Below are 115,343 nucleotides of genomic sequence, written 5' to 3'. Positions count from 1 at the left end.
ACACGGTTTTAGGTCCTGATTTAGTGAACAAATATGAAATTTCTTTAACGCCTGGTCAGGAAGATATTTATCACGCAAGCATGTCACCAAAAACTCAGTATTTAGGTTTAGTCGCGGCATTCCGTGACATCGAAAACTCCAATTGGAGGCAGGTGATTAAGGTAGACCAGACAGGTTACAACACTTACCAAATTCACCTAGACGACCTTTCTATATTCGTTAAATAACCTCACTTGGCGACTAAACAATGGCAGATTACTCCCACACAGCATGGTGTGAGGGGATGTTTTTACGTCCTCAACATTTCCAGCAAAGCGAGCGTGCATTTGAGCATGAGTTTAAGGGATTGAACCGTTTTCAACAGCCTTATAATTGGGGCGTGTATCAAGTTCGTATAAACCCGAACAGTCTGAAAGAAGGCGTGGTAGAAATCGAGAAACTCGAAGCGATTCTTCCTGATATGACTCTTATTGAATTGCAGAACGTTAATGAAGTTCTTCCGCCATTACTGGTTGAAAAGGGAACTCAAAACACATTAGTTAAAGTGGTCGTTGCTTCATCGAGCCTTAAAGAAAAAACGATTGCGGATGTTAGTGAAGGTGTTGTCAGCAGATATGTGTTAAACGATCTAGACGTTATAGACGTGCAAACTGGTCAGGATGAAGAGCGCATTCAAGTGGCGTCGTTGAATGTTGCGCTTAAAGTAAGCAATGACAACTTGTCAGGTTTTGTTGAGTTACCGATTCTTAAAATTAAAGAAGTCACTGCGGAAGGCGCAATTCTTCTTGATGAAGAGTATACGCCGCCACATCTCAATGTGCTTAAAGATCAAGCAATGTTGGCTTGCCTAAAAAATGTAACGGGAATGACAAAAATCCGTGCTGATGTGGTTTCTCAACGTTTAGTGCAAGGCAAAGCGGCATCTGCTTCAGCTGTCGATTTCATCATGCTTCAAATGCTCAATCGCTACGAAACGATTCTTAGACATCTGGGGCAGTTAGAACAAGTTCACCCTTTAGAGTTTGTCACGCTATTACGAGGATATGTTGGTGAGTTGTCGACTTTTTCGAGTAAAAATAAGCGCGCTCCTTTGCTTATTGATTATGAACACTCAAATCTGACCTCTACGATTTCAGAGCTTAATCAGGTGTTAAGCCAATACCTGAGTGTTGTTCTAGATCAGACGGCTAATAAACTTCCTTTGGAGGTTCGACAACTTGGTATTCGAGTGACACCGTTACCTGATAAGCGACTTCTTGAATTAAGCCAGTTTGTTTTGGCAGTAAAAGCAGATACAAGTACTGATGAGATTAGACGTTTGGTACCAGCTCAACTCAAGTTGGGACCAGCAGAACAAATTAGAGATCTTATAAATAATCAAATCAACGGTATTAACGTTGCACCACTCAATGTTGTTCCTCGACAGATCCCTTATCAAACGGGGTATGTGTATTTTGAAGTGATTAAGAAAGGACCATTCTGGGTTCGTCTCCAAGAGAGTGGCGGTATTGCTCTTCAGCTATCTGGTCAATTCCCGAATTCAGACATAGAGCTATGGAGCATTAACCAATAACAGGTTACGTCATTATGGAACAGACAATAATAAAGCCAACACCAGGTGGAAGACCAACAAACGCTAATATCTCAGTACCAAAATCTGCCGATAGTACAGTTGTGATCTCAAAGAATCCTGAAGTGGTCAACAATGACTCAGTGGTCGCATTTGGCAGCAACCCGATTTTAGCTGAAGCTAATGGCATACTTTCTATTATTGGACAGATTCGAGCAACAGCGAGTCACTCTGACGTCTTGTTTTTAAAAGAAACGTTGGCACAAAAGTTAAGAGACTACGAAAACCGACTACGTCAACAAAACATAAATCTGGAAACAATAGATACCGCTCGTTACTGCTTATGCTGCGCAATCGATGAAGTAGTTTTGAATACAAATTGGGGTAGCCAATCGACATGGAGTCACGACTCGTTGCTGACCTCTTTCTATTCTAGCAGTCAAGGTGGGGAGGCGTTTTTTCAGCATTTAGAAACATGCATGTCATTCCCTGAGACTCAGCTTGATCTCTTGGAACTCATGTATGTGTGTATGTCTTTAGGTTTCGTAGGGCAATATCGATTAGAAAAAAATGGTCTGGAAACACACCGTCGTTTGAGAAAGCAAGTTGTTAGCGTTTTAAAGTCAAACGGTCGAGGGTTACAGCAACGCTTAAGCGACAATATTGAAAGCCGTTTGTTAAATGGTTCGCAAGTGGCGGAACGTGCGCCTTTATGGGTGGTTTGCTCTGTCACATTGGCAATATTGGTCTGTATCTTTATGTTCTTCAGCTATGACCTTAACAAGGCTTCAAATCAAACCTTTGCCAGTTTAATTAATCTCATCTCACCTAATCAAACAGAGATGGCTCCTACGTCCGATTCTCAAGTAATAAAAGTTGCTGAACGCGTTTCTATGTATCTAGCAACCGAGATAAATAAAGAACTGGTGACTGTTGAGGCTCTATCCGACAGAGTTCGGATTTCTCTCAAAGCTCAAGACTTGTTTGAGTCAGGTAGTGCGGAAGTCGTTGAATATATCCAACCTGTTATATCTAAGTTGTCTCGCACTTTAGAAACAACCGAAGGGAAGATTTTGGTCACTGGACATACTGACGATAACCCTATTTTTACCAGTAAATATCCGTCCAATTGGCATCTTTCCCTTGCTCGTGCAACGGCGATGTCTGAACAGTTGATTGCGAACAGTGCACTGGAAGGAAGAGTCCTTCCTGAAGGGCTTGGTGATGCAAGACCCCTTGCTGAAAACTCTACTGATGAAAATCGTGCGCTTAACCGCCGAATCGAAATTGACCTTATGGTTGCAAACTAAGGAAAGTGAGATAAATGAGTATCCGAGAAGTAGGCAGAATATTTACTCAACGTTGGTTTATCGGTTTAGTCGGTGTTGCTGCGTGCTCAATTTTTATTTGGGTCGTAGGTCCCCTCATCACTGTTGCGGGATATGAGCCCTTAAAAACTGACTTTCAGCGTTTGGTTAGCATCCTGGTATTAGTTTTCGTTTGGGGTGTGTTCAATCTTACAAAGCAACATAAGCAAAAAGTAAAAGAAGACGAAACAATTCAAAGCCTGTTAGAGGTGGATTCGCAATCTGATAAAGAAGCTGCCTCAGAAATTAATGTGCTGCAAGACAGAATAGAGCAGGCAATCAAAGTGGTTACCAAAACACATAAAGGTAAACGTAGCTTATACGAATTACCTTGGTATGTACTGATTGGTCCTCCTGGTACAGGTAAAACGACAGTTCTTAAGCAATCTGGGTTGGAGTTTCCGTTAGCGGATTCATTAGGTTCGGACTCTGTTGCAGGTGTTGGGGGAACACGCCATTGTGATTGGTGGTTTGCAAACAAAGCGGTTCTTGTTGATACCGCTGGTCGTTATACGACACAAGATAGCCAAGAAAAAGTTGATGCTAAGGCGTGGCATGGATTTCTTGGGCTGTTAAAAAAATATCGAACACAGAGACCAATTAACGGCGCAATTGTGACAATCAGCTTAGCTAGCATTATGTCGCAAACACGCACGGAAAGGAGCCTGCATGCAAGGGCGATAAAGTCTCGTTTACAGGAACTAAAAAACCAACTGGGTATGCAGTTTCCAATTTACGTACTTCTTACAAAAATGGATCTGGTGGCGGGGTTTAATGAGTTTTTCGCGGATCTGAGCAAAGAAGAGCGTGAAGAGCTATTCGGTTTTATGTTCCCAAAAGATTGCGAAGATGAGCGCGGTGTCATTTCTCTTTTCAATAAAGAGTTTCATCATCTACTTGAGCGATTGGACGCCCGAATGCTGCGCATTCTGGAAACAGAGGACGATCTTGATAAGCGCGCGATGATCTTTGAATTTCCAAAGCAACTTCGAGTGCTTCAAGCAAACCTAGATGAATTCCTTACAGAAATATTTGCTCAGAACAGCTTTGAAGAGCCCACCCTTATTCGAGGCGTGTTTATGGTTAGCTCGGTTCAAGACGGTATCCCTGTTAGCCGGCTAATGAACGAATCGAGCAGCGGGCTAGGGCTAGGGAAGTTAGGTTTATCTGCTCAGCACCACGGATCTCACAGCTATTTCGTTAGAAGCTTGTTTGATCAAGTCATCTTCAAAGAGCAACTGCTTGGGACGGTCAATCGTCATTATCAAAAGCAATCCAGTTGGCTCCATCGAGGCGTTTACATCGGCTGTGCGGTCGCGTTATGCGGAGCGATTGGAACGTGGTTTATGAGTTATCAATGGAACTCGACACTTATCACCCAAACCAACAAAGAGACGGGTCATATAAAAGCAATGATCGGTGCAGATAGTTTAGATTTTGAATCAGACATTATCAGCGCGATAGAAACACTCGACCGAATCATGACTTTACCTTTGGGAAAGCAAAGCGACTACGGAAATTCGGATGCAATAAAGAAGTTTGGTTTGTATCAGGGCGACAAAGTCTCTCAAGCGGCAAATAACGCCTACACGTCTGCTCTAACCAAACACTTCGCTCCTCTGGTGCTTGATAGCCTGATTTCAGAGATGGAAGGAAACCAAGAGCATCGTCAGTATCTATACGAAACGCTTAAAACTTACCTAATGTTGTTTAACCCAGAAAAGTATCAACAAGAAGAAGTATTAGCGTGGTTTGGCTTTTATTTTGAAAGACATTATCCAGGCGCTCTTAATGAATCACTAAGAGACCGTCTAATGACGCACACTAATAACCTTCTGGAAAGCAACGAAAGAGGCTTCTCATTTAATGACTCAGCTGTAGAGAGTGCTCGAGAAGTGTTAACTCAAATGTCTTTGCCTGAGCGTGCTTACCAACGCATGAAGTTACAATTTTCAAAAAGTCATGTGCCGTCATTCAGATTAACAGACGTTCTGGGACCAAAAGGGTTAGAACAATTTGAGCGAATGAGCGGTAAACCACTGTCTCAAGGGATCTCCGGTTTTTACACGTATAACGGGTTTCACAGCATTTTCCAAATTCAAATTAACCGCACTGTGAAAGGGTTAATGGAAGAGAACTGGGTATATGGAGACGATTTAAAAGCGCATGAAATTGACCAAGCAAGTGCAATCCAGGGTGTACAAGCACGTTACTACCAAGATTATGTGAATGAGTGGAAAAACTTAATTGAAGACATTCAGCTTAAGCAAGCGCCAACCCTTGATCTAGCCTCTACTCAAGCAAGAGTGTTGTCGGGGGTTGAGAGACCAATTGAATCATTATTGCGTGCGATTCAAAAAGAGGTTGGTTTGACCAAAGTTGTCTTGTCAGAGAACCAAAAAGCGGCGTCAGAGGTGGCAGGGAAGGTTGCTAAAGTGAAGTTTTCCAATACCGCTGACAAGTTAGATATGTATTTACCTGAAGAGAATAGCTTTAATGTTTCCTTGCCAGGTAAAGAAGTCGAATCCCACTTTACTGAAATCTTACGTTTGGATGAACAAGATTTTGAAGATATTCAGACAGCAATGGTCAATTTGCGCTCTTACCTGTCTGATTTATCAAGTTCGGGTAACAATCAAAAAATTGCATACAAGAGCATTCTCGATGGAACAGTTACCCAAGATGTTGCTGCGTCGTTTGAACGTGCAAGGGAGTTGTTACCAAAGCCATTTAATCAATGGTTAGGAGAACTGTCTCAAGAGTCAGTTAAGTTTGCAGAGAATGGGTCTAAAGATCACTTGAATCAATTATGGTTAACAAAGGTGGTTAAACCATATCGAAGCTCAATTGCTGGTCGCTATCCATTTGTTCCTAATGCCTCGAAGGAAGTTCGCCTCAAAGATTTTAAGCGGTTTTTCGGTTACGGCGGAACCATGGATGCCTTCTTTAAGGAGTATTTAGAACCATTTGTAGACACTTCAACTCGACGTTGGAAGCTTGAAAAAGAAATTGGTGTTCGTCCAGAAACACTCGCAGTATTCCAGAAAGCCAAACGGATAAGACAAACTTTCTTTGAGCCGGACAATTCTTTGCGCGTCGAATTTGGAATGAAACCTGTTTATTTAGATCAGCATATTACTCGTTTTGTACTGGAGCTGGGTGGGCAAGACTTAGTCTATAAGCACGGTCCTGCTCGCGCGAAGTCATTAAGCTGGCCCGCAGGGCAAGACCAAACTCGAATCGTCTTTACTCCACCAGAATCAAAACGCGAGATTGCACATACCTACGAAGGTGAGTGGGGTATTTTCAAATTACTTGATCAATCACTAAAAGCGCGTCCGGAGTCGCGAAATGACAACATCGTTATGATCGATTTGAAAGGAAACAAAGTTCAACTGGAACTCATCCCTTCAAGTGCGATCAACCCGTTTTGGTCTAACGAGATGGAGAGTTTTCGATGTCCTCAAACGCTATAACACCCTGTTGGGGCTACATTGGAAAAATACCTGCGAAAGGGGATTTTGTTAAAAATGGGCTTTCTCAAGAGTTTACTGAACGATGGCATGATTGGCAGCAAGCAATAATAGCAGTTAGCCGAGAACAATTGGGCGAAGGATGGCATCAATACTTTCTCACGGCTCCAATTTGGCACTTTGCACTGGATATCTCCTACATGGAAGACGCAACTTACATTGGGAGTGTCATACCGAGTGTTGACTCTGCGGGACGCTACTTCTTTTTCACCGTTGTGAGACCAGTCGAAGGGAATGCTGTGGATTATTGGGAACAGAGTCAGTGGACTCAAAATAGTCAAGATCTTGCCGTCGCTGTACTCAATGACGACTTTGTATTTGATGCATGGGCTCGAAGACTCACTGACTCGGGTAAGACAGTTTTAGATGATGTTCCTACGGCAGAAGTACCGTTAGTACATTACAAAAGCAAACTTTCAACCATTTATGAGAACACCCCACAGTTATCTGCGAATGGTCTTTTAAATCAGATATTAGGTAAGGAATACAAAAAACCTTGTTTTTGGTGGACTGAAGGGTCGGCAACTATATCGCCCTGTATGCTGATTACGTCGGGACTGCCTTCAATAGGTCAATATGCGGCAATGTTAGATGGAAACTGGCAAGAGTGGAACTGGTAGGTATCAGCGAATGAATTGGAATTACTTTACTTTTTCGAGGACTCATCCAGGAAAGGTCCGTCCATATAACGAAGATGCATTACTTGATATGTCCGAACTTGGTTTGTGGGTCGTAGCAGATGGTATGGGTGGTCATTGTGCAGGAGACATCGCCAGTCAGATGTTGATCGATAAGATTGCCCGCTATGCAAAAGACAATAAGACAACCCATATTGATGAGTTGAGAGGTGTTATTCAGCAAGCAAACAAAGAGATCTTTGATTACGCAAAAGAGCATTTAGAAGGTAAAACGATGGGGACAACACTTGTACTGTTATTTATGCAGGACGGGTATTTTCATTGTTTGTGGGTTGGGGATAGCCGTATATACCAACTGAGAGAAGGGAGCTTCACGCAAAAAACAAGAGATCACAGCCAAGTTATGGATCTGGTCGAACAAGGGTTATTAGCGATTGAGGATGCAGAATCACACCCATTAGCTAACGTCATAACTCGTGCGATAGGTGTCGATGAAATAGTAACGATAGACCAAATCTCCGGTCAGCTCTCGAACGGTGATCAATTTCTGTTGTGTAGCGACGGGCTCTCTAAAGAACTGACCAATGACGAGATACACAACACGCTCTATGCTGATTCAGTCAATCAAGCAGGGTTAGCCTTGATGCACTCTGCGTTAGTTCGAGGTGCTAGTGACAACGTCACATGTGCGTTGGTCAAAGTATGCTGTGATCAAAATGAAATAGCTGAAAATCAGCAAGATGACGCGACCATTCCTGTTTTCTTGAGGAGTAAAGTGCGTGGATGACCTAATCAAAGCGTTCGAGTGGTTAGAACCAGTACTACAACCTGTCTCTGCTGATCAACCAACGGGCGTGGACCCTCGTGAGGACGTATCTCCTCAATCTGCTTATTACAGATTAAAAGACCACAGGATGGCTGCGCGCAATACAGAGCGTAACGCCATTATTGAAGAAGAAAGCATACTCAGCCACACCAACCTTTGGCGTGTTTTCATTGATGAAGTTCCAGAAGTTCTGACTTCTCAGTCAAAGGATTTGGAGCTTGTCGCTTGGCTGATTGAGGCGCTGACACGTATTTATGGCTTTCGCGGAATGGGGATCGGATACGAGATAGCATCACACTTTATTGATCATTTCTGGGAACAGCTACATCCCATGCCTGATGAAGACGGAATCGAGACTCGTATTTCTGCAATCATTGGATTAAACGGTATCGAAAGTGAAGGTACCTTAATTTTTCCACTGGCTTCGATTCCGCTTACGGATATGGGGGTAGAGCAAGCTTACGCATTTTGGGAATACCAACAAGCCATCGAATTAGAGCGACTTGATGAAGATAAACGACGTTACAAAGTCGAGCAAGGTGCTGTGGAACTGTCGAAAATCAGCGATACCGTTAAATCCACCTCTGATGAGTTTTACAGGACTTTGATCACTGATCTTGAGTTCGGCATAAGGGCATTTAACCAATTTAGTCAAAAGCTTGATGATGCTGTTGGAGATGTTACCCCAAGTTCTTACATCTCAAAAAAGCTTGATTCAATACACTCGGCATTAAAGCATTTGCTTGGTGACCGCTTTCAGGCACCGAAAGAGGTGATTGAAGTGGCTGATATGGAATCTAACGAGCCGACTACGGTCACAAGCCAGTCAGCTAACAACAGCGAATTGCTAATAACAAATATGCAATCACGCGAGCAAGCGATTGAACAGTTACAAAAGGTGGCAGACTTCTTTAGAGAAAGTGAGCCTCATTCACCAGTTTCTTACTCCATCGAACAGATTATTCGTTGGTGTGGAATGCCTCTGCCGGAATTACTGGCGGAATTGATCTCCGACGGAGATGCAAAGAGAAGCTATTTCCGTTTAGTTGGCATAGCAGAACAAAATGAAAATTAAGGAAGGGAGAACGGTATGACGAGTATTCACTCGAAACTGTCACGAGTAAGGAAGCCTCGTGTTCACATTACCTATGATGTTGAAACCGAAGGAACAACGCTTAAAAAAGAGCTTCCTTTTGTGGTTGGTGTAATGGGCGACTTCGCTGGACAAAATACCGAAGCGTTGAAGCCTTTGAAAGACCGACGTTTCATTCAGATTGATCGAGACAACTTTGATGATGTTTTGAAAAAAATGAGTCCATCAGTGAAGTTTAAAGTCGCAAACAAATTGGCGAAAGATGACTCGCAATTTGAAGTGGATTTAAGCTTTAAATCTATGCAGGACTTCGAGCCCGCAGCGATTGTTAATCAAGTTGATCCTTTACGCCAACTGATGGAAACCCGAAATAAACTTCGTGACTTGATGACGAAGGTCGACCGCTCAGAAGAGTTAGAAAATATTCTAGAGGATGTATTAAACAACACGGAAAACCTGACAAAGTTGGCTGGAGAGTTAAAGCTGGGCGAGTCAAGCTCTGTAGATAATCCAGAGGGAGCATAGTAATGACGACTCAAATTGACAAACAACTTGATCCAACGGTAGAGCAACAAACGTCATCATTCCTAGAGCAGGCGATTGGTGCAACAAAGCAAACAGAAGCTTCTCGTGCCGAAGAGTTGATCAAGACATTAACAGAAGAAGCAATGAAAGGTACCGTTTCCTGGAATAAGAACCTAACGGTGACGTTCCGTGAAGCAATCACGCTTCTTGACCAACAGATTTCGGAACAATTGTCTGAAGTCATGCATCACCCAGAACTACAAAAGCTTGAGGGCTCTTGGAGAGGCTTAAATTACTTAGTGATGAACTCGGAAACAAGTTCAGCATTGAAAATTCGCATGATCAGCATGACGAAAAAAGAGCTTCATAAGGATTTAAGCAAAGCGGTTGAGTTTGATCAGAGCCAAATCTTTAAGAAGGTGTATGAGTCTGAATTCGGTAGTGCTGGTGGTGAGCCTTATGGTGCGCTTATCGGTGACTATGAGTTTACAAACCATCCGGAAGATATCGAATCATTGCGCCTGATGTCTAACGTTGCTGCTTCTGGTTTCTCGCCGTTTCTTTCGGCGGCTTCACCGGCTTTGTTTGGCTTTGATGAATGGACGGAATTATCTAAACCTCGCGATTTGGATAAGGTATTCGAGTCATTGGAATACGCACAATGGCGTTCCTTCCGCGAAAGTGCTGACTCGCGTTTTGTAAGCCTAACCATGCCGAAAGTGCTAGCACGTTTGCCTTATGGTCAAGCGACTTCTCCAGTTGAAGAGTTTGGGTTTGAGGAGTTTGATGTTGACGCTGTTTCCGGCATTGCGACTAATGCAGAACACAACGACTACTGTTGGATGAACTCTTCGTATGTACTAGGTGCGAAGCTCACAGATGCTTTTTCAAAGTATGGCTTCTGTACAGCGATTCGAGGTGCAGAAGGTGGTGGTCGTGTAGACAATCTACCAACGCACTTCTTCATGAGTGATGATGGCGATCCTGATATGAAATGCCCAACAGAAATCGGTATTACTGACCGCAGAGAAGCGGAGTTAGGTAAACTTGGTTTCTTACCATTATGTCATTACAAAAACACAAACTATGCCGTGTTTTTTGGTGCGCAAACCTGTCAGAAACCAGCAAATCATGACTCTCCGGATGCGACAGCGAATGCTGCAATTTCCGCACGCTTACCTTACATGATGGCGACATCGCGTTTTGCCCATTATTTGAAAGTGATGGCTCGCGATAAGATCGGTAGCTTCATGGAAGCAGAAGATGTTGAATCATGGTTGAACCGTTGGATCTTAAGTTATGTGAACGCATCTGAAGGAGGCGGTCAGGAAATCCGCGCGAAATACCCATTGGCTGATGCTCGCGTGCAGGTTAAGGAGATTCCAGGCGCGCCAGGCTCTTACAATGCAGTAGCATGGTTGAAGCCTTGGTTACAGATGGAAGAGCTTACGACTTCATTACGCTTAGTTGCAAAAATCCCTCAATCGGGTGGTTAAGTGAATTGTGGTTGGCTTTATGGGTCAACCACACTTTCCCTCCTGTGGTGTGTAAAAATGACTAACGATACAGCGTTGAATTTCTTAGACCCAAGCGAACTAAAGCATGAGTTCAGTCCGCTTGGGTGTGCGGAACTTAATAGTTACTGGATTACTCGGTTTGTCGAAACAGAAGATTCAATACACTCGGCAAAAATTTGGTTAGAAGGTACCAAAAGCAGAAGTGTTGCTGAATTTCGTCGCAGTTTGATTATGACCATCAATCAAATAGATCAATTGTTACAGAAACAACTAAATGAAATCATTCATCACCCGAGATATCAGCAGTTGGAGCGATCTTGGGTGGGGGTTAAGTATCTGTGTGAACAAACAGACGGTCAATCTGGTGAATTGGTAAAAATAAAGCTTTTATCGTCGACATGGGAAGAAGTCAGTAAAGATGCTTTAAAAGCAATCGAATTCGACCAGTCAGCTTTGTTTAAACTGCTTTACCAAAATGAATACGGCATGGCTGGAGGTGAGCCATTTGGACTTATAGTTGGTGATTATGAGCTTCGACATGACCCTAACCAAAACTACTTTGATCGGGATTTGTCGGTATTGGGTAAGATTGCCCAGACAGCAGCAGCTGCGTTTAGTCCTTTTGTCATGTCTGCGCAACCAAGTGTATTTGGGGTTGATCGTTTTTCGGAGTTGTCATCTACCACAGACATTACTTCTCAATTTGATCAAGTTGAGTATGGGAAGTGGCAACGCTTGAGAGAATCAGAAGATACAAAGTTTATAGGTATTGCAGCGCCTAATGTTCTTTTTAGGCAGCCTTATATCAAAGATGGTTCTCGGATAGAGGCGTTTGAGTTCGAGGAGACGATTGTTGAATCAGAACAAGAGTTGTTGTGGGGTAGCGCCGCTTTTTGTTTCGCCGCCATCGCAATTAGAACCTATCAAGAACATGGTTGGTTTACTCACATGAGAGGTGTGAAGCAAGGGGATTACACCCAAGGAGCCATTCTAGCTCCAACAAGAAGTTCTGTTCAGCTTATGAGTAAAAACACACGAGATAGGAGCCCTTTAAATCTGAAGGTATCAGAGCGTAAAGAGAAAGAGATATCCGATTGCGGTTTCATTACGATGTCACCTGTCGCAGAAACCGATTTAGTCGGCATGATATCCAGTGTGTCTATCCATAAGCCGAAGTTATTTGAAGACCAGAACATAACGATGAACGCCAAGCTGACTTCGATGCTGCAATATACATTATGTGTATCTCGAATCGCACATTACATAAAGGTAATGGGAAGAGACAAGGTTGGTGGGTATCAAGATTCTGATTCAATCCAGCGGGATTTTCAGCAATGGCTTCACCAATATACAACTGCTTCTGATGAAGCTTCTGATGAACTCAGAGCAAAGTATCCACTCAACGAAGCAAAAATAACAGTTAAAGAAAAACGCGATTCGCCAGGGCATTACTTTTCAGTAGTGCATTTAAGACCTCATTTTCAACTCGATCAAATGGTTTCGGCGGTCAAATTAATTACGGAGTTATCACCGGAGCAGGTGGTGTAAGGGAACACGATGACAACATGGAAAAAAGCCTTATCTGAAGGTCAATTGCAGCAAGCTATTACTCTATTAATTGAAGAGATAAAGTCTGCCCCGAAAGATGCAAGCTTGCGAAGTTCGTTCATTGAGCTGCTTTGTATTAACGGTGATTTGGAGCGAGCGGACGATCAACTGATTCAATCGATCAAGCTATTTCCGGAATATTTGGCAGGTGCGAGTCAATTGCGTCATCTTGTAAAAGCGGCGCAAGCCCGTAAAGACTTTAGTGAGGGGGCAGCAACTGCGCAGTTTGTTGAAGGTGATTCAAAGGTTAACGAGTTGATCATCGAGTTGAATCTTGCCATCAAAAATAAAGACTATGAAAGTGGTTATGAGTTGGCGCAGCAGCTTGAAAAAGGAAGAACCACTAAACGCTTTTCTCAAAATGGAAGTATGACCGATGAGGTAAGGGATATCGACGACCGTTTGTCTGGTTATGTCGAGCTGTTTTCTACTGCGGGAAACTACTTTCTTGTCCCAATTAAGAATATTAAATATTTAGAAGTGAAGGATCCAAGCTCATTACTTGAAAATGTTTGGCGACCTGTGGAGTTTGATATTGAGGGTTTAGGTGAAGGAGAGGGGCACATGCCACTCACATACATAGACTCATCTACAGACGCCCAAAAGCTTGCCAAAGAAACGGATTGGATACAACTTGGCGCTAGCGAGTTGTTCGTAGGTTCAGGACAAAAGTGTTGGTTGGTTGGGGACAAAGCAGTACCTATTTTTGAGCTAAACCAATTGTCAGAAATCGCAGAGCTTGCATAGAGGTTTAGATGGCACTGGCAGCATCCTTACTTGATAAGCTAATCGATAATGATCCTCAATCCCGAGAAGATAAAGACTTTCCACTCACTCAACAGTTGCTGATAGACAGTTTATTGAGAGATTTAGAGTCGATGTTGAACAGTCGGATTGGGTGGAGAGAAGTCCCGTTTGAGTTAAAAGAAGCGAATAAATCAATCTTAAATTATGGCCTGCCTGATTTCTCTTCAATGCCATTCAGTAGCCAGCAAGGACAAGGGCAGCTCTGCGGCATTGTAAGAGCGGCCATTCGTGAATTTGAACCGCGTTTATCGTCGCCGGTTGTCAATATACTGCAGGAAAAGAGTGCGGTAGATCGCACTTTAAGGTTACAGATAAATGCAACGTGCCTTATAGGAAATAGTGAGCGCGACGTGACGTTTAATACCGAAGTTGAACCCGTAAATTTAGGCATGAAATTGAGTAGAGCAAAATGAGCGAAGAGTTCTTGAAGTACTATAACCGCGAGTTGGCATATTTGCGCCACAAAGGGCAGGAGTTTGGCGAGCAATACCCAAAGATTGCTGCGCGTTTGGGTATTAACGAAGAACAAGTAGATGACCCTCATGTAGAGAGGTTGTTAGAAGGTTGCGCGTTCATGACGGCGCGAATTCGCCAGAGTTTGGATAACAGTTATCCGCAGTTTACTGAGTCTTTAATGGGGCAACTACACCCAGACTTTCATGCTCCAATACCCTCGATGTCGATCATCAGAATGAAGTGTAATGGGTCAACGTCATCACCCTTTGATATACCTGCTGGAGAAAAAGTAAAGATCAGTGCACCCGGTTTTGATGAGTGCGAATTTAAAACATGTTATGACACACAGATTTACCCTTGTGACGTTTCACAAGGAAGCTTTGATAATGCCCCTTTGGCATCGATAGGTTCTCGTTGGGAAACAAGTGCGCACTCGATGCTTAAGTTGAGGCTAAATTCAAATGAGAGTGGGGCGACATTTGCTGGAATGGGGGTTGAGACGCTGCGCTTTTACCTGAATGGTCAAACTCAACTCACACAAAGGCTATATCAACTTCTGTTCAAAAGTCTGATAGGCATATCGCTTTCAGCAAACGGCAAAGAAATTGCGTCATTGACACCACGCCACTTGCACGCAGTGGGATTTCATGATTCTCACAAAGTCGTTCCTTATAGTAAGCGCAGCTTTTCATCCGCAAGGATGTTAGTGGAGTATTTACATTTTCCTGAAAAGTTTATGTTTTTTGAGCTGCAGGATCTCGCACTTGAAAGATTAGAGATAGAAGGCGAGCTCGATATTAGTTTTTACTTTGATATCGACGATGACTGGTTACCAAAACAAGTAGATGAAGAAAGTGTGCTTTTAGGGTGTGTTCCAATCATTAACTTGTACGAAAGCACGATGGAGCCAACACGATTAGAAGCTTCAGAGTATGAGTATCAGATGTCTCCTGGGCATCAAAGTGCTGATTGCAGTGAAGTAGTTGCGATCACGGATGTTACTTTGAATAACTGGAACAAGTCTTATAAGAACTTACCCAGTTACTTCGCTGGCGAGCATAACCATTATATGAATAAAAGTGATTTGTTTTGGGTAATGAGGCGAGAAGATAAGAACTGGGCGGGGGGATTTGATGAACCAGGTAGGGATATCTATATTTCTTTTGTTAATAAAAAACATCAACAGTTTGAATTCGATAGCCATGACAGTTGGTTACTTTCAGTTAAGGCAGAGTGTTGTAATAGAAACATGCCCCCAAAATTGCCTTTTGGTGGCGGTTTGCCAAACGTATTGCTACCAAAAGTAAGTGACAATTTTCAGCAAGTAAAATGTTTGGTCTCAATGACTGAAACAATCAGACCTGATATGGATGAAGGCAGCCGCTGGCAACTAACCAAATTATTAACGCTTTCCCACTTCACTGATGAGACTGGTCTTGCAACGTTAAAACAACGACTTAAACTCTATGCATTTGCGGGTACAGCTGAGACCAAAGCACTTATCGACGCCTTAGTAAAATTAGAATATCAACAAACCACAGGAAGGGTTAATGAACAGGGAAGAGTTGGTTTTGCTCATGGAGTAAAGCTGGTGCTTACCGTTTCTGATCAAATGCTATCTAAAGAGCAAACCTTTTTCTTAGGATGCGTACTTTCAGTGTATTTTGCGCAATTTGCTGAGGTAAATATTTTTACACAGTTAGAGGTAAAGACGAAATCTACGGACAAAGTATTTCATCGATGGCCTGCAATGCTTGGTGAAAAGGTATTGTTATGAATGAGGTGGATTTTTTTCAACAATTGAAAAAGCGACCATTGTTTGAAGCGATTCACCTCATTGAATTGGGATTACTTAAAGCTGGGGCTCAATTAGGGAGCGATTCATTACCTAAAAATGAAAAGGTAGATCTAAAAGTAAACTCAACGCTAGGTTATGAAAACGCACAACTTTCCAATGTTCATCGCTCTGGCAGCGATAGGCTGATACTAGAAACAAACTTAATTGGTCTGACAGGGGAACAGGGCGTGTTACCCCATCATTACAGTGAACTTGCTATTAGTCGTCAAAAAGAAGGCGACGGAGCGATGGTGGATTTCTACGATATTTTCAATCACCGCTTACTTTCGTTGTATTACCGTAGTTGGCAGTTGAGTCAGATATCAGTTCAGGCACATGAACATTCTAAAGGGGCTCGTTCCCCTCTCATAAACAGTCTAGAAGCTGTTTCAGGTCACTCTGACCACCTAATTAATCACTACGCCGGCTTATTTGCATCGAGAAACAGAAGTAAAGGCGCACTAAAAACCATTATTGAAGACCTAACAGGGTGTGACGTTAGGTTACACGAGCTTCAAGGGCAATGGTTACGTTTATCAAAGGAAGAACAGACGAGATTAGGTGGAAAGTCGACGCCGGAAGGACAATTTGCTCAAGTCGGTAGAGGCGCATCTATAGGCGCAAAGGCGTGGAACATAAATGCAGCAGTGATGATCGAACTAATACCAACGAGTACAGAGCAAGTCAGTCAGTTACTGCCCAATAACCCATACATAAACACAGTTAAGTCTTTGGTCCATGAGTATGTAGGCAAACATAAGTCCATTAAGTGGAAGCTCACTACACGTCATAAGTATTTGCCCAAGGTGTGCATTACTAAACGACATGGTCAACTAGGGATTGGTACGGTTTTATCTAAACATAAGCGAACTGAAGATCGCGAAATAACTATCACCATTTAAAGGAATCACAATGGCTTTACTATCACTTTCAGCGTTGGTCGAAAGGTTGTCTCCTGTAGCTAAAGAAACGCTTGAACAAGCGGCTGCAATGGCGAGTTCTCGTACTCATCATAGTATAGAGATGACCCACTGGTTGTTATCCATACTCCAGCATCCCGCAGAGATTTATGTTGAAGTATTTAAGAAGTTTAATGTAAACCCGAAACTGGTTGAAACACAGTTATTGTCGCAATTGGAAAAATACAAAACGGGTTGTGAATCGGTGCCGGGACTTGCAACCCACACTGTTACTGTGATGCAAAATGCAGTGATGATAGCAACAATAGAGTTTGACGCACATGAACTCAACTGTATCCATCTATTAAGTGCTTATCTATCGGATGATTCCTTAGCGAATGCGATAAATCAACCTTGTCCTGAATTAAATAAAATTGAAGTGACGACATTGCCTGCATTCAATGAATCGCAGCAGGTAGCAACTTCTGCAGCAAAACAAACTAGCACTGCCTTGGATCAATTTACTGTTGATCTTACAGCACAAGCTAAAGCAGGAAAGCTTGACCCAGTTGTTGGGCGTGATAACGAAATTCGACTCATGGTAGATATATTGCTGCGAAGACGCCAAAACAACCCAATTCTCACAGGGGAGGCGGGAGTTGGTAAAACGGCTGTAGTAGAAGGGTTAGCCCTAAAAATTGTCGAAGGTGACGTCCCTCCAGCATTGCAAGGTGTTGCTATTAAGTCGTTAGATATGGCTTTACTACAAGCCGGAGCAGGAATGAAAGGTGAGTTTGAAAACCGCCTAAAAAACGTCATAAAAGAAGTTAATCAATCTGATACACCGATTATTCTTTTTATCGATGAAGCTCATGGTCTGATTGGCGGAGGTGGTCAGGCGGGGCAAAGTGACGCTGCTAATATTTTAAAGCCAGCACTCGCAAGAGGTGAGTTAAGAACTATTGCTGCAACAACTTGGGCTGAGTACAAAAAGTACTTTGAAAAAGATGCAGCGCTGACTAGGCGTTTCCAAGTGGTCAAAGTAGATGAACCCACTCCGGAAGTTGCAGTGGATATGCTTCGCGGTTTATTGAATGTGATGTCGAACCATCATGGCGTATATATTACCAGCCAAGCATTAGAAGCCGCTGTTCAACTGTCTTCTCGATACATCAATGGTCGACAACTTCCTGACAAAGCGGTGTCAGTATTAGATACAGCGTGTTCACGCGTAGCCTTAAGTCAATCTTCAATACCCGGTGTATTGGATAACAAGAAAAAGGCAATGCAGCTAAAACAAGCAGAATTAGAACAACTGATTAAAGAGTCTCAATTTGGTCGCGACCATAGTGATGTGATAGAGAATATTCGAATCGAGATTGACCAGCTCTCTCACTCAGTACTTACTCTTGAGGCGCAATGGCAACAAGAACAACTTTGGGTTGAAGATGCAAAAGCCTTACGTAATAAAATCCTCCTATCTCCGTCAGATTCTGACAAACAAAAATTGATCGAGATTGAAGAACAACTCGGTACGAATGCTCAGCCTTTGGTGTTCTCTCATGTAGGGGATGCATTGATCGCCGAAGTAATCTCTGATTGGACTGGTATTCCGCTAGGTAAGCTGCAAGATGACGAGATTAAGGCAGTATTGAACTTAAAAGAGAGTTTAATTAAACGAGTTGTAGGGCAAAATCATGCTCTTGAAACCATGTCGGAAGTGATTAAAACGGCAAGTGCCCAACTTACAGATGAATCGAAGCCAAACGGGGTGTTTCTGCTTATTGGACCAAGCGGAGTCGGTAAAACTGAATCCGCATTAGCAATAGCGGAAAAGGTGTATGGTAGTGAAGAAAACGTTACCACGATCAACATGTCAGAGTTTAAAGAGGAACATAAAGTCTCATTACTATTAGGCTCTCCTCCTGGCTATGTCGGTTATGGTGAAGGTGGTGTGTTGACGGAGGCGGTGAGAAGGAAGCCATACAGCGTCATTCTTTTAGATGAAATGGAAAAAGCGCACCCAGGTGTCCAAGATATCTTTTATCAAGTGTTTGATAAGGGAATGATCAAAGATGGTGAAGGTAGAGACATTGACTTCAAAAATACCATTATCATTATGACGGCAAATACTGGTACAGATACAACAATGTCATTGTTTGAAGACCCTGACTTAGCTCCAGATGTTGGCGCCCTAAAAAATGCGTTGAGAGATGATTTAATTGCGGACTTTAAACCTGCTTTCTTGGGACGTGTAAATGTCCTACCTTACTTACCACTAGACGAAACAGTATTAAAAAATATTACTCACCTAAAAGTAAAAAAAATCTCAGATAGAATTAGAAAAAACTATTCCTCAGAGCTGATAGTGAGTGATCAACTAATAAATAATATTGTTGCTAGTAGTAATGAATCAGGAAGTGGAGCAAGGGTCATACAAACAACCATTGAAAATACACTGTTGCCTAAAATATCGCATGAAATCCTTACGGCGATTCTTAAAGGTAAGAATTTTAAAGAGATTAAGGTCGAGGGTGAAGTTAATTCTTTAACTGTCTCACTTTTATAACAATTATTTCAAAATGAAATTAATATGAGAGTTGCTTCGTAATAAGCATTTTACATTTAAAATAACGCTTATATTAAATCTAAATACAAGATATAAAATATCGTATTTAAAAATTGGTTTTTGATACATTAATCATTAGTTTTAATTGATGATTAAAATATAAAATTACTATGTAATATGTCATTAATAATGCTATAGGAGATTAGCATGCAGTCTAACACGTATCTTAAATATGCAGATATTAAAGGTGAGGCAACAGCCGAACAGTACAAGGATCTAATTACTCTACTATCTGTAGATTGGAGTGTTGGTCGTGAAATTTCATCGTACACTGGTACAGCGATGGACCGCGAAGCAAGTGCAACACGTCTATACGATTTGACGATCACTAAGCTTCAAGACCGTTCATCACCGGACCTATTTAAAGAAGCTACCATTGGTAAAGGTAAACCAGCGGTATTCCACATCACCAAGCAAGGTGAAAAGGTAGAAGAGATCATGAAAATCGAACTTACCGATGCAATGATTTCAAACTACTCTGTGTCAATCCAGGACGATCGTCCAATTGAAACAATCACTATTTCTTACACTGAAATGATGATGACAGTTACACCTACTGACGATAAGAACAACACATCTGCGCCATTAGTATATGGCTACAGCGGTGTTAAAGGTCAGCAAATGTAATTGTATTGCGGGAAGAGCTTTCTTCCCGCTATTTTATAAAGAAGTATCTAATGAAAAAAGCATCTCAGAAAAATAACTTTATACGAATTTCTTCACCATTTGGGAGTGATACGTTAATTCTTAATTCCTTTGAATATAAAGAGACTGTATCCCAACTTTTTTCATTGTATGCTCATGCTTATTTTAACGATCAACATGAGGAATTGAATAACATCATTGGAAAAGAGGTCTTGATCACGATGGATAATCATCCATCTGTTAGCGCTAAACCTCGTTATTTTCATGGGGTTGTATCTAGAGCCAGATTAACTGGTTCAAGGGTTACTACAGTTGAGCATGGTGAGAATTACAAAAACATAGATTTGTATATCGAGCCTAAAATTCGATTTTCTGATTACCGCACTAACTGCCGTATTTTTCAAAATAAAAGCATAGAAGAAATAATTTCATTGATTCTATCAGAACATGATGTGGAGTTCAGTTTTAAAACTCTAAGAAGTTACCCCAAGTATGCGTATAAAGTTCAATATGACGAAACTGATCTGGCATTTATAGAGCGGTTACTGTCTGAAGAGGGAGTTGCTTATTGCTTTTCGCATACAGAATCTTCCCATGTTATTGAATTTTTTGATGACGCTGATTACTACGAGTCAGGGGAAGAGTTCTTTGTTAATCATTCAACAGGTACGAGTGAAGTAAGCCACATTAGTTCATGGAATGAGACCCAAACACTGACGACTAAAAAAACATGTAAAGCAGGCTTTGATATGCTTAAGCCTTTGTCTCATCCGATGCACCAAGCGAATGGAAAGAGTGAATATTTTTCGGTACCAGTTAGTGAGCACTATGAGTATCTCGCGGAAACTGAGACTAAAGATGATTTTTCCTTACGCAACAAGCATGCAATTGAGTCGCTACAACAAGATGCTTATCAATGTAGTGGTGAAGCAAGTTGCAGAACCTTTACTGTTGGTAAATTATTTAAATTTAAAAAACATGAAGATGTAAGCCGTGTAGGTAAAGAGTTTGTCCTTTCTTCGGTTTCCATGTCTGCGTCAGTGCTCAATCAAACTGGGCAAGGTGGGACGTCAGCTCAAGGTTTTAAAATGTCTTTCCACTGCGTCGGTTCAAAAACCATGCTTCGTCCAAAAACTCATATTCGAAGACCTCAAGTTAGAGGTCTTCAAACCGCGATTGTTACTGGAAATGAGGATGGTGAGATTTACCTTGATAAGCATGGACGAATTAAAGTTCAGTTTCATTGGGATAGACAAGGTAAATATGATGCTAACAGTTCATGCTGGATTCGCGTTGCGCACGCTAGCGCGGGTAATGGCTGGGGTAGTATTTTCCACCCAAGAGTTGGTCAAGAGGTCATTGTCGATTTTGTTAATGGCGACCCGGATCAGCCTATAGTTACCGGCTCTCTTTACAATGGAACTCAAGAGACACCATACAAATTACCGGACCAAGCTTCTCAAAGTGGTTACAAATCTCGCTCTGTACAAAAAGAGGGAAATAACTACAACGAGCTTCGGTTTGAAGACAAGCCTGGAGATGAGCATGTCTACTTACACGCAGAAAAGCTGTTTCAAATGGTAGTCGAAGACTGTGCAGATATTTCTATAGAGAACAATAAAAAAGAAAAAGTCACCAATGAATTGCGCCAAGAAGTGGGTAAAAGTGCCGACCTTAAAGTAGGTGAGAATCAATCTTTAGATGTTGGTAAGGCATTATCAATTAATGCAGGAAAAAGTATTGAAATTAAGGTTGGTGGGGCGTCGATTCAAATGTCGAGTTCTGGCGAGATCAATATTAAGGGCAATAAAATCTCGATTAATGGCTCTGCCATCGCACTAAAAGCCGGGCAAATTTCCCTTAATTAAGGCGCGAAGAAATGGGAAAACCAGCAGCAATAATAGGTAGCTTTCACATATGTCCCAAAAAGACAGGGAAAATTCCTCACGTCGGAGGACCTGTCATAATGGGGTCTGCAAACGTAAAAATCACAGGCCTCCCTGCTGCACGAAAAGGCGATAAGCTAATTTGTGTTGGTCCACCGGATAGCATCTCTTCGGGTTCTTCTAGCGTGAAAATCAACGGGAAACCGGCAGCACGGCTAGGGGATTCGACATCTCACGGCGGTAAAATTTTAGTCGGCAACCCAACGGTAGTCATTGGTGGATAGATGGGGCTTATGTTTCAGCCAAGCTTGTGTTTGTTGGGAGACCAAGAATTTTCAATATCGCAGCTCACTAATCATACGTTAAAGCCGTCAGAATTCTCTGTATCGAACTTTGAAGAGGTCGACTCTCTCTCTATTATTGATACGCTTGATTCTTATTCTAACTATCTGAGCAAGCGGGATATTTCAGGTCATGTTTTCTTGTTGCTGCCAAATATCACCGATAAGAACATTCTGCGAAGAGTTATCGCTTCGTTTTTGTCGATATTTAGCAAAGTCGAGGCGGATAAAATTGCCCTTTATCCATATGGTAATGCCTCTTTTTTGATGGCTCTTAACAGTATTGAACGCTTGGTCAAAAAAAATAACTCAGTGTGGGTCGTCGCTATAAACGCAATCGATTCTGGATATGGTCTTGATTCGTTAGTTATGGCGCGTTGTTCCATGGGGCATAGAGGATTACGTCCTTACAAGGTTGCTGTTGATTTGGACTTTGAAGGGACTGATACGGCGACATCAAATATCACCAAACAATTGGGGCTTGTTTGTACTCATCTTCTAGACGAACTCGCTCTGTCTATAGAAGGAGAAGAGCCAGTATGGCTGGAGTCTATTCAGTTCTTATCTCCTTGGATAACAGCGGATACTTCCTATCAGCTAATAGATTCGATCACGGGTCCCTTAGGTCCTTGTAATGGTTTATTAAAAGCGCTCTGTGTTTACCAGCAGCAAGCAAATAGAAACATATCAAATTATTGCGGATTGCAAATTGACGTTGAACGGTATGGATATGCCGTAGGCGTTTTGTATCGCTGGGTTAATGAGTAACTTGAAGAGATGAACTTACAACGGATTGTCAAACTTAAAGCGTTAAGTGGTGCCGTATTTTGCTTTTCTCATCAACGTTTAAATGTTGGTATTGAAAAAGAATTTGGCACCGAAAACTGTGCAGCGGTTTTTATTGAGCAATTTCATTTTGCATCATTGGATGACCTAAGAGAAATCGCCTCTTGGACGAGTAAAGAAGTGTCATTTGCTCATGAGTATGAAGATAAAGGCATAGAAGAGCTCGACCAGCTACTCGCTAAAGGGTTATATGATCGTGTTTTGTTTGTATCAGAACTGCCTAAGTTACTCCCTAAAACATTCTATCCACCAACGAATATTCCACAACCTGTCGCTCTAAAGGCGTCAAAAGGTGCGAGGGTATTGTCGCGTTCTGAACGTGTTAATGCGAGCAGTTCTGTAAGTCTCTCTCCTCAAGATGAAAGCAGTAAACGTCATGTTAAAGCTGGCGATCCCGTGTCGATGGTGACAGGTGAAGAACACTTATCTTTAGTGGATGTTAGATTACCTTTTCATTTGACGTGGTTACGTACGTATCGCTCTTCTCTCTGTGATACGAGTACATCTTTAGGCTTTGGCTGGAGGCATATATTTCAATACGAGCTAATGGATGTATTAGATGAAAAGTCTAACGTGGTAGGTTGGCTTTTTATGGATGAAGTAGGAGACACGATTCAATTTCCTAGTGTGGAGATCGGCGGAATTAGTTATCAAGCTTATTCTGGTGCAAGCTGCCTGTTCCACAAAAATGGTTATCGACTCGTGTCATTGAGAAACGAAGTTCAAATTAAGTTTTATTTGAAAGACGAGTTGTGGGTCGCACGTGAAGTTCGTCTGGGTCACATGAAAACCGTGAACCTTGAATACTCTCGCAATCACAGAGTGGTTGGAGTCAGTGTCAACCAGAAACCAAAACTTGAACTTCAGTACGACGAACATGGATTGCTTGTAGAAATCAGAACCCCCAAAACAAACCACGTGTTAGCAAAATATGATTACGATGCAGGTAGTCGCTTAATCTGTGCCAAGAACGAAAACGGTCTCATAGAAAAGTATCAATACAACGACTCGAACCTACTGGTTAAGCGAACGCGAGCGACTGGCTTTTCTCATTATTTTGAATGGTTGGGTGAAGGAAAAGATGCAAAATGTGTTCGAAATTGGGGGGATGAAGGCGTCTATGACTATCGGTTTGATATCGGGTTATACGAGTCAACTTACTGGGACTCGTTAGGAAACCGATGGCAATATAAGCATGATGAAAATGGAAAATTGCTTGAATGCATAAGCCCTGAATCCAGACTTATGGCATATGAGCACGATTCTATGGGGAGGTTAGCGTGCACGACTAATCCGGATAAAAGCTACACTTTCCACTTCTACGATGAGTTTGGCTTGATGAAGCAAAAAGTGCATTCTTCAGGGGCGATCGAAGATTTTGAATACAATGAATTTGGTCAATGTATAAAGCATTGTTTTCCTGACGGTGAAGTTGAGATAAGAGAGTTTAATGCTTTAGGTCAGTTGGTCATGCACCAATACAAAAACGGGCTAAAAGAACATTCGTTGTTTGATAAACACGGTCGACAAGTAGAGCAGAACAGCGATGTTGGAACTCGTACTCAATGGTGGTGGAGTGAGGCAAACCAGCTGCTAGCAAAGAAAGTAAACCAGTGTTTGGTTCGTTATAGCTATGACGAATATGAACGTATCAATGGTATCTCTTATCCCCATGATTTGATTGCTGGTTTTGAGCGACACGAAAACAACTTACTTACCCGTTTATATTTTCAAAGTAAAAAAGATCAAACATTTCGAGAGCATCGTTACGAATATGATGATTTTGGTCGAGTTAAACAGATCTGCACGCCACGAGGTTCTATAGATATTGTTTGGGGGCATCTAGCCCAGCCAACAGCGATAGTGAAACAAGATCAGAGTGCTTTTTCTTTTTCTTATGATTCGGAAAGAAACCTGACGAGCATTGAGCGCTCGGATGGCTGCAAATATGAGTTTGAGTACACACCTGACGGTCATATAAGCCAGACAATTAACTTCGATCGAATTAAGACCAATTACACCTATGACCGAGCTGAAAGGTTAAGTCAAATATCACATTGCTCTATTCTGATCTCGTTTCAATATGATGAGCTTGGACAGGTTGCAAAAGTTAAAGCCAGTGGCAAAAATCGAAGTGTAGAGAACCATTACCAACATACTCTAGGTGGTAAATTAACTCGCGCGCACAACCGTTTCTCTAATATTTCATATACGTATTCTGGCACGAAATTGGTGAGTGAGGAGCAGGGACGCTTTTCTTTCGTCAATCAATACCAAGATAACGGTTTACTTCGTTCTCAACGCTATGACGATGGAACAGAGGTGCTATATGAGCATGACCAATTTGGCACGGTATGTGGATTAACGATTCATTCAAACGGCTCTGAGAGAGAAGATTCAATTAAGTTTGAATACGATGAATTACAACGTTTATCGATAATCACTTATAGCGCGGGAAAAGAGCTAAGAGAGTTCGATGGAATAGGTCGCTTGAAGCGCCAAATATGGACTGCTTTCGAGCGTAAGTATCATTACAACGCGCAGCATTTATTGTCTCTTATCGTTGATAGTGAAAAGGGGGCGTTGCATTACCGTTATGATGAACTTGGGCAATTAGAAAGAGTAAAAACACAGACTTTAGAAAAGTCATATTCCTTTGACAGTTTTGGTAATTTTAATGATGAAAGTGCACAGCTAGACTATGATCGGCTGGTTGAATATAACGGCGTAAGGTACGACTACGATGAGCTAGGCAATAGAATCCGCACTCAAGGCAATGGGTGGGAACAGCATTGTGCTTATGATGCAAAAGGACAGTTAATCAGTGTCGAGACTGAAGGGCGGTTGTGTCAATTTGAATATGATGCACTAGGACGCAGAACGAAGCAAATCAGCGAAAATGGAACCACCGAGTTTATTTGGCAAGGAAGTCATCTAGTCGGCGAGTATTCGCGTTCGGGTTATCGGTGGTATCTATATCAACCAAACAGCGTAGTTCCGCTTGCTCTTATTGAAAACGGCAAGTGTTATTTTTTCCAATGTAATCAAATCGGAACCCCAGAACGTTTGGTGGACTCTAAAGGGCAGGTAGTTTGGCAAGCAACATACGATACCTTTGGATTTGCTCACGTTGAAATCGAGACGGTTAAAAACAACCTTCGCTTACAGGGGCAGTACTTCGATATTGAGACTGGTCTGCATTACAATTTAGCACGCTATTATGATCCTCAAATAGGTCGATTTATCCAACCCGATCCCCTAGGGCTGCTTGGTGGAACTAACCACTATCAATTCGCGCCAAACCCTGTCTCGTGGGTTGATCCTTTGGGTTTATGTGCAAAAGAGGAGTCGCATACAGTTCTAGCGGGGCGCGACGATAATTCGCCTGAGAAGTCGGTGTACTACGCAATGGGCTCGGGGAATTATCAAGCTACAATTACTCAAGCTTCACCTAGTTACAAGCTACATGCGTATTCGTCCCCGCATCATTCAGCTTTAAGTATTAACGATGTTCATATGGCACTCGATGCCGCGGGTATGCTGCCCGGAGTCGGAATTATTCCTGACGCAGTTAATACTTTTTTGTATGGAGTAACTGGTGACTTTGTTAACGCGGGAATGTCACTTTCTGCAATGGTTCCTGTTGTCGGGCAAGGGGCTATGGCGACTAAGTATGTCAGTGAGCTCGACAAAATTGAAGGTCATGGCAATAATATCGCGGATAATGTAAGTACGCATATAGACGATTATGTGTCACGGCTTTATAGTAAAGTCACGCCTTCAAACCGACCTGCCAATCTGTTTGAAATAGAACAGACTGGGCCTCGGAACTATCGAGTCTTTGGAGGGGGGACATCAATAGACATTGATGGCTATGAAGGAACTGTAATTCTTGAAGCAAAGTTTGTTGATAAAAAGAGCAGAAGTCCTTTTATTGAAGACTCTAAGATTCCGCCATTTTTGCGTGAGAAAATTCGCAAGGAGCAAGCACATGAATTTGAACGATTGAAAGCTGTTTTAAAGGATTCTGAGGTTCCGTTTAACAAGTTGGAGGTGAGAATTAATGAGCCTCTAGCAAAGCCTTATTTTCAGTCACTAATCGAAAAATATAAAATACCAGGGCATGTTAAGGTTGTTAGGACATCAATCAAAGAGTCAGGAGGGGGATGATATGAGTAAACTATTACTATTTATTGGTGAAAATGAACAATTTGATAAAGATACCGTTGTTCAACAAATTAGAAAGATAGTAGGTGTTAGAAATGACAAAGAAGGAAATTTTATTGGCTCTGTTTTTGAGGCAGAGTACGCTGTAAATAATGAGAGTTACATTGTTCGATTGAGTGATGACCTCGAAACAATAACTGTCGATGGAATTGATGATAATAGTCTAGATTTTGTTCTTCAATTGAAAACTCTGCTCATGATACCTCTCCAAGTGGTTGACATGGATTACTCATTTCATCTGGAGTTAGCTAACGTAAACTCATTAGTTCAGCTTAAAGAAGAAATTAGGAAGGGAGTGTAATTGAATCGAGCAGTGTCTGGGCGAAAATTTTGATAATCAGGATACCACTTCTTTCGGGGAAATAATTTGTATTCTTAAAGTTGCGTCCAAAACAAACCACATGAAAAACTTACGAACTCACGATATCCGGCGGGGATCTCAGTGGCGCACAAAATCGCGCTTATCTCAGACGGATGAGCAAGCGCAACGTGCATTCGAAACTTTAGGACCAGATACCCAAATGAATGTTTCACTGGATCGCTGCCCATTACGTGGAATTAAATAAGTTGAATGACGAATATTTTGAAATGTTTATAGAAGAGTTTGGCGAGCCGACCGAACATATTCAGGCGACTGACCAACAAGTTGAAGCATATCGAGGCATACTTCCAGATCAGCTACTTAAATACTGGCAAATGGTCGGTTTCTCTGGCTTTAACGATGGTCTATTCTGGATCACCAATCCCGCAGAATTTGAAGATGTGCTTGAATCTTTTCTCGACGATACAGAGTTCGCACACTATGACAACTACCATGTGATCGCTCGAAGCGCCTATGGTCAACTCTATTTGTGGGGAGAGCGAACAGGTGCGTCACTCGATATAGCGACACACTTAAATTGGATAATGACAAATCAAGGACACGCAAAAGACATTTCTAAAGGCGATGCTAATATTGCAATTCAAAGCTTTTTCGGTTTTCAAGATAAAGAATATATAGACGTAGAAGTTAGTTCAAAACCTCTCTTTCCGTCTGCGATTAAAAAACATGGTCCAGTGGGTAAAGAAGAAGTGATGATGTTTACCCCTTACCTATTTATGGGGGGCAAGAAGTCCGCAGATGCTATGACCAAAGAAGATCTACATGTATTTTTACAGGTTATGGCGGATTTAGGGGGAGCCGAAATTATCGATATGGCGTCAATGGTCGGCAATGTCCTTAAAAGTCACAGAGATTAACCCGTCCTGCATAGCAAAACTCAAGCTCACGCTTTGTGGGCTCTTTTGTTTACCTAGTATCGATCTAGATAGATATCTTTTAAACAATCAGTTTGGCTGAATAGTGATCACACACAAGGCGAGAGTTCTTAGCTTAAACCCAGATATTGAAGAAGAAGTTACGCTTGAAGTTAATGGTGTCGAATTAACCTGTTTTGCCGGGGTGTGCCCCTATGAATTGTATATTGGGCAAGAATATCCTGTTGCATTTGAAATGTTGGACTTTGAATTAACAGAGCAGGAAAGTGCAGACGAAACTAGTATGACAAGGGTCGATAGTACCTATGCTTATAAGCTATTAGGTAGACTAAGCGGTGGGACCATAGACGCTGGACTTAAGATTTGTGATGGTTTTTTAGAGTCTGATTATGCATATTTGGATGGTCAGTTTATTTGTCTCTGTGTTGAGCGGTTGGATGTAGAATTTTTAGATAGGTAAACCGAGTTCTTAGGGCATGTCTTTTCCCCCTAAATAATGAGCGGGTTTGTGCAAATAAATTAGGCAAAGGATATAAACGCAAATGAATAATGAAAACTCTACACTAGTTCGCTTTGTTATGAATGCTGATAAATTGAAAAAAGTACCTCATCAATCCTATAGCCTAGATGGACTAAAAAATGGTGAGTGTTTGTGTGTGGTCAATCGAGATGATTCTTGGCAAGTTGTATACAACAGTCAAGGAAGAATTACGTCTGTAACTGAATGTCAAAATGAAGAAGATGCGTATGAGGAACTATATCGCCAAATCTCAGATGCTTATGGTTGGTAGATTTGAAGAACGCACAATTAGCTCGTTTATACTTTAACTTCAGCATACGCCACAAACCACATGAAAAGCTTACGAACTCACGATATCCTAGTGGGATAATAAGATAGCGCCATATTGATGGCAGAAAGTGAATTCGAATGAAGTTTATCCATACCTCAGATTGGCACCTCGGTCGACAGTTTCATAACGTCTCTTTACTTGACGATCAGCAAGCGGTTCTTGACCAGTTAATCCATTACATTGAAAACAACCCTGTTGATGCGGTTGTTGTTGCTGGTGATATTTATGACCGTTCTGTCCCACCAACTATCGCAATTGAACTACTTAACAAAGTGGTGAAGCGAATCTGTGGGGAGCTAAATACGCCGATGATTCTGATTTCTGGCAACCATGATGGTGCTGAGCGCTTGGGTTTTGGTTCAGAACAGATGAAAAATGCGGGTCTTCACATTATCAGTAATTTCGAAGACATGCTTACCCCTGTTGTTATTGAAACCGAAAGCGCAGGGCAAGTTGCTTTTTATGGCATGCCTTATAACGACCCTGAGCAAGTCCGTTTTACCTACCAAGAACCCGTTTCGACCCACGACCAAGCGCACAAGCTACTTGCTGAGAAAATCGCTGAACAGTTCCAACCAGAGCAACGCAACGTGTTGGTCAGCCACTGCTTTGTCGATGGTGCCATTGAGTCTGAATCTGAGCGTCCACTTTCGATTGGTGGCTCCGACCGCGTCAGTCACGAGCATTTCCTCAACTTTGACTATGTAGCGTTGGGGCATCTGCATCAGCCACAGAAAAAAGGCGAAGAGTACATTCGTTATTCTGGTTCACTGATGAAATACAGCTTTGGTGAACAAAACCAGAAGAAAGGTTTCACGCTTGTGGAAATTGACCAAAACGGGTTTGTCTCGGGAGAGCACATTAACCTTGCTGCACCTCATGAGATGCGAATCGTTGAAGGTGAACTTGAACAAGTAATAGAGCAGGGCAAAACCGATCCGAAAAACGAAGACTACTTGTTGGTACGTTTGATGGATAAGCACGCAATCTTAAACCCAATGGAAAAGCTACGTACTGTTTACCCGAATGTTTTGCACCTAGAAAAACCGGGCATGTTAATTGGTGTCGAGCAGGAGATGGCGCAAGCAAAGTTGGCGAGAAGTGAGATAGACATGTTCCGAGACTTCTTTTCGGAAGCGCAAGACAGTCAATTATCGCAAGAACAAGATCAAGCGATCAGTGACATCATCAAACAACTTTCTCAGCAAGCTCAGTAAGGACCAAACATGAAACCCATTAAACTGACAATGCAGGCTTTTGGTCCGTTTGCTCAAACAGAAACGATTGAGTTCGACAAACTGGGAACTAACCCTTTGTTTCTCATCAACGGTCCTACTGGTTCGGGTAAAACCTCGATCCTCGATGCGATTTGTTTTGCTCTATATGGTGAAACGACGGGTAATGAGCGCCAAGGTATTCAAATGCGTTGCGATATGGCAGCACCAACGTTGCTGACTGAAGTGACACTAGAGTTCTCGTTGCACGGTAAGTCTTATCGAGTAATTCGCTCACCAGAACAAGAAGCACCAAAGGCGCGTGGTGAGGGCATGACGGTGCGTAAGCATACCGCAGCTTTGTATGAGATTACGGACGAAGAAAAGCTCATCACCAGCAAAACAACTCAAGTAAAGACAGAAGTGACCAATATCATTGGCTTGAACGAAACTCAGTTCCGCCAAGTGATGGTGTTGCCACAAGGTAAGTTTCGAGAGTTGTTACTTGCGACATCCAAAGAGCGGGAAGAGATATTTGGTCAGCTATTCCAAACTGATATCTACAAGAAGATTGAATATGCGCTGAAAGATAAAGCGAGTGCCATTAGCAAAGCCAAAGACGAGTTTGATAACCAAATTCGAGGCGCACTGCAGGTTGCTGGTGTTTCTTCTGAAGTGGAGTTAACAGAGCAGCGTGAAGCCTTATCTGTTCAATTTGAATCTGTACAAAAGCAAGAGCAAGAATCTCTGGCTCAATTAAATACGGTAAAAACGGAACTGCAAAAAGCAGAAGCGCTGAGCAATGAGTTTAAAAAGCGCGAGCAAGCCGAAATTGCATTGAAGCAACATCTGGAACAGAGCGATGCTGTCTCATCACGTCAATTGCAGTTAGACAATGCGAAGAAGGCAAGCAAGGTTGAGTTGCCTTATGTCACGTTACAAAACGCCTCAAAGCAATCGCAAGAACTTGAGCAAAAGGTGGCTAAGCTATCTCAAGATCTTACTGTGGCAAATGACGCGGTAAAATCCAAAGAAGGCGTATTGCAAACCGCGAAAGAACAAGCTGCACAATTGCCAAAACTGACAGAGCAGCAATACCAACTTGAAGGCATGAAAGGAAAGTTGGTTGAAAAGTCTGAGCTAGAGAAAGCCATTAACGCAGGTTTGACGCAAAAATCCGAGTTTGAGGTAACGCTTAAGAAATATATCGCTCTGAAAGAGAAGTTAACGCTAGAGGCACAACAAGGTCAGAAGTCACTGGATCAAGCTCGAATCGATGTTGCAAGTATTGGCAGTGTAGATGCTGAGATAAAACAGCAACAACGTTTAATGCAAGATCTACAGAAGCTCACTGGCTTAAACCAAGAGCTAGTTAAATTGGATGCATTGACGCCTAGCAAACAAGCTTCGGTTGACCAAGCAAAAGCGCGATACGCAGAACTTCAACGCTCAGCAGATACACTTGAATTGAGCTGGCACAATGCTCAAGCCGCAGTATTGGCTCAGCGCTTACAAGCCGGTGAAATGTGTCCGGTGTGCGGTAGTGTAGAACACCCTCAACCCGCTCAATTTGTTGGTGAAGAGGTAACAAAAGAGCAAGTTCAGCGTGCTCGAAATACGGAGCGAGAAGGGCAAGTTGCGCTTAACCAATTGAGCAATCAATTGGAGCAGCACAATATCGCAGTCGGACAATACAAGCAGCAGATTGAGCAACTATCCGTTGAGCTTGGCCAAACCGCATCAATGGATTTAAGCGCGTTACAAGCGTCTATGCAGCAGCTCAATGAACGTTTACAGCAATTGTCATCGATTAACTTGGTTCAGCTGGAACAAAGCGTCAATGAGCTAAACCAGCGTTGTGTTACTGGGGAAGGTAAGATCAATGATCTGCAAAACCAGATGGCAGCGAATGAATCGACGATAAAAGTGAACCGAGAGCAACTGGCTAAACTGTCTGCTTCGTTAGATGCCAAGTACTCATCTCTTGAAGTTCTTGAGCAAGACATTGTTGCGATTCAAAAACAGATTGCGGAGTTAAATTCCGCTTTAGAAAATGCACAAAATCATTTGCAACAAGCCGTGCTTGCGAAGACCAATATTGAAAGCCAACTGACAACCAATCAACAGTGGTTGAATGAAGCACTAGAGCGTTTTAGCACAGCAAAAGCTGATTGGGAGCAAGCGTTGCAGGCTAGTGCATTCGAGGACGAAGCGCAATTCTTAGCATGTAAAGTGGATGAAGCCGAGATGCAGGTTTGGCAGCAAGAAATTGATGCGTTCAAACAAACTCAAATCAAGCTAGAACAAACATTGGCAGATTTAAGTTCAACATTGAAAGACTTGGCGTTGCCAGATTTAGAAGGGCTTAACGTTAAGCTAAACAGCAATCAGCAAAGTTACGTTGAAGCGCGTAATCAGCTTGATAGCACGCGCTCTTTGTTTGAACGTCTAGAGAAAGTCCGTAATGACATCGCGACGTTACATGACAAGAACACTAAGTTAGAAGACGAATATAAAGTGTTTGGCACCTTGTATGACGTTGCAAGCGGTAAAACGGGTAGCCGCATCAGTCTGCACCGATTTGTCCTTGGTGTGTTATTAGACGATGTATTGATTCAAGCGTCACAGCGTTTAAGTCTGATGAGTAAAGGTCGTTATATCTTGGCTCGTAAAACTGAAGGCTTTAAAGGTGCGGCAGGACGAGGCTTGGATTTGGTAGTAGAGGACAGCTACACAGGTAAAACGCGTGATGTTGCGACGTTATCGGGTGGTGAATCTTTCATGGCAGCGTTGGCATTAGCGCTCGGTCTATCTGATGTTGTGCAGTCTTACAGTGGCGGTATTCGCTTGGATACGCTGTTTATTGATGAAGGTTTTGGCAGCTTAGATCCGGAATCTTTGGATCTTGCGATTCAAACCTTGGTCGACTTACAACAAACGGGTCGCATGATTGGCGTGATTTCTCACGTTTCCGAGCTGAAAGAGCAAATGGCGCAACGCATTGATGTCGAACCGTCGCGACTTGGTTCTACAGTTTCTGTGAAGTCTCAGATGGCATTTGATTCTTAATCAGTACTGGAAAATATGAATAAACAAAAAGCCCCACTAAATTACGGTGTAAAATAGCGGGGCTTTTTGGTTCTCAGTTTCGAAGCATTTATTGTTCGCAGAAGCGACCTTCTTTCGGTGATTGCGTAATCGCATATTCACCATCAAGGTTGCGATAAACAACCGTGTTCCAAACTGATCCGTCATTCAATTCAAACTCTATCGCGTAGTTCACACCACTCACAATTTGTGCATGAACGGACAAGATCTGTTTAAACGAAGCGAGAGTTTCCATTTTGTTTAGGACAAAGGCCATTGCCTTTTGAGCGTCTGGGGTAGCATCGAATTCGTTCCACCCACCTGGCATATTTCCTTGTGTATTACATACATCTGCCGAGGTTGTTGACTGTGTCGCTTCATCTTGAGTTTTTTGCTGACATCCGACAAGCAAAACCAAGATTGCGCAAGCTAACACTGTTTTTAATTTCATAAAAATAACCTCTATTTATGTAAGCCCGCATTATATAAGTTGGCGTTCCAGCCCAATGTCTACGTTGTGCAAACTTTTTATATGAACAGGGTTAAATCCTGATTAAATCGTTGCGAGCGAGCTCCAAAAAATAGATTTTGGTTAACTTTTTGCCTAATTTTGCTAGTAAGTCACGCTTAAGAGCGAACGCTAATTTTCTATTCATTTCGCGTCGTGAATTAAGATCACAATTATAAAATAGACTTGGAAAACATAACTTTGCACGTGTATCTGTTTTCGCAATACAGCCATATAATCCAATAAAAATTCATTAGGCACTAATATAAAGTGCTGAATGATTGTTGTGATGAAGCAAAATGGATGAGAGGTAACACGATGAAGCAAAAAGCGCTATATCTAGCAGTAGCATTGGGTTTGAGTGGTCTTTCAAACGTAGCATCCGCTAATGAAATGGTGAATCCAGATGGCGGTGTTGTAGTCGGTTATTGGCATAACTGGTGCGATGGGGCTGGTTACAAGGGCGGTAATGCGCCGTGTGTGACGCTGGATGAAGTTGACCCAATGTACAATGTGGTTAACGTCTCCTTCATGAAGGTGTTCAATACCAGCGAAGGCCGCATTCCAACCTTTAAGCTCGATCCAAATATTGGTCTTTCAGAACAACAATTTATTGATCAAATTAGCGCACTAAACCAACAAGGACGCGCCGTTCTTATTGCGCTTGGTGGTGCAGATGCGCACGTCGAGCTGAAAACTGGCGATGAGCAAGCATTCGCACAAGAGATCATCCGCCTTACTGATAAGTTCGGCTTTGATGGTCTGGATATCGATTTAGAGCAATCTGCAGTAACCGCGTCAGACAACCAAACAGTAATCCCAGCTGCACTTCGCCTTGTAAAAGAACACTATCAACAGCAGGGCAAAAACTTCCTAATTACGATGGCGCCTGAGTTTCCATACTTAACAGAAGGTGGCAAATACGTTCCTTATATTACTGGATTAGAAGGGTACTACGATTGGATCAACCCTCAATTTTACAACCAAGGTGGTGATGGTATTTGGGTTGAAGGTGTGGGTTGGATTGCACAAAACAATGATGCGCTAAAACAAGAATTCATTTACTACATTTCAGACTCTCTATCGAACGGTACACGTGGTTTCCATAAAATTCCGCATGACAAATTGGTGTTTGGTATTCCATCTAACATTGATGCAGCAGCAACGGGCTTTGTACAAGACCCTCACGATCTTTACGACGCGTTTGACCAACTTAAAGCGCAAGGGCAGGCACTTCGTGGCGTAATGACATGGTCAGTTAACTGGGATATGGGCACCAACAAGAATGGTCAGGCGTACGGTGAAAAATTTGTGAAGGATTACGGTCCGTTTATCCACGGTCAGACTCCACCACCGCCAAGTGAAGGCGAACCGGTGTTTAGCGGCATCAACGATGTTCGAGTGCATCACGGTAGTGCATTTGATCCGTATGCAGGTGTTACCGCATCTGATAAAGAAGATGGAGACCTAACTAACAGCATTACTGTCGAAGGTTCAGTTGATGTGAACACCGTTGGCACTTATGTTTTGGTTTACAGTGTAAAAGACAGCGACAACAATGAAACCAAGCAAAGCAGAACGGTTGTTGTTTACAGTCTTGTGCCTGAGTTTGAAGGTGTCGCGGATACAACTATCCAGCTTGGTGATGCATTTGACCCAATGGCAGGTGTAAAAGCCACGGATGCAGAAGACGGTGATTTGACTGATCAAGTTCGTGTAGAGGGCCGTGTAGATGTGAACGTTCTAGGCGTCTACAACTTGGTTTACCGCGTAACGGACAGTGCTAATCAAACTACGACAGCTCAACGCTCTGTGATTGTTTCTGATGGCAGCAGTTACCCTCCGTATGAATCTGGAAAAGCGTATGAAGCAGGTGACATTGTCACAGGTTCAGATGGCAACTTGTATCAATGTAAACCATGGCCATACACGGGGTGGTGTTCAAATCCTTCTTATGCGCCAGGTGAAACCGTTTATTGGTCAGACGCATGGGATAAGTTGTAATTAGTTCATTTGCAAGCCTCCTTCACTGGAGGCTTTTTTATGCGCGTAACTTCACGTCTTATTGAACCTACACTAGAACTTTAAAGCGTAATCATTAATATCCCGCCTCCGCATTTTCCAGACTTACCTATAGTTGGAATGCGTCGCTCTTTGTCAATTTGGTACGGTCACCTAGGAGGATTTAATGAAAAGGATCAATGTAGTAGGCAGCAGTGCAAGCGGTAAATCGACGTTTTCAAAGCAACTCGCAATGAAATTAGGTGTCACGTACATAGAAATGGACAGGTTGTTCTGGCTTCCCGATTGGAAAGAACTCGATGATGAGACGTTCTTCGATAAAGTCGTGGACGTAACTCAACAAGACGCTTGGGTACTCGACGGGAATTACAGCCGAACACAACCATACAAATGGCAAAGAGTCGATACCATCATCTGGCTCGATTATTCACGTTCTATCACCACTTATCGTTCCATAACTCGTGCTATTAAAAGGGCATGGACTCAAGAAGAGTTTTGGGAAGGAACTGGCAATAGAGAAAGCTTTAGAAAAGCGTTTTTGAGTACAGACTCGATTATTTGGTGGTCGGTTAAGAATTACCGAAAGAATCGGAAGCGTTATTTAAAATTGAAAGATGACTTAAAAGGTTCGCCTATCGAGTTCATCCACATCACTTCACCAAAAATGGCACAAGATTTTCTTGGTTCTCAAGATTTTATAAATAGATAAGTAACTTATTTAAGTGACTTTTTGGCAACGGCTCGCAGCTGTGTAAATCCTGACATTCCGCCTCCGTTAGATGATGAATACTAGGGTCTGTTGACCTTTCGCTGCAAAAATCAGCTCGAGAGATTAACAGACCCCAATAACGTTCCCGTCGTATTCATTGTGGAGGTATTATGATCGGCTACGAAGAAATGGCGATATCCGGCTACCTAGGTTGGTTACTCGCTGTTTTGTTGGTTTACCCCTTTGCCTATGTTGGTATCCATATCGGTGTATTCGATATAAAAATCCGTACCAAAGTCAGTCGTTATTTCAATCGCTTTATATTAGCTTTAATTGCATTTTTACTGATTATGCATCTACAAACCGAAGTGGTTTACGGCAAGTACTTTCTTGGTCTTTGGGAAGCACAACAGTAACTCTGATCGCATTAATTCCCATCGCCTTGTGCTAAGTTGTCGAAATTGAACTAAAAATCGACAACTTAGCATGAAGCCATACGACCTATATTTTCTTCATACTTCACCCGTACACATTCCACCTTTCTCCGAACTGATGACAGAGCTCGCACCTGATTTAAAAGTCGCACACTTTGCCGATGCTGGCTTGTTAGAGCGTCTGGTTGCTGGAGAGGACGAATCTAAGGTGGAACAATCCGTACAAGGCAAAGTACGCGAGCTTTCTGAACAAGCAAGCTTGGTGGTTTGTACTTGCTCCTCAATTGGTCGCTTTGCTGAGTCGCTTACAGAGCAGGGCGTTAACGTTCAGCGTATCGACCGCGCGATGGGTGACCAAGCTGTCACTCATGAGCGAGTGTTGTTACTCGCGGCATTATCGACAACCATTGAACCTAGCTTGGCGTTACTTGAGACGAGTGAGGGCAATTGTATCCGTCAGTTAGATACGTTTGTGGTTGAAGGTGCTTGGGAGCGTTTTCTCGACCAAGATAACCAAGGCTATTACGACAAGATAAAAGCGGTAATAGAGCAAAAGGCTCGTGATTATGACGTAATCGTACTGGCACAAGCTTCGATGTCAGGTGCTGCATCATTAGTTGATGTCGACATTCCAGTATTAAGCAGCCCACGTTTAGGCGTAAAAAGGGCAATTGAAACCTTAAGGACATTCCATGCAAATAACTAGTTGGATTCAGCTTTGCCTGCGCGAGCTTGAAGGGGCGCCCATAAAAGAACATTCCGATATCGAAGCGTCGTTTGCGGAGTCTGAACGTTTCTCGAAATGGAAGGCAAGCAAAAGAGAAATACGCTTCGAAGAAGTCAGTGATCGTTGCTGGATCAAGAGTTGCACGGGAGGCTACATCACAGAGGTACATTTGCATGCAGATGGTTCACTTGATGAATACACCTTGTTTGGACGCCTTCACACCAAAGGGCATTGGGAGCTAGAGGCTGGCGTACTTCATATCACGATCTACAAAGGTGAAAATACTTACGAACTTTCTGTTGTGGGAAACCGTGAACCTTCCATCCACTCTGCGATTGAATACAAAAATGGAGAAGTGCACTCCTATCTAAAACTGACTCCAATTTCTCAATAGCAATTTAACAAGGACGATCACCACAATATGGACATTGTATTTGTAAGGCATGGCGTGCCAGATTTTACGTTATCGGATGAGCGGCAGATGACTCAACTTGAGAAGGATTATGCGCCGCTTTGTCGAGAGCATTTGCCCGTGCTGCAAGAAAAACTCAATCATCCAGTCTTCAATGATGCTGAAATCATCATCAGCTCTCCTTACACAAGAACACTTCAAACTGCAGAAATTCTCAATCGTCATCGCGGTTTGCCTTTGTTTGTTGAGCATGACTTGAGAGAGTGGCGTGCTGACAAAGAAGGCGGCTACATTACCTTGAATGAGAGAGACCGACGCTGGCAGGAATACCGAGAGTTGTTAAAAGCGGGTATTCCAATGACCGACAGTCGCTACGAACATGTTGATGAGCTAAAAGCACGGGCAGAGTTGGTGCTGGATCGTTACCGCCAATATCAAAAGGTTGTTGTCGTGAGCCACTTTAATGTGTTTGAAGCACTACAAGGTTTCCAAGACGTAGGACTGTCCTGTGGAGAATTTCGATACATTAATTTCTGATCGAATTTTTATCTTCTATAGTAAAATCAGTCACTAACTTAATTTCAGGTTGCAGTATGAAATCTCTTAAAACACTTTTACTTTTGTCCCTTGCAACGTTGTTTGGCTGTACGTCTAAACCCGACGGCGTGGAGCCGGTCAATAACTTTGAACTTCAGCCATATCTAGGCAAGTGGTATGAAATTGCGCGTCTTGATCACTCTTTTGAGCGCGGTTTATCGAATGTGACGGCTGAATACGAGTTACGTGAGGATGGTGGCGTAACGGTTATCAACCGAGGCTATTCAGAAGAAGATAAAGAATGGACGCAAGCTGATGGCAAAGCGTATTTCGTTGATGGTGAAAATACAGGGCATCTAAAAGTGTCTTTCTTCGGTCCGTTTTATTCGTCTTACATCGTATTTGAGCTAGGTGAGAACTACGACTACGCGTTTATCTCTGGTTTCAATCACGACTACCTATGGCTACTGTCACGCACACCAACTGTCGATAAAGCAACCATCGAGCGTTTTAAACAAGTAGCAAAAGAGAAAGGCTTTGCGTTGGACGAGTTAATTCTCGTAGACCAAACCAAATAACAAGCGAAATGATCGCCTTATAACAACGATCTGCGCTTCATAAAACTCAGTGGTGTCTGCCCGGTTTGTTTCTTAAAGAACGCAATAAATGCGCTGTCTGATGAGAACTCCAAACAATGGGCAACATCACTGACTTGTCTTTCTTCACATAAGAGCTCAATAGCCTTAAGTAGCCGCCATTGCTGACGCCAATCTTGATAAGACATGCCAGTCTCAGCCTTAAATAGGCGTGTAATGGTTTTGCTGCTCGCGCCAACGGTTTGTGACAGTTGGTTTAACTCAGGAGCTATAAAATCACCCTTGGTCATTGCCTTACGAAACCCTGTTAAACGTCGATTAGAAGGCAAGGGTAAAGAGAACTCAAACTGCTTCGCTTGGTAAAACTCTTCCCAAAACAAAGCGCTCGTTGCTTGGGTTTTCGTTTCTTCAATATCCCACTCCCACAATGCCATTTTGTCGATCAGTGCTTTTAAAAGGTCGTTCACCTCAATCATCACTATCTCATCAGGGCAGGTGTATTTACTGCAATCGAAATAGAGTGAACGGTAAGCTACAACGTTGGTCATGACGGCTCTGTGAGAAGTATGCGGCGGAATCCAAACCGCTTTGGTTGGAGGTAATATACAAATAGAGTTATCGAGTGCGAACGTCATGCATCCTTGTGGCGCATAAAGCAATTGTCCTTTCTTGTGTTCGTGCATACCGGAATCATGTTTGCCGACATCCGCAGCGATGCCAACTACACTCGCGGCAATCGCGTCCGCATCGAATCGAGTATTATCTTCAATAACTGCCATTTGTCCGAATCTTGATGTTTTTGGTTTTAATGTTGTTAATGGGTGAAGCATAACGCCTTCTATACTGCACGCCAAGTTAAGTTCGTTATCCACTTAAACATCTGTAGGAGTGGGACAGAGAGGTAAAAATGAAAACGAAACCTTCTATTGGATTGATGGTGGTGATGCTGATGTTTCCGCAAATTGTGGAGACCATATACAGCCCAGCACTTGGCAATATTGCTCAGTCGTTTGCTGTGACGTATTCACAAGCAGCACAAACCCTATCTATCTATTTTTCTGCATTTGCTATTGGCGTGGTGGTTTGGGGAATCTTGGCAGATAAGTGGGGCAGACGCCCGACCATGCTGGCAGGGTTGCTGGTTTACGGCGTATCTGCTTTGGTCGCTATGCAAACAGAAAGCTTTGATGTGATGATGATAGCTCGTGCGTTCAGTGCTTTTGGGATTGCGGTTGGGTCGGTCGTGACACAAACCATGCTAAGAGACAGCTTTTCAGGCGATGAGCTAAGCAAAGTATTTAGCGTTATGGGCATGGGTATTTCCATTAGTCCAGTGATTGGCATGTTACTCGGTGGTCAGTTAACAGCACTCGGTGGCTATCAGGTTGTGTTCTTTACGTTGTTTATTTTGGCGCTTGTGTTGCTGTGCTACAACGCGGTTAATCTACCTGAAACACAAACTCAAAAGCAGCCGCTAAATATAGGCTCATTACTTGGACGAATGTTGAAAGATGCTCAAATCTGGCAATCTGCGTTGTTGGTTGCGCTCTACAACATTGCTTTATTCGCATACTACCAATTGGGCGCATTCACTTTTGAGCAGCTCGGACTGAGTTCTGAGCAGTTCGGATACAGCGGTGTGATATTGGGCGTTGGTACCTTAATTGGCAGTTTGATGAACAAGTCATTGCTAGCAAAAGGTCGCTCACAAACGCATTTGCTTTGGATTGCATCAGCATTTTTGATCATCGGAGGCTTCGGTGTGTTTATGCTGCAAACATCGATTTGGTTCTTGGCTCCCATGTTATTCATTGTGATGGCATTTGGTATCGCCATTCCAAATGTACTGAGTACCGCTTTGGTTGATTACAAGCAACAAGCGGGCAGTGCAGGGGCATTGCTAGGATTGATGTACTACTTGATGATTGGTTCGGGTCTAGGTTTAGCTGGAATGATTCAAAACCTTGGATTTGTTCTTATGTTGTGTGCAGCTTTAGTTTTATTGGTGACATTGTCACGCAGAGCCTAGCTGAAGCATGTTGAAGAGAGCAACAAAGAAAAGCCCTGCAAGTTATGCAGGGCTATGTGTCATTAGTTTGAATCTAACAGATTGAAATTACGAACTATTAAACTCAAAGGTACTACTTAATCAGTCGAACAACCAAAGAACCAGGTGCTCGGATCGATTCAATGTTGTGGCTCAGCACTGTACCTTCAGTCGGCGCTGTGTAACGCTGAATCTCATCACCAAAGCTGTCGTATTGAATTGCAACCAATTGACCTTGTTCTACCTTATCCATCATCTTCACTTGTGGTAGTACAAAACCACCTAATTCAGCGCGAATGCTGATGATGTCTTTGCCTTCTAGGCAAGGCGTGATCTCTGCAACTTCACCGGTCACTACGTCATGACGAGCAAGGATATTGAAGATGCCAGTCACGGTACGGTCAATCAGCTCTTGTTCTGTGTAACGACCCATGCCCACCTCGATGGTGATGCTTGGAATGCCGCTGTTGTTCCAGACGGTTTCAAGTACTCCAGCGTCACCCGGATCGTTAAGAATCGCATCTGGGTTAATGAGGCGAGCCATTTCTAGAGATTGTTCAATACGGAAATCGGCAAATACGTACAGCGGGTAAGCAGCACCAGTGGTTTGAGTGTGCAAATCAATCGCCAGCTCAGCGTTCGGCTTAAGAAGGTTATTCCATAAAGCAAACAGGAAGCGGTTTGCTTCGTTGCCGTTTGCATCGCCAGGGAAGAAACGGTTTAAGTTTGCAGGAGATGCATCTGGATCTGCAGAGAAGAAGTCACGGCTGTGGTTCAGCATGCCAGTTAGGTTGATGGTCGGAACAACAGTTACAGTACCTGTGATGTCTTTACCAATCAGTTCACGAGCGGTTTTTTGAGCAGCTAAAACACCGTTGTATTCGTCACCATGAACACCCGCTGTGATCATGATTTTCTTACCCGGATTTTTGCCTTTGAAAACCAACACAGGCAAATGTTGCCATTGAGAGAGGGCGTTGGTTGCGATACGGAACCAAAACTTATGCTCGCCTGCAGGCAAGTCTGTTACGTCAAGAGATTGAATGACTTGATGACCTTGAATTACGTCATCCAGAAATTGTGTTGCCATTAAAGTTGTCACTCCAAAACATCTTACTTCGATGCTTGTTTGCCATACGGCTTGAATTAAAAAAGGCGAGAACTTGTCTCGCCTTATTCTTTATACCCAAACTCCGCTTTCGCGTTTAAGTTGCTTGGGGATATTGGTAATCAGTTTACGCAAAACCCATCACGTGAGCTGCGACGACGACAATGCTCGATAGGGTAAAGAGTAATAGCATAAAGCGCCAGCAGAATTTCGCCCAGTCACCCCAGTCGATACGACATACACCCAGTGTTGCCATTAGAGACGCTGAAGTAGGAACGATAACGTTAGTGAAACCGTCACCAAGTTGGAATGCTAGAACGGCTACCTGACGTGTAACGCCCGCGATGTCTGCAAGAGGAGACAAGAGAGGCATTGTCAGCGCTGCTTGACCAGAACCTGAAGTCACGAAGAAGTTGAAAATAGATTGGAAAACATACATCAACCAAGCCGCTGCAACGTCAGGAAGACCGCTGATCACGCCACCAGCGCTATTCAGGATCGAGTTCAGTACGCTTGCTTCATCAGTAGTACCGCCACCTAGGATAAGCAATACACCTTTCGCACAACCAACCAATAGAGCAGGGGCAAGCATGATTGCTGCACCTTCTTTAAATGCGTCAGCCGCACAGTTTAGCGTCATGCCGTTTAGACGGAAGATCGTACCGATAATCGCAACGACAAAGCCCATAGTGAAGAATTGAGATGCGATTTCTGGGATGTACCATGCGTTAGCCACTACGCCCCAAACAACCCATACTGTCGTTGCGATAACCGTAAGGATTACTAGGGTATCACCTAGGTTCCAACGAGAATCGTGGTCACCTAGCTCTTGCTGACGGAAGTATTTGTCAGTGCGACGGCTGTAAGAAAGCTCAGGGTTTGCTTTGATACGCGCTGCGTAGATCATAGTGAAAGCAATACCAATAAGTGTAAAGCCAGCCCACAGACCCATACGTACGGTCATACCAGACAGAACCGGAATACCAGCAATACCTTGCGCGATCGCTACCGAGAATGGGTTCATCCAAGACGTTGCAAAACCAATCTGAGTCGCAACGTAGGTCACCATTACTGTAGTAATACCATCGTAGCCAAGGCGAACCATTAATGGCGCGATAATAATCGCAAATGCAACGGCTTCTTCACCCATACCAAATACTGCGCCGCCCAAAGAGAACAGCAAAAACAGAACTGGAATGAATAGCGCTTCGTTACCTTTGGTCTTATCGATAAGGCGAAGGATACCGTTGTCGATTGTGCCTGTGCGCATTACCACACCAAATGCACCACCGATAACAAGCATGAACATAATAACGCCAATCGCGCTGCCCCATTTAGAGCCTGAAACCAGACCTTCGAATGGGAAGTTCATTAGACCAATGCCACCGCCTGAAGCGAACAGTCCAACCTTGTTGTAAACCAATTCACCGTTTTCGTCGGTTGCATAAGAGAAAGAAGATGGATCGATAACAGTACGAGTTTTTTCTGCACCGTCGACCATGTAGGTCACCTGTTGGCTATCGAAATGACCAGCAGGGATTAAGTAGGTAAGAATCGCAGCAAGAATACCAACAATGAAGATCAAAATGAGGGTATCAGGCATCTGCCATGATTTTGGGGTTGCCGCCGATTCCGATGGCTGAGCGTGTGTGTGAGACATAACCTATTTCACGTCGAATTATAGAAAGCATGAAATATCGATAAAATAGAATAAAAAGTCAATATTAACTGAGTTGATGAACTATAAATTCATCAATAATTTGATCTGAAGAGGGTTGAGTTGCTTATCAATGATTTAATGGTTAATTGTTTTGGTTAGTTGTTGTGCGAATGAAAACGGAGTTAGGACTTGTGGTGATTCACAAGTCCCATAATTATTCATTTTTCTGCATGAGGTGTTTGTTCTGAATAAAACGCGGCAACATCGCGCAAATCTTCATCATTCAGCATGCGTAATTGGGCTGCCATCATCTCAGCCAAAGGACCTAAGCGAAGCCCATCTTGATACGCTTTCATAGAATCATACAGGTACTGAGCATTCTGACCGGCTAGGTTAGGGTAAGCGTCGTTTGTCGTCATGCCGTTCGAACCATGACAGTAAACACAGCTTGGCGATTTAAGTTTGCCTTTATCAACGTCACCAAAAGGTTTCGCCACAACAGAGGAAGAGAGAAGAAGAGACGTTAGAAGCACGTATCTAAGCATGAAATGCACTCATTGTAGTTCTTGAAAGCGCATAGAATAAAGCTTCCCCTTAGGGGAAGCTCAATGATCAAAATCAAGTTAAAGCAGAGATTTAAGGCTAGATAGGAAGGTATCGATGTCTTGTGCCGAAATATCTTTGTGCGTCACGAAGCGGATTGGGTTTCCTGGCGTAATTGTTATGCCTTGCTCCTTCATCTTTTCTGCGATACCAGCGATATCCACTTGTGGATCAAGCTTGGCAAAGACGATGTTGGTTTGAACAAATTCTGGATTAACAGAGAAACCAGGCAATTCCGCTAAACCTTCCGCTAAGGTTTTTGCATTGATGTGGTCTTGTTTTAGCTGTTCTACTTGCTCGGTAAGGGCTAGTTTACCGGCTGCAGCAAGAATACCCGCTTGGCGCATACCACCGCCGACCATTTTTCTTAGACGGCGTGCTTTTGCGATGTACTCTTTGCTACCAAGCAGTAGCGAACCAACAGGGGCAGCCAAACCTTTAGATAAACAGATAGTCATTGAATCAAAGTACTGACCAATCTCTTTGACTGGAACATCAAGCGCGACAGCTGCGTTGAATACGCGAGCGCCATCTAGGTGCATCTGCAAGTTATGTTTGTTTACGAACTCACGAGCCTCTGCAAGGTAAGAAAGAGGAATCACTTTACCGTTGATGGTGTTCTCTAAACTAAGTAGGCGAGTACGTGCAAAGTGCGCGTCATCTGGCTTGATAGCAGCTTCTAGCTTATTGAATGGCAAAGTACCGTCTGGGTTGTTTTCAATCGGTTGAGGTTGAATAGACCCCAGTACCGCCGCGCCGCCAGCTTCATACTTGTAGTTATGCGCTTGCTGACCACATAGGTATTCGTCACCGCGCTCACAATGCGCCATTAAGCCAAGTAAGTTTGCTTGTGTACCAGAGGTCGTGAACATTGCCGCTTCAAAGCCCGCAAGCTCAGCCGCAAATTGCTCTAACTCGTTAACGGTTGGGTCATCACCGTACACATCATCGCCGACAGGAGCGGTAAACATTGCTTCACGCATTGCTTGTGTAGGTTGCGTAACGGTATCTGATCGAAAGTCCATAATTCTCTCCTCGGTCGAAAAGACCTAAATATAACCGCAAAGACGAGCTTTGCTTAGGCAAGCGATAGTTTTGGCATCCGTAATAATGCCTTGAATAATTTGTTGTTCGAGTTCTTCTCGTGACAATGTCACTACTTCAATCACTTCGTCGTCGTCGCACTCGTATCGATTGGTTTTGTTCAGTTGTTCGGCAACAAACAAGTACTGGATTTCATCACAGAAACCAGCAAGAGGGGTAACTTGACCAAGCGATGTAAACTTTTCTGCGCTGTATCCTGTTTCTTCTTCCAGCTCTCTTTGAGCACAGTGCAAAGGATCTTCATCGCCTTCACGTGTACCAGCAGGCAATTCAAGCAGCCATTTGTTAAGAGAGGGACGGAATTGATTAACAAGAACGATGTTGCCATCTGAAGTAATAGGTAAGATAACGGCAGCACCGGGGTGTTGGATAGTGGTATGTGTAATCATCCGACCAGTTGGTAGTTTAACTTCCTCTTCGACTAGAGAAATCTGCTTCCATTTATGAATTGTATTGCTCATGCAGTTGTGGATCCTAGCTGTAACCGCGCATTGACGTGCTTTGCACATTAACCACAAACCACCGGAAACAAAAGAAGAAAATGGTTTCATACTCTTGCGAAACCAGCACATTCAGTGAGTTATGTCTCATAAATGAAAACTATGGTTGCTCGCGCACGCGCGCGAAGAGCATCTGGTATAAACGAGGTTCACTAAAAAATACACTTGTAACAAAGTGATAACAAATGTATAAAATTATATATACAGCCTCAGTTCAACAGCCGGAGCTTCTATGATTCAACCATCTTTCGCATCTAATGCAGAAAAGGCGCTTCTTTCAGAGCGTATTAACAAGCTAGCGAAAGCGTTAACTGATGGCGTTTACGAACGCGAACACACCATCAAACTTTGTCTTCTTGCCGCTCTTGCCGGCGAAAGCGTCTTCCTTCTTGGTCCTCCAGGGATCGCAAAAAGCTTAATCGCAAAACGACTTATCCAAGCTTTTGATAATAGCAGTTATTTTGAATACCTCATGACGCGCTTCTCAACACCTGAAGAAGTGTTTGGTCCATTGAGCATTCAAGAGCTAAAAGACAACGGTCGTTATGTCCGTCTTACTCAAGGGTACTTACCAACGGCGCAAGTGGTTTTCCTTGATGAGATCTGGAAAGCGGGTCCTGCGATTCTGAACACGCTTTTGACCGTTGTGAACGAAAAGACATTTAAAAACGGCAGCGATATTGAACGTGTACCGATGCGTCTTTTGGTTTCTGCATCAAACGAGCTGCCAGATGAAGACAGCGGCTTAGACGCACTTTACGATCGTATGTTGGTGCGCGTGTTTGTAAACCGCATTCAGGATAAACAAAACTTCAAATCAATGCTGACAGTGGGCACGTCTCAAGAAGCGCAAGTTCCAGAGGGCTTGGCGATCACAGACGAAGAATACCACCGCTGGCAGCAACAGCTCGACAAACTTACTCTGACCGACAACGCATTCGAAAAGCTTTTCCAACTAAAAACGATGTTGGAAACCAAAGTCGAGTCTGAGTTTGGCGACGCATCATTAACAGACATGTACGTGTCTGACCGCCGTTGGAAGAAAGCGGTCAAGCTACTTAAAGCAAGTGCGTTCTTTAATGGGCGTGACGAGATCAATCCGCTTGATCTTCTGCTACTTCAAGATTGTTTATGGAACAGCCCTGAGTCACGCGATGTCGTTCGCAGCGTGATTCAAGAGTTCGCACTTAAACATGCCTTTGACCAGCAAGAAGCAGAGCAAGAGATCGAATACTGTCGTGAATCTTTGGTTGATGTACAGCATGAGCTTGAAGACAAGTATCGCATGACGTTAAACGCAGAAGCGGCAACCGGTCTGCTTCGCAAAGAAACCATGAGCTTCGATACATCCAAAGCGAAAACTTACAAAGTAGGCGCGGCGGTGAATTTGGTTAAACTGGTTATTCTGCAAAGCAACATGTCGGTTTCTGAATCAGAGAAGGGCGACAGTCGCTGGGTATACGTGCCAAAAGACGAGCTTGATCGAGTGATCAAAGAAGGTCATGGCGATGTGTATGGCTACGTGAACCAAAACACCAATATGTGTCGTCTGCGTTTTGATGTTGATGCTGCCAACAACCTAGTGATCCGCGACATTGCTAACCGAGGCGTGTTGGTGAGTTTGGTTACCCAACAAGGTTTAGACGTTGAGCTTTACCAAAAATGGTTGGCAGAAAGCGAAAAAGCAGTCAGCCAATTGAGTGAAGCTGAACATCATATGCGTAAGGTTAAAGCCAACTTCCATGGCGCATTGCCTCACAGCTTCGTGGATCCAGAGTTACCACGTCTAATGGAGTCGAGTCTGCAACAGGTGAGCCAGAGACTTGAGTCTATCCAAGGTGAAAGCGAGAAGATCATTCAACGCTTCAAAAACTTACATCAGTTTTTCTCTTAATCTTAAGGAGACGACATGTTAGGTGCAGACGGACTCAACTTAGCGCTCATGGTGGCAGATTCAGGCATCATTGATAGTGCGGTTAACGATTTAATGGCGCGTTCACAAGTCATGATGATGGCAGAAAACCGAGGCATGAAATCCTCCGTGAAAAACCATCTGCTTAAATGGCGTGGCAACGTGAAAAAGCGCATGACGAAAGTCTGTGAGACAGAACGTTTTCAACAGGAGCTCGCGCTCTACCAAGAAGTCATTTATTGGGATGAGAACGAGTTCTTTGAGCGCATTGATGATGTGATCAAAAAGCTTGAATGGCACTCCGCGTTTTACATGCAAGCGCGTCGCATGATGGAGAAGAACAAGGGGGTGAATAACCCGATGTTCCCTCATTACTTCTGTGACCAGTGGTATCAAAGCCTTGCAGAAGCAATCAAACAAGCGCAAGTCTCTGAGCTTGAAGAGAACAAAGAAAAAGTCCTTAACGACCTTTATCAACGTATGGAAACCATGCGTAACATGGATAAAGTGACGGAGTCTGGTGACGAAGAAAGCGTAGGGCGTTTATGGGATATGGCGTCAGCTAAGTTAAGTAAAACTGACCTAAGCGTGATGAAGCGCCACGCAGAGTTCCTTAAAAAGCACAAAGGCTTACAAGAAATCGCAGAACAGCTTGGTCGCATGGCGGGGCAAGTGAATGATCCTGACCTCAATCGCGCGCCAGCAGAAGAGCTGCAAATGGTTGAGGAAAAGAGTGACGAAGCGACAGACGATATCGTCGGTATTCATGAAAGTGACGATCTCAACAAACTACTACCGAACGAAACCATGTTTTTGGCTTACCCAGAGCTGGAAGTCGTGTTCTACAAGCATTTGATTGATAAACGCTTGATGAACTACCGCACGCAAGGTAAGTCTCGCACACTACGTAAGGTGAAAGCGCACAAACCAGATCATAAAGCGGTCGATGTTGAAAAAGGACCGTTTATCGTTTGTGTTGATGCGTCAGGCTCGATGAGTGGCTTCCCAGAGCAATGTGCCAAGGCTATGGCTTATGCACTGATGCAAATCGCTCTGGCGGAGCAGCGTGATTGTTATGTGATCATCTTCTCCACTGAACACATTACTTACGAGTTAACGCGTCAGGATGGCTTACGTGAAGCTGCCGACTTTTTAACTTACAGCTTCCATGGTGGTACGGATTTGGAGCCAACGTTGATTAAATCTATCGATTTGATGAACAGCGACAAATACAAAAACGCCGACATGGTTGTTATTTCAGACTTCATTGCGCCAAAACAGCAAGATGAATTGATTGCAAAAGTCGATGCGTTAAAAGCGAAGAAGAACCGATTCCATGCCATTAGCTTGTCGAAGTACGGCAACCCAGCGTTAATGTCGATGTTTGACCACACTTGGTCTTACCATCCAAACGTAGTGGGACGCTTGTTTAAACGCGTTGCTAACGGTTAACCACGAGAGTTAAGAGAGAAAAGCGGCACCGATTGCCGTTTTTCTTTTGCCTATCTATTTTGATTTGCTTTAACTAAAACGAGTAAATCTGGACGGTTTAGGTCGAATTAACATCGGATTGGTTTAAAACAAAGCAAACAAACAGAAATTTTGGATTTTTGTTTGACTATATTTCCTGAATCCGTAAAGTAGCAACCAACGCAGCGGGGCAGAGCCTTTAAGCGTAAAAAATTTGGCGCCTTGGCAGAGTGGCTATGCAGCGGATTGCAAATCCGTGGACCTCGGTTCGACTCCGGGAGGCGCCTCCATATTTTTGGGTATGGCAATGGCGATATCCAGATGCGAAAGCATCAACAATAGACCAGCGAAAGCTGGTTTTTTTGTATCTGATGCTTGGCAAGCTGAACAAGCACTCGTTGAGTGTTTGCATACAGAAAGATGCGCTTCTCAAGTGTGACTTCTCAGCCAGCATTTAGCTTTAAAGCCCTTTACAATATGTTCTTCAACAAGGAAGCAGTGAAGACACATGAGAAATACCGACGACTACATTATTTTCTATCATTTGGTTGAGCAAGGTTCATTCAGCGCCGCTGCAAGACAAATGGAACTTACTAAGTCGGTCGTCAGTAAGCGTATTGCCAAATTAGAGCAGGAGATAGGCGTTCAACTGCTTTATCGAACCACACGCACGCTAAAACTGACAGAAGCAGGACAATCCTTCTTCGAACATGCGCGTAGTGTTTACCAAGCCGTCGCAACTGCAGAAGAATCCATTGTTGGCTTAGGCAAGAACCTATCCGGCAATATCAAGATTACGGTACCTACCATCTCTGGTGAACTCATCCTTCCTACGGTTATTTCTGAATTCAACCTAGCCTACCCAGATATCAACATTGATATGGAACTGGACAATCGATTCGCCGACATCGTCAACGAAGGTTTTGACCTTGCCATTCGTACTGGGGTTTTACCAGACTCAAGCCTAATCGCACGCAAGCTTGTTGATGCAAACTGGATTGTGTGTGCATCGCCCAAGTACGTTGCCAAACATGGCAGACCAAAAACGCCGGACGATCTCACTAAGCACAACTGTTTGGTTTACGCCTATCAAGAGACAGGTGCACGTGAGTGGGTTTTCAAGCGTGATGATGAGGTGTATCAGGTTAAGGTGGATGGGAATCTATGTACCAATAACTCATCTGCGTTACGTAACGTCGCTTTGCTAGGGCAAGGTATTATTTATGTGCCTCGGGTGCTGGTTTATGAAGACTTACAGCAAGGCAAACTGATTCAGTTGTTTAAAGACGAAACGGCTAAGTGCTTGGGTATTTATGCCGTGTACCCATACACTCGTCAGCAACCAGAAAAGATTAAGATCTTTATCGAGCACCTGTATCAGTGTTTTCAACGTCGTAGCCATCAATTCTAGTGGCTCAACTTTTCTCAAAGGAGTGATTCTCCTTTGATTGAAGGGATTTGCTCTAAATTTTAAACTCTCCACCCTAACTATTTTCTTCACTGATCGGCAATGTCACAGCCATATAACGCTGCTATAACGTCATGGTATTCACATGTTGTGGTTTTGTTCTAACTCAATATTCTGACAAGGTCAGGAATACAAAGCCTTGTCATCCCTCTTAACTTTCTTGTTCTTCGATATCGTGCACATTTGTTAACAATGTACTTTGCTATTGTTTCTTTTTGGAAACGATAAGTTTCTTTGTTGATTTTACAGGTCTGAGAATTTTAAGTGATTGAATGTATGGGTAATTAATGTAGTTAACTTGATCTGGGCGTCGTTATCGGACTTTGGTGGCATGGACGTTCAGATTCGGACTACTTATATTGGCTGGGCATAATAACTAGAGATACGGATATGAAACAGAAGCAGCTCATCGGCGCGTTTGTCACCATTGTCGGGGAAGAAAATGTCCTTACCGATCAAATCAAAACCAAGTATTATCGCAGCGGTTTTCGCTCAGGAAGCGGCACGGCGTTGGCGGTGGTTTTTCCTAAGACTCTTCTAGAGCAGTGGAAGGTCATCCAACAATGTGTCGACAATAATTGCATCATCATCATGCAGGCGGCTAAGACGGGTCTGACCGAAGGCTCAGCGCCAAGTGGTAGTGATTACGACCGCGATGTGGTGGTGATCAATATCACCAAGATGAAGCAAATCTATCTGTTAGACGGGGGTAAGCAAGCCGTTTGTCTTCCGGGGGCGAGTCTGCATTCGTTAGAAAAAGAGTTGCGAGCAGTTAATCGCGCGCCGCATTCGGTGATTGGTTCTTCTTCTCTTGGCGCAACAGTTGTAGGTGGTATTGCGAACAACTCTGGTGGCGCTTTGGTTAAACGTGGTCCTGCTTACACAGAATTAGCCATATTCGCTCAGGTGGACAAAGACGGTAAGCTCAATCTTGTTAACCACCTTGGTATTGAAGGATTAGGCTCGACGCCTGAAGAGATCTTACAGAACATCCAAGATGGTAATTTCGACCCAGATAAAGTGATTCATGATGAACGCATGGCGTCGGATAAAGAATACGACGAACGTGTTCGTGATGTGACTTCTGATATCCCATCGCGCTTTAATGCCGACGAACGCCGTCTGTACGAGGCGAGCGGTTGTGCGGGTAAACTGGGCGTGTTTGCGGTTCGAGTCGACAGCTATCCAATCCCAGAGAAAGAGCAGGTGTTCTATTTAGGCACTAACGATCCAGAGAAATTGACCAAGCTGAGAAAAGACTTCCTTACTCAATTCGAAAACTTGCCAGAGATGGGTGAGTACCTTCACCGTGACATCTTCAACATGGCGGAAAAATACGGTAAAGATGTGTTCCTTTCTATCGATTTATTAGGCACAGACAATCTGCCTAAGATGTTCTCGCTGAAAGCTAAGGTTGAAAACTTCTTAGAGCGTGTACCGTTAGTCAGTAAATACCTGCCAGATACTATTCTCTACTACGCAAGCAAGCTATTCCCACAGCACCTTCCTAAACGCATGTTGGAATACCGTGATAAGTACGAGCACCATCTTGTACTTAAAATGAGTGACGGCGGTATTGCCGAAGCGCAGAAATACCTCAAAGAGGTTTGGGCAGCTGAGCACGATAGTGACTTTTTCGAATGTACCCCAGAAGAGGGTAAGAAAGCGTATCTACACCGTTTTGCAGCAGCAGGCGCAGCCATTCGTTACGAAACCATTCATCGCAAGGAAGTAGAAGACATTGTAGCTCTTGATATTGCGTTACGACGTAACGATGAAGAATGGTTAGAAACATTACCTGAGGAAGTAAGTAAGAACCTCGTTAAGTCTCTCTATTATGGGCATTTCATGTGTTATGTGTTCCACCAAGACTACATCTTTAAGAAGGGTACAGACACCAAGCTGATGAAGAAACTGATGCTGGAGCACCTAAATAGTCGTGGCGCGAAATACCCAGCAGAACACAACGTAGGTCACTTATATGAAGCCGAAAACTCGCTACAAAAGTTCTATCATCAACTTGACCCGACCAACACCTTTAACCCAGGCATAGGTAAAATGGACCGCTACAAGCGCAACTGTAACTGTTGTGCTTAAGCACTAAACCGATATGATGTGGAGAGTCGCTTAAACAGCGGCTCTTTTTAGTAATAAATGGTGGTAGAAGTCGTTTGAGTTTTAATCGAATCGCTCAACTCCCATACGTTCAGTCGTGTTTTTAACCATCTGAATCAAAAAGAATAAATTTTTGTTGACCTAAAATCTTAATCCGTTAAAGTACGCCTCGTTCTCACGACAAAGGTCGTCAGAGCAGGTGGTGTTACCATCGCATTGATTGCGTTGCCCTGGTGGTGGAATTGGTAGACACAAGGGATTTAAAATCCCTCGACGTTCGCGTTGTGCCGGTTCAAGTCCGGCCCGGGGCACCATCCGAAAATTGAGTGGGTGAATTTAATATCCCGCCGTCGAGTTGACCGGCCGAGTGTCGGACCATCAATTCCGGCTCGGGGCACCATCTCAAATTATGCGACACTAGCTCAGTTGGTAGAGCGCAACCTTGCCAAGGTTGAGGTCACGAGTTCGAACCTCGTGTGTCGCTCCAGTTGAGGCGCCTTGGCAGAGTGGCTATGCAGCGGATTGCAAATCCGTGGACCTCGGTTCGACTCCGGGAGGCGCCTCCATTATTTTCGAAAGCTCGTCATCATGACGGGCTTTTTTCGTTTTAAAGCATGATAATTCATCGCTTAAGTCTCAATTTCGCTACGCTTTTTGGTTATCTCCTCCCTGATTATTTGATCGTGATTCAATAATTGCGCTCAATTAGTTATTGGTTTTATAAATGTTACACAACTCAATAATTGTAGAGGGTGATTGGTGATAATTTCTCCACGATTGTAGTCCGAACTTTTTGTTGTACAACAGACGGTTAGTTGGATCTCTTCTAGTCGTCATGTTGGCTCTCTAAGTTCGAACTTCGTTCTAAAACGTGAGAGAAAAATAATGAAAACATTCAACCTTAAACCCACACTTTTACCTTTAACTTTGCTGCTGAGTTCGCCGGTATTGGCGGCACAAAATGGAACTATGATGCAGTATTTCCATTGGTATGTGCCAAATGACGGCGCACTCTGGACACAAGTTGAAAACAATGCGCCAGCACTATCCGACAACGGTTTTACAGCGCTGTGGTTGCCACCAGCATATAAAGGCGCAGGTGGTAGCAACGACGTTGGTTACGGTGTTTACGATATGTATGACTTAGGGGAGTTTGATCAAAAAGGATCGGTACGAACTAAGTACGGCACCAAAGACCAATATCTAAATGCCATCAAAGCAGCACACAAAAACAATATCCAAATTTATGGTGACGTAGTGTTCAACCATCGTGGCGGTGCAGATGGCAAGTCGTGGGTCGATACCAAGCGTGTGGATTGGAATAACCGCAATATTGAACTTGGCGATAAATGGATTGAAGCATGGGTTGAATTTAGCTTCCCAGGACGTAACGATAAATACTCAGACTTCCATTGGACGTGGTATCACTTTGATGGCGTCGATTGGGATGACGCAGGTAAAGAGAAAGCGATCTTTAAATTCAAAGGTGATGGTAAAGCATGGGATTGGGAAGTCAGTTCTGAAAAAGGCAACTATGACTACCTCATGTACGCAGACTTAGACATGGATCACCCAGAAGTGAAGCAAGAGCTGAAAGATTGGGGTGAATGGTACTTAAACATGACGGGTGTTGATGGCTTCCGAATGGATGCAGTGAAACACATCAAATATCAGTACCTACAAGAGTGGATCGATTACTTGCGTAAGAAAACGGGTAAAGAGCTCTTTACCGTTGGTGAGTACTGGAACTACGACGTGAACAATCTGCACAACTTTATCACTAAGACTTCTGGCAGCATGTCATTGTTTGATGCTCCGTTACATATGAACTTCTATAACGCTTCACGCTCGGGTGGCAACTTTGATATGCGCCGAATCATGGATGGCACCTTGATGAAAGACAACCCAGTGAAAGCAGTAACACTGGTTGAGAACCATGATACGCAACCACTACAGGCCTTAGAGTCTCCGGTGGATTGGTGGTTCAAACCACTTGCGTACGCGTTCATTTTGCTTCGTGAGGAAGGTTATCCGTCAGTCTTCTACGCAGATTACTACGGTGCGCAATACAGCGATAAAGGGCATGATATCAACATGGTGAAAGTGCCTTACATTGAGCAATTGGTGAAAGCACGTAAAGATTATGCTTATGGTAAACAACATTCTTACCTTGACCACTGGGATGTGATTGGTTGGACACGAGAAGGGGATGCGGAACATCCGAACTCTATGGCGGTTATCATGAGTGATGGTCCTGGCGGAACAAAGTGGATGTACACAGGTTCACCGAGCACACGTTATGTCGATAAACTAGGTATTCGTACCGAAGAAGTATGGACTAACGCTAGTGGATGGGCGGAATTCCCAGTGAACGGCGGATCGGTTTCTGTTTGGGTTGGCGTTAAATAATCTCGACTGCAGAGTTGCAGGTGTGACCAATTTCGAAAATAGCATGCATTTAATCAATGTCTTATTTGATATTCATGAAACAAATGCGTAACTTTATTGTTGAGCATTATCAGTAGGCAGATTAAGGAAAGGAATCTATGCAGGAAGTTGCAACTATTGCGATTATATTCGGTGCAATATTCGGTGGTGGTATCGTTAAGTTGATTCTTAATCATCGCAAGGAAGTAAAAGCGCTCGAAATCTCTGAGCGTAAACTGATGAATCAAGAAGAGCGAGATGGTCTTAACAAACAAATAGACGACCTGAAACAGCGCGTCGAAGTATTAGAGCGCATCGTTACTGACAACAAATACCAACTTGATAAAGAAATTGCGTCTTTGTAATTCTAAACCAAGAACAAAGAGCCAGTTTAATACTGGCTCTTTTTGTATCTGTCGCTGAATCACACGAAAGCGAAGTAATGGATTAACGCTCATCAAAGAAGTCTTTGTTGCGAATGTACTTGCTCATTAAGTGATAGGAAAAAGGGCGGATCAACCAACTTACCAAAGAACGCCCAAGGCGCATTAACGTTGGCGTGTTCTCATAAATTCTTCCATTATAAAGCCACAACATTTTACCTACATGCCAATAAAGAAAAGGTACCGGAGGCATAAAAGTAACAATATCGATGTCGCAACAGATTCGATAGGTTTTGTGACTTAAACGATAGTGTTTCTTGAATGTCCAATTACCAATCGCTGGTTGACCAAATGTCACCACTCGTTTGATGCTTTTTGGGTACTTACGTTCGATATAGTCGGCAAACACGCTGCCAATTGCGCCGCCCGACGAATGTCCAGTAATGGTGATGCGCTTACCTTGTAGAATCAGAGGTACAATGGTGGCTTCTAGTCGTTCAATCACGCTCAAACCGAGACGATCTTCATTTCGAGAAGGTTGGCTTTCTTGAAACAACAGATGGTAGAAACCTGCATGGATGCGATAGTTAAGTCCTAATCGCTTGCAGCTACGAGTCCACATGGCAAAGTTCAGCAACCAATCGGTAATACTGTGCGAGCCTTTAATAACCACAACGACCTCAGTACGTTTTTTACTCCATAAAACACGGATCATGGTTTTGCCAAATTCGTTTTTAATGATCCGCTGCCCATTAGGGTCAAACCCATAGCGTGTCTGTTTAAAGACTCTGGGGTAGGCGAGATTACACAGCACGGCGTAGCGTTCGTATTGGTATCGTTTTAATGGCTTCACGTTTTTCTTCTTAGTCTTTGTCAATTTAAAACTCTAGACATGAAATATGAAAAACCGATGAAATGAGCAGGACTAAATTCAGGGTGAAATTTGATAAGTGAAGTGAAGGTTCTTTGTTTGTACTCAAGCGAGCTTAGCGCTTGAGTACGGACACATAAAGTGCGGACAAAGTTAGTTTGATGCTTGATGAAGAAACTCAAGTTGTTGTTTTTCTTTATCACTCATCTCATAAGGCTCATCAGAGAGAAGACCGGAATCAAACGCGCCGATTGGATATACTTCGCTTTCGCTTTGACCGTATTGCGCTTTTTCTCCCGGAAAGCCAGACATGCGTTCTATCATGATGTCACGCAGTTCATAATCCGTTTTGCCTTTTAAAAGGACTTTATGGAAAGCCTTAAGCTCAATGGTTTGCTCTCCTTCCGATAAACGCTGCTTGTGCACCAATGACGCAATCGCGGAGCCGTTCGATTGATACAGGTTCCCCCTTACTCGATAGATACCAGCTTTATCAATTTGTAACGTAATAGGAATGATCATATCAGTATTTTTTGGCGTGCCGCTGCCTACATTGACAATACTTGCGACAGAATGAAAGAGACGTAAATCAGTACTAATGACGTCTTCGCCTTGCTCAAAAGTGATATGTGCAACCAGCCTTAACTCTTCTGGCCAATCAAGTTTTGGGGATATACGCCAGCCGGTTTCTTCCATCGTAAAAGTGGCGAGTGTCTTTTGCTGCTCAATATCTTCGACATATAGTGACGCTGTCACTATATTGCTAGAGGATTTCAAATTGACTTCGATATCGTCTGGGAAGAAGTGGCGATACTTGGTTAAACTAAGTGTCGCTGTGTCTTTTCCATCTAATACGGGAACGGGCACTTCCTCAAAATGGTTCCAATCTAAATAAGGACTATTCTCTCCAAGGATGGGCTGGGAATATGAGGGGTATTGTAAAACTTGCTCGTGACGCACTGCGATTAACTCGAGATCTTGCGAAGAAGTAATATCCTCTATCAGCGGAGAATCGTCATACTCTACGTTGGCTGGCTCTGTTGTTACTTGCCTTGGCTTAACGATAGAAGAAGCTTGCTTATGTGGCATGAGATCTTGGGATATTTCAGTTTGAGTCGACGTTTCAGGTTCGTCGGAGGGGGATTTCAAAATAAAGAGTGTGACAGCACCGAGCGTTACGAACGCAACAAGGGCAATAAGTTTTTTGTTGTTCATATTCAATCTCTTGAATCATCCACTGTGGGTAAACAGAGCCAAACGATGTATTGCTTGGCTCCTATACGGATTTAAACTGAACTTAGTTATAATCCTGCAGCAATCTCAGACATTGTATCTTGTTGGGAACCTTGAACATAAATGTACTTACTGCCGAACCATCCATTTTGTTGATAGCTATCGACTTTGACTGAGTGACCGTCCGCGAGTGCAACAGAAGTGTTGCTAGACGTCACTTTCCCTTTGTGCTTTGAGCCAATCACTTCGCTGTGGCTGTAGCCATTTCCCATGATGAAAGGGTAATGGTTAGGCATCAAGCTTGTTACGCCTTTACTTTGTGAAGATACTTTACCGTCCATCGCTAAGTGAGTCGAACAACTGTCGAAACTGCCGGAGCTAGAAGAACCACAGGATGAGTGCGCGGCTACAACGCCATCGTCTTTGCCCGGTAAGAAACTTGCTGTTGCTTTAAAATAATCACTGCCATTGCCGACAAAACGAATGCGAGGAATTCGGTGATCAGGCAGCATCGCTATTTGGCGAGCATTTGAGACTTTAAGGTCGTTTAACACTCCAGTGTTGTTTTTGTTCGGAGTATCACCAAGCCAGAGCGAAATAGCATAGCGCATGGCACTGTTTGTCCAGCCGCCACCTTCCGTAATATTGATGACGATATCACCCAGCTCTGAGCCACCACCGGCACCTGCGAAGTCGAAGGTGGCAACGACGTTGAGGGGAGTAAGCCCTGCGTTAGTTAGCCAGTTCTCTTGGTTATCAAGGAGATACCTTGCGACAAGATCACCGGTAGAGTGGGTCACTAAGATACAACCCGGCTGGCATGTCCCATTTCTCGACAACTCTTGAAGCTTCGGCCAAACGTAATCACTGGTAATTTTACCTTCGACGCGCTCTTGCGAAGGCCAGTCAATCCGCGCATCGGCGTATTGCATCCAATAATCTTTCCAATAATCCGCTCCTTCTGTTTCAACTTGCGTTCGCGAAGGTTGAGTTTGCAATTGATCGGGTTGGAAACCGTGAATGAGGACTACTTTGTAATCCCCAATGGCAGCGTTGGAAACTCCGGAAAATGCCATCGCCACTGCGAGTGAGGCAACTTTTGTCATTTTATTCATGATGTTATTAACCTTTGAATGTTTAGACTTGCTAGTAATAGCAACGTTTAATAAGCAAAAAACAAACATCAAAACCACTTTTGCTCAATGGTATGATTAGCGCCATGAATAAATACTAACAACACATCGGATCAGTGAAATGTTAGCGAGGTACAAGAATGAAGATTTTTTTTGCTATAAATGAGAGCATTTGCCGAAGTGGTTTATAAAATTGTTGATAAATTCATTATTTTATCCTCTCGTTCTCGGGGACCACTATTCTGTTGAAGGGCATTCATGGAGAGTACGTTGAGAAAAAACATCATGTAAGAGTGATGGATTTGTACATGGAACGGTCGAATTGGGTGCGGAGTATTCGCCTGAGTCTGCTTTTTAACCGCATGAATAAAAAAGATAAAATTTATTGTTGACCTAAAATCTTAATCCGTTAAAGTACGCCTCGTTCTCACGGCGCAGGTCGTTAGAGCAGGTGGTGTTACCATCGCATTGATTGCGTTGCCCTGGTGGTGGAATTGGTAGACACAAGGGATTTAAAATCCCTCGACGTTCGCGTTGTGCCGGTTCAAGTCCGGCCCGGGGCACCATCCGAAAATTGAGTGGGTGAATTTAATATCCCGCCGTCGAGTTGACCGGCCGAGTGTCGGACCATCAATTCCGGCTCGGGGCACCACCTCAAATTATGCGACACTAGCTCAGTTGGTAGAGCGCAACCTTGCCAAGGTTGAGGTCACGAGTTCGAACCTCGTGTGTCGCTCCAGTTGAGGCGCCTTGGCAGAGTGGCTATGCAGCGGATTGCAAATCCGTGGACCTCGGTTCGATTCCGGGAGGCGCCTCCATTCAATAAAGTACCATTACATATCTATTGAATGTTTACTGTATAATTGCTGCTTATTAAAACGAAGGCGTTGAAGATAAACGACTCTATCTCGGTTTAGTAACGTGGTGATAATCGAAAGAGCAAACGCTCTTACGAACCTTTCAAAGTTTCAATACGAAACACTATGGCGCCTTGGCAGAGTGGCTATGCAGCGGATTGCAAATCCGTGGACCTCGGTTCGACTCCGGGAGGCGCCTCCATTCTCTTTCTTGTTTCAATTCAGACCTCTGACCAATCGGTCATGAGAATTCGCCTTTTCGTTGTGATTCTTCGATAAAAGTATCAATAACCTTTACATCTAACTCTTAATTCTATTTCACCCTGATTTTCGACTGGGCATAACTGCTCAATGATCCCAATTTGATCATTCAACTGTATTAACAGAACGTTGTTGTCTATAAACTATGTGCATTACTTAGGGCTAATTGATAGCATCATATATTAACACTTGTTAATATATGAAAGTGTTAGTCTTTTTGCTCAGGAAGAGCGTATTCGGTTTATGGAGAAACACACGTGTTAAGACAATTGAGCAGGCAAATCGTAGTCTTGATGATGAGCACTGCATCTTATACTGCTTTTGCAGCGTCAATGGCAAGTTACCCAGAAGGGTGGCAAGATTGGCCCGTTGTTAAAGAGTCACAAAACCTACCTGCAGATACTGTCCTGCCGCCAGATACTTCACTATTTATTCAAGAATCCGTAAGAGCCTACAGCTGGATCAACAATGGTCAGGGGTCACCACTTACTATCCGAGTGAATCCGAATAAAATAGAGCAATACAAAACTCACGGTCCGTATACAGATGGACCGACGGCGGTGGCGATTTCAGAAGTAGAAGGTATCGTGTGGGTGACAGAACATATTGGAGGTATGGCAATTTATGGCAGCTATGACCGTAAAGGAAAAGACATTAGCCATTCACATCCTTCATTGGCGCCTTCGTTTTGTCAAAGTTGCCATACTACTTATCAGGACATCTGTATAAACGGTACTTGCGCAGAGCCCGTTTTGGATGTGTACAAAGATAAGCAGTAGTCCAAAGTGAGTAATCGAGTTTTCGGTTGGTTGACGATAAACCAGATGCTTTTTTTATCGCATCTGGTCTTAGTGATTTCCATTATTTCTGGGTTGTCCTATACGCGCTTCCAAAGTGAATGGGATATGCGTATCGAACATGCAGTGATTATGGCGAAAACGCACCTGTCTTCACAAATGACGTTTCTCTCCGGCTCTATAGCGGGTCGTAATTACGCAAACTTGATGATGCCTTCGACCAAAGAGAACTTCAGAGCCATCGATGGTCTACTGTTTGTTGAGGTCTCCGGCACGTCAGATTACAAAGAACAAAAAGTGGCAGTTCGATATTTGGCACAATCCAATCAAGTGTGGCGAATTGATGTCAGCGATCAGGAGGTAAGGGCGCTCCAAGCGCAAAAGGGGAACCTTGAGCACATCTTGGCAGCGACGCCTGACACAGATGAAATTAAGCGTAATAAGCTCCAATACCTTATCAACAAAGCAAAGGTTGATTTAGAGGCACTACAAATCAGCAAGGGGCTCAATCAAGATACCAATCTGCCATGGACAAAAGATTATCTTCGACAAACCGACTTCTACTACGATGCCAATCTATCGGTGCTTCATGTTTGTCTGCCTTTAAGAAACGTAAACGGTGGCTACATTTGGGCGGTATTAGATGCAAGTAAACTCGACACTATCAAAACGACGCTAATTAAAGAGCTGCTTAATGAGGCGTTAATCGCTTCGTTAATCTCTATGGTGATGATATACATGGTCACCATGTGGATTGTTAGCCCACTCAAGCGTCTTTCAATGTCGATGAAAAAAGACATTGAAAAGATCGACCAATCGTATATTCCTGAAATTCAGCGATCGGATGAAATTGGTGACTTAGCTCGTTCATATTCCAGCTTGATTACGAAAATCAAAAACCAGTTGCGCGTTCTTCGTCAACAAACTGATACCGACGCCTTGACGGGATTAGGGTCGCGTTACTTGTATAAACGTACTGCACCACTGTTTGTTCAGCAAACGGTAGGTAGTATGAATTATGCCTGCTTCGTTTTGTGCGATATCGATAACTTTAAAAAGTTTAATGACACATACGGACATATCGAAGGGGATAACACGTTATGTGATGTTGCTGAACTCTTTCGCTCGTTTTTAGGTAAGGACCAACCGTCGTTTCGATTAGGCGGCGAGGAGTTTGCCTTGCTTGTTTACGGGAATACCTTAGATGTGCTTCAAGCAAAAGTAGAACATTTAAGACAAGCCGTAGAGGCTTTAGCCATTCCACATGCCAAAAATCTTCCATCACAAGTTGTGACCATTTCAGTAGGGGCTGTGCCTTTGACAAAAATAACGCCTTATCCGAGTGTGGATGCATGCGAGAAAGCACTCGAACAAGCCTTTGAGGTTGCGGATAAGAACTTATACCTAGCCAAAGATAAAGGACGCAACGTTGTGATTATGGACAAACCAATTGAAATATAATCAGCACAGCATAATGGTGTAAAAGAGTAGGGCTTACTCTGAGCTAGTTCTATCGCATCATAAAATGTTGAATTTTTTCAAACAAATTCAATACTGCTAAACCGTTTTCAACACGTACCAGCCAAATAGATTCATTTTATTTATGAAGAAATGTTAAGAGTTTATCTTCTCGGTGATGAATTACTACACAAAGATGTAGCAAATTTACCGTTAGACCCTTTTAAATCGAGGGTTTTAACCTATCTACCCCTTTAGGGTAGTTTGATTCCGTAATTGATTTACATCATGTATTAATTTTCTTTCACATTTAACAATGCGCTCAGTTATAAGAACCTAACCCTTAGGAAGTACAATGAGCAAGTTGAAGCTAGTAGTCATCGGTAACGGTATGGTAGGCCACCGTTATATCGAAGACTTAGTCGAGAAAGCTGATATGTCTAATATGGACATTACGGTTTTCTGTGAAGAACCTCGTGTCGCATACGACCGTGTGCACCTTTCCTCTTACTTTTCTCACCATACTGCAGATGAACTTTCTTTAGTGAAAGAAGGCTTCTACGAGAAACACGGCATTAACATGTTGATCGGTGAGCGTGCGATTAACATCAACCGTGAAAACCGCATTGTTTACTCAAGCACTGGTCGTGAAGTTCAATACGACAAGCTGATTCTTGCTACTGGCTCATTCCCATTTGTTCCACCTATCAAAGGTCACGAAAGCAAAGACTGTTTTGTTTACCGCACTATCGAAGATCTTAAAGCGATCGAAGCGTGTGCGAAGAAGAGCAAATCAGGTGTTGTTGTCGGTGGTGGTCTGCTAGGTCTTGAAGCAGCAGGTGCATTGAAAGCACTAGGTGTAGAAACGCACGTTGTTGAGTTCGCACCAAAGCTAATGGCTGAGCAACTTGATCTAGCTGGTGGTAACCAACTTCGTCAAAAGATCGAGCGCATGGGCGTGAACGTTCACACTAGCAAAAACACGCTTGAGATCGCGGCAGAAGGCACAAATGCACGCAACGTTATGCGTTTTGCTGACGGTTCAGAGCTAGAAACAGACTTCATCGTATTCTCCGCAGGTATTCGTCCACAAGACAAACTAGCGCGCCAAATGGAGCTAGAAGTGGCACCCCGTGGCGGTGTTGCTATCAACGACCATTGTCAGACTTCTGATGAGAACATCTACGCCATCGGTGAGTGTGCGTCTTGGAACGAAATGTTCTACGGCCTTGTTGCTCCTGGCTACAAGATGGCGACAGTTGCCGTTGATCACCTGCTAGGTAACACAGAAAGCAAATTCGAAGGCGCTGACATGTCTGCGAAGCTGAAACTTCTTGGTGTAAAAGTAGGTTCAATCGGTGACGCGAACGGTCGTACCGAAGGCTGTAAGAGTTACGTTTACCAAAACGAAGAGCAAGAAGTTTACAAACGTCTTATCGTTTCTGAAGACAACAAGAAACTGCTTGGCGCGGTTATGGTCGGTGACACCTCTGACTACGGCGACCTGCTTCAACTTATGTTGAACGAAATCGACCTACCAGAACACCCGGATGCGTTGATCCTTCCTGCACACGCAGGCGCTGAGAAACCGGCACTAGGTGCAGACGCTCTACCAGAAAGCGCAGTAATCTGTTCTTGTTTCGACGTGACCAAAGGCAAGATCGCACAAGCGGTTGCTGATGGTCACCACACATTGGGCGACATCAAAGCCGTGACTGGCGCAGGTACAGGCTGTGGCGGTTGTATTCCTCTAGTCACTTCTGTTCTAAATGCTGAGCTTGCTAAATCTGGTATCGAAGTGAAGAACGACGTGTGTGAGCACTTTGCATACTCACGCCAAGAATTATTCCACCTAATCCGCATTGAAGAGATCAAAACGTTTGATGAGCTTCTAGAAAAATACGGTAAAGGTTACGGCTGTGAAGTTTGTAAACCATTGGCTGGTTCTATCTTGGCTTCTTGTTGGGGTGAGCACATTCTTAAGCCACAACTGGTTAAGCTGCACGACACGAACGACAACTTCCTAGGTAACATCCAAAAAGACGGTACTTACTCTGTGATCCCACGTATGGCGGGTGGTGAAGTAACGCCTCAAGCACTGGGTGCGCTAGCGAACGTTGCTGCAGAATACAACCTATACACCAAAGTAACCGGTGCTCAACGTATTGGTCTGTTTGGTGCACAAAAAGACGATCTTCCAGAGATCTGGCGTAAGCTTATCGACGCTGGTTTCGAAACAGGTCAAGCGTACGCAAAAGCACTTCGTATGGCGAAGACCTGTGTTGGCTCAACGTGGTGTCGTTACGGTGTTCAAGACTCTGTTGGTCTAGGTTCTTACATCGAGAACCGTTACAAAGGCATTCGTACACCTCATAAGATGAAGTTCGGTGTCTCTGGCTGTACTCGTGAGTGTGCGGAAGCACAAGGTAAAGACCTTGGCATCATCGCGACTGACGCAGGTTGGAACATGTACGTATGTGGTAACGGTGGTATGAAGCCTCGTCACGCAGACCTACTTGCAAGTGACCTAGATAAAGAAACGCTAATCAAGTACATCGACCGCTTCATGATGTTCTACATCCGTACTGCTGCGCCACTACAACGCACATCAGTTTGGATGGAAAACATGGAAGGTGGCGTTGACTACCTACGCGAAGTGATTGTTAACGACAAACTTGGCATCAACGCGCAACTAGAAGCAGACGTAGCGAAGCTTGTAGACGAGTACGAGTGTGAGTGGACTGCGACCATCAACGACGAATCACAACTGACTCGTTTCGCGCACTTCATCAACTCTGACAAGCGCGATGATAACGTTGTGTTTGTACAAGAGCGTGAACAACACCGCCCAGCAACCTTCACGGAAAAACACCCTGAAGCGAAAGGCGACATCCTACACGTAGCGATCACTGAAGCATAAGGGAAGGTTGATTATGTCATTTGAAAAGATTTGCCAAATCAGCGACATCGTACCGGGCACGGGTGTTTGTGCACTGGTTGATGGTCAGCAAGTTGCGGTATTCCGCCCAACACAAGCAGAAGAAGTGCTGGCAATCAGCAACACAGACCCGTTCTTCCAATCAAACGTGCTTTCTCGCGGTTTGATCTGTGAGCACCAAGGCGAGCTTTGGGTGGCAAGCCCACTTAAAAAGCAGCGCTTTAACCTGACTACAGGTGCGTGCATGGAAGACGAGCGTTTTAGCGTGAAAGCGTACAAAACGCGCGTAACCAACGGCGAAGTAGAGATTTCTGCATAAGCTTGGTTTCCATTCCCTCCTCTAAGGGGGAGGGAATGAACCGAAATCTAGATTTAATAGGTAAAGGCTTTCCAGAATCATCTGCGGGGGACAGGGAAGCGAGATGTTACTGAGTTAACGGGAAGCCTTTCTCTATTCAATCTTTAATTTTTTAACTTTCACTTTTTGAATAAGGACACATTCATGTCTACTGATTTTAAGCCTGCAGAATTCGTTCAAACCATGATCAACGTGGGTGAAGCGAAAACCAACACCAGTACTCGCGATTTGCTACTCCGCGGTACAATGGCGGGTATCATCCTGTCGCTGGCGGTGGTTGTGGCTATTACGACTATCGTACAAACGGGCGTGGGCGTTGTGGGTGCGCTTGTCTTCCCAGTTGGTTTCGTGATTCTAAGTGTGATGGGTTACGACCTAGTAACAGGTGTTTTTGGTCTAGCTCCTCTAGCTAAATTTGCAAACCGTCCAGGTATCACTTGGGGTCGTATCTTCCGTTGTTGGGGTTTGGTTGGTTTGGGTAACCTAATCGGTTCTCTAATCGTTGCTTACCTAGTGGCTATCTCTCTAACAGGTAACTTCTCTCTAGAATTGAACGCAGTAGCGAAGAAATTCGTCGCTGTTTCTACAGCACGTAGTCTTGGTTTCGAAAACATGGGTATGGACGGATGGATCACGTGTTTCGTTCGCGGCATCTTCTGTAACCTAATGGTGTGTCTAGGCGTTATCGGCAACATGACAGCGCGTTCAGTATCTGGTCGCGTAGCAATGATGTGGTTCCCAATCTTCATCTTCTTCGCACTAGTATTTGAGCACACAGTGGTAAACATGTTCCTATTCCCACTAGGTATGATTCTAGGTGCTGATTTCGGTATTGCAACTTGGTTGAACTTCAACCTTATCCCAACCATCCTAGGTAACATCGTTGGTGGTCTAGTGATGACTTGTATTCCACTGTACCTAACTCACGCTAAAACTGCGCCTTCTATCAATGCTGAAGAAGAAGTAAAAGCACAGCCTGCAATGGCTAAGTAATTGAGGTTTATTACCAATATTAGGTAAAGAACAAGTCGGGACTCTCTTTGGGCTTGAACTGAGAGATTCCCGACTACGCTCCTTCGTCGCTTTCGGGAATGACTCATATAGGGGCAATTCAACAAATACTGCTCATCTAATGCGATAACAAGCAAAGCGAAAAGCCTGTCATTCCTTAGATGAAGGACTCCAGAGCAGGGAACATCGTTCCCATATACTAATAAGCTATTTGGCTATAAAAAGCGTTTCTTTGTCAGAGTCTCTCTTTATATCTAAATTTTTCAATAGGCGTTGATATGACAACTGTTAACTCATCTTTAAACAGCGGCTTTGTTTCTCTTGTTGGTGCAGGTCCGGGTGATCCAGATTTACTGACAGTAAAGGGCTTAAAAGCCATTCAAGCAGCCGAAGTTGTGGTGTATGACCGATTGGTGTCGAAAGACATTCTAGAATTGGCTCACGCATCAGCAGAGATGATCTACGTAGGTAAAAAGTTGGACTTTCACTGCGTGCCTCAAGATCAAATCAACCAAATCTTGGTGCAAAAAGCGCAAGAAGGTAAACGCGTTGTACGTCTAAAAGGCGGCGATTCATTTATCTTTGGTCGTGGCGGTGAAGAGCTAGAAGAGCTAGCAGAATTCGGCATCAAATACGAAGTGGTTCCGGGTATCACAGCTGCTGCGGGTGCAACGGCTTACGCAGGTATTCCATTAACGCATCGTGACCACGCGCAAAGCGTTCAGTTCATTACTGGCCACGTACAAAAAGATGGTCGTGAGATTGAATGGCACTCGCTAGCGCAGTCAAACAACACGCTTGTGTTCTATATGGGGTTGAAACAAAGCGGTCATATCATGGATAAGCTTATCACACATGGATTAGACCCAGAGATGTCATGCGCTATCATTGAAAACGGCACACGCACAGAGCAACGTGTATTCCAAGGTAAGCTGAACGAGCTATCTAATATGGCAGAACAAGCAGTGAGCCCTGCGTTGATTGTGGTTGGCAGCGTGACGCAATTGCACAGCAAGTTGGACTGGTTTGGAAAATAACTGAAGACTTAGTCTTAAGCATTAGATCGCGCAAGGATTGCGTTTCTGTTGCATCTCTCTTTTTCGCATTGGCATTTCATCGATCAAATCGTTGATGAACTGCCAATCAGTCTTCGCACCCCAGCGGTGTTTCTCTTCTCCGTCTTTACCCAAAAGAATCGCAGTGTGTTGACCTGCTTTGACTTCGTAGAGAGCAGCCAGCATTTTCAAATCGAACTCTTCTTTTAACCATGAAGGTTCAGTAAAACCGTCCTCTGCAATCACTAAAGTGATCACATCGCGGTCTTCCAATTCACATTCATTCATCAAAGCTTCGAGTAAAAACTGTTTTACGTGGTCGTCATTCGCAGGGGCAAAGTATAGGACACTGCGATGTGGCCAGTACTGTGAGTGTGCTGGATAACCAAACGCATTGCCTGATATGAGGCATGCAAGCAAAAGGGCTAACGTCGACTTGTTCATGGCTCCCTCCTTGAAACGCGAGACTTCGTTTATCACGTTATACGGTAAGTTTAGTGGAATTAGCTCATTGTGCTTTGGTCCAAAGTGGCATAGGGTATGCGGCAAACAAATAAAGCGTATTAAATAGATGAACTCTGAAAGCAAACAAAAGATCGCAATCTTAGTCGACGTACAGAACGTGTATTACACCTGTCGTGAAGCGTACCGCAGCAATTTTGATTACAACCAGTTTTGGTATGTCGCGACACAAGGAAAAGAAGTGGTGAGTGCACGTGCCTATGCCATTGCGAGCAATGACCCAAAACAGCGTCAATTCCACCATATTTTGCGTGGTGTTGGGTTTGAGGTGATGCTTAAACCTTATATTCAACGTCGTGACGGGAGCTCGAAGGGCGATTGGGATGTAGGTATCACGCTAGATGCGATTGAGATTGCGCCGGAAGTGGATGAAGTGGTTCTGGTATCTGGCGATGGTGATTTTAGTTTGTTGGTGGAACGCATTCAGCAACGCTTTAACAAGAAAGTCACAGTGTATGGCGTACCAAAGTTAACTTCCCAAACCTTGATTGATTGCGCGGACCATTTTGTTGCTGTCGATGACGACTTTCTTCTTTAACTTCTTCTCGCTGTATAGCTTTGAGAATAAAGAAAGGGCGAGTCACTTCAGGCTGTACGTTAACGTACAATGACTCGCCCCAAACTATAAGTTGGTTAGTTACGAAGGAATGATCATTTGTCCTAGCACGTAACCCAAGCAACAAGCACCAATCACACCAATTAAACCCACAGACATGAATGAGTGGTTGAAGTACCACTTGCCAATCTTAGTCGTACCTGAAGTATCGAAGTTTACTGTCGCGATATCAGAAGGGTAGTTAGGGATAAAGAAGTAGCCGTAAACCGCTGGCATTAAGCCGATAAGCAGTGCAGGGTCCAAGCCTAGTCCGAGACCAACAGGTAACATCATACGCGCTGTTGCTGCTTGAGAGTTCACTACTACTGATACGATGAATAGCGCGAGTGCGAATGTCCAAGGATAGTTGGTTACCATTTCAACAATGCCGGACTTGAATTGAGGCATCGCGTATTGGAAGTAGGTATCTGACATCCATGCAATACCGAAGATAGCAATCGCTGCCACCATACCGGATTTAAAAACAACGCCGTTTGGCACGTCACGTGGGTCGGTTTTGGTCGCAAGCAAAATGATACCGCCGAAGCAGAGCATCATCATCTGAATAACCACCGCCATGCTGATTGGCTTCGCGCCATCGACGATGGTTCGCACTTCCGGCCACATCGCAATAACGACGATCACAAGAATCGACAGAATGAACAGCAAAACAGAGTTGCGTGCGCTCGCTGGAAGCACTTCGTCCAAAGAAGTTGCCGTTGTGTTTAAGATTTTCTCACGCCAAACCGGATCTTTTAGACGCTCTTGGTACTCTTCGTCATCTTCAAGCTCTTTACCGCGTTTCAAGCTGTATAGCGACATCAACAGCGTACCAAACAAGGTTGCTGGTACTGTTACGAGAAGAATCGATAGCAAGGTGATTTCGTGTTGAATGTCAGACAGCTGTGCTAGGTAGTAAACCACAGCGGCTGAAATTGGTGATGCCGTGATTGCGATTTGAGAAGCAACGGATGCCGCAGCCATCGGACGCTCAGGGCGAATGCCGTTTTTCAACGCAACGTCGCCAATGATTGGCATGATGGAGTATACCGCGTGACCAGTACCAAGTAGAAAGGTCATAAAGTAAGTGACGAACGGTGCAATGAGGGTAACGCGCTTAGGGTTCTTACGCAGTACGCGCTCGGCTACCTGCAACATGTATTTCAAACCGCCAGCGGCTTCAAGAATGGAAGCACAAGTAACCACCGCAAGGATGATCAGCATTACAGTGACGGGTGGAGAGGTTGGTGGCATCTTGAAGATAAAAACCTCAATGACCAAACCAATACCTGAAACGACACCAAGACCAATGCCGCCATACCGTGAACCGATATACAGCATCACGAGCAAAAATAGAAACTCAAGATACAACATGTTTAATTTCCTTATTAGAAACAGGGACTTTTATTGTTTCTATATTCAAGAAAAAAATACTTAGCCTTGTTCACATTCCATTTCATAGGAAATAGTAATGTCTAATAATTGGGAATAACTCACGCTACGGAGCCAAAGTGTTACGCTGCCTTTGAGCTGGTGTTGTTGGAATGTTTTTATCCACTAGTTCTGACGTTAAACCGAACCATTTTGGTGCAATCAACGACATTAACCGTATTTACCCATAAAAAGTCATACAAAACCTCAAACAGACTCTATTCATGAACGATATAGAGAACTGAACGGCGCTGAAAATACCAACAATGAAGGGGCTAGCACCCCCTATTGCTTTATTTGTCACATAAGAGGGTATGAACAATTGCCGTTATTGCCATTCGACTTATAAAACCTAGGCAGTCAAAAATAAAATTCCAGCTCTTGTTTTTTAATAGTCGTTTTCGCAAACGTTCAAGTTTTTTAAGCATGATTAAACCTTACTCTACTAGTTATCGCAGAGAGTTTATAAAATTTACTATTGGACTTCGTTCTTTGCTATGCTTTGCTTGGTTATGAAAGAATCTCATGAACTGAGTCTTGTGATTCGATGATGAACCCTGACGTTGCTCAGGGTTTTCTTTTATTTACTTTTCAAACTTAGCCTTCCTTTATTATTTGACAAACTATTATCTTTCTTTCAGTTACTTATATGATTGATTAGATAGAATTTAACATGGCGTATTGTGAAAACTCGTTTTGAACCATGAGTGGACGAGGTTTTGTTAAAACGTACTTACGGGGTAACGTCGCGATAAATCGTACCGAATTTCAAGAGTGATACGACTATTAGTTCTTCGTATTCTAATGTCTCGTTAAGTTGTACTGAGTATAAATGGAACGAAAGGACAAAGGCCAGTGAAAATCATTTCTTTATGTTGATGTCATCCTCTTATCATTATTAAGAAACTCGCAATTGTTGAGATATTTACTTTTGGTGTCGGTAGAATTGCGTAGTGATACGGCGGAAACTTTACTGATAATTATTTGCATTGAGTGCTTGGCTTGCGTATAACTGCGTTCAAACAAAAACGTACGTAAACACAACAATGTCTGAGCAGTTTTTTCCGCAACTCTTCCATTACTCAAAGGAAGTCACGCCATTCTTACACGGCAGTATTGGTGAGATTGGTGCTAGTGCAATCCATATCGATAACAACATCAATCCAATTGTACAATCACTCTACCAATCGCTTTCTCAAGCACATCCTGAAGCGGGTAAAGCCTATTGGCTAACTCGAACATGGGACCTGCTTTGTTGGCAGCCTATGTATGTGGCATTCATTTCGATCTATGGATTTCACACTTTGCCAAATCTACGGGGGATGGGGCAATACGTGCAGCAAGGGTTTGTCACGGGTTACCGCTTTGCTGATGAACAGCATATTCATGGTGAAATTGAAGAACTGATTGTCGAAGCTGGTAAGCAAATACGTGCACTTTATGACTTCTATCAGATTCAAATGAGTGATTGGACTCGCATACGCCCGGGCTTTACTCATCAATTGATGTCTGATGGTGTGATGGCATGCTTGATCCGACTCCAGCAACATTTTCCTCAATTTAGTGACGAGCTCATTCACCAGCATGCCAAGTTGTGGTTGGAAGCGCTTGGGTTAAGTTCTGAAAATACATCATCCCTGTACGCTTTTTCAGACGAGCGTCCTTTGAAATTAGTCCGAAAAAGCTGCTGTTTAGTCTACAAATGTGAAGGGCGAAAACTGTGCGAAGATTGCCCTCGAACAGAGGAAAATAAGCAGCTCGTCAAATCTCGAAGTACCGTAAAGTAACAAACATATAACATATGTAACAGTGCTCGATCTATGATTGAGAATGAGTATTATTGTCGACTTTGTAATTTATAAAAAGATAAAGACAATGATAAAAAGGAAGTTTTCTTTAAATCTCATCATGCTTGCGATGAGCAGTGGCTATGCAATTCAAGCACTTGCAGAAGAATCTAATATAAGCAAACAGAGTAATGCGGATGAACAAGTAGTGGTGGTTGGCAGTGTTATGCCTAAGTCCATTTCAGACATTCCGGGTACGGTTTGGTTCGTTGATCAAGAGCAGATCGCTCAACAATACCGAGCAGGAAAAAACCTTGGTGACATCTTATCGGCAACGATTCCGTCATTAGACGTTGGTACGGGTGGCCGAACTAACTACGCGCAGAACCTCCGTGGGCGTGCAATGTTGGTTATGATCGATGGGGTGTCATTACAATCCTCACGCCCAATCAGTCGTCAACTCGACGCGATTGACCCATTCAATATTGAACGTATTGAGGTGTTATCCGGTGCGACATCGATATACGGTGCCGGCGCAACGGGTGGTGTGATAAATATTGTCACAAAGAAAGCGACGTCAGATGAACTTGCATTTGAATCTTACGTGAGCGGTACGACCGGTTTTAATGGTGGTGACGATTTTGATTATAAGGTTGCCCAATCTGTCTCTGGCGGAAACGACAAAGTAAGTGCGCGTGGTTCGGTGGTGTACGGCGAAACTCAGGGTTTCTATGATGGTAATGGTGACATTGTCACGCCGGACATCTCACAAGGTTCACTGCAGTACAATTCAACGCTTGATGTGATGGGCTCTGCGGAGATTCAAACGTCAGATGAAAGCCAGCTTAGCCTAGTTGCGCAATACTATGATAGTCAACAAGACTCGCCTTATGGTCTGTACATTGTGGGGCGCGATTTCGTCGATGTACGTAAAGGATTTGAATCTGATCGCCAACACGGCACAGAACGTGTTCTTCTTAGTGCAAGTTACAGCCATGAGTCTGTATTAGGTCATCAATTGATTGGTGAGTTGTCCTATCGAAGTGAAGACCAAACTTTCACACCATATTTCCAAAGTGCTTCTCAGCAAGAAACAGAGGTTTTTGCAGGGCGTCTGGCGTTAGCGAAGAATTGGAACGATTTTAATCTTATCTATGGTATTGATGCTTATCTTGATCGTTTCGACAGTAACCAAGCACTCTTCGATTCGACGATTGCTAGTAATTCTGGAAACTTGATAAACAAGACGTATGCACAAGTTGGTCGTTACCCTGGCGTAGACGTGTCCTCTTACGCATTGTTTATTCAAGGGGACTACCAAATTACTTCGGATTGGTCTGTACAAGCAGGTTATCGCCATCAATACATGGATAACAAAGTTGATGACTTTGTCGCTTATAGTGTGCAGAAGAAGATTGCTGCAGGAGCGGGAACGTCGGCTGATTCAGTACCAGGTGGCAGTACAGATTACTCAGTTAACCTATTCAACCTTGGCACTATCTATCGGTTGAATGATGAGTCGCAAGTTTGGGCTAACTTCTCCCAAGGTTTCCAATTGGCGGACCCAGCGAAATACTATGGTCAGGGCAGTTACGATGCAGTAGATGCAAATGGTCATTACGCACTAAAAGACAGCATCAATGTATCTGATTCTAAATTGTCAGGCATTAAAACGGACAGTTACGAAATTGGTTACCGTTTAGATAAGGAAGCGTTGTCTCTTCAAGCAGCGGGTTATTACTCGTTGTCAGATAACTCAATCAAATACGACCGTAAAACTTTGCTGATTACCAGTGTGGATGACGAGCAACGTGTGTATGGTGCGGAAGCAAACATTAACTACTGGGTAACCAGCGATATTCTTGTTGGTGCTTCTGGTCATTATGTCGTATCTGAACTGAAGACCAATGGTAAGTGGGAAGATTTGAGTGCTGGTAAGGCAAGTACATCCAAAGCGAACGCTTGGGCAGCATGGTACCAAAACGATTACTCTGTGCGTCTACAAAGCCAAACTATGTTCGATTACGAAGATGATGCGAACAACAAGTTAGATGGATACACAACATTTGATTTGCTAGGCAGCGTGATACTGCCTGTTGGTCAATTAGGATTCGGAATCCAAAACCTGTTTAACGAGGATTACACCACGGTGTGGGGACAACGTGCGCAAATCCTATACGCAACTCACTATGAGTCTGCTGCTTATGACTATAAGGGAAGAGGTCGTACGTTCACGCTTAACTACAGCCTTGAGTACTAAAAGTCCGTATCTGAGATACAAATAAGCACGTTAAATTTGGATAAAAAAAGCCGCGTTATGCGGCTTTTCTTTTATGCTTCGTCTGTTGCTTGAGTTTCTTCAGTGGCTTGTGAAGTTTGCTCATTAGCTTGCTGTTCCGCTTCCATCTTCGCGCGTTCTGCTTTTGAGATGTAGCGAGGCTTATTGCTCTTATGAAGCTTTGCATTTTGTTTTTTCTGCTTCGCTTTTAAAATCGAATTAATTTTCTTCTTGCGGTTCATGGTGTTGGTCCTTTAATTTAGCGGGGCAGGATAGTGATTTTTCCGCCAAGTTACAACCCTAATGGATTCCCTATGAAAACACTTACTACCAAGCGCCTCACACTGCGTCTTGTCAGTGTAGAAGATGCGCCGTTTATTTTAGAACTCTACAACCAGCCAGACTTTTATCGTTTCGTCGGTGACAAACAAATTCGAACCCTAGAAGAAGCCAAGCGTTACATCCAAGATAACATGTTAAGAATGCAGGAACTTAAGGGTGTCAGTTTGCTGGTGGTTGAAACCAACCATGATAAACAGCCAGTTGGCATTTGTGGTTTGGTTAAACGCGATACATTAACAGCGTTTGATATTGGTTACGGTTATCTGCCTAGCGCTTATGGCAAAGGTTACGCGAAAGAAGCCGCAAGTGTCGTCGTGGATTTTGCTCGTGAGGAAATGAATATAGAAAACTTGGTCGCTATCACCAATAATGACAATATTCGCAGTATAAGTTTGCTAGAAAAATTGGGTTTTCAGTTTGAACGCGTTGAGCAGACTTACGATAATGGTCGAACTTTACAGCTCTATACGATGGAGTTGTAACCAGATAAGTAACTAAAGTCCTTTTAGTCAAAGCCTTATTGTTAAGGTCTCTGGGTTATACCAAGTAACCTGAGATACTAGGTTCAGCGTGAATGACTTGGTTTTTTAGTCAAACAAATGGCTACGTCAAACAACTTGGAAAGAGCTTGCTATTACACGGCGTAGTTTTCTTTGCTCTCGAATCAATGATAGGGCTCTAATCCTGCATCTTGAAGTCACTTGGGTATGAATCTGTTTTAGTTAGAGGAAAAAAATGAGCGACATTTTGTTAGGTAAACTCGCCACTGAATTTAAAACCGTCAAGGCGATGGTCGAGGTTTACTGTAAAGACCACCATGGCACAAAAGGTGAGCTATGCGCGGAATGTCGCGAATTGTTAGAATATGCGGAAGTTCGGCTTGACCGTTGTCCTTACGGAGAAGACAAGCCGACTTGCAATAAATGCCCAATACATTGCTATAAACCGGAGCCTAAAGAGCAAATGCGTTTAGTGATGCGTTATTCAGGACCGAGAATGTTACTCAAGCATCCGATCTTAGCGATTCGGCACTTGGTGCATGAGAAGCGTGAGGTTCCAAATAAACCAGCTGCAAATGTGTCGAATCGCCACAAACGAATGAGTGCAGAACGCGAAGCCAAGAAGCCTAGTTAAAAACGTACTAAGAAGTCGTAACAACGGTGAGATTCTTGATCCAATACTTTTGCGTGTATCGACGATAACACAGTGCCAATTTCACTACTTCTTCTGCGATCATTAGTGCGTAAACGTATTTAAACTCCCAGTCTAAGACGAACGCGGCGACGGCGCACAAAGGCAATCCAGTCATCCACATCGCGATAAAGTCCATGCGTAAACAAAAGACGTTATCGCCACCCGCTCGAATAATGCCGTTTATGATGATCATGTTGAGCATGCGGAGCCAAATCGCGCTACATAAAATCACGACTGCGGGTGCCGCGAGTGGGTAAAGTTCTGAGTTATCTAGGTTCAATGCTGCAATGATTAACTCTCGATTTAGTAGCAGTAATGCGCCAATCGAAATACCAAACACAAACACCGCTTTAATGAAGAAGCTTGCCATGTGCTGAGCTTGCTCAAAGGCATCACGCCCTAACGACTGCCCAATCATCACTGAACACGCAACAGAGATTCCAAAAAAGATGGAATAACACAGAGATTCGAATGGACCTAACATGCTAAACACCGCGAGTTCTGTCGTGCCCATGTGACCAAAAATCATTTGATACACCATCGTACCAATGGCCCAAAGTAGCGCGCCTAAGGTCATTGGTAATGCCAAACGGCGATAAGAGAGCCACAAAGAGGGGCGTTCAACCCCTTCTTTTACTTCCAATAACCAATGTTTACGCCAACGCATATAGCCAATCATGGCTAGCACTTGGAATAAGCGAGAAATCGTCGTCGCTAATGCCGCACCTGCAACACCCATTGTAGGTATACCTAGCCCGCCTTTAATGAGCCAAAAGTTCAGAGCGATATTGAGCACAATAGTCATTGCTCCCATTAATAGCGGAGTGACGGTGTCACCAGACGATCGCATGCTGGCTTCTAATACAATAATGATGTGAGTCAGTAGCAACACAGGGAACGCATACCAAAGGTAGGTAGAACCAAGGTCAATGACTTGAATATCGCTGGTTTGCAGGCGCATGATCACTTCGCTGCCAACTGTGATAATTAGAGTGACAGGAATAAGCACCTTTAGACCAAAACGAATCGCAATACCGGTGACGGTTTTTGCACTTACGGCATCGTCTCGTCCCCAATATTGCGCAACAAGTGTGCCATTTGCAGATGCTAAACCTGCCATGATCATAATGGCGACAAAATGCCATTTTGATGCAATTCCCACAGCCGCGGTTGCTTCTTTACCAAAATCGCTAACCATGAGAACATCGGCTAAGGCAAGTATTGCTACCAAAGCACTCTGGATGGCGACAGGAAAACCCAAACAGACAATCTGCTTAAGTAGCCCGTTATATAAAGGGTTAGCACTATTTTTGATACCAATGTTGTTTGCCATAGTCACTCCTCAAATTTTGAGAGGAATATAAAGCGTATAGGAAAGGAAATACATGTGTGAAAAACCACAAAAGCTGTGCAAATCCGTCATTGAGCAATTTGCAACCAAAACGGAATGGCAAGATGACGTGTACTTGGCTCCTGCATGTAAGGAACGCTTTCTCACTTTGACAGAGATTCCTGAGTGGCATCGTGCAGACATTTTTATGGCAGGCTTGGCTGAGTTACGTGATGGTTATCATGTCGAAAGAAACAAAGTTGGTGTGCATACTTTGTTGTTTACGGTTGAAGGTGGTGGCGTTCTGATAACCCCCGATTCTGTCAAAGAGATAGAACCTTATACGCTGACCATTTTGCCTGTCGATACGTGCTTTCGGTTTGAAATGAATCCTGACAAAGATCATTGGAAAATGGTTTGGCTACTACCTCAGAATGCAGGTTCTTGGCGGCATCTGTCGGATCTTGGTCAGACGGTCATGCCTTTCCAAGGTTCAGAGCAAATTTGGGCGTTAATGACCTTGCTCTACAATGAGATAGGCGGTCGTACTGGTTTTCGTCAGTTATTGATCAGCGAAGTACAACGTTTAGTCAAAAGCGTCGAAACGCCTATCAGTAGCTCGCTTTCTCGCGTTCAAACATTATTTAATGAAGTGGAAGGGCAACTGCACCTACCTTGGACGGTCGCCGAGATGGCAAAGCGATGTTTTATAAGTGAAGAGCAGTTTAACCGACTGTCCAAACAATTATTCAACATGAGTCCGAGGAGCAAGTTAATTGAGCTTCGCATGCACAAAGCGGCGGACTTATTACAGTATCCAGCTTGGTCGGTTGTCATGATAGCAAACCGATTGGGTTATCGTGATCCTTACAACTTCACGCACCGATTTAAAAAGTTCTACGGCAGTTCGCCAACACGTTATCGCAAGAAATTATTGGAGAACCAAAACTAATGAGCCGGTTTAATTCCCCAATGATTTAAAGAGTAGAGTATTTCAGAAACAAAAAAACGAGGGCATGAACCCTCGTTTCTTTTGTCTGGTTGGGACAAGTTAAAAATTACAAACCTGCCGCCATTTGGTGCTTGGATTTAGTTGCTGCGATTAGCATGTAAATGCAAGTTGCAAGTAATGCTGCAAATAAGTAGCCCAACAAACCGTGCATTTGACCCATAAATTTATCAGCAACCACTGGACCTGCTACTGACCCCACGCTGTAGCTAAACAACATGACTTGCGTTGCAGACACGATGAAACGCTCGTCTAAGCCTTCACAACCTAGGTTAATCGCTATTGGGTATAGAGCGAATGTCGCCATGCCTAATAGGAACAACGCCACTGCCAACACCACCGCTGACGAAGAAATGAAAGTCAGTCCGATAGAGAAAATGCCAAGGATGCAGAAGAACGCCATTAGTACAGTACGTGCCATGTACTTGTTTAAGGTTGTCACCATAGGTTGAACCAACATACCGCCCAGAATCACTAACGCCATCAAAGTACCAATGTCTTGGTGGCTGATTTTACGGTTTGCGAGCTCTACTGGCATCAGACCGTAAATTGCTCCCAGAGTAAGACCAGAAACAACACAACCAATGATTGCTGCGTGGCTTAGTTTTGAAATCTGTTTGAACGACAGTGCAGTAGACTCATGGCTGTTTGGTTGTTCACAGTCGATGAATAGTAGCACTAGCATCGCCATCAAGATCAGTGTCGTGATGGCAACAAAAGGGACGCCACCACTTACGCCAAGAATGCCAATGCCAAATTGACCAAGCGCAGAACCGCCGTACAAAGAAAGCATGTATAGACTCAAACGTTTAGCGCGTGAGGATTCATCGCCAGACATTAGCCATGATTCTACGATGACGAATACGCCCGCTACTGCGATGCCCGCAATAAAGCGTGCAAATAGCCATACCATACCATTAGGAATAATCGGCAAAACGATGATCGTCAGAGAAAAGGCTGCCAAGCTACCGACAAACGCTTTACGGTGTCCAACGCTGCGAACGATTCGCTCAAAGAACATGGCACCAAACAATAGACCGCCATAGAACACACTCGCCAACCAACTCGCATAATCAGCAGAGATGTTGTATTCACCAAGCATAAGAGGGACCAAGCTCATCAAATAGCCTGATGCCACTGCATAAAGAGACAGTGCTACGACAGGAACTGTGACTCGTGGTGATGCTGCAGGAATGGCTGTGTTTTCCAATGTTTTGCGCCTATAAGTTAAGTAAAAATCAGGGGTTATTCGGCGCGAATATGAGGCTAATTAATAGGCAAGTAAAACGATATATTTGAGTCGTTTCGACAAAAGTTATTTATCGAAATTCTATGAGGAAATGCTGCATAAAAACGCCAGCCCGAGAGCGAGGCTGGCGACGGGGTTTATTTGTTAAGTGCTTGATTTAGCCACTGATCGAATTGAGTTTTTGGTAATGCTCCGTTGATCATGTCAACGCGTTGTCCATTCTTAAAAACCATGATGGTAGGGATACTACGAATACCGAATTGAGCCGCCAATTGTTGTTGAGCTTCAGTATCAATCTTGACAAAACGAGCGTTTCCGGTCTGTTCTTGTGCGACATCCGAGAAAACAGGAGCAAAACCAACGCATGGATTGCACCATGGCGCCCAGAAATCAACCACAACTGGAGTGTCACTCTCTAGTAGTGCTGAGAAGTTATCGATGGTGCCTTCTACAGGCGCACCATCAAATAAAGCGTTCTTACATTTACCGCAACTTGCAGCTTCTGCAACTCGCTCATTAGGGACACGATTTAAACCGCCACAAGACGGGCAACGAGTTTTAAACGATGACATGACTTCTTCCTTTATGACAACTTGATGAAAACATGACTTACCAGTCTGCTTCATAATTTGTATACTTATTTTTTAGCCTGCCGAAATACGATATGACAGGTTTGTATTTGGACCCGAACAGGTTCTAAGAAATTTCATTAAAATACAACAATAAATAGGTCTGCGATGACAAATTACTACGCTGAAATTACTGGCTGGGGAAAATGCCTTCCACCAGCTTCGCTCTCTAACGACGACCTTAGCACTTTCCTTGAAACTTCAGATGAATGGATTCGCACCCGTACTGGTATTGAAAACCGTCGCATTAGCCACGTAAATACGTCGGACATGGCAACGGTAGCTGCGCAACATGCGATGGCTCGTGCTGGCGTGGAAGCGAGTGACATCGACCTTATCATTGTTGCGACATGCTCTCCTGATTCTCTTATTCCAAACATTGCCTCTAAGGTGCAACAAAACCTTGGTATTCGCTCTGCTGCCGCGTTTGATTTAAACGCGGCGTGTACGGGTTTTGTCTACGGTCTTGAAACTGGTACGCGTTTGATCCAGTCGGGCAACTACCGTAATGCGATCATCATTGGTGCGGAACGTCTTTCTTTCTACATCGACTGGGCAATGCGTGATACGGCAGTATTGTTCGGTGATGGCGCTGGTGCAGTCGTTCTGACACGTACGGAGCAAGAAACGGGTCTTCTGCAATCACAAATTGGTTGTGATGCAAAAGGGCGAGACATTCTCTCTGTTCCTAAGTTTGGTACATGCATGGACCGCTTCGCTGAAGACAACGGTTATTGGGATTTCAACTTTGTTGGTCAAGAGATCTTTAAACGCGCAGTTAAAGGCATGGGGCTGGCTGCGAAAACGGTTCTGAAAGCTTCAGAGTTAACTACAGATCAAATCGACGTGGTAATCCCGCACCAAGCGAACATCCGTATCATCCAAACGCTGTGTGACCTTTCTGGTATCCCGCAAGAAAAAGCGTTCGTGAATATTCAAAACTACGGCAACACATCAGCAGCAACAGTGCCAATCGCATTGTGTGAAGCTCTTGAGCAAGGTCGCGTGAAGCCAGGTGATAACATGTTATTGGCTGCATTTGGCGCTGGTTTGACATGGGGCGCTGCTGTGTTGAAATGGGGTGACCGCGTAACGCCAATTGGCGAAAGTGAAGCGGCATTACCAGAAAGCGATAAGACCGCATTAGAACTTCTAGAGCGTGCAATCAAGCTATGTAATGAACGACCACGCAGTGAAGACGCTTAAATGAGATATCAAACTCAATAAATGAAAGGGAGCATAATGCTCCCTTTTTTGCGTACTGGATTGCAGCAGCTATGACATAAAGCCAAGGTTAGAGGAAGGGAAGTTGCGTATATTTGGGAACACGTAATCCATTGCTGTCCCATCAGTAATGCCCATCCATTGAGCTAAGGTTGCACCTACTTGATCAGTGCCGATTCTTGGAATCAAACGCCCTTTAGAGTAATCATCTTCACCACCTAGTATCAATTCGGGCCAAGTTCCAATTGGTTGAGAACCATTTACCGCGCCTCCCATCACAAATTGATGTCCACCCCAGCCATGATCGGTACCATTGCCATTATTTGTCATGCGTCGCCCAAAGTCAGACATGGTAAATGTAGTGACATTGTCACGCATTCCAAGTGCGTCAATAGCGCGATACATAGCGAAAAGGTTAGTCGCCAAGTCTTCTAGCAATGCAGGATGTTTTGAAAGCTGTGAATCATGAACATCGTAACCAGTATGTTTAACAAAGAACACTTGTCGTTGTTGGTTTAATTGGCTCTGGCTTGCGATAAGCTTGTAAACCGTCTGCATCTGTTTCCCTAGCGTTGTAGAGGTAAAAAGTGGCGCATTGTCGACGTTATGCAGTTGCTCAGCTAACACACCACTCATAGTCATTGATTCATCCACCATGAGATTAAAATGCCCGCTGAATGGATTATCGGGAGAAGTGGCTAACAACTGGTCGTACACTTCTTTGTAAAGCGGGTTTCCAATCGCACTCAACTGGACGGCGCGGTCCTTTTTCAAAACTGTTTGCCTATGTTCAAGTGAGCGCAACCATAACGAGTCACCATGAACACTGTAGAGTGGAGTAATCTCAGACGTCCGTCCCATTATGTCGAGCATACGTCCTGCCCAACCAAGGTTTGAAAACGTATCCATACCGCCACGCATCAGAGTTTTAGTCTGCGAGTTGTGAGAAAAGAGTTGATCCGGTAAGGGCACTTCGCCAGACTCGATCATCTGCTTTGACATTGGCTGTTCAAGTACGCCACTGTTCAGAACGACCGTCGCATCGCCATTTTCAAAGACCTCCGTTAATCGTTCCAACTTAGGGTGCATCCCCAAAGGCACGTCATTTCCTCGATTATCTCTGGCGTTTAAGCCAATCGGAATGACGGTATTTTTTGCGACCGATAACTTACCGCGCACGCTGGCATATTGATCATAATGAAAGTCGGAGAGTGGCAAGAAGGTATTGATTGCATCGTTACCGCCATCCATATAAACACAGATCAAAGCACGGAAGTCATTGCTCGGTGTCGCTAGTGCGTAGCCTGATAAGCCGACAGAAGCAAAAGCACCCAAAGAAGCGGTACCTTTCATAAAGTTGCGTCGTGAGAGTTTCATAATCCGCTCCTAATCTTGAATGTAGAATTCGCTGCCCGAAATTGCTGTGAAAATCACTAAAGCAAGTTTGGTTTTCGGTACGTAACTGGTTTGGTAATTATCGAGCACCTCAATCATGAGTTGTTTTAGCTCTGGTGAAGCGGTTCCGGCAAAGAAACGCATGTCGACACGATCAACCAAAGCGTTATGGTCATCGAGGAGTTGATAAAGTTCATCCATATTGAGCGTGTAAGTCGATTCGGAACCTTTGCGCACGCTATAAAGCATGAAGTTCACCAGTTCGGTGTATACCGACCAATCAAACAGTTCATATTCCGGTGCAACTAAACCATTAAAGACAAAGTCTTTTGACGGCTGATAATCAGGAGAGTAGAAGTTGAACACGGATGGAGAGCGCAATGGTCCTTGATTCGCGATATTCATCAAGGATACTGCGTTGTCGTAACGTGCCGCTGTCAGAGTAAAACCAGCAGCGCGATGGAAATTAGTGATGACCAAGATTGGCTCTTTAACTTTAATTGGTTGGTTCGATGTCAATCCTCGCGCTTCGTCGTCGAGAAGAATCGCTTTAATTACCGCGCGCAAATCGCCTTTCACGCCCTTGCCATTGTTATTGAACGTACTAGCAACGCGAGCAATGTACTCTGGCGTTGGGTTTGAGGTGACAAATCGCTGAATGAGCAATTTAGAAACAAAAGGGGCGATGTTGTCATGAGCCATTAAGATATCAATGACAAGTTCGAGCTCTTCTTCTGCATTTAAACCAGCAGGGATAGTGGACCCAAGCACGACTTTCTTGTTGGTATCATGAAGGCTGTTTACCACTCGCATTGGTAACACAAAGTCGACATCCGACTTATTCCAGCCAGTTAGAGCTCGAGCGAGTTCTTGAATATCGTTTTGTGAATAGGTAGCAAGGGGTTGCCCGGTGTCATGATTAAACTTAACACTGCCATCGAGGTTGAGTTGATATAACCCAATAGTGAAGAGCTGCATCAGTTCGCGAGCAAAATTTTCGTCAGGTAGTGCGCCGGTTTTTGGGTTTTCTTTCGTACTCCCCATCATAGATAGGTAATTTCCCATTGCAGGGTGTTTAGCCGCTTTGAGCAACAAATCCTTATAGTTGCCAAACGCATTCTCAACGAGTAAGTCGTAATAGCTGACTAGTCCGGTTGGCTTGCTCGATAAGAAACCGCCATTTTTTGAGACCACCAGAATCTGACTTAATGCAAACGCCATTCTCTGACGCAGTTGATCTTCGGAGGTTAAAACAATTTGATACCAAGCGTTTTCTCTATTTGCTTGGGCTCCTTTGCTGAAAGGAGTGAAGTAAAGATCACTGTGATAGGTGGGTGGGAGAAGTATTTGTTCTGTAATCCACGTGTCATAACTGGTTTGGTTTATCTGGTCTATCAAAGCAGGAGTTGGACCAAATGTCGTTTGATATAAAAATCGTGCGGTCGCTTGGTCAGGGTCGTCTTCGTCAGCCGACACTGGTCCCACAAAGAACAGCAGCATGGCAACAAAGCCCAATACCCAACAAGAAATTTCATTTTGCTTCTGACGTTTCATCGTTAACTCTCTTACCCAAAGGAACGACTTAAATCCATTTAACGGGAGTAATGAAGCTCTTAATGAGCTAATTAATAAATTCAGTTAAATCAAGCAGCTGCAGAACGGATTATAGACGGTAAAAATCACTATCAAAGTTGTTAATTGCAGAAAATAGTCTTGCTGAAGGTTAATTTTTAATGAGAAAAAATAATAAGTGACTGAATAATCGGTGAGCAATGTGATGTGAGCCATCTCAAATAAAATATGAAACTTTTTTGAATTCATACTTTGAGAACGAGAACGTTTGAGTCAGGTTTGACCGAAAAGTGCAAATTGATATAACACTTAGTTGTGGTTTTATGAGCTTTTAAAGAAATTTTGAATAAGAAATGAAACCATCAAGCGTGACGAGTTAAACCGTTCACGAAAGATGAGGGTTTTATGTGCTCTGTGTATTTATACAGTAGTGCGCTGCAACCGTAGTTTCTTGGGTTTAATAATAGAAACCACTCTACGATGAGGATCTGTTGCTCTTTCGCGGTTAAATTTTGTTCGGATTGTACGCCTAGTCATTCTAAGCAAATATTCCTAAACAAAGCATAAAACGACTTTCGCCGGGAGCGACTAACCGAACCCTTCGGGCAGCGTTTGTTGGTCATTTGTATTGCGTTATCAACTTCTCGTGTAGGCTAGCTACACAGCAAAGTCTTTGCCTTGTAAAATTAACCAACAATTCGCTACAAAAATCAGTTCGAAAGGTTAACAGAGCCTAAAAAAGAGTGGTTTTATTGGATCTCGTGAGACTATTTTCTTGCTAGCTTATGGTGCGCGCGGGAGAAATGATCGGCACAGAAAGCACCAACAATAGAAAGCTCACCCGCTAAACACAGACCAGCTGCCACTTCTGCCAACGCTTTCGCTTTGCCATTTCCATGCAAGCCAAGTATATCCAAACACGCTTTCTGAGTTGGTAAGCCAGTACCGCCGCCAACAGTTCCAACCATGATGTTTGGTAAAGTTACGGAGGCATATAGATTGCCGTTAGAATCCACATCCATTCGAGTAATACCAACTGCTGATTCTGCAACGCAAGCCGCGTCTTGTCCGCATGCGATGTACAAAGCGGTGAGGGCATTAGCATAGTGCGCATTAATACCGATAGTGCCGCTTAGTAATCCACCGACCGTATTCATCTTGCCAAATTTCACCATGGCATCTGGTGTCGTGTGCAGGTATTTCTCAACCAATGCCGCAGGGATTGTAACCTCAGCGGATACTTTTTTACCGCGGACTGAACGCAACGTGTGTGCGTTGGCTTTTTTATCACCAGACAAGTTGCCATCTAGGTAAGCATCAACCGGAGTGACTGGACTGTGTTCAAGAATGTAATGGAAAACTTTGTGCGTCGCGATGGTCACCATGTTCTGACCAGACGCGTCGCCCGTCACGTATTCAAACACGAGGTAAACATGATTGCCCTCAATGTTAACGTTGATGTCTTTGAGTTTGCCGTGCGTAGTGGTTGATTCCGCTTCTTTACGGAAGATATCGTATTGAGTCACTACCCAACTGACGAACTGCGCGGCTTCTGCAAGTGATTGGAAGCCAAACACGGGAGTACGGCTCACACCTTCGCTGATCAACAGGGTACTCGCACCACCAGCAGCAGTAATTAAGTTTGCTCCGCGGTTGTAAGACGCCACCAATGCAGCTTCCGTTGTTGCAAGTGGTACTAAATAGTCGTCGCTTGCGTACAGACCGTTAATACGCAAAGGACCTGCAACACCAACAGGAACGTTTACCGTGCCAATAAAGTGCTCAATGTTGTTGGCGTATTGGTGGTAATGCGATTGCGTGAAAGGATCTAAGAGAAGATCTTTGTCTGTCATCGATTCCAGCACGTTCCAACGGCGTTGAATGTGCTTCTCCGTTAGACCTGCACTGAGGCAAAGTTTCTTTCCTGGCTTGTGGTATTTCGGTTCTAATGCCGATTGTACTTTTTCGCAGGTTCCATTCTCAGAAAGTGCAGAGCTTTTCCTTGCGCTGTCTAAATTTAATTTCGGCATACAAACGTTTCTTTATTCATTTGGTTTGGAATTGTAGTGATACAAAACGTGATTACAATCCCGTGTATACGTTTTGCAACAAAAGGCTGCTCAGCTTCAAATTGAACAATGCGCGGCTTGAGCGGAAGATTGCTTGATATCGATCAGATAACAAATAAGGAATACGATGGGGTATTAATATAACGCATTGAAAATACGGCATTATAAAGCATGCATAACGTCGACGTAGGAAGGTAAGAAACGGGCAAGTCGGTAAATTCTTCCTATTGTAAAGATTGTGCAAAGTGGATGAATTACTCTAATTTGAGACTTCAAAATGATTGGATTGAAATGTGTTTGAGTGGCGTAAAATGGTAAATAACTTGGTTTGCGCCACGGCATAATAGCCCCACGTTTTCAATTGAGGGTAACGTATGATTGTTTACTTTCGAGTTCAGGACGTAGAAGTGCTGTGTGATGAGATAGACCTCGCAACACTGATGCAAGCCAAGCTCAAGCAATTACCAAGTACCAAGCCTCAAATGGACTGAGCAGTATAACGTCACGAAGTGCTGGATGCGTTCAGCGCAATAGACTGTTTATACACTTTAGGAGATAACCCGGACACTCTTTTAAAGGCGCGCGAGAAGTGCGAAATACTGGTGTAGCCAAGTTGATTGGATATATAAGTGAGAGAGTGTCCTTCTTCCATCAATTCGCAAGAAACAGAGAACATCAATGACTCCTTAATATGTCGAAAAGAAGTCCCTTCATTCTTTAACTTTCTTTGAAAGGTTCGAACAGAATAGCTCAGCAATTGAGCCGCTTCTTCTATCGACAAATTACGCTCTCGCACATAAGGGCGCAGGAGTTCAAACACGCTATCGGTAAAACTCGTATGCCACTGAATCTGACTTGGTTCAGTGCCTAACTGTGAGTCTGATATTTGAATGGGTACGTTAAGAATGTCATCGGGAATGTAAACACCAGTCTTCTCTTGACCTACGAATATCTGGCACTGGCTAGGTACAACACTTTTTACGATGTCACTGTTGCTTCCTTGTAGGCGAACCTTGCTTGGATGCCAAGTGGTTTTGGTCAAAATGCTGATGAGTTCCGCGATGTAAATGACAGCAAATGCTTCAGACCAGTCCGCAATTTGTGTGTCTTTTTGTTCAGAGAAACGACAGAACCAAGCGTGACCATGATGGGTTTCGAAACAAACGTTACTGCCGGGGGAGTCTAAACTGAATACCTCATCAATGTGTTGCATTGATTCACCGATGGTTTGAAACGACACAAACTGATGCAGGACATTAGGTATAACGCGGCGGCGGAAGACCAACACTAATAAATCGGTAAATTTTGTAATGCCGAGTTGAGAAGAAGTTAAATGAATCAAACGCTTTATCGATTCAGATGGGATGTAGTCACTCTCGGTCTGGAATAAGTCCGCAGGCAAACCGGCATCACTGAGCAATTTGTGTTTGTCCAAGCCATAGTCAGCAAAGACCTCGACCAGAATACGAGCATAGTTAGTCTGAATAACGGGTAGATGAAATGTTTGATTTGGCATCAAGCGAATACTCCATGTATGCCCAAGTGACCTTCAACCAATCTTAGCGCATAACGCACGGTTTTTGATATAGCTCGCTATTTATTCTTCAATTAATGGCAGGTTGGACAGGACGGTATATTCTTAAAATGTTCTATCTATTCAATGGCAAGGGGATAACATGTCCGAGAACGAAAACGAGAAACAGCCAACGGAAGTGGCGGAAAACAAAGAGACGAATAAAAAAGACAAAGTAAAGACGGTCACCAACTATCTGCTTTTATTTATTGTTGTCATGCTCGGCTTCAGCATTGTGTCAGATCGCATCATTCCAGTGACCGACAATGCACGTGTTAAAGGTTATATCGTGCCAATCAAGCCCCAGGTTTCTGGCAATGTCCTCAATATTAATGTTCGTCCGAACCAACTTGTTGAAGAAGGCGATGAGCTCGCCGTTCTCGATAAATCTGACTATGAAATCGCGGTAAAGCAAGCCGAAGAGAATCTTGAAATCGCAGGGCAAAACGTTGGCGCGCAAACCGCATCAATCGCTTCGGCTCAAGCAAGGTTAACGTCTGCGATTGTTGAACGCCAAAACACTGAAGCGCAAGCCAACCGTGTACTTGCCATGGCAGAGAAAGGTGTGGTTTCTAAATCGGATGCAGACAAAGCCAGAGCATCATTGGCAACGGCGAGAGCAAACGTAGTAAATGCAGAAGCGGATCTTGAAAAAGCGAAACAACAACTTGGTGCAGAAGGTGAAGAAAATAGCCAAGTTAAAGCAGCATTGCTGGCACTTGAGCAAGCTCAACTGAATTTAGAACGTACTGTGATTCGTGCGCCAACTCAAGGCGGTGTTTCAAATTTCAGCTTGACCGAAGGTTTCTACGCTTCAGCAGGTCAGCCAATCATGACGTTTGTGTCGACAGAAGACATTTGGATTGAAGCGTACTTCCGTGAAAACAGTTTAGGCAACGTTAGCATTGGTGACGAAGTAGAAATCGCCCTCGATTTTGTTCCCGGCAAAGTCATCAAAGGTAAAGTGAGCAGCATCGACTGGGGTGTCGATTGGGGACAAAACCAACAAGCGGGTAAGCTGGCGCAAGCCAACCAACAAACAGGCTGGTTACGCCAAACGCAAATGTTACCAATCGCTATCGAGTTTGATCGTGAAGAGGTAAAAGGAATGCTACGTGTTGGCGGTCAAGCAGACGTGATTGTCTACAGCGGTGACAACTTCGTGTTCAACACCCTTGGCAAACTTTGGATTCGTCTACTGAGCGTACTGTCTTATGTCCGATAATCTGAGCATTGATAACGCAACTCAACGCCGGATTCTGCGCTTCACCATTGGTGTAGGTCTGGCGGTGTTTCTCGCTGCTTGGATTAATTGGCAACTGGCGTTTGTCGCGCCGGTATTTACCGCGAAGTTCTTGGTTGATAAGCCAAACTTTCACAGAGAGACGATTTACGAGTTGCTGCTGGCATTGATTGCCACCATGGGGTTGGGGTTGCTTCTTTCAGGAGGCATTACTCAGTACCCAATTGTTCTACTGATTGCCGTCGGTTTGATGATGGCATGGGGTTACTACTTGTTTACTGACCCCAAATGGAATCTGTTCGCGACCATTTTGTTGATTGCGGTGTTGATGTTGCCGTTTATGGCAATCAATAACCCTGCGATTTCTGTAGTGCTCGCGAGTGGCTTGGCAATTTCTGGTGCGGTATCGGTGGCGATTTTTGCTTTGGTTCATATTTATCTACCAGAGCCAAACAGTGAGTTTGCCGGTTATGCGGCTCCACCAATTGGTAAAGAACAACGTTGGCATGCGTCATTTCGAGCCATGTTGATTTCGTTTCCTGTGGTGTGCTTCTTCTTTGTCTTTCAGATTTCAGAAGCATTGCTCACCATGATGTTTGTCGCGTTGCTGTCTTTGATGATTACGTCAGAGAAGTCAGTCAAATTAAGCGCGTTTTTAATCATCAGTAACGGTATTGGCGGGATACTTGCCATCTCGGCGTTCTCGATACTCGCCATTGTGCCAAGCATATTCTTTTACACCGCCTTTATTGTGTTATTGGCGGTATTGATAGGGAAGAAGATTTACACCGTGCCAGAGAAGGCACCGATATTTACCACGGCGTTCAGTACCTTGCTTGTCTTAATCGGCAGCACGCTAATGAGCTCTGGTGATATCGACAGCAATACATTTATCCGAATCTTCCAATTGGTGTTGGTCGGGACGTACATGATCCTCGCATCACTCTTTTTGGAAACCCGACAATGGAAGTTTTTGCAAACATAACACTTAACAGACAGTGAAAAGGTAACGCTATGAAAGCTTCAAATGATTTCTCTAAACAGGCGATAGACGCCGCTATCAAGATCGGAGCCGTAGCGTTACTGATCTGGTGGTGTTTCTCTATCCTCAGTCCATTCATTATGTTGGTCGTGTGGGGCGGTATTATTGCCATCGCGCTCTACCCAGTCATGATGTCCCTTCATAATCGCTTAGGTATTTCAAAAGGTAAGGCGAGTGCGCTCCTCAGTACTATCGGTGTGCTGTTACTTTTAATCCCACTTATCGCGCTCTCATCTGGTCTTTATACCAGTGGTACCGAGGTCGTCACTGGGTTGCAAGACGGCACCTTAGTTGTACCTAAGCCACAAGAAAGCTTAAAAGAGATCCCTGTCGTGGGCGACAAAATGTTCGTTGCGATTAACTATGCATCGACCAACATGGAAGGCTTCTTGGTTAAGTATGGCGAACAAGTGAAAGGCTTCCTTTCTCAAGCTGCATCTATTGTTGGCTCGGTAAGTGGTGGTTTCATCCAGTTCATCATTTCGACCATGATTGCAGGTGCGTTCATGAGCAATGCTGAAGTTTGCCAAAAAGGTTTTACCAAGCTAGCAGACCGCCTTACCAACAAGAAAGGCGAAGCGTTGATTGATCTTTCAAAATCGACCGTTCGCAGTGTCGTCCAAGGTGTGATTGGCGTTGCACTGATTCAATCTGTCATGGCGGGTGTTGGTATGGTCGCAGTTGGCGTTCCTGCTGCTGCGCTTTGGATGGTTGCTGTGATTCTGATTGCGATTGTTCAGTTGCCGCCGATTCTGGCATTGATTCCTGCGATTATTTACGTGTTTAGCGTCGAATCAACACTGGTTGCTGGCATCTTCTTAGTTTGGTGTATTTTGGTGAGCGCGAGTGATGCGGTACTGAAACCAGTGCTTCTAAGCCGTGGCTCTGACACACCGATGCTTGTAACACTGTTGGGTGCACTGGGTGGTATGGCAATGTCTGGTATCGTAGGTCTGTTTGTTGGTGCCGTGGTATTGAGCCTGACTTACCAGTTGATGGTGAACTGGTTAGATGAAGATGACACTGACGCAAACAAAGCACTGAGTATTGACCAAAAAGCGAAGGAGGAAGACAAAGCAGAGGTGGCATCATGAAACCGATGACCAGGGAAGATAACTTTTACTTTTTGTTCTTTGCACTTATTGCGTTGTTTTTTGGCTGTGCCGTGATGCATCAGTTTTATCCAGATGGGCAGGAATTTGTTCTTGCTCTTTTGGTGGTGACGCTAGGCGCTTCGATTGCAGGCATCAACAAGAAGAACAAATCCAATCGTACATGGTATGGCGTGTTACTGATTGTGGCCGTCATCTCCTATGGTATGTCGTTTTTAGAGCATTTAGATCTGTCCATTTTGACGCTAGGTGCATTACTGGTTTTCTTGTTTTCACATATATACTCGGCGCTAAAGCAGGTGGTTTTGACCAAGTCGGTCACGACAAACCACATCATCGGTTCGATTTGTATCTATCTGCTACTGGGGCTTGCGTGGGCGGTGATTTACTTGTTGGTGTTGGAGTTTTTCCCAAGCTCTTTCACTGGATTAGAAGCAAAACCTTGGCTGTCGAACTTGTTTAATGCTTTGTACTTTAGCTTTATCACATTAACGACAGTGGGCTATGGTGACATTTCACCAACGGTTCCAGTGGCTCAATTCTTCGTTTTCTTTGAAGCGATAGTCGGGAGCTTTTACTTAGCCATCATGGTGGCAAGTCTGGTGAGTATTCGTTTGGCTCAAGCACAGAGTTAGCAAACAAATGAATGGTCTGAATGGCGGAGCGGAAAAGTCTCCGCCATTTTTATTTTAAGAGAAAATGAACTTAGCCATTAAATGCACGAGCAACGCGACCTTCACAACGGATTGTGTAGCTGCCCACATAAGCAGGAATGAAAGCCGATTGCCCTTTACCAAGCACTAAGGTTTCGCCGCTTTTTGCAAGAAGCGTTACGTCTGCATCGATCGGCATTAAGATTTCCGCACTGCTCATCTCAACTTGTTGATCTTTTGGCTCTTGGAACACAGAGAATTTGAAGTCTTGTACAGGAACAGGAAAGTGATGCTCACACCCTTTGATTTCTGCTTTGGTTAGCAGCGTGTTCATCGGTTTTGGAATAAAGTCGGTACACTTAACCAGTTCTTCCACATCCATGTGTTTTGGTGTTAAACCAGCGCGAAGTACGTTGTCTGAGTTCGCCATGATTTCCAGACCAGTACCTTTAATGTACGCGTGAGGCGTTCTTGCGCTTAAGAACATGGCTTCACCGGGTTTTAACGTAATAACATTCAGCAGTAATGGGGCAAACAAACCCACGTCATTCGGGTACTGAGCAGCAAGGTCTAAAATCAATTCGCACACAGGGCGTACTTGGTTGGCTGCTGCGTAACTTAATAAGTGATCCACTGCGTTAACCTTGCGTGCTTCTTCCATGGAAAGAATCTCTACGAAGAACTGACACAACCCATCTTGGTTGGGATTGAGCTCAAACTGTTCTAGGTAGCCGTTGATTTCAGGAATGTCACACAGGCGGAACTCAGCGATGATTTCATCAAACGGACGAAAGCCGTTCATTGCTTGATATTCCGTTAGGGCGTAAACCAGTTCTGGCTTGTGGTTGGCATCTTTGTAATTCCGATTGAATGCACTCAGCGGTACAGCTAACTCTTGTTCTTTTGCATAACCGATCTCAGCATCTTGCTTGTTTGGGTGCACTTGAATTGACAAGGCTTTATTTGCTGCAAGAATCTTGAATAGGAAAGGTAGGTCACCAAAGGCGTCTGCCGTGCTTTGGGATAGAAACGCTGACGGATCTTGTTTGATCAATTCTGATAATGAAACCATTGTACTCGAAGCGGCAGTACTTCCTTGTTTAACGATAGAGCAACCATTCGGATGCGTACCCATCCAAACCTCGGCTTGAGGTTGTTGAGCTTCGTTAGCAAAGCCAAATAAATCGTGGATAGCCGTGCGGCTTCCCCAGTCGTAGTTTTGGATCTTATTGTCCATTTTAAAGAAGCATTTTGATGAAATAGTATTCGAATTCATGAATTTTACCCGTAGAAAACCCTCCGAACTGAATCGGAAGCAAAAAATAGTGGAGATTGGGCGGGTGAGTGGTTAACTCACCCTAAGAGGTGTAGAAGTCGCTTCTACAATCAGGTGTCTACAACCTAAGCTTGGGAGCGAGCGGCTTTCTTGAAGGTTGAGCCTGCAAGAACGGTAACAACAGCAAGCCAATAACGGCTGCGCATACCGAGATGGTGATAAAGAATCCAGTCCAGCTGTATTCTTCAAGAATCAATGCCAATGGGTAGCCAGAAAGTGCGGCACCCATGTAGGCAAACAAACCAACAAAGCCCGTTGCTGCACCAGCGGAATCTTTGTGTGAACATTCCGCTGCTGCCATTCCAATCAACATTTGTGGACCAAATACGAAGAAACCAATCGAGAATAACCCAGCAGCTTGGAATGCGAAGTTGGTTAATGGCATCAACCACAGTGCTGCGACAGATAGGAATATGCCTGCGGCAAACAAGAGGTTCATTGGACCTCGGTTACCACCGAACAGTTTATCCGATCCCCAACCAGCCACTAGAGAACCAACAAAGCCACCGATTTCAAACATCGACAATGCTGCGTTGGCATTGATTAAACTGTAGTGGTGTTGTTCTGTCAGGTACAAATTCCCCCAGTCATTGATGGCGGTGCGCACGATGTAAACCAGTACATAGCTAAATGCGAGCAACCAAATGTACTTGTTGTTGAACACGTATTGTTTGAGGATTTCTTTATAACTCAGACCTTGCCCGTGATTTTCTTGCGCGAGTTCTAACTTGTCATCACGCCATTGACCAACCGTTGGCAGTCCTTGAGTGGTCGGTTTATCGCGCAAGCGCCAACAAACAATGACACCAAGAATGACGCCGATAACGCCCGGTACGATAAAGCCTTCTCGCCAGCTGTAATGGAATGTAAGAAATCCAACGAGTAGGGGAATTAAAGCGCCGCCTACGTTATGGGCGGTGTTCCAAATTGCCCACAAGAAACCACGTTCTGAGCGCGAATACCAAGTCGTAAGTAACTTAGAGCACGAAGGCCAACCCCAACCTTGGAACCAAGCGTTCATCACCCAAAGTGCAGCGAGTGCAACCAAAGAGCTAGAGAAGCCAAACGCAATATTGATAAGACCCGTCGCGATTAAACCGACACCCATGAAAAAGCGAGGGTTAGAACGGTCAGAAATGGTGCCCGAGATAAACTTCGATAAACCATAGGTGATGTAGAAAAGCGTACCAATCATACCGATATCGGCTTTATCTAAACCTAAATCAGCAATCATCGCGGGAGCAGCGTAGTTAAACGTTTTACGAGTGAAGTAAAAGCCGGCATAACCAAGATACATACCCAGCATGATGTGCAGACGCCAATAGCGATAGCGTTCATCCACTTGGTCTTTGCTAAGGGGAGCTTGGTTGTAGCTCGGAGACTGAAATAATCCAAACATGCTCGTTACACCTTAGGTAATGTGATGGCGATTTGTGTGCCATCCACATGATCGTTCAAAGAGTAGATATACATTTTGCCGCCAAGTGCTTGCACGCGTTCTTGCATGCCGCGAACGCCCATGCCTTTCATGCAGTCTTCGGTTTTGAAACCAATGCCGTTGTCTGCGATGTTCAACGAAATGTTCTCATCAATAGAGAGCTCGATAACGATAGACGTCGCATTCGCGTATTTAGCTGCGTTGTTTAACGCTTCTTGGCATAAACGGAATAGGGTGACTTTTAGCGTGTCGCCTAAAGACTCATAGTCACCTTGCCAATCAAGCACAACGCGAGTGCCATGATTGTCGAACTCCATTTCACGGGTTAACTGGTGAACGGAGTCTTTTAAATCCAGATCGTCGAGCATTTTCGGACGCAGTTTGCTCAGCAGATGTTTGGTCGTGTCATAAACATTGAGTGATAGGTTTTCGATCATATCGGCACAGCGTGTGTTCATTTCAGCGTTATCGACCCGCTTAATGATGCTCGCTTGGGTACGGATCGCTGTGATGTTCTGACCAATTTCATCGTGCAGTTCTCTTGCCACGTCACGACGCACCGACTCTTCCGCTTGGATGAGCTGTCGAGACAAGGTTTGGTTTCTCGATAATTCGCCACGAAGCTTTTGGTTAAGATCTTTTTGTTTCTGCACCGCTAAACCGAGCATGATGCCAGTTAAGGTTTGTGCCGAAAGGGACAACAGAAGGTCCGTGATTTCCAGATTCGAAACACCGCTTCGCGCAGCAATCAGCGCGATACTATTTAACATGGTCGCAAGCAGTGCACCTTGCCAGCCGTAGCGTAGCGCAAGCACAATGATTGGGATTGCCATGCAGAAAGGCGCGAAGCGTTTTAACTCATCCGGCAGGCTGGTTTGAACCAAAATGCTGGCAATCAACAACACACTATAAAGCAGAATATGACGAACTTTGAACTGAACTTCGTTGGCTAACAAATTCGAGGTCAGCGGTGACCAAGGGCTTTGGAAGAGATAGTTCCAAAGCAAATAGCACATTGGCAGAACTAACAAACCGCCAGCAATGCTAGCTAACCATGCCATGTAGACAGATTGGACATGATAACCAACCGCTAGTACGTTAATACAAGACGTCACGAGCAACACGACCGCCATAACCGCTAAATGCTGGTTCTGATCGCCTTTGTAATAACGCTTAGCAAGGTAAACAACCGGCATACTCAGGAAACTGGCAACCAACACCATTAGCCATTGCGGCTGTTCAAGAAGTAGAGCAAGAGCAACGGTCAATCCCCATTCGGCGAGATAAATCGTTGCCCAATACTTTGTGCGCGTGTGTAGTGTTAGACCCAAACGCAACGCGAAGGGGAACAACAAGATCGCAAGCTCTGCATCGTTCACAAAGTAATAAGCGATCACCCACAGACAGAACCACGAGCATCCTGTCATGAATAAACCGCAAATGGAGGTGATGGTGTAGCTACGCATTAAAACGACTCTTGCGAGAACAGTTTGGCGAGCTCAACGTTGTTCTTCACGCCAAGCTTATCCATGGCGTTTGCACGGTGAACGTGAACGGTTTTATGGCTTAAGCCAAGCTCAGTGGCGATTGATTTCACATCTAAACCACGAGCCAATAATTGGCACACTTCGTTTTCTCTGCGAGTCAGTTGAGTCAGCGTTGCCGCTTTGTCACTTGGTGTCGCGAGCTTCAACGCAATATCAGGCGTTAAATAACAACCGCCCAAAGCACTGGTTCGTACGGCTTGAATCAACTCGTCAGGACTACAACGTTTACTTAGGTAACCTTTTGCGCCGAGTTTAAGTGACTTTTCAACCATTGCGGGAGAGTCGTGCACGCTAAGCATGACACAAGCAATGCCTGAAGGGATTTCGGAGAGTAGGGTAAGCCCACTTTCGTCTGCCATCGAGATATCTAGGATAACTACACTTGGCTTGCACGCAGGTAATCCCACTCGAGCTTCTGCTACCGAGCTAAATTCACCTACAACATTCATGTCTGGCTCAAGGCTCAACAACTGAGCAAATCCAGAACGAACAATGACATGGTCATCAACAAGCGCTACGTTAATCATCTTAAATACCAAACTTCAGCAATACACAAACGAAAATGAGCTCAATACCAATCGGCGCTAGATAGGAGACAATCCTTTGGCACCTTTGATATAGAGAGCTCAATAAAAACCTACTATGATACTAAATTGACCAAGTTTATTTAATGATCTAGCGCGCTTTGACTAGCAAAGCGCGCTGTTTGATTAAGCTTGGTTTTCTGCGAGTTCAAGCTTCTTCTTGTTTTGACGAATCTTTTTCTCTTCTGCAATAGCAACGAAAGCAAGCAAAACAATACAAATCATTGCTGAGGTATCTAGGGCAGCGAACGTGCCTTTCCAACCTGTAAGACCAAAGATTGGTGTGCCATCTGCAATCATACCAAGACCCAATTTCGCGAAGCTGTCACCAATTAGGTAAGCGAATGTGCCTTTTACGCCATCTGCCACACTGATTGCTTTTTTAGGAACAAAGCCAACCGCAGCAACACCGATAAGTAGTTGAGGACCAAACACAAGGAAGCCAAGAACAAATAGGGACGCTAGGTACATGAACTCACTGGTTGCGTGTTGGTAGAACTCAAGTGATACGATGATCAAACCCAAAGAAACACAAGCCACTAGCGCACGGCGACCATTCGCAAGGTCAGATAAGTAACCCCACATCAATGTGCCGACTAACGCACCCACTTCGAATAGGGTGAAGCCAGAGATTGCTGCTTCTTTTGATAGACCAAGTTCTTGGTATGCGTAAACCGTTGACCATTGGTCGATACCGATACGCACGATGTAAAGGAAGATGTTTGCGAAGCAAAGTAGCCAGATCACTTTGTTTTTCAGAACGTATTCCACAAAGATCTCTTTCTTAGTCATTTGATTGCCTTCAGCCGCTTCGTCTTCTTCGCTGACTGCTTCATCAAATAGCTCTTCTACTTTACCTAGACCGTAAGCCTCAGGAGAGTCGTTACCATAGCGCATACCGATGAAACCAACGATGATCGCAATGATAGAAGGGAACACGAACATGCCGATCACGTGACCGTCAAACAAGTAGTTAGCACCAAACAGAGCCACACCTGCAGCACCCGCACCACCTACGTTGTGAGACATGTTCCAAAGACCTAGGTAAGAACCTCGTTTGTTACGCGGTGTCCACTTAGTGATGGTCGAGTAACTAGAAGGACCACCAGTACTTTGGAAGAAACCACTTAGTGCGTAAAACGCTACCATCAAGAACAAGCTCGCGCTGCCACCGCCCATGCTGAAACTGAAACCAAGCATTGCCAGACCAGAAAGGATAAGCATGAAAGGAAGGAACTGCTTGGTGTTTTTACCATCGGCATAGTAGGAAACCACGGTCTTACCGATACCGTAAGTAATCGAGAAACCGAGACCAATCAAACCTAGATCTGTCATCGACAAACCGTAAGTAGAAATCATGTCGTTTTGTGCGACGTTGAAGTTTTTACGGATCAGGTACATCGTCAAATAGCCAATAAATACCACTAGGTAAGATTGGATAAATGGTTTGAACCACATTTTTCTACGCGCTTCGACTGGAAGGTCTAGGGTAGGCTTCCGGACTTGTTCAAGGAATTTTAACATCGTGAACTCTCTTGTATTAGTGTGATGCACTTGCGTGCTCGCTTTCTTTTAACTGCTGGCGATTGTAGAGAGTCCTCTTTTTAACTACATGAGAGGAGGGCTTAGATCGACTAGGAAAAATTCCTAGAAAACGATTGCTGATTAAGAAAGCGTGAAAATCATCACATTCATAGAAGTATAAATAGCGCTTTAAATAGTGCTTTAAAAGTGAATAGAACGTATCTGTGGCGTGAATTGGCAAGTTCTTGAACAGGCAATGATCTATGTTGAATGTCAATGTGCGTTGGCTCTTCTGTTCAGAGTGAGTCGTCTCTCATTATCAAATTGCACTTGGATTGTGACTAATGACAGCCCGGAAGTTTGTGCTTAAACTAAAATAATCCTTGGTATTTTAAGATGATAGCTTGCATGCCCAATACAGATATTCCTTTGGTCCACTCGGAAGAAGTAAAGCTTTTTGCCACTATGCTCAATGAGCTTGATGGTGATATTCATTCCTTACTTGAAACCGCACGTATGCCACAGGATATCTTATCCAGCCAATCCTCTAATGCGTTTGTGCCAGAAAGTGCATTAAAATCGGTATTCCAAACCTTAGGTGAACGAGCATCGTCCGAGAAGTTTGCCTTGCTTACTTGGACGCTTTGTCACGATATCTACGTTCCTAGGTTTGCCAATCAAATTACTCAAACGCATTCACTTAAAGCGGCATTGGAAGAAGTCTCCCAACTGCTAAAACAGATCTCAGATAATGTCAGTCTTTCGGTCGTATCGCGTGGCGGTAAATGGTGGCTCGTCAGAGAAAAACAAGACGCAAACAGAGAATGGTTTCGCTACGCAGAAATGTTCTCCGCGATGTTCATGAATGAGTTGCTCAAAAAGCTTGTTGGCCCCCAATGGCGATTGGTAGAAGTCGGGATTCAAGATGTAGAAGCCGAACCTTTCAATCTGTTGCCGGGTATGAAGAGCGCGCAGTTCTTTGCAGGTAGACCGGTTACTGCAATCTCAATCCCTAGTGAATGGATTAACCAGCCGATTGCTTTCACGCCATCCCAAACAGCGCCAAATACAAGTTTTCGGGGTGAGGATGATAAGTTCAGTGACGCATTAGCAAGGGCGCTGACGCCTTATCTCTCAATGGGTAAGATCTCTATCCAGTTCGCTGGTGAGTTGATTGACATGAATGCTCGTACCATACAAAGGCGGCTAGCAAATGAGGATACGACCTATAGAGAAGTGATCGAAGGCTTGGTGCTTAAACAAACGCTAGAGCTGTTAGCTGACCGTGACCTGAGTATTACGCATATTGCGCTCAAAACAGGCTACTCCGATTCTGCTCATTTCACCCGTGCGTTTAAGCGAATGATGAATCTCACGCCTAAAGCGTACCGTCAATCTTTGTTGTAATTATTAGGGTCTGTTTATCTTTCGTGGTTAAATTTTGTTCGAGATAAAAGCGTTTTAATCGCGACGAGTCGATTGAAGCCTAGTGGTTCTAAGTAAAATTGACTCAACAAAGAGTAAAACGCTTTTAGCCGAACCCTTTGGGCAGCGTTTGTAGGTGCTTTCTACTGCGTTATCGGCTTATCAGGTAGAATAACTACATTAAAGCCTCTGCCTTGCATAAAACACCTACAAACTGCTGCAAAAATCATTACGAAAGGTCAACAGACCCTGACACATAAAACCTCTGAATGATCGGAGGTTTTCGTCTCAACTCACATTTCTATAACAATATCCGCATGTTGTCGTGTAAAGGCAATTAAACCGCCTTGAAAGTCGTCATTATGACTTCTATGTTTTAACGTAAGTCGTCTGTTTCATATTTATTTTTATCTGATCAGTTGTTTTTGGTGATCACTGAAATAGATGCCCTCATAACGCCACTGTTTAAACAGGGAGGTTATAGGAAATGGACCCCAACTATCCAAAAACATAGGTGTAATAATGACAATTTCTAAGAAGAACCTTTCTTTTGTTGCGCTATCTTGTGCATTTGCCTTAAACGCGAATGCAGCATCGACACTGTTTACTAACGTTGATGTTTTCAATGGCACGGATGAGAAGCTACTGCAAAACCAGAACGTATTGGTTGTCGATAACTTAATCAAAGAGATTTCGGCTAAACCGATAAAAACCGACAAGCAAACCACAACGATTAATGGCGAAGGCTTAACCATGATCCCTGGCTTGATCGACATGCATTCCCACATGTGTATTCAAGAAGGCATGTTGGTAGGTCGAGATGGTTACGATCAAATGGCAATGGGGGCTCGTGCTCACGTTTCCATGATGCAGTACCTCGACCAAGGCTTTACCACAGCTCGTGACGCTGGCTGTAACATTCTTGGTATGGCAAAAGCCATCAACAATGGTTTGTTAGAAGGCCCACGACTATTCCCAGCGGGCGGTTTCTTGAGTCAAACCGGCGGTCACGCAGATACCGGCAGCTTCAATGATGTGCCAGGACGCGTTGACGATCTCGAACGCCACGGGTTTGGCTATATCGTTGATGGTGAAACAGAGGCTCGTCGAGCTGCGCGTCAGAACCTACGTTCGGGGGCAACTCAAATCAAGATCATGGCTGGCGGCGGTGTCGCAAGTGAGTTTGACCCAATCCATATGACGCAATTCTCCAAAGAAGAAATGGAAGCGATCGTGGGTGTAGCGGAAGATTATGGCACTTATGTCATGGCTCACGCTTATCATGATCGTTCGATTAACCGTGCCATTGATGCAGGCGTGAAAGTTATCGAGCATAACTTCCTTAGCTCTGAGGAAACCATCAAAAAAATGAAAGAGAAGGGCGTGGCACTTTCTGCGCAAGCGGTGATGTCTCTCGAAGCCTTTGCAGAACCAGAAAAGATCACCTTCTTCAGTCCAGATCAAAAAGCCAAAGCGACCAAAGTAAACGAAGGCGCAAAACAGATGTTTGAGTGGGCGCGTAAATACGATCTGTTGATTGTGACTGGCGGTGATATGTTTGGCCCGGCTTACAATACACGCCAAGCAGACAATATGGTTTGGATGGAGAAAGTCGGATTTACACCATATGAGATCATGAAGATGGGCACATCGAATGCCGCAGAAGTACTAAGCTGGTCGGGTGGCATGAATCCATATAAATACGGAAAACTCGGCGTTGTAGAGCCGGGCGCTTACGCTGATGTAGTGCTGGTGGATGGGAATCCTCTGCAAGACATCACAATTCTTAACGATTACCAAGATAAATTCAAAGTAATTATGAAAGACGGCAAGATCCACAAGAATACCTTGTAGTAAACTCTTTCGACTATTTGGGGACGCTACTGTCCCCAAATTTTTCTCTAAAAGACAAAGAACTATTCAAGGGAACGTATGAAGAAGTACCTATTGGCTGGCTTAGTTTTGCTGGCTTCATCAAATGTATCCGCCGATCAATTAAGCTGGGAGCAATTGTTGCCAGTGGATGTCCCTCAGATTGAAGACCCATTTGTAAAACTCACAGACCAACAACTTTTTGAACTTGGTTCTCTTGCAAGATACCGTGATGCTCAAAATCTTAATGAGCAACAGAAACAAACCATGAAGGAATTAGAAGACAGCTTAAAAGCTGACGACTTAGACATTGAATGGTTGTTCAAAAAGCGCGAAGAGATTACTCAGCATCGTCGTATGTTGGCATCAATGCCAAACACAACACTTACTGAAGATACTTATGAAATTCCTGGCTTTGTAACGCCGGTAGAATTTAATAATGACGTTGTCACAAAATTTTTCCTTGTTCCAACTATGGGCGCTTGCATCCATACACCACCGCCACCTGCAAACCAGATTGTTTTGGTCGATTATCCGAAAGGTTTGAAACTGACTTCTCTTTACGAGCCAATTTGGGTGAAAGGGGATCTGCATGTGAAAAAGACTAAGGCGGATGTTTCATACTCTGACGGAGCTTCGAACGTAGAAACCATCTACCAGATGGACGAGGTTTCAATTCGACCTTATCGATAAGAGTACACCACCGAAAATACAAAAAGCAGTGAGCTGTCGCTTAATGGCAATTTTCAAAACGCTGAATCATTAAACTCTTTTTCTAGAAATCTATTTAATGAGAAACCAGACATGAAAGTAACTGTTCCAAAGCTTAGTTTTATCGCTCTTTCACTTGTAATGGCGTCATCGATTAACGCGGCGAACTTTGGTAGCCCTGATACGGTTGATAATACCATTGCTGAAAATGCTCGTGAAAAACGCACTTGGCGAGAGTCACTAGCGGAAGATCATAACTTAACGTTTGGTTTGGATTACCAAGCGCTTGGCTTAACGGCGTCTGACCCGCAAAGTGGCGGTGAAGATACCGCAAGTGCTGGTGTTGCTCGTTTTTATGGTAGCTGGAATCTGGTTGGTCTTGAGTCTGGAAATACGGGCGGATTGGTTTGGAAAGTCGAACACCGCCATGCTTATAGTGATTTGTCACCAAAAGAGTTTAGCTTCATCGGCAATGGGCTAGGTTATGCAGGCATGATTGGTCCTGCGTACAGTGATCAAGGTGCTCGCCTAACTAACCTATATTGGAAACAAAAGCTCAATGGTGGCAAAACCTCGTTCATGGTGGGTTTCTTAGATACCACTGACTATGTTGATACATACGCTTTAGCCAGTCCGTGGACCGGATTCAGTAACCTTGCATTCAGTACTGGTGGAGGCTCGATTGGTCTACCGGATGATGGGATTCTCGGCTTAGCTGTCGGCCACATGCTGACTGATAACTTCTATATGGTTGCAGGTGTGGCCGATGGTAAAGGGCGTTCAGATGAACCATTTGATGGCTTTGATACCTTATTCAACGATCATAAGCTGTTTACAACGTTTGAACTGGGTTGGACGGCGTCACAAGATCAAATCTATACCGATAATGTTCATTTAACCGCTTGGCATTTGGATGGCGACACGCAACATAACCTGACGAATAAGGACAGCGGGCAGGGTATTAACTTTTCAGCAAGCTACTTTGCTACAGAGCAATTAATGCCATTTGTCCGTGGTGGCTTCTCGGAAGGCGATGTGGCACTTTATGAGCGCTCCCTAACGGTGGGGATTGGTTACTTTGGTTTAGGTAAACCAACCAACAACCTAGGCTTCGCGGTTAACTGGAGCCATGTTAACGATAACCTAGAGCACGCTTATGGTGTGGATGACTCTGAACAGTTCACTGCCGAGCTATACTACAACATGCAGTTGAACGACTACATTCAAATCACACCGGATATTCAGTACATCAAAGACCCAGCATTTTCGAACAAAAGCAGCACTTGGGTATTAGGTCTTCGTGCGAGAATATTCATCTAGATGATTATGTTTATTTGCCTTACCAAGAATAACTGTATATAAATACAGTTATTCTTGTTTTGGGTTAATTTTGCTATCGCAAAGAGAAAGGGAAAGGCAATGAACATCGCGTTAAGAGACAAAATCATTCAGGTGTGTAAGAAGAAAATAGAGCAGAAAGGCGACAATGTTGGTGTGTCCTTTTATGCCTTTTTCGCTAATAAGAATGACAACCCTGAGTTACTGATGGAAGCGGCGACTTGGTGGATTCAAATTCATCAACTCGATCACTTCGAAAAAGCGACCAAGATTATTCAATTAGTCGAATCTGAAATGTAGAAAGGGGCACATAATGTGCCCCTTTTTTCAGCCCTAAACTTAGATATTTATAATCAGAGATTAAGCTCTTGCGAACTTATAGGTACGGTAACCACCAAGTAGGTTACGTGCTTTAAATCCTGAATTGACCAGTTGACGATAAGCGACGTTACCGCGCAAGCCGACCTGACAGTAAATCACGATCTCTTTGTCTTTCGGCAGTTCATTCATACGTTGGCGAAGTTGGTCGACAGGAATATTGATTGCGCCATCAATGAAGCCGACAGATTCCAATTCTCCCGGATTACGAACATCGAGCAGAACTTGGTCCACTGAGAGGTTGTCGATTTCATCAAAATGAATCGCTGTTGCGTCACCTTTAATGATGTTATTCGCAACGAAAGCCGCTTGGTTAATCACATCTTTCGCTGAACCATACGGTGGCGCGTAAGTGAGTTCAAGGTGTTGTAGTTGTTCTACTGTCATACCAGCACGCTGAGCGACTGCCATTACGTCGATACGTTTATCAACGCCATCTTTACCTACTGCTTGCGCACCTAAAATCTTTCCGGTTGCTGGATCAAACAGCATTTTGAACGACACAGTTTCAGCGCCAGGGTAGTAACTCGCGTGGCTGGCAGTGTGGACATACACTTTTTCATAAGTGATGTTGTCACGTTTTAGCTGTTTCTCGTTTTTACCAGTAGAAGCGACGGCTAAATCAAAGATCTTGCAGATCGCCGTACCTTGTGTACCTTGATAAGTTTCTTGGCGACCAAGCATGTTGTCTGCTGCCATACGACCTTGACGGTTTGCCGGACCTGCCAACGGAACAAGGGTTTGTTCGCCAGTGACAAAGTCTTTCTCTTCAACCGCATCACCAACGGCATAGATAGAAGGATCGCTGGTCTGCATGTATTCGTTGGTGTAAATACCGCCTAGTGCACCAATTTGAAGACCGGCTTCTTGCGCGAGTTTTGTTTCAGGGCGTACACCAATTGCCATGATCAGGATATCGGTATCAAGCTGGTCACCATTGTTTAGAGACAGCGTCAGTTTTCCTTGAAGGTGTTGGTGTGTGTCATCTTCACCCGCTTCTATGTTAGCGACAGATTGGTTCGCCACAAATTCAACAGAAGATAGAGCAACGCCTAAGCGCAGGTCGACGCCTTTCTCACGAATTTCAGCATGAGCAAAGCCAGCCATTTCTCGGTCAACGGGCGTCATCACTTGATCCGCCATTTCAACCAATGTGGTTTTTACGCCAAGCTGGTGGAAGGCTTCCATCATTTCCAAACCGATGAAACCACCACCAACGACCGTAGCGTGTTCCACTTTGTTGGTTTCGATCGTCTTAATGATGCGATCCATATCTGGGATATTACGCAGCGAATGCGTTAATGGGTTATCAATACCCGGAATAGGCGGCACAACTGGACCTGCACCAGGGCTGAGTAGAAGAAAGTCGTAGCTCTCTTGGTATTCAGAGCCATCAAGTAGGTTCTTAACCGTAACCGTTTTATCTTGGCGGTTAATTGAAACCACTTCGTTCATCACACGAACATCAACATTGAAACGCGCTAAAAAGCTTTCAGGCGTTTGAAGAAGCAGTTTGCTTCGTTCTTGGATATCGCCACCAATGTGGTACGGCAAGCCACAGTTTGCAAATGACACAAATGGACCGCGTTCAAACATAATGATTTCTGCGTCTTCACTAAGACGACGAGCGCGTGCTGCTGCAGATGCACCGCCAGCAACACCACCAATAATCACGATTTTGCTCATGGATTTCTCCTACTGAATGATCGAAAACGCCTACACCTTACTTAAATAATTTAGCCATGTCTAATGTTAATTTAACTACATTAGCGTTGACTTAATAATATTAATTAGTAATATCTAATAAAACTTAACGTATTGATGAAGAGGCATAAGAATGGGCGACAGTATGCTACAAAGTGCGACCGAAGCGAGTGAGCTACTTAAAATAATGGCTCATCCAGAGCGCTTAATCGTGATGTGCAAGCTAATTGAAGGCGAAAAAGGGGTCGGTGAACTGTTTGAAGGCTCAACATTAAGCCAATCAGCCTTTTCACAACACCTCACCGTATTGAGAAAACACGACATCATCAAAGCTCGAAAGGTGTCTCAGCAGGTGTTTTATTCGATTTCTGATGGGAGAGTCGCTCCGCTGATCGAAGCGTTTAACCAAGTTTTCTGTAAGCAATAATTCAAACTTTATATCGAGGTTGTTATGTTTGAAGTTCCTTGGATGTCGCTTTTGGGCGGCGTAATGGTTGGCGCATCAGCGGTAATATTGATGCTGTTTACTGGTAAGACGGCGGGAATAAGCGGGATCTTAAATGGCGCTGTTGAGAATACAGATCGCGTTTGGCGAATTGTGTTCTTAACTACGATGGCATTAGGCGGTGTGTTTGCTGTTTATGCCCTTGGCGGACACTTACCAACTGAGTACAGCGGTTCTCTTGGTTTGGTTGTCGTTGCTGGTTTGCTTGTCGGAGTCGGTACACGTATTGGTAATGGTTGTACAAGTGGTCATGGTATTTGCGGAATGGGGCGTTTCTCTGTCCGTTCTGTTGTCGCGACGTGTACTTTTATGGCAACAGCCATGTTAACCGTCTTGCTAGTCTCGTAAGGAATAGTGTCGTAATGAAAAGTATTAAGCAAATTTCCATCGTTACATTTTCTGGTGTGCTTTTTGGTATTGGTATGGTGATTTCCGGCATGGCTGAGCCGGCCAAAGTTATCGGCTTTCTCGATATTACCGGTTCATGGGACCCAAGCTTAGCCTTCGTTATGGGCGGAGCACTTGCGGTGTTCGTTCCTGCTTATCTGTTATTAATAAAGCCAAGAAGCAAATCTGTGTTTGGTGATGAGATTGTCTGTCCGACTTCTAAAACGATAGACAAAAAGCTAGTTGGTGGTGCAGCACTGTTTGGTATTGGTTGGGGCTTATTGGGAGTGTGTCCTGGTCCTGCGGTTGCCAGCCTTTTTACTGGCAACGTACAAGTTCTGCTCTTTATAGCGGCAATGTTGGTTGGGTCATTCACCGCTAAAAGAGTGGTTCGTGGCTAAAAAGAGAGCGTCGTAGATACCGGGCAATGATCACTCAGTTTGTAGTCGAGCACATCTTGTGTTTTGAAAACAGTTTGAACACCAGACGACGCCTTTAAATCACCACTCACAATAATGTGGTCTATCACCGAGCGGAATTGGTGGGTTTTATTCGGATTACGATTAGAACGCACTTTACATTCCGCTTTGGTATTTTTGGTCACTAACTTAGCATCGGTATTGTCCGATAGTACTTCCCATAACCAATCTCCTCGATAACCCAAATTGTGGTTAAAGTCGCCAAGCACCACATATTGTTGTTTGTTGTCTTCGCGCGCTTTTATCCACTTAGCTAGTGCCTGTCCTTGTTGTTTCACTATCTTACAGTCGCGGTTATTGCGATATGCGCCACTGCAACCCGCTTTTAGATGCACAGAGAGTAGGTGAGTCTCGTTGTCTTGGTTTGGATTCAAAACAAGGTAGCTGGCGAAGCGGAGCTTGCTGTTGCCTCGTGTAATAGAAAAGTCTGGTTTGTCTAATACGGTTACGCCATTACGCACCGCGAAACCTGTGTATTGATTGGTATCGTTGAACTGAAGATGTCGATTAGAAGCGTTCGCACGATCAGACAAATAAATAGTGAAGTCATTACCAACAGCTTTTTGGATGGCAGCAGCACTTTCAACTTCTTGAAAAGCAAGAATGTCGGCTTGTGTTTTATCCACATAGTGGGTCAGTTTTTCAAAATCTTGTGGTGTTCTAGACACTTTTCCACCATCTATAGATAGCCATTCAATATTCCAGCTGGTTAATTTGACGGAATTTTGAGCAAATGAAAGAGAACTAAAAAGTAATATTACCGTAACAAAAAGTGATCGCATTTTGGTCTATCGCACTCCTATAATTTAGCGCATTCCTTTCCATCCTTTATCCTATAAGACCTCGAAAAAAAGCAAGTGGATTTCGCTCCAATTTTGCAATTTTCACAGTTTTCTTCGCAAGTGAGATCAACGCCAATAAGATCGATTTGTTCTTGTTCGCTACCCATTTTTTATTGATCAAAATCAATGTTTTCAATTGGTGCTTCTCGTTAAATACGCCACAATATATTGTGTCAGCAGAATAAAAAATAACCCCATATAGTGTGTTTGTGGATAACTCTGTGAGTATGCTGGGGTAAGGAGAAAAAGTGAAACCAATCGTAATCAAGCGTGACGGCTCAAGAGCTCCGTTCAACAGGGATCGTATACAAGCAGCAGTAGAAGCTGCAGCGGAAAACAAAGACAAAGATGTCGCCATTTATGCACTAAATGTTGCTCTGGCAGTTGAGTTACAGCTTCAGGATCACGATGAAGTTCACATCCATGAGATTCAAGACTTAGTCGAAAATGAACTCATGCAAGGTCCTTACAAAGCCCTAGCACGTTCTTACATCGAATACCGCCACGATCGCGACATCGCTCGTGAAAAGCAAAGTGCACTAACTCGCGAAATCGAAGGTCTGATTGAAGAAAGCAACCTAGACCTAATCAACGAGAACGCGAACAAAGACGGCAAAGTGATTCCTACTCAACGTGACTTGTTGGCTGGTATCGTTGCGAAACACTACGCGAAGACACACATCCTTCCTCGCGATGTGGTTCAAGCACACGAAGTGGGTGACATTCACTACCACGATTTGGATTACGCTCCGTTCTTCCCAATGTTTAACTGTATGCTTATCGATCTTAAAGGCATGCTAACGCACGGCTTTAAAATGGGTAACGCTGAGATTGATACTCCTAAATCAATCTCGACCGCAACAGCAGTAACAGCACAGATCATTGCTCAAGTAGCGAGCCACATTTACGGCGGTACAACCATCAACCGTATTGATGAAGTTCTAGAACCGTACGTAATCACAAGCTACGAGAAACACCTAGAGATCGCAAAAGAGTGGAACATTGCTGAGCCAGAAGAGTTCGCAAAAGCGCGCACAGAGAAAGAGTGTTACGACGCGTTCCAATCTCTAGAATACGAAGTAAACACGCTGCACACGGCGAACGGTCAAACACCATTCGTTACGTTCGGTTTTGGTCTTGGTACAAGCTGGGCATCACGCCTTATCCAGAAGTCTATTCTGAAAAACCGTATTGCAGGTCTAGGTAAGAACCGTAAAACAGCGGTATTCCCTAAACTTGTATTCGGCATCAAAGATGGCTTGAACCACAAATCAGAAGATCCAAACTACGACATTAAGCAACTTGCGCTTGAGTGTGCGTCTAAGCGTATGTACCCAGACATTCTTAACTACGACAAAGTAGTGGAAGTAACGGGTTCATTCAAAACACCGATGGGCTGTCGTAGCTTCCTTGGTACTTACGAAGAAAACGGCGAGCTGATCCACGAAGGTCGTAACAACCTTGGCGTAGTAAGCTTGAACCTTCCTCGTATCGCTATTCGTGCAAACGGCAGTGAAGAGAAATTCTACGAGCTTCTAAACGATCGCTTACGTCTTGCTCGTAAAGCACTAGAAACACGTATCTCTCGTCTAGAAAACGTGAAAGCACGTGTTGCTCCGATCCTTTACATGGAAGGTGCGTGTGGTGTTCGCCTGAAAGCAGACGACTCAATCGCAGATATCTTCAAGAACGGTCGTGCGTCTATTTCTCTTGGTTACATCGGTGTACACGAGACAATTAACGCGCTATTCGGTACAGAAGCGCACGTTTATGATGACGCTGTTCTACGTGAAAAAGCAGTAGCAATCATCAAGCACCTGAAAGACACAGTAAACGGTTGGGCAGAAGATACTGGTTACGGTTTCAGCCTATACGCAACGCCAAGTGAAAACCTATGTAGCCGTTTCTGCCGCATCGACGCGAAAGAGTTCGGTGTAATTGAAGGCGTAACAGACAAAGGTTACTACACCAACAGCTTCCACCTAGATGTTGAGAAGAAGGTGAACCCATACGACAAGATCGACTTTGAGATGCCTTACCCAGAAATCTCAAGCGGCGGCTTTATCTGTTACGGCGAGTTCCCGAACATGCAACGTAACGTTGAAGCACTAGAAAACGTATGGGACTACAGTTACACCCGCGTACCTTACTACGGTACAAACACGCCAATTGATGAGTGTTACGAGTGTGGCTACAACGGTGAGTTTGACTGTACAAGTAAAGGCTTCACTTGCCCAAGCTGTGGCAACCACGATTCAACCAAAGTGTCAGTGACACGCCGTGTTTGTGGCTACCTAGGCAGCCCAGATGCACGTCCATTTAACTTCGGCAAGCAAGAAGAAGTGAAGCGTCGAGTTAAGCACCTGTAAGGTTTACTTAAGCTCAAACCTAATAATGAAAATCAACCTGTCGTGGGTTGATTTTCTTTTCTAGCCAGCAAAACAAGGCACGATTATGAACTACCACCAATACTATCCAATTGACGTTGTTAACGGACCAGGTACACGCTGCACGCTATTTGTGTCGGGCTGTGTACACCAGTGCCGTGGCTGTTATAACCAGTCGACGCAACGCTTGGATTCTGGTGTGTTTTTCACGCAAGAAGCAGAAGACAAAATCATTGCAGACATAAACGACACGCGCATCAAACGCCGTGGTTTATCTCTGTCTGGTGGTGATCCTTTGCATCCAGCGAACGTGCCCCACATTCTTAAGCTTGTAAAACGCGTAAGAGAAGAGTGCCCAGGCAAAGATATTTGGGTTTGGACAGGTTACACGCTTGAAGAGCTAGACGATGCGCAGCGCGAAGTGACGCAATACATCGACACATTAATCGATGGCAAATACGAGCAAGATAAACGAGACCTCAACCTAGAATGGCGAGGCAGCTCGAATCAAATTATCCATCGATTTACTGAGCTTTAAGCGTTCCAACTCAAGAAAAGCCAATATAAAAAGGGCACATTCGGATATTTCGAATGTGCCCTTTTGGTGTGAGTTCTTTAAAGCTATTCCTTATAAACAAAGAGTTACCTTAGCTCTTGCTTGTATAAACATAGCACAACCTTATAGTGACGCTGTCACACCAGAGTCATCATCAACCATGTTATTAATCCATCGCTTAGACTGAATTCGGTGAGTCGTTAGAATGCCTTTTACTAATTCTTCGACCAGGAGAGACATTAACACCCAATGCAGTGGTAAACCTAACACCATCCCAGTGTAGTAGGTAAGCGGTATACCAATCGCCCATTGACCAAACGTGTCGATGAAGATGCTATAGCGAATATCAGCGCCACTCTTTAATACGCCTCCAATACCAACCATATTAAACACGCGCAGTATCATGCCCAATGCGAGCACCAAACATACATTCAACGCCATTTGCTTGTCTGTGAGCGGGCTCATCTCTAACAAATTCAAAATCAAAGGCGAGCAAATCCATACGGCAAAGAACAAAATGGTTGCCAATACCGCGCTCGTTAATACATACCACCACGCGGTTTTCTCTACACGGTCATATTGCTGAGCGCCAATATCATTCCCCAACAGTACAGAAGCGGCAACAGCGAATCCTATAAAGGTTGAAATTAATACGCCTTCAATTGGTGATAGGAACGAGATAATCGCCAGTTCTGTTACGCCCAACTGACCATAAATGATGCTGTAGACAATCAAGCCGCCAGTCCACAACGCATCGTGGATCAGCATTGGCATAGAAACTTTGAAATATTTGTTTCGATACTTCTTTACTGTGCCTTCACGCCAATCTGAAAGAGTAGGGAGCAGATGTGAATACCGACGGCAAAAGAAGTAAACCAGCACCCCAGTTTGGAAAAAGCGTGAGATAAAAGTACCGACAGCAGCCCCAAATACCCCCCATTGTGGAAATCCGAGTAAGCCAAAGATCAAAACGGCATTGAGGAAGACATTCACAACGATGGCGGCAATACTGACGTAAGTTGGCATCTTCGCCTCACCGACGGATCTCAATACCGACTCAATGGGAACGACTACGGCGGTACCTAGGAGACTCAAACCAGTCACTACTAAGTATTCTCTCGCATAACCAACATACTCAGGATCGTCCGCCATAAAAGAGACGATTTCTTTGTCATAAACCACGTACAGCCAAATGAATGGCAAAGTAACTACCAGCGAAATAAACCAGGATTGGGCGAGTGTTCTGCGTATGCCAGAGAGGCTTCCAGAGCCATAATATTGAGAGGCTAAAACCGTTACTGCACCACACAATCCAAACACCACGGCGAGATTAAAGAAAAAGATTCGGTTACCAACGCCAACCGCCGCTGTTGCCGATTCACCTAACTGACTCACCATAAAAATGTCCACTGCGCCGAGCAGTGAAAACAGCATGGATTGCAGCGATACAGGAACGCCGAGCGCAATCAGTTTTTTCCAAAATGCTTTGTCTATATATTGACGTGTTAAGAGCATCGCATTTCTCCTCTAAGAACAATGCGAGTAGTTTATCCGTATGATTTGGCGGTGTATTTTTCGAAGACATCCAAAAGTTTTGTCAAACTATCCAGTGTTTATCGGTGGTTTGATAGAACACGTTTGCCGTGAGTGCATTTGTGAGCCATCGAATCATGGAAGAGAAGCAAGAACGTTACACCATTTCAGAAAAGACCTATCAAGAGTTCATCGACCACACTCGCGTGCTTGCTCTTGAAGAAAGAGGCATCGTCCAATGTGGAATTGCTACTTGTCGAGAGTTCTTTTCCGTTTATCGAAAAAACCAGAAGAAACACATGTTGTTGTACACGGTTCGTGGCAAAGGCTGGTTGGAGAGCGGAGCCTGTCGTTATGAACTGGAGCCCGGATCGTTAGTGATCGTGCCAGCAGGTATCGAAAATGGCTTTGGAATGGAAGACGAAACGTGGCAAATCGCGTGGGTGTTTCTTTCCCAAGAAAAAGAATGGTCAATGGTGAATGACGCGATTGAGTATCAACTTACACCAGCACCAGAAGTGATGTATTTCTGTATTCAGACTCTATTGCGAAGTATCAATCTACCTATCGATTACGGCGGTGAAGTCGGTGCATACAGCGTTGCCCAGTTAGAGCTCATGCTGAATATGCCGAACTCAGATTCCATATCACGCAACCAGTTAAAGTTGCGCCGCGTATTTGACTTGGTTCAGAGACAACTCCATAAAGAATGGACGGTAGAACAACTTGCAGCCTTGTACCCATGCTCTGAACCCCACTTGCATCGTTTGACCCAACAACAGTTTGGGCGAAGCCCAATGGCACACCTAACTCGGATGCGAATGGAGTATGCTGCGCGTTTGTTGCGTTCAACAGAATGGTCAATTCAGCACATCGGTGAAATAGTAGGGTACCCAACGGGCGCCAACTTCAGTACACGATTTAAAGCTTGGTCGAGCATGACGCCACGTGAATTTAGGAAAAACGGCAAGCTAGATTCAAACTTCAATGAGTGAATCGTTCTTTTTATGACCGATTGAGTTCATAAAATTCCCTAGGCACCAGAATTTTGTACTCTAATTGGCGAAATGTGTGAAAAATCATTTCGCCATTTTTAACGAAAGTGTTACCGTGAGGTTCGATACTTGAATTTCAAAGGGTTATGACTTTCATGTTTTCTAATCTACCAACTCCCGTATTAGATCCTATTTTATCTCTTTCCGTCGCATATCGCGGCGATGAACGTCCAAACAAGGTTGACCTTGGTATTGGCGTGTACAAAAACAGCGCTGGTGAAACGCCAATCATGAAAGCCATTCAAATGGCACAAGACGTGGTTGTCGAAAACCAAAAGACCAAATCCTACGTTGGGCTTGCAGGCTGTGAAGAATTCAACCAAAGCATGATCGATCTACTTCTGACGGGTACGTCAGCAACAGATCGTGTGGCAGCGATTCAAACGCCCGGTGCAAGCGGTGCGTTGCGTATGCTGGGTGACCTAATGAAGGTTGCACAACCAGATACGACGGTTTGGATTTCAAACCCAAGTTACGTAAACCACAAGCCAGTGATGGAAGCGGCTGGACTTAAGGTGAAGTTCTACCATTACTTCTCGCCAGAAACGAAACAAGTTGATACAGCGAAAATGCTAGAAGACCTCTCTAAAGCAGGTCCTTCTGATGTCGTGCTTCTGCATGGCTGTTGCCACAACCCAACGGGTGCAGATATTGATTTTTCTGCGTGGCAATCAATTACAGAGCTTTCGCAAAAGAACGGTTTTACCCCATTTGTGGATATTGCTTACCAAGGCTTTGGTGACGGTCTAGAGGAAGACGCAAAAGGTCTCCGCTTTATGGCTGACAACGTAGAAGAAATGCTGATCACAACCTCATGTTCTAAGAACTTTGGTTTGTACCGTGAACGTACTGGTGCTGCGATTGTGATCGGTAAAAACACGCAAGACGTGGCGAATGCAAAAGGTAAGCTTCTGACGTTAGCACGTTCAACTTACACTATGCCGCCAGATCACGGTGCAGCATTGGTGAAAACCATTCTTCAAGATGCCAACCTTACTTCAGTTTGGAAACAAGAATTGAACGAAATGCAGCAACGCTTGCTGAATCTTCGTCAAACTTTGTGTAACGAATTGAGAAACAACCATAATACAGATCAATTTGATTTCATCGAGAGCCACAA

The 115,343-nt window shown here is 44.0% G+C and carries 97 protein-coding genes and 8 tRNA genes (2 of these 105 cut by a window edge); 77 read left to right on the top strand and 28 right to left on the bottom strand.

All coding sequences use genetic code 11. From position 1 onward, the window contains the following. The 26 genes from tssJ to ABMY42_RS04480 all read left to right on the top strand — a co-directional run. Positions 1-227, top strand: partial view of a type VI secretion system lipoprotein TssJ gene (tssJ, locus tag ABMY42_RS04605; protein WP_009699029.1) — the end only. Its footprint begins 229 nt before the window's first position; only the last 227 of its 456 coding nucleotides appear in the window; its start codon lies off the left edge, out of view; it ends in the stop codon at positions 225-227. A 20-nt stretch (positions 228-247) separates the two neighbouring features. Then, on the top strand, positions 248-1,573 hold the full coding sequence (tssK, locus tag ABMY42_RS04600; protein ID WP_272492014.1) for a type VI secretion system baseplate subunit TssK: 1,326 nt from the start codon (positions 248-250) through the stop codon (positions 1,571-1,573). 14 nt (positions 1,574-1,587) lie between these two features. Next, complete coding sequence (gene tssL / locus ABMY42_RS04595) at positions 1,588-2,880, top strand: type VI secretion system protein TssL, long form (RefSeq protein ID WP_349266047.1); 1,293 nt, start codon at positions 1,588-1,590, stop codon at positions 2,878-2,880. A 14-nt stretch (positions 2,881-2,894) separates the two neighbouring features. Then, the gene (gene tssM / locus ABMY42_RS04590) at positions 2,895-6,413 is read left to right on the top strand and encodes a type VI secretion system membrane subunit TssM (RefSeq protein ID WP_349266046.1); all 3,519 of its coding nucleotides are present in this window, start codon (positions 2,895-2,897) and stop codon (positions 6,411-6,413) included. Beyond that, entirely contained in the window at positions 6,395-7,090 is a 696-nt protein-coding gene (gene tagF, locus ABMY42_RS04585) for a type VI secretion system-associated protein TagF (protein WP_349266045.1), read from the top strand. Before tssM ends, tagF begins: the two co-directional genes overlap by 19 nt. A gap of 10 nt (positions 7,091-7,100) precedes the next feature. Then, positions 7,101-7,895: a protein phosphatase 2C domain-containing protein gene (locus tag ABMY42_RS04580; RefSeq protein WP_349266044.1), complete on the top strand. Its 795-nt coding sequence runs from the start codon at positions 7,101-7,103 to the stop codon at positions 7,893-7,895. Then, the gene (gene tssA, locus ABMY42_RS04575) at positions 7,888-9,009 is read left to right on the top strand and encodes a type VI secretion system protein TssA (RefSeq protein WP_349266043.1); all 1,122 of its coding nucleotides are present in this window, start codon (positions 7,888-7,890) and stop codon (positions 9,007-9,009) included. Before ABMY42_RS04580 ends, tssA begins: the two co-directional genes overlap by 8 nt. Positions 9,010-9,024: 15 nt before the next feature. Continuing rightward, complete coding sequence (tssB, locus tag ABMY42_RS04570; protein ID WP_005447041.1) at positions 9,025-9,552, top strand: type VI secretion system contractile sheath small subunit; 528 nt, start codon at positions 9,025-9,027, stop codon at positions 9,550-9,552. Between the two features lie 2 nt (positions 9,553-9,554). Beyond that, positions 9,555-11,048, top strand: coding sequence for a type VI secretion system contractile sheath large subunit (tssC, locus tag ABMY42_RS04565; RefSeq protein ID WP_005447040.1), 1,494 nt, complete (start codon positions 9,555-9,557; stop codon positions 11,046-11,048). A gap of 57 nt (positions 11,049-11,105) precedes the next feature. Next, entirely contained in the window at positions 11,106-12,617 is a 1,512-nt protein-coding gene (gene tssC / locus ABMY42_RS04560; RefSeq protein WP_005447039.1) for a type VI secretion system contractile sheath large subunit, read from the top strand. Between the two features lie 9 nt (positions 12,618-12,626). Continuing rightward, on the top strand, positions 12,627-13,424 hold the full coding sequence (locus ABMY42_RS04555; RefSeq protein ID WP_017190828.1) for a type VI secretion system accessory protein TagJ: 798 nt from the start codon (positions 12,627-12,629) through the stop codon (positions 13,422-13,424). Between the two features lie 8 nt (positions 13,425-13,432). Continuing rightward, positions 13,433-13,897, top strand: coding sequence for a type VI secretion system baseplate subunit TssE (tssE, locus tag ABMY42_RS04550; protein ID WP_274884437.1), 465 nt, complete (start codon positions 13,433-13,435; stop codon positions 13,895-13,897). Beyond that, positions 13,894-15,717 carry a type VI secretion system baseplate subunit TssF gene (gene tssF / locus ABMY42_RS04545; protein WP_349266042.1) on the top strand — a complete coding sequence of 608 codons (1,824 nt, stop codon included), beginning with the start codon at positions 13,894-13,896 and terminating at the stop codon, positions 15,715-15,717. The genes tssE and tssF overlap by 4 nt, the downstream gene beginning before the upstream one ends. Further along, on the top strand, positions 15,714-16,679 hold the full coding sequence (gene tssG, locus ABMY42_RS04540) for a type VI secretion system baseplate subunit TssG (protein ID WP_349266041.1): 966 nt from the start codon (positions 15,714-15,716) through the stop codon (positions 16,677-16,679). Before tssF ends, tssG begins: the two co-directional genes overlap by 4 nt. A 10-nt stretch (positions 16,680-16,689) precedes the next feature. Next, a complete protein-coding gene (tssH, locus tag ABMY42_RS04535; protein WP_272759879.1) occupies positions 16,690-19,245 on the top strand; it encodes a type VI secretion system ATPase TssH in 2,556 nt (851 codons plus the stop codon). 207 nt (positions 19,246-19,452) lie between these two features. Beyond that, positions 19,453-19,932: a type VI secretion system tube protein Hcp gene (locus ABMY42_RS04530; protein ID WP_005447029.1), complete on the top strand. Its 480-nt coding sequence runs from the start codon at positions 19,453-19,455 to the stop codon at positions 19,930-19,932. A 50-nt stretch (positions 19,933-19,982) separates the two neighbouring features. Further along, positions 19,983-21,818: a type VI secretion system tip protein TssI/VgrG gene (gene tssI, locus ABMY42_RS04525; protein ID WP_038899506.1), complete on the top strand. Its 1,836-nt coding sequence runs from the start codon at positions 19,983-19,985 to the stop codon at positions 21,816-21,818. 11 nt (positions 21,819-21,829) lie between these two features. Beyond that, a complete protein-coding gene (locus ABMY42_RS04520) occupies positions 21,830-22,120 on the top strand; it encodes a PAAR domain-containing protein (RefSeq protein ID WP_038899507.1) in 291 nt (96 codons plus the stop codon). 9 nt (positions 22,121-22,129) lie between these two features. Next, entirely contained in the window at positions 22,130-22,945 is an 816-nt protein-coding gene (locus tag ABMY42_RS04515) for an NAD/NADP transhydrogenase beta subunit (RefSeq protein WP_227740480.1), read from the top strand. A 9-nt stretch (positions 22,946-22,954) separates the two neighbouring features. After that, the gene (locus tag ABMY42_RS04510) at positions 22,955-27,193 is read left to right on the top strand and encodes an RHS repeat-associated core domain-containing protein (protein WP_349266040.1); all 4,239 of its coding nucleotides are present in this window, start codon (positions 22,955-22,957) and stop codon (positions 27,191-27,193) included. Position 27,194: 1 nt separating this feature from the next. Beyond that, on the top strand, positions 27,195-27,551 hold the full coding sequence (locus ABMY42_RS04505) for a hypothetical protein (protein WP_005447021.1): 357 nt from the start codon (positions 27,195-27,197) through the stop codon (positions 27,549-27,551). A gap of 224 nt (positions 27,552-27,775) precedes the next feature. Further along, positions 27,776-28,489, top strand: a complete 714-nt coding sequence (locus tag ABMY42_RS04500; protein ID WP_349266039.1) for a GAD-like domain-containing protein — start codon at positions 27,776-27,778, stop codon at positions 28,487-28,489. A 103-nt stretch (positions 28,490-28,592) separates the two neighbouring features. Further along, positions 28,593-28,967 carry a hypothetical protein gene (locus tag ABMY42_RS04495; protein ID WP_005447018.1) on the top strand — a complete coding sequence of 125 codons (375 nt, stop codon included), beginning with the start codon at positions 28,593-28,595 and terminating at the stop codon, positions 28,965-28,967. 82 nt (positions 28,968-29,049) lie between these two features. Then, entirely contained in the window at positions 29,050-29,298 is a 249-nt protein-coding gene (locus ABMY42_RS04490) for a hypothetical protein (RefSeq protein ID WP_005447016.1), read from the top strand. A 137-nt stretch (positions 29,299-29,435) separates the two neighbouring features. Continuing rightward, positions 29,436-30,575: an exonuclease SbcCD subunit D gene (locus tag ABMY42_RS04485; protein ID WP_277204082.1), complete on the top strand. Its 1,140-nt coding sequence runs from the start codon at positions 29,436-29,438 to the stop codon at positions 30,573-30,575. Positions 30,576-30,584: 9 nt separating this feature from the next. Beyond that, positions 30,585-33,641: an SMC family ATPase gene (locus ABMY42_RS04480; RefSeq protein ID WP_349266038.1), complete on the top strand. Its 3,057-nt coding sequence runs from the start codon at positions 30,585-30,587 to the stop codon at positions 33,639-33,641. Positions 33,642-33,729: 88 nt separating this feature from the next. On the opposite strand, the gene ABMY42_RS04475 is transcribed toward ABMY42_RS04480, so the two are convergent. After that, positions 33,730-34,110 carry a cystatin domain-containing protein gene (locus ABMY42_RS04475; RefSeq protein ID WP_349266037.1) on the bottom strand — a complete coding sequence of 127 codons (381 nt, stop codon included), beginning with the start codon at positions 34,108-34,110 and terminating at the stop codon, positions 33,730-33,732. A 375-nt stretch (positions 34,111-34,485) separates the two neighbouring features. On the opposite strand from ABMY42_RS04475, the gene ABMY42_RS04470 reads away from it, so the two are divergent. From ABMY42_RS04470 to ABMY42_RS04440, 7 genes are all read left to right on the top strand, one after another. After that, positions 34,486-36,171 carry an immunoglobulin-like domain-containing protein gene (locus ABMY42_RS04470; RefSeq protein ID WP_349266036.1) on the top strand — a complete coding sequence of 562 codons (1,686 nt, stop codon included), beginning with the start codon at positions 34,486-34,488 and terminating at the stop codon, positions 36,169-36,171. A 184-nt stretch (positions 36,172-36,355) separates the two neighbouring features. Continuing rightward, complete coding sequence (locus ABMY42_RS04465; RefSeq protein WP_005446996.1) at positions 36,356-36,898, top strand: hypothetical protein; 543 nt, start codon at positions 36,356-36,358, stop codon at positions 36,896-36,898. Between the two features lie 170 nt (positions 36,899-37,068). Further along, positions 37,069-37,314, top strand: coding sequence for a hypothetical protein (locus ABMY42_RS04460; protein ID WP_005446994.1), 246 nt, complete (start codon positions 37,069-37,071; stop codon positions 37,312-37,314). 70 nt (positions 37,315-37,384) lie between these two features. Further along, complete coding sequence (locus ABMY42_RS04455; RefSeq protein ID WP_349266035.1) at positions 37,385-38,038, top strand: aspartate/glutamate racemase family protein; 654 nt, start codon at positions 37,385-37,387, stop codon at positions 38,036-38,038. Then, complete coding sequence (locus ABMY42_RS04450) at positions 38,025-38,453, top strand: hypothetical protein (RefSeq protein ID WP_272759871.1); 429 nt, start codon at positions 38,025-38,027, stop codon at positions 38,451-38,453. The genes ABMY42_RS04455 and ABMY42_RS04450 overlap by 14 nt, the downstream gene beginning before the upstream one ends. Before the next feature lie 27 nt (positions 38,454-38,480). Then, positions 38,481-39,008, top strand: a complete 528-nt coding sequence (locus tag ABMY42_RS04445; protein WP_038899516.1) for a histidine phosphatase family protein — start codon at positions 38,481-38,483, stop codon at positions 39,006-39,008. A gap of 56 nt (positions 39,009-39,064) precedes the next feature. Then, positions 39,065-39,586, top strand: coding sequence for a lipocalin family protein (locus ABMY42_RS04440; RefSeq protein ID WP_331455361.1), 522 nt, complete (start codon positions 39,065-39,067; stop codon positions 39,584-39,586). Between the two features lie 17 nt (positions 39,587-39,603). Here the strand turns inward: ABMY42_RS04440 and ABMY42_RS04435 are convergent, their stop codons facing one another. After that, positions 39,604-40,383, bottom strand: coding sequence for a helix-turn-helix transcriptional regulator (locus ABMY42_RS04435; protein WP_349266034.1), 780 nt, complete (start codon positions 40,381-40,383; stop codon positions 39,604-39,606). 128 nt (positions 40,384-40,511) lie between these two features. Here ABMY42_RS04435 and ABMY42_RS04430 point away from each other — a divergent pair, with 128 nt between their 5' ends. Beyond that, positions 40,512-41,633 carry a multidrug effflux MFS transporter gene (locus ABMY42_RS04430; RefSeq protein ID WP_069687591.1) on the top strand — a complete coding sequence of 374 codons (1,122 nt, stop codon included), beginning with the start codon at positions 40,512-40,514 and terminating at the stop codon, positions 41,631-41,633. 112 nt (positions 41,634-41,745) lie between these two features. On the opposite strand, the gene ABMY42_RS04425 is transcribed toward ABMY42_RS04430, so the two are convergent. The 5 genes from ABMY42_RS04425 to ABMY42_RS04405 all read right to left on the bottom strand — a co-directional run bounded on the left by ABMY42_RS04425 (position 41,746) and on the right by ABMY42_RS04405 (position 46,587). Continuing rightward, a complete protein-coding gene (locus tag ABMY42_RS04425; protein ID WP_069687590.1) occupies positions 41,746-42,741 on the bottom strand; it encodes a succinylglutamate desuccinylase/aspartoacylase family protein in 996 nt (331 codons plus the stop codon). 145 nt (positions 42,742-42,886) lie between these two features. Continuing rightward, entirely contained in the window at positions 42,887-44,419 is a 1,533-nt protein-coding gene (gene yfcC / locus ABMY42_RS04420) for a putative basic amino acid antiporter YfcC (protein WP_005443800.1), read from the bottom strand. Positions 44,420-44,637: 218 nt separating this feature from the next. Then, a complete protein-coding gene (locus tag ABMY42_RS04415) occupies positions 44,638-44,964 on the bottom strand; it encodes a cytochrome c (protein WP_017190809.1) in 327 nt (108 codons plus the stop codon). A gap of 78 nt (positions 44,965-45,042) precedes the next feature. Next, positions 45,043-46,047, bottom strand: a complete 1,005-nt coding sequence (gene ltaE / locus ABMY42_RS04410) for a low-specificity L-threonine aldolase (protein ID WP_349266033.1) — start codon at positions 46,045-46,047, stop codon at positions 45,043-45,045. Between the two features lie 24 nt (positions 46,048-46,071). After that, positions 46,072-46,587 carry an NUDIX hydrolase gene (locus ABMY42_RS04405; RefSeq protein WP_017818795.1) on the bottom strand — a complete coding sequence of 172 codons (516 nt, stop codon included), beginning with the start codon at positions 46,585-46,587 and terminating at the stop codon, positions 46,072-46,074. A gap of 271 nt (positions 46,588-46,858) precedes the next feature. On the opposite strand from ABMY42_RS04405, the gene ABMY42_RS04400 reads away from it, so the two are divergent. The 10 genes from ABMY42_RS04400 (at position 46,859) to ABMY42_RS04355 (ending at position 56,383) form a co-directional block, all read left to right on the top strand. Then, positions 46,859-48,520, top strand: coding sequence for an ATPase RavA domain-containing protein (locus ABMY42_RS04400; RefSeq protein ID WP_038899521.1), 1,662 nt, complete (start codon positions 46,859-46,861; stop codon positions 48,518-48,520). Between the two features lie 15 nt (positions 48,521-48,535). Then, positions 48,536-49,990: an ATPase RavA stimulator ViaA gene (viaA, locus tag ABMY42_RS04395; protein WP_349266032.1), complete on the top strand. Its 1,455-nt coding sequence runs from the start codon at positions 48,536-48,538 to the stop codon at positions 49,988-49,990. Positions 49,991-50,224: 234 nt separating this feature from the next. After that, a tRNA-Cys gene (locus ABMY42_RS04390) sits at positions 50,225-50,298 on the top strand. A 218-nt stretch (positions 50,299-50,516) separates the two neighbouring features. Next, positions 50,517-51,419, top strand: a complete 903-nt coding sequence (locus ABMY42_RS04385) for a LysR family transcriptional regulator (RefSeq protein ID WP_349266031.1) — start codon at positions 50,517-50,519, stop codon at positions 51,417-51,419. A 447-nt stretch (positions 51,420-51,866) separates the two neighbouring features. Further along, positions 51,867-53,573 carry a D-lactate dehydrogenase gene (dld, locus tag ABMY42_RS04380; RefSeq protein WP_349266030.1) on the top strand — a complete coding sequence of 569 codons (1,707 nt, stop codon included), beginning with the start codon at positions 51,867-51,869 and terminating at the stop codon, positions 53,571-53,573. A 245-nt stretch (positions 53,574-53,818) separates the two neighbouring features. Beyond that, positions 53,819-53,905: transfer RNA gene (locus ABMY42_RS04375), tRNA-Leu, on the top strand. A 97-nt stretch (positions 53,906-54,002) separates the two neighbouring features. Continuing rightward, positions 54,003-54,078: transfer RNA gene (locus ABMY42_RS04370), tRNA-Gly, on the top strand. Positions 54,079-54,083: 5 nt separating this feature from the next. Then, positions 54,084-54,157, top strand: a tRNA-Cys gene (locus tag ABMY42_RS04365). Between the two features lie 319 nt (positions 54,158-54,476). Next, the gene (amyS, locus tag ABMY42_RS04360) at positions 54,477-56,000 is read left to right on the top strand and encodes an alpha-amylase (RefSeq protein ID WP_005446966.1); all 1,524 of its coding nucleotides are present in this window, start codon (positions 54,477-54,479) and stop codon (positions 55,998-56,000) included. Positions 56,001-56,137: 137 nt separating this feature from the next. Continuing rightward, the gene (locus tag ABMY42_RS04355) at positions 56,138-56,383 is read left to right on the top strand and encodes a hypothetical protein (protein WP_005446964.1); all 246 of its coding nucleotides are present in this window, start codon (positions 56,138-56,140) and stop codon (positions 56,381-56,383) included. 82 nt (positions 56,384-56,465) lie between these two features. On the opposite strand, the gene ABMY42_RS04350 is transcribed toward ABMY42_RS04355, so the two are convergent. The 3 genes from ABMY42_RS04350 to ABMY42_RS04340 form a co-directional block, all read right to left on the bottom strand. Continuing rightward, on the bottom strand, positions 56,466-57,254 hold the full coding sequence (locus ABMY42_RS04350) for a lipase (protein WP_050908946.1): 789 nt from the start codon (positions 57,252-57,254) through the stop codon (positions 56,466-56,468). A gap of 171 nt (positions 57,255-57,425) precedes the next feature. Continuing rightward, positions 57,426-58,487, bottom strand: a complete 1,062-nt coding sequence (locus ABMY42_RS04345) for a hypothetical protein (RefSeq protein WP_349266029.1) — start codon at positions 58,485-58,487, stop codon at positions 57,426-57,428. An 86-nt stretch (positions 58,488-58,573) separates the two neighbouring features. Further along, entirely contained in the window at positions 58,574-59,620 is a 1,047-nt protein-coding gene (locus ABMY42_RS04340) for a hypothetical protein (RefSeq protein ID WP_026138207.1), read from the bottom strand. 497 nt (positions 59,621-60,117) lie between these two features. On the opposite strand from ABMY42_RS04340, the gene ABMY42_RS04335 reads away from it, so the two are divergent. The 10 genes from ABMY42_RS04335 to cobA all read left to right on the top strand — a co-directional run bounded on the left by ABMY42_RS04335 (position 60,118) and on the right by cobA (position 68,355). Continuing rightward, positions 60,118-60,204, top strand: a tRNA-Leu gene (locus ABMY42_RS04335). A gap of 97 nt (positions 60,205-60,301) precedes the next feature. Continuing rightward, positions 60,302-60,377: transfer RNA gene (locus tag ABMY42_RS04330), tRNA-Gly, on the top strand. Positions 60,378-60,382: 5 nt separating this feature from the next. Beyond that, positions 60,383-60,456 (top strand) — tRNA-Cys (locus tag ABMY42_RS04325). 167 nt (positions 60,457-60,623) lie between these two features. Then, a tRNA-Cys gene (locus ABMY42_RS04320) sits at positions 60,624-60,697 on the top strand. A gap of 352 nt (positions 60,698-61,049) precedes the next feature. Beyond that, positions 61,050-61,535: a hypothetical protein gene (locus tag ABMY42_RS04315; protein WP_009696661.1), complete on the top strand. Its 486-nt coding sequence runs from the start codon at positions 61,050-61,052 to the stop codon at positions 61,533-61,535. A gap of 126 nt (positions 61,536-61,661) precedes the next feature. Beyond that, entirely contained in the window at positions 61,662-63,014 is a 1,353-nt protein-coding gene (locus ABMY42_RS04310) for a diguanylate cyclase (protein WP_274877893.1), read from the top strand. A gap of 352 nt (positions 63,015-63,366) precedes the next feature. Beyond that, on the top strand, positions 63,367-65,931 hold the full coding sequence (nirB, locus tag ABMY42_RS04305; RefSeq protein ID WP_009705342.1) for a nitrite reductase large subunit NirB: 2,565 nt from the start codon (positions 63,367-63,369) through the stop codon (positions 65,929-65,931). 13 nt (positions 65,932-65,944) lie between these two features. Beyond that, a complete protein-coding gene (gene nirD, locus ABMY42_RS04300; protein ID WP_005387969.1) occupies positions 65,945-66,268 on the top strand; it encodes a nitrite reductase small subunit NirD in 324 nt (107 codons plus the stop codon). A gap of 183 nt (positions 66,269-66,451) precedes the next feature. After that, positions 66,452-67,300 carry a formate/nitrite transporter family protein gene (locus ABMY42_RS04295; protein ID WP_005446948.1) on the top strand — a complete coding sequence of 283 codons (849 nt, stop codon included), beginning with the start codon at positions 66,452-66,454 and terminating at the stop codon, positions 67,298-67,300. A 296-nt stretch (positions 67,301-67,596) separates the two neighbouring features. Further along, positions 67,597-68,355: a uroporphyrinogen-III C-methyltransferase gene (gene cobA / locus ABMY42_RS04290; protein WP_009696658.1), complete on the top strand. Its 759-nt coding sequence runs from the start codon at positions 67,597-67,599 to the stop codon at positions 68,353-68,355. A gap of 21 nt (positions 68,356-68,376) precedes the next feature. Here the strand turns inward: cobA and ABMY42_RS04285 are convergent, their stop codons facing one another. After that, positions 68,377-68,817, bottom strand: coding sequence for a DUF4174 domain-containing protein (locus ABMY42_RS04285; protein ID WP_050907307.1), 441 nt, complete (start codon positions 68,815-68,817; stop codon positions 68,377-68,379). A 127-nt stretch (positions 68,818-68,944) separates the two neighbouring features. Here ABMY42_RS04285 and ABMY42_RS04280 point away from each other — a divergent pair, with 127 nt between their 5' ends. Beyond that, positions 68,945-69,433, top strand: a complete 489-nt coding sequence (locus ABMY42_RS04280) for an NYN domain-containing protein (RefSeq protein WP_005446941.1) — start codon at positions 68,945-68,947, stop codon at positions 69,431-69,433. Positions 69,434-69,532: 99 nt separating this feature from the next. Here the strand turns inward: ABMY42_RS04280 and ABMY42_RS04275 are convergent, their stop codons facing one another. Next, positions 69,533-70,864, bottom strand: a complete 1,332-nt coding sequence (locus tag ABMY42_RS04275; protein WP_005446939.1) for an anaerobic C4-dicarboxylate transporter — start codon at positions 70,862-70,864, stop codon at positions 69,533-69,535. A 1,103-nt stretch (positions 70,865-71,967) separates the two neighbouring features. Here ABMY42_RS04275 and ABMY42_RS04270 point away from each other — a divergent pair. Further along, a complete protein-coding gene (locus tag ABMY42_RS04270; RefSeq protein WP_005446937.1) occupies positions 71,968-72,708 on the top strand; it encodes a siderophore ferric iron reductase in 741 nt (246 codons plus the stop codon). An 88-nt stretch (positions 72,709-72,796) separates the two neighbouring features. Then, on the top strand, positions 72,797-74,968 hold the full coding sequence (locus tag ABMY42_RS04265; RefSeq protein WP_050908420.1) for a TonB-dependent receptor: 2,172 nt from the start codon (positions 72,797-72,799) through the stop codon (positions 74,966-74,968). A 71-nt stretch (positions 74,969-75,039) separates the two neighbouring features. On the opposite strand, the gene ABMY42_RS04260 is transcribed toward ABMY42_RS04265, so the two are convergent. Next, on the bottom strand, positions 75,040-75,228 hold the full coding sequence (locus tag ABMY42_RS04260) for a DUF2986 domain-containing protein (RefSeq protein WP_005446933.1): 189 nt from the start codon (positions 75,226-75,228) through the stop codon (positions 75,040-75,042). 72 nt (positions 75,229-75,300) lie between these two features. On the opposite strand from ABMY42_RS04260, the gene ABMY42_RS04255 reads away from it, so the two are divergent. Together ABMY42_RS04255 and ABMY42_RS04250 are read left to right on the top strand one after the other, a co-directional pair. After that, positions 75,301-75,810 (top strand): GNAT family N-acetyltransferase, encoded by a 510-nt coding sequence (locus tag ABMY42_RS04255; RefSeq protein ID WP_009696653.1) that lies wholly within the window; start codon positions 75,301-75,303, stop codon positions 75,808-75,810. A 253-nt stretch (positions 75,811-76,063) separates the two neighbouring features. After that, positions 76,064-76,462, top strand: a complete 399-nt coding sequence (locus tag ABMY42_RS04250; RefSeq protein WP_005446930.1) for a nitrous oxide-stimulated promoter family protein — start codon at positions 76,064-76,066, stop codon at positions 76,460-76,462. 7 nt (positions 76,463-76,469) lie between these two features. On the opposite strand, the gene ABMY42_RS04245 is transcribed toward ABMY42_RS04250, so the two are convergent. Next, positions 76,470-77,855: an MATE family efflux transporter gene (locus tag ABMY42_RS04245; RefSeq protein WP_349266028.1), complete on the bottom strand. Its 1,386-nt coding sequence runs from the start codon at positions 77,853-77,855 to the stop codon at positions 76,470-76,472. Positions 77,856-77,907: 52 nt separating this feature from the next. Between ABMY42_RS04245 and ABMY42_RS04240 the strand changes: the two genes are divergently transcribed. After that, positions 77,908-78,804, top strand: a complete 897-nt coding sequence (locus ABMY42_RS04240) for an AraC family transcriptional regulator (RefSeq protein ID WP_029789304.1) — start codon at positions 77,908-77,910, stop codon at positions 78,802-78,804. A gap of 106 nt (positions 78,805-78,910) precedes the next feature. Here ABMY42_RS04240 and ABMY42_RS04235 read toward each other — a convergent pair whose 3' ends face one another. Then, positions 78,911-80,071 carry an MFS transporter gene (locus tag ABMY42_RS04235; RefSeq protein WP_050908418.1) on the bottom strand — a complete coding sequence of 387 codons (1,161 nt, stop codon included), beginning with the start codon at positions 80,069-80,071 and terminating at the stop codon, positions 78,911-78,913. A 176-nt stretch (positions 80,072-80,247) separates the two neighbouring features. Further along, positions 80,248-80,682 carry a thioredoxin TrxC gene (trxC, locus tag ABMY42_RS04230; protein WP_005446926.1) on the bottom strand — a complete coding sequence of 145 codons (435 nt, stop codon included), beginning with the start codon at positions 80,680-80,682 and terminating at the stop codon, positions 80,248-80,250. Positions 80,683-80,847: 165 nt separating this feature from the next. Between trxC and ABMY42_RS04225 the strand changes: the two genes are divergently transcribed. Continuing rightward, on the top strand, positions 80,848-81,945 hold the full coding sequence (locus tag ABMY42_RS04225; protein ID WP_017189083.1) for a ketoacyl-ACP synthase III: 1,098 nt from the start codon (positions 80,848-80,850) through the stop codon (positions 81,943-81,945). A gap of 69 nt (positions 81,946-82,014) precedes the next feature. Here ABMY42_RS04225 and ABMY42_RS04220 read toward each other — a convergent pair whose 3' ends face one another. The 4 genes from ABMY42_RS04220 to ABMY42_RS04205 form a co-directional block, all read right to left on the bottom strand. Beyond that, positions 82,015-83,340, bottom strand: a complete 1,326-nt coding sequence (locus tag ABMY42_RS04220; RefSeq protein WP_050908417.1) for a DUF1501 domain-containing protein — start codon at positions 83,338-83,340, stop codon at positions 82,015-82,017. 9 nt (positions 83,341-83,349) lie between these two features. Next, positions 83,350-84,912 carry a DUF1800 domain-containing protein gene (locus ABMY42_RS04215; protein WP_349266027.1) on the bottom strand — a complete coding sequence of 521 codons (1,563 nt, stop codon included), beginning with the start codon at positions 84,910-84,912 and terminating at the stop codon, positions 83,350-83,352. Positions 84,913-85,697: 785 nt separating this feature from the next. After that, a complete protein-coding gene (locus ABMY42_RS04210; protein WP_045487503.1) occupies positions 85,698-86,960 on the bottom strand; it encodes a hydroxymethylglutaryl-CoA reductase in 1,263 nt (420 codons plus the stop codon). A 541-nt stretch (positions 86,961-87,501) separates the two neighbouring features. Beyond that, the gene (locus tag ABMY42_RS04205) at positions 87,502-88,515 is read right to left on the bottom strand and encodes an AraC family transcriptional regulator (RefSeq protein WP_050907005.1); all 1,014 of its coding nucleotides are present in this window, start codon (positions 88,513-88,515) and stop codon (positions 87,502-87,504) included. 160 nt (positions 88,516-88,675) lie between these two features. Here ABMY42_RS04205 and ABMY42_RS04200 point away from each other — a divergent pair, with 160 nt between their 5' ends. From ABMY42_RS04200 to ABMY42_RS04185, 4 genes are read left to right on the top strand one after another with little or no spacing between them, the layout of a single operon-like run. Continuing rightward, positions 88,676-89,797, top strand: coding sequence for an HlyD family secretion protein (locus ABMY42_RS04200; protein WP_050907004.1), 1,122 nt, complete (start codon positions 88,676-88,678; stop codon positions 89,795-89,797). Then, on the top strand, positions 89,787-90,800 hold the full coding sequence (locus tag ABMY42_RS04195) for a DUF2955 domain-containing protein (protein WP_349266026.1): 1,014 nt from the start codon (positions 89,787-89,789) through the stop codon (positions 90,798-90,800). The genes ABMY42_RS04200 and ABMY42_RS04195 overlap by 11 nt, the downstream gene beginning before the upstream one ends. Before the next feature lie 29 nt (positions 90,801-90,829). Continuing rightward, the gene (locus ABMY42_RS04190) at positions 90,830-91,951 is read left to right on the top strand and encodes an AI-2E family transporter (protein ID WP_349266025.1); all 1,122 of its coding nucleotides are present in this window, start codon (positions 90,830-90,832) and stop codon (positions 91,949-91,951) included. Beyond that, positions 91,948-92,604, top strand: a complete 657-nt coding sequence (locus tag ABMY42_RS04185; protein ID WP_005446913.1) for an ion channel — start codon at positions 91,948-91,950, stop codon at positions 92,602-92,604. The genes ABMY42_RS04190 and ABMY42_RS04185 overlap by 4 nt, the downstream gene beginning before the upstream one ends. Positions 92,605-92,674: 70 nt before the next feature. On the opposite strand, the gene manA is transcribed toward ABMY42_RS04185, so the two are convergent. From manA to uhpT, 5 genes are all read right to left on the bottom strand, one after another. Then, a complete protein-coding gene (gene manA, locus ABMY42_RS04180; RefSeq protein WP_349266024.1) occupies positions 92,675-93,898 on the bottom strand; it encodes a mannose-6-phosphate isomerase, class I in 1,224 nt (407 codons plus the stop codon). Positions 93,899-94,016: 118 nt separating this feature from the next. Beyond that, a complete protein-coding gene (locus ABMY42_RS04175; protein WP_005435249.1) occupies positions 94,017-95,357 on the bottom strand; it encodes an MFS transporter in 1,341 nt (446 codons plus the stop codon). A 5-nt stretch (positions 95,358-95,362) separates the two neighbouring features. Continuing rightward, complete coding sequence (gene uhpB / locus ABMY42_RS04170; protein WP_050918871.1) at positions 95,363-96,862, bottom strand: signal transduction histidine-protein kinase/phosphatase UhpB; 1,500 nt, start codon at positions 96,860-96,862, stop codon at positions 95,363-95,365. Then, positions 96,862-97,470 (bottom strand): transcriptional regulator UhpA, encoded by a 609-nt coding sequence (gene uhpA / locus ABMY42_RS04165; RefSeq protein ID WP_005446909.1) that lies wholly within the window; start codon positions 97,468-97,470, stop codon positions 96,862-96,864. The genes uhpB and uhpA overlap by 1 nt, the downstream gene beginning before the upstream one ends. Positions 97,471-97,653: 183 nt before the next feature. Then, the gene (uhpT, locus tag ABMY42_RS04160; RefSeq protein WP_005446907.1) at positions 97,654-99,051 is read right to left on the bottom strand and encodes a hexose-6-phosphate:phosphate antiporter; all 1,398 of its coding nucleotides are present in this window, start codon (positions 99,049-99,051) and stop codon (positions 97,654-97,656) included. Positions 99,052-99,459: 408 nt separating this feature from the next. Between uhpT and ABMY42_RS04155 the strand changes: the two genes are divergently transcribed. From ABMY42_RS04155 to ABMY42_RS04135, 5 genes are all read left to right on the top strand, one after another. Next, positions 99,460-100,458: a helix-turn-helix transcriptional regulator gene (locus ABMY42_RS04155; protein ID WP_239214197.1), complete on the top strand. Its 999-nt coding sequence runs from the start codon at positions 99,460-99,462 to the stop codon at positions 100,456-100,458. 540 nt (positions 100,459-100,998) lie between these two features. Beyond that, positions 100,999-102,330 (top strand): amidohydrolase family protein, encoded by a 1,332-nt coding sequence (locus ABMY42_RS04150; RefSeq protein ID WP_349266023.1) that lies wholly within the window; start codon positions 100,999-101,001, stop codon positions 102,328-102,330. Between the two features lie 78 nt (positions 102,331-102,408). Continuing rightward, a complete protein-coding gene (locus ABMY42_RS04145) occupies positions 102,409-103,041 on the top strand; it encodes a DUF3299 domain-containing protein (RefSeq protein ID WP_005446901.1) in 633 nt (210 codons plus the stop codon). A 111-nt stretch (positions 103,042-103,152) separates the two neighbouring features. Further along, positions 103,153-104,379: a carbohydrate porin gene (locus ABMY42_RS04140; protein ID WP_349266022.1), complete on the top strand. Its 1,227-nt coding sequence runs from the start codon at positions 103,153-103,155 to the stop codon at positions 104,377-104,379. Positions 104,380-104,478: 99 nt separating this feature from the next. Continuing rightward, complete coding sequence (locus ABMY42_RS04135; protein WP_017189071.1) at positions 104,479-104,697, top strand: DUF6500 family protein; 219 nt, start codon at positions 104,479-104,481, stop codon at positions 104,695-104,697. A gap of 60 nt (positions 104,698-104,757) precedes the next feature. Here ABMY42_RS04135 and ABMY42_RS04130 read toward each other — a convergent pair whose 3' ends face one another. Continuing rightward, on the bottom strand, positions 104,758-106,461 hold the full coding sequence (locus ABMY42_RS04130) for an FAD-dependent oxidoreductase (RefSeq protein WP_349266021.1): 1,704 nt from the start codon (positions 106,459-106,461) through the stop codon (positions 104,758-104,760). A 151-nt stretch (positions 106,462-106,612) separates the two neighbouring features. Between ABMY42_RS04130 and ABMY42_RS04125 the strand changes: the two genes are divergently transcribed. Genes ABMY42_RS04125 through ABMY42_RS04115 form a run of 3 tightly spaced genes read left to right on the top strand, consistent with a single transcriptional unit; the run spans position 106,613 to position 107,772 of the window. Beyond that, the gene (locus tag ABMY42_RS04125; RefSeq protein WP_005435229.1) at positions 106,613-106,906 is read left to right on the top strand and encodes a metalloregulator ArsR/SmtB family transcription factor; all 294 of its coding nucleotides are present in this window, start codon (positions 106,613-106,615) and stop codon (positions 106,904-106,906) included. Positions 106,907-106,930: 24 nt separating this feature from the next. Next, positions 106,931-107,332 (top strand): YeeE/YedE thiosulfate transporter family protein, encoded by a 402-nt coding sequence (locus ABMY42_RS04120; protein ID WP_349266020.1) that lies wholly within the window; start codon positions 106,931-106,933, stop codon positions 107,330-107,332. Positions 107,333-107,346: 14 nt separating this feature from the next. Continuing rightward, on the top strand, positions 107,347-107,772 hold the full coding sequence (locus tag ABMY42_RS04115) for a YeeE/YedE family protein (protein ID WP_349266019.1): 426 nt from the start codon (positions 107,347-107,349) through the stop codon (positions 107,770-107,772). Here the strand turns inward: ABMY42_RS04115 and ABMY42_RS04110 are convergent. Then, the gene (locus tag ABMY42_RS04110) at positions 107,769-108,632 is read right to left on the bottom strand and encodes an endonuclease/exonuclease/phosphatase family protein (RefSeq protein WP_349266018.1); all 864 of its coding nucleotides are present in this window, start codon (positions 108,630-108,632) and stop codon (positions 107,769-107,771) included. The genes ABMY42_RS04115 and ABMY42_RS04110 overlap by 4 nt on opposite strands. 308 nt (positions 108,633-108,940) lie before the next feature. Here ABMY42_RS04110 and nrdD point away from each other — a divergent pair, with 308 nt between their 5' ends. Both nrdD and nrdG read left to right on the top strand, forming a co-directional pair. Continuing rightward, a complete protein-coding gene (gene nrdD, locus ABMY42_RS04105; protein WP_005427114.1) occupies positions 108,941-111,061 on the top strand; it encodes an anaerobic ribonucleoside-triphosphate reductase in 2,121 nt (706 codons plus the stop codon). 85 nt (positions 111,062-111,146) lie between these two features. Further along, positions 111,147-111,617, top strand: coding sequence for an anaerobic ribonucleoside-triphosphate reductase-activating protein (gene nrdG, locus ABMY42_RS04100; RefSeq protein WP_349266017.1), 471 nt, complete (start codon positions 111,147-111,149; stop codon positions 111,615-111,617). A 141-nt stretch (positions 111,618-111,758) separates the two neighbouring features. On the opposite strand, the gene ABMY42_RS04095 is transcribed toward nrdG, so the two are convergent. Continuing rightward, positions 111,759-113,150, bottom strand: coding sequence for an MATE family efflux transporter (locus ABMY42_RS04095; RefSeq protein ID WP_349266016.1), 1,392 nt, complete (start codon positions 113,148-113,150; stop codon positions 111,759-111,761). Between the two features lie 155 nt (positions 113,151-113,305). Here ABMY42_RS04095 and ABMY42_RS04090 point away from each other — a divergent pair, with 155 nt between their 5' ends. Together ABMY42_RS04090 and ABMY42_RS04085 are read left to right on the top strand one after the other, a co-directional pair. Beyond that, the gene (locus tag ABMY42_RS04090) at positions 113,306-114,163 is read left to right on the top strand and encodes an AraC family transcriptional regulator (RefSeq protein WP_349266102.1); all 858 of its coding nucleotides are present in this window, start codon (positions 113,306-113,308) and stop codon (positions 114,161-114,163) included. A gap of 155 nt (positions 114,164-114,318) precedes the next feature. After that, positions 114,319-115,343: the 5' portion of an amino acid aminotransferase gene (locus ABMY42_RS04085; protein WP_005446889.1), read on the top strand. Its footprint extends 163 nt past the window's final position; only the first 1,025 of its 1,188 coding nucleotides appear in the window; it begins with the start codon at positions 114,319-114,321; its stop codon lies beyond the right edge, outside the window.

The sequence above is a fragment of the Vibrio sp. SSH13-20 genome (genome assembly GCF_040104475.1).
GTDB classification, from domain to species: Bacteria; Pseudomonadota; Gammaproteobacteria; order Enterobacterales; family Vibrionaceae; genus Vibrio; species Vibrio harveyi.
Note: the sequence above shows the minus strand (reverse complement) of the source record. Positions and strands in the feature narration are given on the sequence as shown.

What these genes read in the sequence shown, in the direction of transcription:
- tssC (WP_005447040.1), top strand. Translation starts at nt 9,555, where the DNA reads ATGACGACTCAAATTGACAAACAACTTGATCCAACGGTAGAGCAACAA.
- tssK (WP_272492014.1), top strand. Translation starts at nt 248, where the DNA reads ATGGCAGATTACTCCCACACAGCATGGTGTGAGGGGATGTTTTTACGT.
- tssM (WP_349266046.1), top strand. Translation starts at nt 2,895, where the DNA reads ATGAGTATCCGAGAAGTAGGCAGAATATTTACTCAACGTTGGTTTATC.
- ABMY42_RS04470 (WP_349266036.1), top strand. Translation starts at nt 34,486, where the DNA reads ATGAAGCAAAAAGCGCTATATCTAGCAGTAGCATTGGGTTTGAGTGGT.
- ABMY42_RS04125 (WP_005435229.1), top strand. Translation starts at nt 106,613, where the DNA reads ATGGGCGACAGTATGCTACAAAGTGCGACCGAAGCGAGTGAGCTACTT.
- ABMY42_RS04145 (WP_005446901.1), top strand. Translation starts at nt 102,409, where the DNA reads ATGAAGAAGTACCTATTGGCTGGCTTAGTTTTGCTGGCTTCATCAAAT.
- ABMY42_RS04400 (WP_038899521.1), top strand. Translation starts at nt 46,859, where the DNA reads ATGATTCAACCATCTTTCGCATCTAATGCAGAAAAGGCGCTTCTTTCA.
- ABMY42_RS04155 (WP_239214197.1), top strand. Translation starts at nt 99,460, where the DNA reads ATGCCCAATACAGATATTCCTTTGGTCCACTCGGAAGAAGTAAAGCTT.
- ABMY42_RS04520 (WP_038899507.1), top strand. Translation starts at nt 21,830, where the DNA reads ATGGGAAAACCAGCAGCAATAATAGGTAGCTTTCACATATGTCCCAAA.
- tssC (WP_005447039.1), top strand. Translation starts at nt 11,106, where the DNA reads ATGACTAACGATACAGCGTTGAATTTCTTAGACCCAAGCGAACTAAAG.
- tssG (WP_349266041.1), top strand. Translation starts at nt 15,714, where the DNA reads ATGAATGAGGTGGATTTTTTTCAACAATTGAAAAAGCGACCATTGTTT.
- ABMY42_RS04135 (WP_017189071.1), top strand. Translation starts at nt 104,479, where the DNA reads ATGAACATCGCGTTAAGAGACAAAATCATTCAGGTGTGTAAGAAGAAA.
- ABMY42_RS04220 (WP_050908417.1), bottom strand. Translation starts at nt 83,340, where the DNA reads ATGAAACTCTCACGACGCAACTTTATGAAAGGTACCGCTTCTTTGGGT.
- ABMY42_RS04500 (WP_349266039.1), top strand. Translation starts at nt 27,776, where the DNA reads ATGTTTCACTGGATCGCTGCCCATTACGTGGAATTAAATAAGTTGAAT.
- ABMY42_RS04130 (WP_349266021.1), bottom strand. Translation starts at nt 106,461, where the DNA reads ATGAGCAAAATCGTGATTATTGGTGGTGTTGCTGGCGGTGCATCTGCA.
- ABMY42_RS04240 (WP_029789304.1), top strand. Translation starts at nt 77,908, where the DNA reads ATGTGTGAAAAACCACAAAAGCTGTGCAAATCCGTCATTGAGCAATTT.
- ABMY42_RS04285 (WP_050907307.1), bottom strand. Translation starts at nt 68,817, where the DNA reads ATGAACAAGTCGACGTTAGCCCTTTTGCTTGCATGCCTCATATCAGGC.
- ABMY42_RS04245 (WP_349266028.1), bottom strand. Translation starts at nt 77,855, where the DNA reads ATGGCAAACAACATTGGTATCAAAAATAGTGCTAACCCTTTATATAAC.
- ABMY42_RS04435 (WP_349266034.1), bottom strand. Translation starts at nt 40,383, where the DNA reads ATGGCAGTTATTGAAGATAATACTCGATTCGATGCGGACGCGATTGCC.
- ABMY42_RS04530 (WP_005447029.1), top strand. Translation starts at nt 19,453, where the DNA reads ATGCAGTCTAACACGTATCTTAAATATGCAGATATTAAAGGTGAGGCA.
- ABMY42_RS04225 (WP_017189083.1), top strand. Translation starts at nt 80,848, where the DNA reads ATGACAAATTACTACGCTGAAATTACTGGCTGGGGAAAATGCCTTCCA.
- ABMY42_RS04120 (WP_349266020.1), top strand. Translation starts at nt 106,931, where the DNA reads ATGTTTGAAGTTCCTTGGATGTCGCTTTTGGGCGGCGTAATGGTTGGC.
- ABMY42_RS04205 (WP_050907005.1), bottom strand. Translation starts at nt 88,515, where the DNA reads ATGCCAAATCAAACATTTCATCTACCCGTTATTCAGACTAACTATGCT.
- tagF (WP_349266045.1), top strand. Translation starts at nt 6,395, where the DNA reads ATGTCCTCAAACGCTATAACACCCTGTTGGGGCTACATTGGAAAAATA.
- uhpA (WP_005446909.1), bottom strand. Translation starts at nt 97,470, where the DNA reads ATGATTAACGTAGCGCTTGTTGATGACCATGTCATTGTTCGTTCTGGA.
- ABMY42_RS04110 (WP_349266018.1), bottom strand. Translation starts at nt 108,632, where the DNA reads ATGCGATCACTTTTTGTTACGGTAATATTACTTTTTAGTTCTCTTTCA.
- ABMY42_RS04455 (WP_349266035.1), top strand. Translation starts at nt 37,385, where the DNA reads ATGAAGCCATACGACCTATATTTTCTTCATACTTCACCCGTACACATT.
- ABMY42_RS04175 (WP_005435249.1), bottom strand. Translation starts at nt 95,357, where the DNA reads ATGTTTGGATTATTTCAGTCTCCGAGCTACAACCAAGCTCCCCTTAGC.
- ABMY42_RS04310 (WP_274877893.1), top strand. Translation starts at nt 61,662, where the DNA reads ATGCGTATCGAACATGCAGTGATTATGGCGAAAACGCACCTGTCTTCA.
- yfcC (WP_005443800.1), bottom strand. Translation starts at nt 44,419, where the DNA reads ATGTCTCACACACACGCTCAGCCATCGGAATCGGCGGCAACCCCAAAA.
- dld (WP_349266030.1), top strand. Translation starts at nt 51,867, where the DNA reads ATGAAACAGAAGCAGCTCATCGGCGCGTTTGTCACCATTGTCGGGGAA.
- ABMY42_RS04090 (WP_349266102.1), top strand. Translation starts at nt 113,306, where the DNA reads ATGGAAGAGAAGCAAGAACGTTACACCATTTCAGAAAAGACCTATCAA.
- ABMY42_RS04210 (WP_045487503.1), bottom strand. Translation starts at nt 86,960, where the DNA reads ATGCCGAAATTAAATTTAGACAGCGCAAGGAAAAGCTCTGCACTTTCT.
- ABMY42_RS04115 (WP_349266019.1), top strand. Translation starts at nt 107,347, where the DNA reads ATGAAAAGTATTAAGCAAATTTCCATCGTTACATTTTCTGGTGTGCTT.
- uhpB (WP_050918871.1), bottom strand. Translation starts at nt 96,862, where the DNA reads ATGCGTAGCTACACCATCACCTCCATTTGCGGTTTATTCATGACAGGA.
- amyS (WP_005446966.1), top strand. Translation starts at nt 54,477, where the DNA reads ATGAAAACATTCAACCTTAAACCCACACTTTTACCTTTAACTTTGCTG.
- ABMY42_RS04450 (WP_272759871.1), top strand. Translation starts at nt 38,025, where the DNA reads ATGCAAATAACTAGTTGGATTCAGCTTTGCCTGCGCGAGCTTGAAGGG.
- ABMY42_RS04510 (WP_349266040.1), top strand. Translation starts at nt 22,955, where the DNA reads ATGAACTTACAACGGATTGTCAAACTTAAAGCGTTAAGTGGTGCCGTA.
- ABMY42_RS04405 (WP_017818795.1), bottom strand. Translation starts at nt 46,587, where the DNA reads ATGAGCAATACAATTCATAAATGGAAGCAGATTTCTCTAGTCGAAGAG.
- ltaE (WP_349266033.1), bottom strand. Translation starts at nt 46,047, where the DNA reads ATGGACTTTCGATCAGATACCGTTACGCAACCTACACAAGCAATGCGT.
- ABMY42_RS04185 (WP_005446913.1), top strand. Translation starts at nt 91,948, where the DNA reads ATGAAACCGATGACCAGGGAAGATAACTTTTACTTTTTGTTCTTTGCA.
- ABMY42_RS04460 (WP_005446994.1), top strand. Translation starts at nt 37,069, where the DNA reads ATGATCGGCTACGAAGAAATGGCGATATCCGGCTACCTAGGTTGGTTA.
- ABMY42_RS04490 (WP_005447016.1), top strand. Translation starts at nt 29,050, where the DNA reads ATGAATAATGAAAACTCTACACTAGTTCGCTTTGTTATGAATGCTGAT.
- ABMY42_RS04425 (WP_069687590.1), bottom strand. Translation starts at nt 42,741, where the DNA reads ATGGCAACACAATTTCTGGATGACGTAATTCAAGGTCATCAAGTCATT.
- nrdG (WP_349266017.1), top strand. Translation starts at nt 111,147, where the DNA reads ATGAACTACCACCAATACTATCCAATTGACGTTGTTAACGGACCAGGT.
- ABMY42_RS04485 (WP_277204082.1), top strand. Translation starts at nt 29,436, where the DNA reads ATGAAGTTTATCCATACCTCAGATTGGCACCTCGGTCGACAGTTTCAT.
- uhpT (WP_005446907.1), bottom strand. Translation starts at nt 99,051, where the DNA reads ATGTTAAAATTCCTTGAACAAGTCCGGAAGCCTACCCTAGACCTTCCA.
- ABMY42_RS04295 (WP_005446948.1), top strand. Translation starts at nt 66,452, where the DNA reads ATGTCTACTGATTTTAAGCCTGCAGAATTCGTTCAAACCATGATCAAC.
- ABMY42_RS04555 (WP_017190828.1), top strand. Translation starts at nt 12,627, where the DNA reads ATGACAACATGGAAAAAAGCCTTATCTGAAGGTCAATTGCAGCAAGCT.
- ABMY42_RS04465 (WP_005446996.1), top strand. Translation starts at nt 36,356, where the DNA reads ATGAAAAGGATCAATGTAGTAGGCAGCAGTGCAAGCGGTAAATCGACG.
- tssB (WP_005447041.1), top strand. Translation starts at nt 9,025, where the DNA reads ATGACGAGTATTCACTCGAAACTGTCACGAGTAAGGAAGCCTCGTGTT.
- ABMY42_RS04475 (WP_349266037.1), bottom strand. Translation starts at nt 34,110, where the DNA reads ATGAAATTAAAAACAGTGTTAGCTTGCGCAATCTTGGTTTTGCTTGTC.
- tssL (WP_349266047.1), top strand. Translation starts at nt 1,588, where the DNA reads ATGGAACAGACAATAATAAAGCCAACACCAGGTGGAAGACCAACAAAC.
- ABMY42_RS04215 (WP_349266027.1), bottom strand. Translation starts at nt 84,912, where the DNA reads ATGAAACGTCAGAAGCAAAATGAAATTTCTTGTTGGGTATTGGGCTTT.
- ABMY42_RS04190 (WP_349266025.1), top strand. Translation starts at nt 90,830, where the DNA reads ATGAAAGCTTCAAATGATTTCTCTAAACAGGCGATAGACGCCGCTATC.
- ABMY42_RS04480 (WP_349266038.1), top strand. Translation starts at nt 30,585, where the DNA reads ATGAAACCCATTAAACTGACAATGCAGGCTTTTGGTCCGTTTGCTCAA.
- ABMY42_RS04095 (WP_349266016.1), bottom strand. Translation starts at nt 113,150, where the DNA reads ATGCTCTTAACACGTCAATATATAGACAAAGCATTTTGGAAAAAACTG.
- ABMY42_RS04505 (WP_005447021.1), top strand. Translation starts at nt 27,195, where the DNA reads ATGAGTAAACTATTACTATTTATTGGTGAAAATGAACAATTTGATAAA.
- ABMY42_RS04200 (WP_050907004.1), top strand. Translation starts at nt 88,676, where the DNA reads ATGTCCGAGAACGAAAACGAGAAACAGCCAACGGAAGTGGCGGAAAAC.
- viaA (WP_349266032.1), top strand. Translation starts at nt 48,536, where the DNA reads ATGTTAGGTGCAGACGGACTCAACTTAGCGCTCATGGTGGCAGATTCA.
- ABMY42_RS04315 (WP_009696661.1), top strand. Translation starts at nt 61,050, where the DNA reads ATGATGAGCACTGCATCTTATACTGCTTTTGCAGCGTCAATGGCAAGT.
- tssI (WP_038899506.1), top strand. Translation starts at nt 19,983, where the DNA reads ATGAAAAAAGCATCTCAGAAAAATAACTTTATACGAATTTCTTCACCA.
- trxC (WP_005446926.1), bottom strand. Translation starts at nt 80,682, where the DNA reads ATGTCATCGTTTAAAACTCGTTGCCCGTCTTGTGGCGGTTTAAATCGT.
- ABMY42_RS04385 (WP_349266031.1), top strand. Translation starts at nt 50,517, where the DNA reads ATGAGAAATACCGACGACTACATTATTTTCTATCATTTGGTTGAGCAA.
- ABMY42_RS04140 (WP_349266022.1), top strand. Translation starts at nt 103,153, where the DNA reads ATGAAAGTAACTGTTCCAAAGCTTAGTTTTATCGCTCTTTCACTTGTA.
- nirB (WP_009705342.1), top strand. Translation starts at nt 63,367, where the DNA reads ATGAGCAAGTTGAAGCTAGTAGTCATCGGTAACGGTATGGTAGGCCAC.
- ABMY42_RS04265 (WP_050908420.1), top strand. Translation starts at nt 72,797, where the DNA reads ATGATAAAAAGGAAGTTTTCTTTAAATCTCATCATGCTTGCGATGAGC.
- ABMY42_RS04195 (WP_349266026.1), top strand. Translation starts at nt 89,787, where the DNA reads ATGTCCGATAATCTGAGCATTGATAACGCAACTCAACGCCGGATTCTG.
- ABMY42_RS04515 (WP_227740480.1), top strand. Translation starts at nt 22,130, where the DNA reads ATGTTTCAGCCAAGCTTGTGTTTGTTGGGAGACCAAGAATTTTCAATA.
- ABMY42_RS04260 (WP_005446933.1), bottom strand. Translation starts at nt 75,228, where the DNA reads ATGAACCGCAAGAAGAAAATTAATTCGATTTTAAAAGCGAAGCAGAAA.
- manA (WP_349266024.1), bottom strand. Translation starts at nt 93,898, where the DNA reads ATGAATTCGAATACTATTTCATCAAAATGCTTCTTTAAAATGGACAAT.
- ABMY42_RS04150 (WP_349266023.1), top strand. Translation starts at nt 100,999, where the DNA reads ATGACAATTTCTAAGAAGAACCTTTCTTTTGTTGCGCTATCTTGTGCA.
- ABMY42_RS04440 (WP_331455361.1), top strand. Translation starts at nt 39,065, where the DNA reads ATGAAATCTCTTAAAACACTTTTACTTTTGTCCCTTGCAACGTTGTTT.
- nirD (WP_005387969.1), top strand. Translation starts at nt 65,945, where the DNA reads ATGTCATTTGAAAAGATTTGCCAAATCAGCGACATCGTACCGGGCACG.
- ABMY42_RS04580 (WP_349266044.1), top strand. Translation starts at nt 7,101, where the DNA reads ATGAATTGGAATTACTTTACTTTTTCGAGGACTCATCCAGGAAAGGTC.
- ABMY42_RS04270 (WP_005446937.1), top strand. Translation starts at nt 71,968, where the DNA reads ATGTCTGAGCAGTTTTTTCCGCAACTCTTCCATTACTCAAAGGAAGTC.
- ABMY42_RS04250 (WP_005446930.1), top strand. Translation starts at nt 76,064, where the DNA reads ATGAGCGACATTTTGTTAGGTAAACTCGCCACTGAATTTAAAACCGTC.
- ABMY42_RS04415 (WP_017190809.1), bottom strand. Translation starts at nt 44,964, where the DNA reads ATGCTTAGATACGTGCTTCTAACGTCTCTTCTTCTCTCTTCCTCTGTT.
- tssE (WP_274884437.1), top strand. Translation starts at nt 13,433, where the DNA reads ATGGCACTGGCAGCATCCTTACTTGATAAGCTAATCGATAATGATCCT.
- cobA (WP_009696658.1), top strand. Translation starts at nt 67,597, where the DNA reads ATGACAACTGTTAACTCATCTTTAAACAGCGGCTTTGTTTCTCTTGTT.
- ABMY42_RS04355 (WP_005446964.1), top strand. Translation starts at nt 56,138, where the DNA reads ATGCAGGAAGTTGCAACTATTGCGATTATATTCGGTGCAATATTCGGT.
- ABMY42_RS04280 (WP_005446941.1), top strand. Translation starts at nt 68,945, where the DNA reads ATGAACTCTGAAAGCAAACAAAAGATCGCAATCTTAGTCGACGTACAG.
- ABMY42_RS04345 (WP_349266029.1), bottom strand. Translation starts at nt 58,487, where the DNA reads ATGAACAACAAAAAACTTATTGCCCTTGTTGCGTTCGTAACGCTCGGT.
- ABMY42_RS04275 (WP_005446939.1), bottom strand. Translation starts at nt 70,864, where the DNA reads ATGTTGTATCTTGAGTTTCTATTTTTGCTCGTGATGCTGTATATCGGT.
- ABMY42_RS04430 (WP_069687591.1), top strand. Translation starts at nt 40,512, where the DNA reads ATGAAAACGAAACCTTCTATTGGATTGATGGTGGTGATGCTGATGTTT.
- tssH (WP_272759879.1), top strand. Translation starts at nt 16,690, where the DNA reads ATGGCTTTACTATCACTTTCAGCGTTGGTCGAAAGGTTGTCTCCTGTA.
- ABMY42_RS04255 (WP_009696653.1), top strand. Translation starts at nt 75,301, where the DNA reads ATGAAAACACTTACTACCAAGCGCCTCACACTGCGTCTTGTCAGTGTA.
- ABMY42_RS04340 (WP_026138207.1), bottom strand. Translation starts at nt 59,620, where the DNA reads ATGAATAAAATGACAAAAGTTGCCTCACTCGCAGTGGCGATGGCATTT.
- tssF (WP_349266042.1), top strand. Translation starts at nt 13,894, where the DNA reads ATGAGCGAAGAGTTCTTGAAGTACTATAACCGCGAGTTGGCATATTTG.
- ABMY42_RS04445 (WP_038899516.1), top strand. Translation starts at nt 38,481, where the DNA reads ATGGACATTGTATTTGTAAGGCATGGCGTGCCAGATTTTACGTTATCG.